The sequence below is a fragment of the Pseudomonas sp. N040 genome (assembly GCF_015637705.1).
Lineage (GTDB): Bacteria > Pseudomonadota > Gammaproteobacteria > Pseudomonadales > Pseudomonadaceae > Aquipseudomonas.
Window position 1 is genome coordinate 344,411 of the sequence record NZ_JADOBE010000002.1, and the last position, 112,876, is coordinate 457,286.

The 112,876-nt window shown below is 62.9% G+C and carries 107 protein-coding genes, 2 tRNA genes and 1 pseudogene (2 of these 110 cut by a window edge); 49 read left to right on the forward strand and 61 right to left on the reverse strand.

Annotated elements, in window-relative coordinates:
- The 6 genes from ISX93_RS04460 to ISX93_RS04485 form a co-directional block, all read left to right on the forward strand.
- On the forward strand, positions 1-1,154 hold the 3' portion of the coding sequence (locus tag ISX93_RS04460; RefSeq protein ID WP_195777502.1) for a high-affinity branched-chain amino acid ABC transporter permease LivM. 106 nt of this gene lie to the left of the window's left edge; the window shows 1,154 of its 1,260 coding nt (coding positions 107-1,260); its start codon lies off the left edge, out of view; the stop codon is at positions 1,152-1,154.
- Positions 1,151-1,918, forward strand: coding sequence for a high-affinity branched-chain amino acid ABC transporter ATP-binding protein LivG (livG, locus tag ISX93_RS04465; protein ID WP_195777503.1), 768 nt, complete (start codon positions 1,151-1,153; stop codon positions 1,916-1,918). Before ISX93_RS04460 ends, livG begins: the two co-directional genes overlap by 4 nt.
- Positions 1,918-2,619 (forward strand): ABC transporter ATP-binding protein, encoded by a 702-nt coding sequence (locus ISX93_RS04470; protein ID WP_195777504.1) that lies wholly within the window; start codon positions 1,918-1,920, stop codon positions 2,617-2,619. The genes livG and ISX93_RS04470 overlap by 1 nt, the downstream gene beginning before the upstream one ends.
- 143 nt (positions 2,620-2,762) lie before the next feature.
- Positions 2,763-4,511 (forward strand): glycosyltransferase family 4 protein, encoded by a 1,749-nt coding sequence (locus tag ISX93_RS04475; protein WP_229732061.1) that lies wholly within the window; start codon positions 2,763-2,765, stop codon positions 4,509-4,511.
- Positions 4,512-4,643: 132 nt separating this feature from the next.
- A complete protein-coding gene (locus tag ISX93_RS04480) occupies positions 4,644-5,438 on the forward strand; it encodes an ABC transporter permease (protein ID WP_195777506.1) in 795 nt (264 codons plus the stop codon).
- A gap of 3 nt (positions 5,439-5,441) precedes the next feature.
- Positions 5,442-6,200 (forward strand): ABC transporter ATP-binding protein, encoded by a 759-nt coding sequence (locus ISX93_RS04485; RefSeq protein ID WP_195777507.1) that lies wholly within the window; start codon positions 5,442-5,444, stop codon positions 6,198-6,200.
- 19 nt (positions 6,201-6,219) lie between these two features.
- On the opposite strand, the gene ISX93_RS04490 is transcribed toward ISX93_RS04485, so the two are convergent.
- On the reverse strand, positions 6,220-7,755 hold the full coding sequence (locus ISX93_RS04490) for a glycosyltransferase (RefSeq protein WP_195777508.1): 1,536 nt from the start codon (positions 7,753-7,755) through the stop codon (positions 6,220-6,222).
- Between the two features lie 92 nt (positions 7,756-7,847).
- Here ISX93_RS04490 and ISX93_RS04495 point away from each other — a divergent pair, with 92 nt between their 5' ends.
- The 6 genes from ISX93_RS04495 (at position 7,848) to ISX93_RS04520 (ending at position 13,208) form a co-directional block, all read left to right on the forward strand.
- Positions 7,848-8,486 (forward strand): acetyltransferase, encoded by a 639-nt coding sequence (locus tag ISX93_RS04495; RefSeq protein ID WP_195777509.1) that lies wholly within the window; start codon positions 7,848-7,850, stop codon positions 8,484-8,486.
- Positions 8,476-9,591, forward strand: coding sequence for a DegT/DnrJ/EryC1/StrS family aminotransferase (locus ISX93_RS04500; protein ID WP_219840987.1), 1,116 nt, complete (start codon positions 8,476-8,478; stop codon positions 9,589-9,591). The genes ISX93_RS04495 and ISX93_RS04500 overlap by 11 nt, the downstream gene beginning before the upstream one ends.
- Before the next feature lie 193 nt (positions 9,592-9,784).
- Entirely contained in the window at positions 9,785-10,051 is a 267-nt protein-coding gene (locus tag ISX93_RS04505) for a 2-oxoglutarate and iron-dependent oxygenase domain-containing protein (RefSeq protein WP_195777510.1), read from the forward strand.
- Positions 10,052-10,355: 304 nt separating this feature from the next.
- Entirely contained in the window at positions 10,356-10,766 is a 411-nt protein-coding gene (locus ISX93_RS04510; RefSeq protein ID WP_195777511.1) for a PA2779 family protein, read from the forward strand.
- Positions 10,751-11,755 (forward strand): PA2778 family cysteine peptidase, encoded by a 1,005-nt coding sequence (locus ISX93_RS04515; protein WP_195777512.1) that lies wholly within the window; start codon positions 10,751-10,753, stop codon positions 11,753-11,755. Before ISX93_RS04510 ends, ISX93_RS04515 begins: the two co-directional genes overlap by 16 nt.
- A 241-nt stretch (positions 11,756-11,996) precedes the next feature.
- Positions 11,997-13,208 carry a class I SAM-dependent methyltransferase gene (locus tag ISX93_RS04520; RefSeq protein WP_195777513.1) on the forward strand — a complete coding sequence of 404 codons (1,212 nt, stop codon included), beginning with the start codon at positions 11,997-11,999 and terminating at the stop codon, positions 13,206-13,208.
- Positions 13,209-13,307: 99 nt separating this feature from the next.
- Here the strand turns inward: ISX93_RS04520 and ISX93_RS04525 are convergent, their stop codons facing one another.
- Positions 13,308-14,735: an SRPBCC family protein gene (locus ISX93_RS04525; RefSeq protein WP_195777514.1), complete on the reverse strand. Its 1,428-nt coding sequence runs from the start codon at positions 14,733-14,735 to the stop codon at positions 13,308-13,310.
- A gap of 142 nt (positions 14,736-14,877) precedes the next feature.
- On the opposite strand from ISX93_RS04525, the gene ISX93_RS04530 reads away from it, so the two are divergent.
- Together ISX93_RS04530 and ald are read left to right on the forward strand one after the other, a co-directional pair.
- Entirely contained in the window at positions 14,878-16,518 is a 1,641-nt protein-coding gene (locus tag ISX93_RS04530; protein WP_195777515.1) for a GMC family oxidoreductase, read from the forward strand.
- Positions 16,519-16,661: 143 nt separating this feature from the next.
- On the forward strand, positions 16,662-17,783 hold the full coding sequence (ald, locus tag ISX93_RS04535; protein WP_195777516.1) for an alanine dehydrogenase: 1,122 nt from the start codon (positions 16,662-16,664) through the stop codon (positions 17,781-17,783).
- Between the two features lie 139 nt (positions 17,784-17,922).
- On the opposite strand, the gene ISX93_RS04540 is transcribed toward ald, so the two are convergent.
- The 3 genes from ISX93_RS04540 to ISX93_RS04550 all read right to left on the reverse strand — a co-directional run bounded on the left by ISX93_RS04540 (position 17,923) and on the right by ISX93_RS04550 (position 21,790).
- A complete protein-coding gene (locus tag ISX93_RS04540) occupies positions 17,923-20,142 on the reverse strand; it encodes a PQQ-dependent dehydrogenase, methanol/ethanol family (protein ID WP_229732034.1) in 2,220 nt (739 codons plus the stop codon).
- 124 nt (positions 20,143-20,266) lie between these two features.
- Positions 20,267-21,469 carry a cation:proton antiporter gene (locus ISX93_RS04545; RefSeq protein ID WP_195777517.1) on the reverse strand — a complete coding sequence of 401 codons (1,203 nt, stop codon included), beginning with the start codon at positions 21,467-21,469 and terminating at the stop codon, positions 20,267-20,269.
- A gap of 36 nt (positions 21,470-21,505) precedes the next feature.
- Positions 21,506-21,790 (reverse strand): hypothetical protein, encoded by a 285-nt coding sequence (locus ISX93_RS04550; protein WP_195777518.1) that lies wholly within the window; start codon positions 21,788-21,790, stop codon positions 21,506-21,508.
- Between the two features lie 143 nt (positions 21,791-21,933).
- Between ISX93_RS04550 and ISX93_RS04555 the strand changes: the two genes are divergently transcribed.
- Positions 21,934-22,599 carry a COG3650 family protein gene (locus ISX93_RS04555; RefSeq protein WP_195777519.1) on the forward strand — a complete coding sequence of 222 codons (666 nt, stop codon included), beginning with the start codon at positions 21,934-21,936 and terminating at the stop codon, positions 22,597-22,599.
- A gap of 58 nt (positions 22,600-22,657) precedes the next feature.
- Here ISX93_RS04555 and ISX93_RS04560 read toward each other — a convergent pair whose 3' ends face one another.
- The 5 genes from ISX93_RS04560 to dapA form a co-directional block, all read right to left on the reverse strand.
- Complete coding sequence (locus ISX93_RS04560) at positions 22,658-23,470, reverse strand: mechanosensitive ion channel family protein (protein ID WP_374987651.1); 813 nt, start codon at positions 23,468-23,470, stop codon at positions 22,658-22,660.
- Between the two features lie 225 nt (positions 23,471-23,695).
- Positions 23,696-23,785: transfer RNA gene (locus tag ISX93_RS04565), tRNA-Ser, on the reverse strand.
- Positions 23,786-23,903: 118 nt separating this feature from the next.
- Complete coding sequence (locus ISX93_RS04570) at positions 23,904-24,773, reverse strand: phosphoribosylaminoimidazolesuccinocarboxamide synthase (protein ID WP_195777521.1); 870 nt, start codon at positions 24,771-24,773, stop codon at positions 23,904-23,906.
- Positions 24,774-24,855: 82 nt separating this feature from the next.
- Complete coding sequence (gene bamC, locus ISX93_RS04575) at positions 24,856-26,004, reverse strand: outer membrane protein assembly factor BamC (RefSeq protein ID WP_195777522.1); 1,149 nt, start codon at positions 26,002-26,004, stop codon at positions 24,856-24,858.
- 18 nt (positions 26,005-26,022) lie between these two features.
- Complete coding sequence (gene dapA / locus ISX93_RS04580; RefSeq protein WP_195777523.1) at positions 26,023-26,901, reverse strand: 4-hydroxy-tetrahydrodipicolinate synthase; 879 nt, start codon at positions 26,899-26,901, stop codon at positions 26,023-26,025.
- A 165-nt stretch (positions 26,902-27,066) separates the two neighbouring features.
- Between dapA and ISX93_RS04585 the strand changes: the two genes are divergently transcribed.
- On the forward strand, positions 27,067-27,624 hold the full coding sequence (locus ISX93_RS04585) for a glycine cleavage system protein R (protein ID WP_195777524.1): 558 nt from the start codon (positions 27,067-27,069) through the stop codon (positions 27,622-27,624).
- A gap of 10 nt (positions 27,625-27,634) precedes the next feature.
- Positions 27,635-28,108 carry a peroxiredoxin gene (locus tag ISX93_RS04590; RefSeq protein ID WP_195777525.1) on the forward strand — a complete coding sequence of 158 codons (474 nt, stop codon included), beginning with the start codon at positions 27,635-27,637 and terminating at the stop codon, positions 28,106-28,108.
- Here ISX93_RS04590 and ISX93_RS04595 read toward each other — a convergent pair.
- Positions 28,087-28,338, reverse strand: coding sequence for a sulfurtransferase TusA family protein (locus tag ISX93_RS04595; protein WP_195777526.1), 252 nt, complete (start codon positions 28,336-28,338; stop codon positions 28,087-28,089). The genes ISX93_RS04590 and ISX93_RS04595 overlap by 22 nt on opposite strands.
- A 104-nt stretch (positions 28,339-28,442) precedes the next feature.
- On the opposite strand from ISX93_RS04595, the gene ISX93_RS04600 reads away from it, so the two are divergent.
- Positions 28,443-29,876 (forward strand): M48 family metalloprotease, encoded by a 1,434-nt coding sequence (locus ISX93_RS04600; RefSeq protein WP_195777527.1) that lies wholly within the window; start codon positions 28,443-28,445, stop codon positions 29,874-29,876.
- Positions 29,877-29,883: 7 nt separating this feature from the next.
- On the opposite strand, the gene nadA is transcribed toward ISX93_RS04600, so the two are convergent.
- The 17 genes from nadA to ISX93_RS04685 all read right to left on the reverse strand — a co-directional run bounded on the left by nadA (position 29,884) and on the right by ISX93_RS04685 (position 43,213).
- The gene (gene nadA / locus ISX93_RS04605; protein ID WP_195777528.1) at positions 29,884-30,942 is read right to left on the reverse strand and encodes a quinolinate synthase NadA; all 1,059 of its coding nucleotides are present in this window, start codon (positions 30,940-30,942) and stop codon (positions 29,884-29,886) included.
- 114 nt (positions 30,943-31,056) lie between these two features.
- Positions 31,057-31,132: transfer RNA gene (locus ISX93_RS04610), tRNA-Lys, on the reverse strand.
- Positions 31,133-31,183: 51 nt separating this feature from the next.
- A complete protein-coding gene (gene queC / locus ISX93_RS04615; protein WP_195777529.1) occupies positions 31,184-31,858 on the reverse strand; it encodes a 7-cyano-7-deazaguanine synthase QueC in 675 nt (224 codons plus the stop codon).
- A 1-nt stretch (position 31,859) separates the two neighbouring features.
- Positions 31,860-32,507, reverse strand: a complete 648-nt coding sequence (gene queE / locus ISX93_RS04620; protein WP_195777530.1) for a 7-carboxy-7-deazaguanine synthase QueE — start codon at positions 32,505-32,507, stop codon at positions 31,860-31,862.
- Between the two features lie 131 nt (positions 32,508-32,638).
- Positions 32,639-33,457 (reverse strand): tol-pal system protein YbgF, encoded by an 819-nt coding sequence (ybgF, locus tag ISX93_RS04625; RefSeq protein WP_195777531.1) that lies wholly within the window; start codon positions 33,455-33,457, stop codon positions 32,639-32,641.
- Positions 33,458-33,463: 6 nt separating this feature from the next.
- A complete protein-coding gene (pal, locus tag ISX93_RS04630) occupies positions 33,464-33,967 on the reverse strand; it encodes a peptidoglycan-associated lipoprotein Pal (RefSeq protein ID WP_195777532.1) in 504 nt (167 codons plus the stop codon).
- Between the two features lie 52 nt (positions 33,968-34,019).
- Entirely contained in the window at positions 34,020-35,318 is a 1,299-nt protein-coding gene (tolB, locus tag ISX93_RS04635; protein ID WP_195777533.1) for a Tol-Pal system beta propeller repeat protein TolB, read from the reverse strand.
- On the reverse strand, positions 35,315-36,226 hold the full coding sequence (gene tolA / locus ISX93_RS04640; protein ID WP_195777534.1) for a cell envelope integrity protein TolA: 912 nt from the start codon (positions 36,224-36,226) through the stop codon (positions 35,315-35,317). The genes tolB and tolA overlap by 4 nt, the downstream gene beginning before the upstream one ends.
- Positions 36,226-36,684, reverse strand: a complete 459-nt coding sequence (tolR, locus tag ISX93_RS04645) for a protein TolR (RefSeq protein WP_195777535.1) — start codon at positions 36,682-36,684, stop codon at positions 36,226-36,228. The genes tolA and tolR overlap by 1 nt, the downstream gene beginning before the upstream one ends.
- An 11-nt stretch (positions 36,685-36,695) precedes the next feature.
- A complete protein-coding gene (tolQ, locus tag ISX93_RS04650) occupies positions 36,696-37,391 on the reverse strand; it encodes a protein TolQ (RefSeq protein WP_195777536.1) in 696 nt (231 codons plus the stop codon).
- A gap of 24 nt (positions 37,392-37,415) precedes the next feature.
- A complete protein-coding gene (gene ybgC, locus ISX93_RS04655) occupies positions 37,416-37,853 on the reverse strand; it encodes a tol-pal system-associated acyl-CoA thioesterase (RefSeq protein WP_195777537.1) in 438 nt (145 codons plus the stop codon).
- 52 nt (positions 37,854-37,905) lie between these two features.
- On the reverse strand, positions 37,906-38,958 hold the full coding sequence (ruvB, locus tag ISX93_RS04660; RefSeq protein ID WP_195777538.1) for a Holliday junction branch migration DNA helicase RuvB: 1,053 nt from the start codon (positions 38,956-38,958) through the stop codon (positions 37,906-37,908).
- A gap of 6 nt (positions 38,959-38,964) precedes the next feature.
- Positions 38,965-39,570, reverse strand: a complete 606-nt coding sequence (gene ruvA / locus ISX93_RS04665; protein WP_195777539.1) for a Holliday junction branch migration protein RuvA — start codon at positions 39,568-39,570, stop codon at positions 38,965-38,967.
- A 31-nt stretch (positions 39,571-39,601) separates the two neighbouring features.
- Entirely contained in the window at positions 39,602-40,126 is a 525-nt protein-coding gene (gene ruvC, locus ISX93_RS04670) for a crossover junction endodeoxyribonuclease RuvC (protein WP_195777540.1), read from the reverse strand.
- A 135-nt stretch (positions 40,127-40,261) separates the two neighbouring features.
- On the reverse strand, positions 40,262-41,008 hold the full coding sequence (locus tag ISX93_RS04675; protein WP_195777541.1) for a YebC/PmpR family DNA-binding transcriptional regulator: 747 nt from the start codon (positions 41,006-41,008) through the stop codon (positions 40,262-40,264).
- 115 nt (positions 41,009-41,123) lie between these two features.
- Positions 41,124-42,899, reverse strand: coding sequence for an aspartate--tRNA ligase (gene aspS, locus ISX93_RS04680; RefSeq protein ID WP_195777542.1), 1,776 nt, complete (start codon positions 42,897-42,899; stop codon positions 41,124-41,126).
- Between the two features lie 44 nt (positions 42,900-42,943).
- Entirely contained in the window at positions 42,944-43,213 is a 270-nt protein-coding gene (locus tag ISX93_RS04685) for an FmdB family zinc ribbon protein (protein WP_195777543.1), read from the reverse strand.
- A gap of 308 nt (positions 43,214-43,521) precedes the next feature.
- On the opposite strand from ISX93_RS04685, the pseudogene ISX93_RS17295 reads away from it, so the two are divergent.
- Both ISX93_RS17295 and ISX93_RS17100 read left to right on the forward strand, forming a co-directional pair.
- A pseudogene (locus ISX93_RS17295) lies at positions 43,522-43,830 on the forward strand (cold shock domain-containing protein membrane protein); the annotation flags it as partial.
- A gap of 90 nt (positions 43,831-43,920) precedes the next feature.
- Entirely contained in the window at positions 43,921-44,121 is a 201-nt protein-coding gene (locus tag ISX93_RS17100; RefSeq protein WP_308705301.1) for a cold-shock protein, read from the forward strand.
- Between the two features lie 36 nt (positions 44,122-44,157).
- On the opposite strand, the gene ISX93_RS04695 is transcribed toward ISX93_RS17100, so the two are convergent.
- Positions 44,158-44,394 carry a glutaredoxin family protein gene (locus ISX93_RS04695; RefSeq protein ID WP_195777545.1) on the reverse strand — a complete coding sequence of 79 codons (237 nt, stop codon included), beginning with the start codon at positions 44,392-44,394 and terminating at the stop codon, positions 44,158-44,160.
- Positions 44,395-44,651: 257 nt separating this feature from the next.
- Between ISX93_RS04695 and ISX93_RS04700 the strand changes: the two genes are divergently transcribed.
- From ISX93_RS04700 to ISX93_RS04715, 4 genes are all read left to right on the forward strand, one after another.
- Positions 44,652-45,947: an OprD family porin gene (locus ISX93_RS04700; RefSeq protein WP_195777546.1), complete on the forward strand. Its 1,296-nt coding sequence runs from the start codon at positions 44,652-44,654 to the stop codon at positions 45,945-45,947.
- Positions 45,948-46,135: 188 nt separating this feature from the next.
- A complete protein-coding gene (gene kefC / locus ISX93_RS04705; protein WP_195777547.1) occupies positions 46,136-47,947 on the forward strand; it encodes a glutathione-regulated potassium-efflux system protein KefC in 1,812 nt (603 codons plus the stop codon).
- Positions 47,948-48,150: 203 nt separating this feature from the next.
- Positions 48,151-50,283 carry an acylase gene (locus ISX93_RS04710; RefSeq protein WP_219840988.1) on the forward strand — a complete coding sequence of 711 codons (2,133 nt, stop codon included), beginning with the start codon at positions 48,151-48,153 and terminating at the stop codon, positions 50,281-50,283.
- An 89-nt stretch (positions 50,284-50,372) separates the two neighbouring features.
- Complete coding sequence (locus ISX93_RS04715) at positions 50,373-51,158, forward strand: outer membrane protein (RefSeq protein ID WP_195777548.1); 786 nt, start codon at positions 50,373-50,375, stop codon at positions 51,156-51,158.
- A gap of 284 nt (positions 51,159-51,442) precedes the next feature.
- Here the strand turns inward: ISX93_RS04715 and ISX93_RS04720 are convergent, their stop codons facing one another.
- The 10 genes from ISX93_RS04720 to ISX93_RS04765 all read right to left on the reverse strand — a co-directional run bounded on the left by ISX93_RS04720 (position 51,443) and on the right by ISX93_RS04765 (position 59,563).
- Entirely contained in the window at positions 51,443-51,649 is a 207-nt protein-coding gene (locus ISX93_RS04720) for a SlyX family protein (protein ID WP_195777549.1), read from the reverse strand.
- Positions 51,646-52,077 carry an HIT domain-containing protein gene (locus ISX93_RS04725; RefSeq protein WP_195777550.1) on the reverse strand — a complete coding sequence of 144 codons (432 nt, stop codon included), beginning with the start codon at positions 52,075-52,077 and terminating at the stop codon, positions 51,646-51,648. The genes ISX93_RS04720 and ISX93_RS04725 overlap by 4 nt, the downstream gene beginning before the upstream one ends.
- A 69-nt stretch (positions 52,078-52,146) precedes the next feature.
- The gene (locus ISX93_RS04730; protein WP_195777551.1) at positions 52,147-53,004 is read right to left on the reverse strand and encodes an amino acid ABC transporter substrate-binding protein; all 858 of its coding nucleotides are present in this window, start codon (positions 53,002-53,004) and stop codon (positions 52,147-52,149) included.
- 164 nt (positions 53,005-53,168) lie between these two features.
- Positions 53,169-54,617 (reverse strand): ATP-binding protein, encoded by a 1,449-nt coding sequence (locus tag ISX93_RS04735; protein WP_195777552.1) that lies wholly within the window; start codon positions 54,615-54,617, stop codon positions 53,169-53,171.
- Positions 54,617-55,282, reverse strand: coding sequence for a response regulator (locus tag ISX93_RS04740; RefSeq protein ID WP_195777553.1), 666 nt, complete (start codon positions 55,280-55,282; stop codon positions 54,617-54,619). The genes ISX93_RS04735 and ISX93_RS04740 overlap by 1 nt, the downstream gene beginning before the upstream one ends.
- A 13-nt stretch (positions 55,283-55,295) precedes the next feature.
- Entirely contained in the window at positions 55,296-55,934 is a 639-nt protein-coding gene (locus ISX93_RS04745; protein ID WP_195777703.1) for a tetratricopeptide repeat protein, read from the reverse strand.
- 15 nt (positions 55,935-55,949) lie between these two features.
- On the reverse strand, positions 55,950-56,741 hold the full coding sequence (locus ISX93_RS04750) for an SDR family oxidoreductase (protein ID WP_195777554.1): 792 nt from the start codon (positions 56,739-56,741) through the stop codon (positions 55,950-55,952).
- Between the two features lie 21 nt (positions 56,742-56,762).
- A complete protein-coding gene (locus tag ISX93_RS04755) occupies positions 56,763-57,416 on the reverse strand; it encodes a TenA family transcriptional regulator (protein WP_195777555.1) in 654 nt (217 codons plus the stop codon).
- Positions 57,417-57,426: 10 nt separating this feature from the next.
- Entirely contained in the window at positions 57,427-58,887 is a 1,461-nt protein-coding gene (locus tag ISX93_RS04760) for an AMP-binding protein (RefSeq protein ID WP_195777556.1), read from the reverse strand.
- Positions 58,871-59,563 carry a thermostable hemolysin gene (locus ISX93_RS04765; protein WP_195777704.1) on the reverse strand — a complete coding sequence of 231 codons (693 nt, stop codon included), beginning with the start codon at positions 59,561-59,563 and terminating at the stop codon, positions 58,871-58,873. Before ISX93_RS04765 ends, ISX93_RS04760 begins: the two co-directional genes overlap by 17 nt.
- Before the next feature lie 281 nt (positions 59,564-59,844).
- Between ISX93_RS04765 and ISX93_RS04770 the strand changes: the two genes are divergently transcribed.
- The 3 genes from ISX93_RS04770 to ISX93_RS04780 all read left to right on the forward strand — a co-directional run bounded on the left by ISX93_RS04770 (position 59,845) and on the right by ISX93_RS04780 (position 64,107).
- Complete coding sequence (locus ISX93_RS04770; RefSeq protein ID WP_195777557.1) at positions 59,845-61,233, forward strand: OprD family porin; 1,389 nt, start codon at positions 59,845-59,847, stop codon at positions 61,231-61,233.
- Between the two features lie 193 nt (positions 61,234-61,426).
- Entirely contained in the window at positions 61,427-63,142 is a 1,716-nt protein-coding gene (locus ISX93_RS04775; RefSeq protein ID WP_195777558.1) for a proline--tRNA ligase, read from the forward strand.
- Between the two features lie 8 nt (positions 63,143-63,150).
- Entirely contained in the window at positions 63,151-64,107 is a 957-nt protein-coding gene (locus ISX93_RS04780; RefSeq protein ID WP_195777559.1) for a hypothetical protein, read from the forward strand.
- A gap of 4 nt (positions 64,108-64,111) precedes the next feature.
- Here the strand turns inward: ISX93_RS04780 and ISX93_RS04785 are convergent, their stop codons facing one another.
- Together ISX93_RS04785 and ISX93_RS04790 are read right to left on the reverse strand one after the other, a co-directional pair.
- Positions 64,112-64,585, reverse strand: coding sequence for a TlpA disulfide reductase family protein (locus ISX93_RS04785; RefSeq protein WP_195777560.1), 474 nt, complete (start codon positions 64,583-64,585; stop codon positions 64,112-64,114).
- An 81-nt stretch (positions 64,586-64,666) separates the two neighbouring features.
- Positions 64,667-65,908 (reverse strand): YihY family inner membrane protein, encoded by a 1,242-nt coding sequence (locus ISX93_RS04790; RefSeq protein WP_195777561.1) that lies wholly within the window; start codon positions 65,906-65,908, stop codon positions 64,667-64,669.
- A 122-nt stretch (positions 65,909-66,030) separates the two neighbouring features.
- Between ISX93_RS04790 and arsC the strand changes: the two genes are divergently transcribed.
- From arsC to ISX93_RS04805, 3 genes are read left to right on the forward strand one after another with little or no spacing between them, the layout of a single operon-like run.
- Entirely contained in the window at positions 66,031-66,384 is a 354-nt protein-coding gene (gene arsC / locus ISX93_RS04795) for an arsenate reductase (glutaredoxin) (protein ID WP_195777562.1), read from the forward strand.
- Positions 66,381-66,986: an NAD(P)H:quinone oxidoreductase gene (wrbA, locus tag ISX93_RS04800; protein ID WP_195777563.1), complete on the forward strand. Its 606-nt coding sequence runs from the start codon at positions 66,381-66,383 to the stop codon at positions 66,984-66,986. Before arsC ends, wrbA begins: the two co-directional genes overlap by 4 nt.
- A complete protein-coding gene (locus ISX93_RS04805; protein ID WP_195777564.1) occupies positions 66,979-67,386 on the forward strand; it encodes a DUF2069 domain-containing protein in 408 nt (135 codons plus the stop codon). Before wrbA ends, ISX93_RS04805 begins: the two co-directional genes overlap by 8 nt.
- Positions 67,387-67,398: 12 nt before the next feature.
- Here the strand turns inward: ISX93_RS04805 and hda are convergent, their stop codons facing one another.
- The 4 genes from hda to ISX93_RS04825 are packed head-to-tail and all read right to left on the reverse strand — an operon-like array spanning position 67,399 to position 70,835.
- Positions 67,399-68,103: a DnaA regulatory inactivator Hda gene (gene hda, locus ISX93_RS04810; protein WP_195777565.1), complete on the reverse strand. Its 705-nt coding sequence runs from the start codon at positions 68,101-68,103 to the stop codon at positions 67,399-67,401.
- A complete protein-coding gene (locus ISX93_RS04815) occupies positions 68,100-69,194 on the reverse strand; it encodes an AI-2E family transporter (protein WP_195777566.1) in 1,095 nt (364 codons plus the stop codon). The genes hda and ISX93_RS04815 overlap by 4 nt, the downstream gene beginning before the upstream one ends.
- Positions 69,191-69,754 (reverse strand): CDP-alcohol phosphatidyltransferase family protein, encoded by a 564-nt coding sequence (locus ISX93_RS04820; RefSeq protein ID WP_195777567.1) that lies wholly within the window; start codon positions 69,752-69,754, stop codon positions 69,191-69,193. Before ISX93_RS04820 ends, ISX93_RS04815 begins: the two co-directional genes overlap by 4 nt.
- 22 nt (positions 69,755-69,776) lie before the next feature.
- Complete coding sequence (locus ISX93_RS04825) at positions 69,777-70,835, reverse strand: DUF2066 domain-containing protein (RefSeq protein WP_195777568.1); 1,059 nt, start codon at positions 70,833-70,835, stop codon at positions 69,777-69,779.
- Positions 70,836-71,095: 260 nt separating this feature from the next.
- Between ISX93_RS04825 and purM the strand changes: the two genes are divergently transcribed.
- The 3 genes from purM to ISX93_RS04840 are packed head-to-tail and all read left to right on the forward strand — an operon-like array spanning position 71,096 to position 73,527.
- Positions 71,096-72,154 carry a phosphoribosylformylglycinamidine cyclo-ligase gene (gene purM / locus ISX93_RS04830; RefSeq protein WP_195777569.1) on the forward strand — a complete coding sequence of 353 codons (1,059 nt, stop codon included), beginning with the start codon at positions 71,096-71,098 and terminating at the stop codon, positions 72,152-72,154.
- Positions 72,154-72,801 carry a phosphoribosylglycinamide formyltransferase gene (gene purN / locus ISX93_RS04835; RefSeq protein WP_195777570.1) on the forward strand — a complete coding sequence of 216 codons (648 nt, stop codon included), beginning with the start codon at positions 72,154-72,156 and terminating at the stop codon, positions 72,799-72,801. Before purM ends, purN begins: the two co-directional genes overlap by 1 nt.
- Positions 72,802-72,810: 9 nt before the next feature.
- Positions 72,811-73,527 (forward strand): DUF3108 domain-containing protein, encoded by a 717-nt coding sequence (locus tag ISX93_RS04840; RefSeq protein WP_195777571.1) that lies wholly within the window; start codon positions 72,811-72,813, stop codon positions 73,525-73,527.
- A 307-nt stretch (positions 73,528-73,834) separates the two neighbouring features.
- Here the strand turns inward: ISX93_RS04840 and ISX93_RS04845 are convergent, their stop codons facing one another.
- The 4 genes from ISX93_RS04845 to ISX93_RS04860 all read right to left on the reverse strand — a co-directional run bounded on the left by ISX93_RS04845 (position 73,835) and on the right by ISX93_RS04860 (position 78,295).
- Positions 73,835-74,608, reverse strand: a complete 774-nt coding sequence (locus ISX93_RS04845) for a hypothetical protein (RefSeq protein WP_195777572.1) — start codon at positions 74,606-74,608, stop codon at positions 73,835-73,837.
- Positions 74,609-74,854: 246 nt separating this feature from the next.
- Positions 74,855-75,664: an SDR family NAD(P)-dependent oxidoreductase gene (locus tag ISX93_RS04850; protein ID WP_195777573.1), complete on the reverse strand. Its 810-nt coding sequence runs from the start codon at positions 75,662-75,664 to the stop codon at positions 74,855-74,857.
- Positions 75,661-76,683: an enoyl-CoA hydratase/isomerase family protein gene (locus ISX93_RS04855; protein ID WP_195777574.1), complete on the reverse strand. Its 1,023-nt coding sequence runs from the start codon at positions 76,681-76,683 to the stop codon at positions 75,661-75,663. The genes ISX93_RS04850 and ISX93_RS04855 overlap by 4 nt, the downstream gene beginning before the upstream one ends.
- 16 nt (positions 76,684-76,699) lie before the next feature.
- On the reverse strand, positions 76,700-78,295 hold the full coding sequence (locus ISX93_RS04860; protein ID WP_195777575.1) for a GMC family oxidoreductase: 1,596 nt from the start codon (positions 78,293-78,295) through the stop codon (positions 76,700-76,702).
- Positions 78,296-78,530: 235 nt separating this feature from the next.
- On the opposite strand from ISX93_RS04860, the gene ISX93_RS04865 reads away from it, so the two are divergent.
- Positions 78,531-79,358, forward strand: a complete 828-nt coding sequence (locus ISX93_RS04865) for an SDR family NAD(P)-dependent oxidoreductase (protein WP_195777576.1) — start codon at positions 78,531-78,533, stop codon at positions 79,356-79,358.
- 44 nt (positions 79,359-79,402) lie between these two features.
- Here ISX93_RS04865 and gloA read toward each other — a convergent pair whose 3' ends face one another.
- The gene (gloA, locus tag ISX93_RS04870) at positions 79,403-79,795 is read right to left on the reverse strand and encodes a lactoylglutathione lyase (RefSeq protein WP_195777577.1); all 393 of its coding nucleotides are present in this window, start codon (positions 79,793-79,795) and stop codon (positions 79,403-79,405) included.
- A 252-nt stretch (positions 79,796-80,047) separates the two neighbouring features.
- Here gloA and nifJ point away from each other — a divergent pair, with 252 nt between their 5' ends.
- From nifJ to ISX93_RS04885, 3 genes are all read left to right on the forward strand, one after another.
- Positions 80,048-83,674, forward strand: a complete 3,627-nt coding sequence (gene nifJ, locus ISX93_RS04875; RefSeq protein WP_195777578.1) for a pyruvate:ferredoxin (flavodoxin) oxidoreductase — start codon at positions 80,048-80,050, stop codon at positions 83,672-83,674.
- Positions 83,667-84,677, forward strand: coding sequence for a dihydroorotate dehydrogenase-like protein (locus ISX93_RS04880; protein ID WP_195777579.1), 1,011 nt, complete (start codon positions 83,667-83,669; stop codon positions 84,675-84,677). Before nifJ ends, ISX93_RS04880 begins: the two co-directional genes overlap by 8 nt.
- A gap of 471 nt (positions 84,678-85,148) precedes the next feature.
- Positions 85,149-87,179, forward strand: a complete 2,031-nt coding sequence (locus ISX93_RS04885; protein WP_195777580.1) for an AarF/UbiB family protein — start codon at positions 85,149-85,151, stop codon at positions 87,177-87,179.
- 8 nt (positions 87,180-87,187) lie between these two features.
- Here ISX93_RS04885 and ISX93_RS04890 read toward each other — a convergent pair whose 3' ends face one another.
- A complete protein-coding gene (locus ISX93_RS04890) occupies positions 87,188-88,735 on the reverse strand; it encodes a flavin-containing monooxygenase (protein WP_229732035.1) in 1,548 nt (515 codons plus the stop codon).
- A 138-nt stretch (positions 88,736-88,873) separates the two neighbouring features.
- Here ISX93_RS04890 and ISX93_RS04895 point away from each other — a divergent pair, with 138 nt between their 5' ends.
- Positions 88,874-89,896 (forward strand): AraC family transcriptional regulator, encoded by a 1,023-nt coding sequence (locus tag ISX93_RS04895; protein WP_195777581.1) that lies wholly within the window; start codon positions 88,874-88,876, stop codon positions 89,894-89,896.
- 53 nt (positions 89,897-89,949) lie between these two features.
- Here ISX93_RS04895 and ISX93_RS04900 read toward each other — a convergent pair whose 3' ends face one another.
- Complete coding sequence (locus tag ISX93_RS04900) at positions 89,950-91,167, reverse strand: argininosuccinate synthase (protein WP_195777582.1); 1,218 nt, start codon at positions 91,165-91,167, stop codon at positions 89,950-89,952.
- Between the two features lie 234 nt (positions 91,168-91,401).
- Between ISX93_RS04900 and pyrC the strand changes: the two genes are divergently transcribed.
- Both pyrC and rnt read left to right on the forward strand, forming a co-directional pair.
- A complete protein-coding gene (gene pyrC / locus ISX93_RS04905) occupies positions 91,402-92,448 on the forward strand; it encodes a dihydroorotase (RefSeq protein ID WP_195777583.1) in 1,047 nt (348 codons plus the stop codon).
- A complete protein-coding gene (gene rnt, locus ISX93_RS04910; RefSeq protein ID WP_195777584.1) occupies positions 92,445-93,119 on the forward strand; it encodes a ribonuclease T in 675 nt (224 codons plus the stop codon). Before pyrC ends, rnt begins: the two co-directional genes overlap by 4 nt.
- 164 nt (positions 93,120-93,283) lie before the next feature.
- Here rnt and ISX93_RS04915 read toward each other — a convergent pair whose 3' ends face one another.
- Positions 93,284-93,886 (reverse strand): peroxiredoxin, encoded by a 603-nt coding sequence (locus ISX93_RS04915; RefSeq protein WP_195777585.1) that lies wholly within the window; start codon positions 93,884-93,886, stop codon positions 93,284-93,286.
- Positions 93,887-94,099: 213 nt separating this feature from the next.
- Between ISX93_RS04915 and ISX93_RS04920 the strand changes: the two genes are divergently transcribed.
- Positions 94,100-94,309, forward strand: a complete 210-nt coding sequence (locus tag ISX93_RS04920; protein ID WP_195777586.1) for a bacterioferritin-associated ferredoxin — start codon at positions 94,100-94,102, stop codon at positions 94,307-94,309.
- 87 nt (positions 94,310-94,396) lie between these two features.
- Positions 94,397-94,867 carry a bacterioferritin gene (bfr, locus tag ISX93_RS04925; protein WP_195777587.1) on the forward strand — a complete coding sequence of 157 codons (471 nt, stop codon included), beginning with the start codon at positions 94,397-94,399 and terminating at the stop codon, positions 94,865-94,867.
- Positions 94,868-94,925: 58 nt separating this feature from the next.
- Here the strand turns inward: bfr and grxD are convergent, their stop codons facing one another.
- On the reverse strand, positions 94,926-95,252 hold the full coding sequence (gene grxD, locus ISX93_RS04930) for a Grx4 family monothiol glutaredoxin (protein WP_195777588.1): 327 nt from the start codon (positions 95,250-95,252) through the stop codon (positions 94,926-94,928).
- Between the two features lie 808 nt (positions 95,253-96,060).
- Positions 96,061-98,169: a molybdopterin oxidoreductase family protein gene (locus ISX93_RS04935; protein WP_195777589.1), complete on the reverse strand. Its 2,109-nt coding sequence runs from the start codon at positions 98,167-98,169 to the stop codon at positions 96,061-96,063.
- 318 nt (positions 98,170-98,487) lie between these two features.
- Here ISX93_RS04935 and argF point away from each other — a divergent pair, with 318 nt between their 5' ends.
- The gene (gene argF / locus ISX93_RS04940; RefSeq protein ID WP_195777590.1) at positions 98,488-99,405 is read left to right on the forward strand and encodes an ornithine carbamoyltransferase; all 918 of its coding nucleotides are present in this window, start codon (positions 98,488-98,490) and stop codon (positions 99,403-99,405) included.
- Complete coding sequence (locus ISX93_RS04945; protein ID WP_195777591.1) at positions 99,402-100,505, forward strand: ABC transporter ATP-binding protein; 1,104 nt, start codon at positions 99,402-99,404, stop codon at positions 100,503-100,505. Before argF ends, ISX93_RS04945 begins: the two co-directional genes overlap by 4 nt.
- Here the strand turns inward: ISX93_RS04945 and ISX93_RS04950 are convergent.
- Positions 100,491-101,273, reverse strand: a complete 783-nt coding sequence (locus tag ISX93_RS04950) for a PhzF family phenazine biosynthesis protein (RefSeq protein ID WP_195777706.1) — start codon at positions 101,271-101,273, stop codon at positions 100,491-100,493. The two genes, ISX93_RS04945 and ISX93_RS04950, sit on opposite strands and share 15 nt — an antisense overlap.
- A gap of 304 nt (positions 101,274-101,577) precedes the next feature.
- Here ISX93_RS04950 and ISX93_RS04955 point away from each other — a divergent pair, with 304 nt between their 5' ends.
- Positions 101,578-102,849, forward strand: a complete 1,272-nt coding sequence (locus tag ISX93_RS04955) for an alginate export family protein (RefSeq protein WP_195777592.1) — start codon at positions 101,578-101,580, stop codon at positions 102,847-102,849.
- A gap of 260 nt (positions 102,850-103,109) precedes the next feature.
- On the opposite strand, the gene glpK is transcribed toward ISX93_RS04955, so the two are convergent.
- The 4 genes from glpK to ybaK all read right to left on the reverse strand — a co-directional run bounded on the left by glpK (position 103,110) and on the right by ybaK (position 107,263).
- Complete coding sequence (gene glpK, locus ISX93_RS04960; RefSeq protein WP_195777593.1) at positions 103,110-104,597, reverse strand: glycerol kinase GlpK; 1,488 nt, start codon at positions 104,595-104,597, stop codon at positions 103,110-103,112.
- Between the two features lie 68 nt (positions 104,598-104,665).
- Positions 104,666-106,141: a DUF1254 domain-containing protein gene (locus tag ISX93_RS04965; RefSeq protein WP_195777594.1), complete on the reverse strand. Its 1,476-nt coding sequence runs from the start codon at positions 106,139-106,141 to the stop codon at positions 104,666-104,668.
- A gap of 110 nt (positions 106,142-106,251) precedes the next feature.
- A complete protein-coding gene (locus tag ISX93_RS04970; protein ID WP_195777595.1) occupies positions 106,252-106,677 on the reverse strand; it encodes a hypothetical protein in 426 nt (141 codons plus the stop codon).
- Between the two features lie 115 nt (positions 106,678-106,792).
- Positions 106,793-107,263 (reverse strand): Cys-tRNA(Pro) deacylase, encoded by a 471-nt coding sequence (gene ybaK, locus ISX93_RS04975; RefSeq protein WP_195777596.1) that lies wholly within the window; start codon positions 107,261-107,263, stop codon positions 106,793-106,795.
- A 104-nt stretch (positions 107,264-107,367) separates the two neighbouring features.
- On the opposite strand from ybaK, the gene ISX93_RS04980 reads away from it, so the two are divergent.
- The 4 genes from ISX93_RS04980 to metR all read left to right on the forward strand — a co-directional run bounded on the left by ISX93_RS04980 (position 107,368) and on the right by metR (position 112,229).
- Complete coding sequence (locus tag ISX93_RS04980) at positions 107,368-108,126, forward strand: DeoR/GlpR family DNA-binding transcription regulator (protein WP_195777597.1); 759 nt, start codon at positions 107,368-107,370, stop codon at positions 108,124-108,126.
- 122 nt (positions 108,127-108,248) lie between these two features.
- Positions 108,249-109,790 carry a glycerol-3-phosphate dehydrogenase gene (glpD, locus tag ISX93_RS04985; protein ID WP_195777598.1) on the forward strand — a complete coding sequence of 514 codons (1,542 nt, stop codon included), beginning with the start codon at positions 108,249-108,251 and terminating at the stop codon, positions 109,788-109,790.
- A gap of 122 nt (positions 109,791-109,912) precedes the next feature.
- Complete coding sequence (locus ISX93_RS04990; RefSeq protein WP_195777599.1) at positions 109,913-111,115, forward strand: iron-containing alcohol dehydrogenase; 1,203 nt, start codon at positions 109,913-109,915, stop codon at positions 111,113-111,115.
- A 193-nt stretch (positions 111,116-111,308) separates the two neighbouring features.
- Positions 111,309-112,229, forward strand: a complete 921-nt coding sequence (metR, locus tag ISX93_RS04995; RefSeq protein WP_195777600.1) for a transcriptional regulator MetR — start codon at positions 111,309-111,311, stop codon at positions 112,227-112,229.
- Between the two features lie 94 nt (positions 112,230-112,323).
- On the opposite strand, the gene ISX93_RS05000 is transcribed toward metR, so the two are convergent.
- Positions 112,324-112,876 carry the end of an ammonium transporter gene (locus ISX93_RS05000; RefSeq protein ID WP_219840989.1) on the reverse strand. It continues 656 nt past the right edge of the window, so only the last 553 of its 1,209 coding nucleotides appear in the window; its start codon lies off the right edge, out of view — the gene reads right to left on this strand; its stop codon occupies positions 112,324-112,326.

The following is a 112,876-nucleotide window of genomic DNA, read 5'->3' on the forward strand; positions in this document are numbered from 1 at the left end:
AAGTCCACGGCGCCAGCCCGGCCATGCTCTGGAGCATTGCCGGCGCGGCCGTGCTGATGTTCGTCTGGCAACTGCTGCGCAGCCGGCTGGACAGCCTCTGGGGCAAACTGCCGGAGCTGCCGAAAGTACCCGGCGCTGCCAGCAACTTCCTCACCCTGCCGTCAACCCAGCGCTGGATCATTCTCGGCCTGGTCATGCTCGGCCTGGTCTGGCCGTTCTTTGCCAGCCGCGGCTCGGTGGACATCGCCACGCTGATCCTGATCTACGTGATGCTCGGCCTCGGCCTGAACATCGTGGTCGGCCTGGCCGGCCTGCTCGACCTCGGCTATGTCGGCTTCTACGCGGTCGGGGCCTACACCTACGCCCTGCTCTCGCACTACTACGGCCTGGGTTTCTGGACCTGCCTGCCGATCGCCGGGCTGATGGCGGCGTTCTTCGGGTTCATCCTCGGCTTCCCGGTACTGCGCCTGCGCGGTGACTACCTGGCCATCGTTACCCTCGGCTTCGGCGAGATCATCCGCATCCTCCTGCGCAACATGACCTGGCTGACCGGCGGCCCCAACGGCATCAGCAACATCGACAAGCCAACGCTGTTCGGCCTGAGTTTCGAGCGCACCGCCGCCGAAGGCATGCAGACCTTCCACGAATACTTCGGCATTGCCTACAACGGCATCAACAAGGTGATCTTCCTCTACCTGGTTGCCCTGCTGCTGGCGCTGCTGGCGCTGTTCGTGATCAACCGCCTGCTGCGCATGCCGATCGGCCGCGCCTGGGAAGCCCTGCGCGAAGACGAGATCGCCTGCCGTGCGCTGGGCATGAACCCGACCGTGATCAAGCTCTCGGCCTTTACCCTGGGCGCCACCTTCGCCGGTTTCGCCGGCAGCTTCTTTGCCGCCCGCCAGGGCCTGGTCACCCCCGAGTCGTTCACCTTCATCGAGTCGGCGATCATCCTCGCCATCGTCGTGCTCGGCGGCATGGGCTCGCAACTGGGCATCATCCTCGCGGCGGTAGTGATGATCCTGTTGCCCGAACTGATGCGCGACTTCAGCGAGTACCGCATGCTGATGTTCGGCGCGCTGATGGTGCTGATGATGATCTGGCGTCCGCAGGGCCTGTTGCCCATGCAGCGTCCCCATCTGGAGTTGCAGCCATGAGCCGCCCGATTCTCGAAGTCAGCGGCCTGAGCATGCGCTTTGGCGGCCTGCTGGCGGTCAACGGTGTCGCCCTGAAGGTGCAGCCAAAGCAGGTGGTATCGATGATCGGCCCCAACGGTGCCGGCAAGACCACTGTGTTCAACTGCCTGACCGGCTTCTACGAGCCCACCGATGGCGTGATCCTGCTCAATGACGAGCCGATCCAGAACCTGCCGGGGCACAGGATTGCCCGCAAGGGCGTGGTCCGCACCTTCCAGAACGTCCGCCTGTTCAAGGAAATGACTGCGGTGGAGAACCTGCTGGTGGCCCAGCATCGCCACCTCAATACCAACTTCCTCGCCGGCCTGTTCAAGACCCCGGGGTTCCGCCGCAGCGAGCGCACGGCCATGGAGTTTGCCGCGCACTGGCTGGAGCAGGTCAACCTCACCGAGTTCGCCAACCGGCCGGCCGGCACCCTCGCCTACGGCCAGCAGCGCCGCCTGGAAATCGCCCGCTGCATGATGACCCGCCCGCGCCTGCTGATGCTCGACGAACCGGCCGCCGGACTGAACCCGCGCGAAACCGAAGACCTCAAGGCGCTGATCGGCATGCTGCGCGACAAGCACGACGTTACCGTGCTGCTGATCGAACACGACATGAAGCTGGTGATGAGCATTTCCGACTACATCTACGTGATCAACCAGGGCACGCCCCTGGCTGACGGCACGCCCGAGCAGATCCGCAGCAACCCGGATGTGATCAAAGCCTATCTGGGAGAAGCCTGATGCTGCGTTTCGACAATGTCTCCACCTTCTACGGCAAGATCCAGGCCCTGCACCACGTCAGTATCGAGGTGCAACAGGGTGAGATCGTGACCCTCATCGGCGCCAACGGCGCCGGCAAGTCAACCCTGTTGATGACCCTCTGCGGCTCGCCCCGCGCCAGCAGCGGCAGCATCCGCTACATGGGCGAGGAACTGGTCGGCCTCGACACCCCGGAGATCATGCGCAAGAGCATCGCGGTGGTCCCCGAAGGCCGCCGGGTGTTCGCCCGCCTGACCGTGGAGGAGAACCTCGCCATGGGCGGCTTCTTCACCGGGAAGGGCGATTACCAGGAACAGATGGACAAGGTCCTGCACCTGTTCCCGCGCCTCAGGGAGCGCTTCGCCCAGCGCGCCGGCACCATGTCCGGCGGCGAGCAGCAGATGCTCGCGATCGGCCGCGCGCTGATGAGCAAGCCGCGCCTGCTGCTGCTCGACGAGCCCTCGCTGGGCCTGGCGCCGATCATCATCCAGCAGATCTTCGACATCATCGAACAGCTGCGCCGCGACGGCGTGACCGTGTTCCTCGTCGAGCAGAACGCCAACCAGGCCCTGCGCCTGGCCGACCGTGCCTATGTACTGGAGAACGGCCACATCGTCATGCAGGGCAGTGGCGCCGAACTGCTGGTCGACCCGAAAGTGCGCGACGCCTACCTGGGTGGCTGAACCGGGCCTTCCGCTAATCCGTGTAGGTATCTACACCCCATGGGCATGAGCATTCTGGAAGGATGAGCGCGTTGAACACACCTGGCCACAGGCGCCCCCGGGTCTGCCATATAGTCCCGGCAGCCGCCGGAGCTCGCTGGATGATGGAGCAACTTCGCGGCCTGCGGGACCAGCATGGCTGGGATGTGACTGCAGTCGTCAGCGCTGGGCAGGGCAGCTTGATCGACATGCTGCGCAAGGAAGGCATTGCCTACCATGTCGAACCAGGTTTTGTCCTCGATGGCGTCGCCTCGACGCTGCGCATGTTTGGCGTGGTCCTGCGCCTGATGCGCTTTTTCCGCAAGCACAGATTCGATGTGGTGCAATCCCATTTGCTGTTCGCCACGCTTCCCGCCCGCTTTGCGGCCTGGCTGGCAGTTACTCCCGTGCGTTTGACGATGTATCCCTCGCCCTACCACCTGGATGCCCCGATAACGCAGTGGATGGATCGCTTCAACTGGTGGATGGACAGCGGGCTGATTGCCTCCTGCCAGTACACCCGCACGCGCTTGCAGGAACTGGGCGTCAGCCCGGGGCGCATCGCGCTGATCTACTATGGAGCCGACGAAAGCAAGTATGCTCCCGATCAGGTTATCCCCATTGATGTCACGGCCGAGTTCGGCTGGCCGGCTTCCACCCCGGTGATCGTCAAAGTTGCCTACTTCTACCCCAGGCAGCCGACTGGCGCCTGGACACCGGCTGCGGTGCATGACAAGAACCTCAAGGCTTTCGAGGATCTGATCGGGGCCATGCCGCTCATACACAAGACCTGTCCCGACGCCCGGCTGTTGCTGGTTGGTTCCGCCTGGGGGGCCGCCGGACAAGCCTACCTGGAAGAACTGCAGGCGCAGGTCCGCCTACTGCAACTCGAGCAGCACGTGGTCTTCACCGGTTTCAGGCACGATGTCAATTCGATCCTCAAACGTGCAAATGTTGCCGTCCAGGCTTCCATTTACGAGAACTCCGGCGGCGTGATCGAGTCGCTGATCATGGCCCGCCCGACCGTGGCCACAGCCGTGGGCGGCATGATCGACTGCGTGCTGGATGGCAAGACCGGGGTACTGGTGCGGCCGTCGGATCCGGCAGACATGGCCCGCGGCATCAGCAGCTTGCTTGCCGATCCGGCTTGGGCGGCAAAACTCGGCGAAAACGGGCGACAGTGGATGCTGGAGAATTTCTGCCTGGGCAAGTGCTGCGCCGATCTCGACCAGCTGTATCGCCGCTTGCTGGTGCAGAGTCAGCGTGGCGCCTACAACCCGCTGGTGTCCGCGCTGCGCTGCCTGATAGGCCTGCCCTTGCTGTGCAGCTTGATTTTCCAGATTGCCTTCCGGGATTTCTATCTCCCGGCGCACTGGCCAACGCAGCGGCTGAAAATAAAGAACCTGCTGGTGCTGCCTCTGGTGGCCGACCTCTATTTCCGACGCCGGTTTTGGCCCTCCTCGCTACATTACCCATCGGCAGATCAGGTGGCGACAATCCCGCCGAGCATCCTCTGGGCCAATCGCAAGATTACTGCCCAGTACAGGCTCCAGCAGTGGATGGCGGCGTACCGTCCAGAGCCACAAGCAAATACTGGCGACCAGGCTTGCCGAACTGAATTGCGAAAAATAGCGCCCGCTGATGTCCGCAACCCGGCAACCTGCATGCCGAACCTTCCAGCCAGTGATCTGCCGCCACCCGGGTATTCTCCCCAGCACAGCATCCGGCGGGCCAGCCACCGGGTAACGGCACGCCTGCAACTGCATGCGCGGATCTACCAGAACCAGTTCTCCTGTTTTTTGACGCGGTGCATCATACGAGTCCGCCTGCTCCCGCCCATTCAACACATTCGCCGCAAACTGCGGGATAAATAAGCGGGCAGCAGGCGTTGCTGTCGCACAACTCCCGGCCAACTGCGGTTATTTCCGCCGCCGGAATCGTCTTCTGAAACCTGAACCAGAGCTCCCATGCCAACCGACATAACCCATTCACGCCGGATAAAGCCGATGAACGCCAGCCAGGCAGCACTTGCCTGGCGCGACCTGGTAGAAAGCCTGAATATGTACTGGTTCTGGATGATGCTGGGCTGGCACGACATCAAGGAGCATTACCGCGGCTCGATTCTGGGCCCACTCTGGCTCACCGTCACGACAGTCATCTTCGTGGGAGGACTGGGTCCGCTGTATGCCAAGCTGTTCTCGCTCAGCCTTGCCGAATACCTGCCCGGCATGGCGATCGGCCTGACCATCTGGCTATTCATCAACAGCACCGTCAACGAGTGCTGCAGTGCATTCATTGCATCGGCCCAGACGATCAAGCAAATCAGGCTGCCGCGGCTGGCACTGCTGCTTCGGGTGATCTGGAAGAATCTGTTAACCCAGGCGCATGTGATGCCCGTGTATATCGGCGTCCTGTTGTTCTATCGGGTTCCCAGCGCAGCCGAAGCCGCCATCGCAGCCCTGGGATTCATCATCGTCTGCCTCAACCTGATCTGGATAGGTTTGCTGGTCGCCATTCTCTGCGCCCGCTACAGGGACATCGCGCCACTGGTGAGCTCAATCATGCAAATCAGTTTCTTTGTTACGCCAATCATCTGGAGCGACAACCTGCAAGCCATGAACAGCATGATCATCAATCTGAATCCCTTTGCGGCGTTCATCGAGATCGTTCGCGCACCGTTGCTTGGTGAGCAGATACCCGTGCCGTTGCTGGCGTTGGCGTTGAGCTGTCTCTGTGGCGGTTATGCCCTGGCGGCGGCGCTGTTCATTCGCTGCCGCAAGCAAATTGTTTACTGGGTCTAAGTCATGGCCAGAATCGTTCTCGACCAGGTTTCGCTGTTGTTTCCCATCCTTCACCTGGACCACTGGTCATTCAAGAAATCGCTCCTCTCGACCGCAACGGGAGGCACGATCATGCGCACCAGCCACAAGATACCAACGGTTGTGGCTCTGGATAAGATTTCCGGACACTTTACGGCAGGAGACCGCGTCGGTCTTATCGGTGCCAATGGTGCGGGCAAATCCACCTTGCTGCGAATCATCGCCGGAATCTACGAACCATCGGAGGGCAGCGTCGAGGTATCCGGGACTATCCTGCCGATTCTCGACATTGGCGTCGGTTTCAATCCGAACATGACGGGGCGCGAAAATATCCGTATGCAAGGCATGTACCTCGGCTACCGGCCGGCAGCGATGGAGCGCGTTGCTGGTGAAATTGAGGAATTCACCGAACTTGGCAACTATCTTGACCTACCTGTCCGCACCTATTCAGCCGGCATGCAGATGCGCCTTTCCCTGGGTGTCGCAACAGCCATGCGCCCCGATATCCTGCTCATGGACGAATGGCTGCTGGCCGGAGATGCTGCCTTCCTGTCGAAGGCCCGCGAGCGCCTGGAAAAGTTCGTGGCGAATGCCTCGATACTGTTTATTGCCTCGCACTCCGAGTCGATCATTCGGCAATGGTGCAACAAGGCCATTTATCTCAAAGGCGGGAAAATTGCATGTTGCGGTACTGTCGACGAGGCAATGGATGCCTACCAGCATGACGTACTGCATCAGGTCTGACTCAGATCGGCGACGCTGGCTATGCGCGGCCAAGCCACTTGCGCAGACGGCGGCGGATTCCAAAATTCGTCGGGTGCCTGCCGATAAAGGCATATACCCGGTAAAGCAGTGTTCGCAGGGGCTGAATCCAGGCTTTCAGCTGCCAGGGCCGCAACCCCAGATCCCACTTGCGCAACAGATACGCGTCAAACAGGCAGTAGCGCAGGACGATTATCAGGCACAAGGCGCCACCCAGCATCAGTCGGTAGACTGTGACCAGCGGACGATAACCTGCCGGCGCCTGAGCAATCTTGCTTGCGTACAACTCGGCTAGGCGCTCCACCGTGTGCCGCAGAGTAAAACCCGCCAGCATTCTTTGCCGTCCGGCAATGCCGATCGCGCGGGCGGCCTCGGGGTCCTGCAACAGCCGCATGACGCCCTCTGCAAGCGACCTGGGGTTTGCAGGCTCTACCAGGACACCGGTTTGCCCATCCACTACGCTGTCCACCATGCCGCCCACCCGGGTCGCAACAGTGGGGCACGCCATCAGCAGGGACTCGATGGTCCCGCCCAGATTTTCGCTAAGGGAACACTGGACCGCCACATCCAGACCGCGCAGCACGGCCGAGATATCGGTACGAAACCCGGCGAACACCACGCTCTGGTCAAGGCCAAGCTTCAGGACAAGGGCTTGCATCTTTTCCAGATACTCGCGGCCACCCTGCTCCCAGCCAGAGCCGACAAACAGCACCTTGGCCTGCGGATATCTTTCCAGGATCAGCGGCAAGGCCCGCACAAGGTCTTCCTGACTTTTTACCGAACGGCCCTGAACCTGCCGCGGGATCCAGCGATTAACCGGAAGCTCCGGGTAAAAGTACGCAATCATGCCGATCAGGCGGGTTTCCGCGCCCCAACCATATTCGGCACGCAGATCCGCCGGGGACACGGCATCGGGATTGAACCTGGTCTCATCCGGACCGTAGTAGATCACGCTCAAGCGCTCCGGCGGCACGCCCATCTGCTGATAAAGTGAGCGCGTGAACTCACAGGAAGCAATGATTGTAGTGTCCAGCCACTGCGTATATCGGTCGATCCAGCGGGGCGTATCGGCTTCCAGGTGAAATGGACCGGCAATCATCGACAACCGAACCGGAACGTCCGAGAACCAGGCCGCGATACGGCCAATCACCATCGAGTGAAACAGGTGCGTCTGGACCACATCAAAGCGTTCGCGCTTGAGCAAGCGCACCAACTGCACGACCTTGCGGGGTAGCGATAGCAGGTCTGCATTCGAAGTGAAGTCGAAGTTCGAGGCAAAAACCGTGATACCGGCTGCCCGGAAGCGATCGACAAGCTCCCCCTCTAGACCATTCAGGATGACCGCCACTTCATAGCCATGCCGATCGCGCAGATCGCGCAACTGCTCGAATACCCACTTGGCGCCCTCTGTCGTGGCGGCGATGTGGCATACCTTGGGGGCGGTGGCCTGAACTGGTTTTCTCATCTTGGCTATTGGATGCGCTAAGAGGGCTGTTGTGCAAGCAACCGGAGCAGCAGCGGCTGTCTGCAACTGCATGAGCCTATGCAGCTCCCGGCTCCTCGTATAGAGTCGAATCGATAAAAACCGGCTCACACTATAACGTTAGGCTATACGGACGATTGCTGGCCATGAAAGTTGCAATTCTGGGCGCCGGCGGACACGCAAAAGTGATTTGCGACGCCATCGATGCAATCGGGGAACATACAATCATTGGCCTGTTCGATGACAACCCCGAGCTATGGGGCAGCACGCTATTGGGCTGTCATCCTGTTCTCGGCGTCATTGACGCCTGGCCACAGCATGCTCCCGAAGCAGTGGTTATCGGCGTGGGAGACAATACGCTGCGTAAAATGCTTTTCGAGCGACTGAAGGCCGCCAATGCGAAAATCCTCTCGGTCGTCCATCCGAAAGCAACGCTCGGACAGGATGTAAGTCTTGGCGAAGGTACCGTCATTTTTGCCCATGCGGTCGTCAACTGCGGCAGTGTGGTTGGCGCCAATGTCATCCTGAACACGTCCAGCACTGTGGATCATGATTGCCGCATAGGTGCGCATGCACACCTTGCCGGCGGTGTCACCGTGGCCGGTGGCGTCCGCATCGGTGAAGGGGTTTTCCTTGGAACAGCCGCCACGGTCATTCCAAATCTGACGATAGGCGACTGGGCGATCGTCGGTGCCGGCTCCGTTGTTGTTGGCGACATCAGAGAACAAGCAACCGTGGTCGGTGTACCCGCGAGACCCATCCGAGGAAAGACGATTGATAGCTAAGATTCCGATGTCCGCCCCAGATATAAACGATCAGGATATTGCACTGGTCGTTCAGGCCCTGAAAAGCGGGCAATTGAGCATGGGCCCCTTCGTCGAACAGTTCGAGCAGAAGTTTTCCGCCTACATCGGCGCCCGGCATGCCATTGCAGTGTCCAGCGGTACCGCCGGACTGCACCTGTGCATGCACGCCGCCAATCTCCGCCCCGGAGATGAAGTCATCACTTCGCCATTCAGTTTTGTTGCCTCGGCAAACTGCATCCTTTACGAGGGGGCAAAACCGGTCTTCGTGGACATAGATGAGGCCACCTTCGGCGTAGACCCGTCACTGGTGGCCAATGCCATCAACCAGAATACCCGCGCGATTCTGCCTATTCATGTTTTTGGCCAGCCCTGCGCCATGGATGAACTGCTGACGCTGGCGAGCAAGCATGAACTGCTGGTTTTCGAAGATGCCTGCGAGGCGGTCGGTGCGGAATACCGCGGCCGCAAAGTAGGCAGTTTTGGCAAGGCCAATGTATTCGCGTTCTATCCCAACAAGCAGATGACCACTGGAGAAGGCGGCATCATCCTCACCGATGATGATGAATGGGCAGAAAAATTCCGCAGCCTGAGGAACCAGGGGCGCAGCAAGATGGGCGCATGGCTCCATCATGAAGTGCTTGGATTCAACTACCGCATGAGCGAATTGAGTGCGGCTTTGGGCTGCTCACAAATTTCGCGCATCGATGAATTGCTGGACAAGCGGCAAAATGCCGCCAACCACTACCAACAGCGGCTCGCGGGCATTCCTGGGGTTCGGTTGTTACAACCTACTCCCGCTACAACCCGCATGAGCTGGTTTGTCATGCTTATAAGATTGGATCCGGACATTTGCCGCGACAGCGTGATGCAGCACATGCAAGCGGCGGGTATTCCTACACGGACCTACTTCTCGCCTATCCACCTGCAACCCTTCTTCCGCGAAAAATTCGGTTATCAGGAGGGCGACTTTCCTGTTACCGAATCCGTCGCCAAAGGCACCCTTGCCCTGCCGTTTTTCTCCAGTATGGCTGTTGGCGATATCGACTATGTAGCGGATTGCCTCAAGGTCGCGATAGCGCGCTGAGCCTGCTGGAAACCATTTTAGCGCGTCGGCCCGACAGTCTCCGGACTCCTGATTGTCCGACGACCAGTAAGGTTTGATTAGGCTCTGTACCCGTTACGTGTTGGGTGCAAAACCTAAGGTGCCACCCTGCACAACAGGGCCTACGACAGGTAACTGGAACATAGCCTTTGATTACCCAACCAGATGGTTGCTGATGAAGTCAGAGCTCGATCATTCACCAGCGCACTCAGCGTTCAAACCCTTGCCACCGGTGAATATTTCCAGCCTCGACAGCACAGTTCAATGTGCCCGCAAGACTGCAGCCCAGGCATTGGGCGCGGAGGCAGCCGATGCTGGATTCCTGTTTGTCGTGGGGCACGGGACTGCCCCCGAACTGATCGACACGCTCAAGGCGGCGACCCGCGCATATTTTTTCCGGAGCCCCGAGCAGAAAATGCGCGACGCCTACCTCGGTGGTTGAGCCAGACGGCCCGGCCATTGGGCGAAGCTCGACCCGCCCCGGTTACTCGACGCTGAACTATGCAGCAGTCTCCGTCTGCAGTCCTGATTGACCCCAGGGCTGCCAGCAACACAGGACCGGCTGGCAACGCAGGCGCAGGCGCCAGCAGCTATGCTTTTGGAAGATGGAATACGGTTGTTGGCCTGCCCCCACCTGCCAAAAGGCCACTTGTGCGAGCCAACCCGTAACGCGTACTGAGCCTGTTGAGTCCAGCCGCCTTTATCGGCTGAAACACAGCCAATTGGTCAACCCGGGAGGCACCATCATGCGCAAGCACTCATTGAACAGGATGCTGGCCGCTGCCCTGACGGTACTGCATCTGCTGTTTGTCCTGACGGTTCCGGCCGCCAATGCCAGCCTGCTGGGGACTGCCGAAATCCTTGCCGAGCAACAGCAACAGCAACAAAAGCCGCTCGACCGGCAACAGTTGCAGGCGATGCTCGATCACCAGGGTGTGCAGAAAAAGCTGACGGAGCTCGGCGTCGATCGCGCGCAGGTAGCCCAGCGGATCAACAGCCTGACCCCGGCGGAACTGGCGCAGTTCAACCAGCAACTGGATGAGGCGCCAGCCGGGGGCATCATCGGCATCATCGTGCTGTTTCTGGTGGTCTTCATCATCACCGACATGCTCTGCGCCACCGATATTTTCAGCTTCGTCAAATGCATCAACCGCTGAGACACCGGCGGCTTTTGCCCCTCGCGTGGCTACTGTTGCTGGCTGCCTGCGCGCGCGCTCCGCTGTTACCCCCGCAGAGCGCGTTGCTGCCGGCCACGGTGGAGCTGACGGAAGTGCCGTTTTTCGCCCAGAGTGAATACCAGTGCGGGCCGGCGGCGTTGGCGAGCATGCTCACGCAGCGCGGTGTCGAGACCTCGCCAACCTTGATCAAGGAGCAGGTTTACCTTCCCGGGCGCGAAGGCAGCCTGCAGGTCGAACTGGTTGCCGCCGCCCGCGCCCATGAGCTGCTGGTCTACCCCGTGTCGCCGCGCCTGGAGGCGGTGCTGCAGCAGGTGGCTGCGGGCAATCCGGTGCTGGTGCTGCAGAATCTGGCGTTCGCCTGGTATCCACGCTGGCACTTTGCCGTGGTGGTCGGCTATGACCGCCGTCAGGGCAGCCTGGTGCTGCGCTCGGGCACCAGCAAGCGCTGGCTGACCGACTTCGCCAGCTTCGACGCCACCTGGGCCCGCAGTGGGCGCTGGGCCGTTGTAACACTGCCGGCCGATCGATTGCCGGCCGCTGCACAGTTCCTGCCCTGGCTGAAGGCGGCCAGCGACCTGGAGGAAACTGGCCATCTGCTGGCGGCCCGGCAGGCTTACCTGACCGCCACCCGGCGCTGGCCGGAGCAAGCCATGGGCTGGTTTGCCCTGGCCAACAATCGCTATGCCAGCGGGGATCGCCCAGGTGCCGAGCAGGCGCTGCGCGTCAGCCTGGAGCACGCCCCCGGCTTTGCCGCAGGCTGGTTCAACCTGTCGCAAGTACTGGCCGAGCAGGGCTGCGCGACGACCGCCAGAAGCGCCGGAATCTGCGCCCAGCGGCTGGCGCCGAGCGACAAGCGTTTTACCCCGGCACCGCGCCAACTGCACCCCCAGCCTCAGCCGGTTGCCAGCGAGTGCTTGCCGCTGCCGCCCTGCCCGCCGGCGGACAGCCACGCTGCCGCGACGCCTTGACTGGACCGGCCCAGCGGCAGCGTTTCCACTGCGCGGCCGGCAACCAGTGCCGTTGGGCGCACCGTTCCCGCGGGAGATCGTTCGAGCCCATGCTGTGCAGCACCAGCTGCCAGCGCTGCTCGCATGCCCCCCGCCTCACCTGGCGCCAGCGAATTAACGCGCACCAGCAGGCACAGAACACTCTAAAATAGCCGCCTCTCCTCTTCCCGCTGCCTTGTCAGCCACTGCACGAGGCCATTGCATGTCTTTCAATTCCCCGTCTGCCAGCCGCGTGAACGATGCGCGCCAACAGTTTCTGGCGCAGCTGGAAACCTGCATTGCGCAGAACACCCTGGTCAAGCTGGTGCTGTCCAAATACCGCGGTGCGGAAGTCGACCTGCAGCGCGTGGTGGCACGCCTGGTCACGGTGAAGGGCAAGCCCTGCGTGTCGTTCGTCCACCGCTACAAGACCCGCGACATCACCAGCAACCTGCCGCCCGCTGAGGCGCTCAGCAGCATTGCCGGCTGGCTGCCAGGCACCTTCAAGAGCGCCCACCTGCTGTCGCTCACCGACGAATTGCAACTGACCTTCAGCAAGAAGGACAAGCCGCAGCTGTTTGCCGGCAACGCGTTGCCGCGCGAGGCCCCCGCAGCCGGGCATGACCGCGAGAAGAAGCGCTTTCTCGAGCTGACCCGGCCGTTTCTCACCGACCTCGGCGTGACCAACAGCCAGCACCAGCTGATTCCGGCCATGGCGCGCAAGTGGAAGCAGATCAACAAGTTCATCGAGGTGTTTTCCCACGCCCTGCAGGAGTCGCCACTGGACCTCGGCCAGCCGTTGCATGCGGCCGATTTCGGCTCCGGCAAGGGCTACCTGACCTTCGCCATGCACGACTACCTGCGCAACAGCCTGGGCCTGGAAGCCTGGGTCACCGGCGTGGAACTGCGCCAGGAAATGGTCGACCTGTGCAACGCCGCCGCGGCGAAGCTGCCGCAGCCGGGCCTGCTGTTTCGCCATGGCGATGTACGCAGCTACAGCCCCGGGCAGATCGACATCATGATTGCCCTGCATGCCTGTGACGTAGCGACCGACTACGCCATTCACCTGGGGATCCGCAGCAAGGCGGCGATCATCATGTGCTCGCCCTGCTGCCACAAGCAGATTCGCCCGCAGATGCACACGCCACAGATGCTCAGGCCGATGCTGCAGTACGGCGTGCACCTGGGCCAGGAAGCCGAGATGGTCACCGACAGCCTGCGCGCGCTGTTGCTGGAAGCCTGCGGCTACAGTACCAAGGTGTTCGAGTTCGTCTCGCTGGAGCACACCAACAAGAACAAGATGATCCTGGCGGTGAGGCGCGCGGAAGCCGTTGATCCAGCCGAACTGCTGGCCAAGATCGAGGCTATCAAGGCGTTCTACGGGATCCGCGAACAGTGCCTGGAAACGCTGCTCAAGGCTGACGGGCGGATCTGAGCGCCAGCCTGCCCTTGCCTGATGCAGGCATGTCGCCCGGCGAGTGCCACGTCCGCTGGCTAACCCGGTGCGGTTACCCAGCGAATGCTCGCCTCCTGCTCAGCGCTTTTCCAGGCGCTGCTTGAGAAGTTGCAGGGTCTTGTCGAACTTGCCCTCGACCACCCGGCTCAGCACACCACCCATGCCCGGGATGCGCGAGCGGAAGCGGACGGTCCAGTCCACCCGGGTCTGCTTGCCTTCGGGGGTGAGCTGGATGTGTCCCCAGTAGCCGACAAAGGGCGAGCCTTCGAGGATGCGGTAGCGGTAGCCCTGGCCCGGGGTCCATTCGGTGATCTGCTCGCGAATGCTGCCGACCGGCGAGTTGACGATGCGCTCGGCAAAACGACCGTTGCGCTCGCCCTGCCCCGGTTTGTCCAGCTTGATCTGGCCAAGTCCGGCCCAGCTTGACAGCCCCTCGTGATCACCGAGCTCGGCAAACAGCTGCTCCGGGCTGGCGGCGATCTTGATCGAGCAGTCGACCCGCTGGTTATCCAGCTCCGGACGCTCGGCCATGGTGGTTGGCACAAAACCGAAGGCGCGATGCGCCCAGCCCGGCTTGGCCCACATGAACTCGTAGGAGAAGCCCAGCGGGTCATCCACGTACACGCAACCGACCAGGTTCAGGTCGAGCACCTTGCGGGTGGTGGCGACTGCGCCCTGCGCCTGCGCCTGTTCGAGCATGGCGTAAACGCCCTTGCCGCTCTGCGGATCACCGAAGCAGATGTTGAGGATGCCCTGGTCGCACAGGCGGTAATCCGCCGGCAGCGGTTTGCCCAACGGTTTCAGGTACTGCACGATCTCCAGCAGGATCGTTTCGTTGTCGCTGCCGCCGACAAATACCCGGCGCTCGCAACTGGCACCGGCCAGCCCCCACAGCGCTTCATGCTCGTCGCCATGCAAGGCAATCGGCAGCTCGCGCATGCCCAGGCCGCGGGTCACGAACTCTACCGAGCGGGCCATGTCCGGGGTGGACAAGGTCGCGGTACGGATGGCGACCGGGCAGTCCTGGCGGCCAGCGCCAGTTTCCTCGGGCAGCGGGTCGTCTTCCATCAGCTCGACAAACACCCCGTCGGGGTTGCGCACGCAGGCGCGGCGCTGGCCCGGCGGGCCAATCGGCGGTGTCAGCGGCTGGGTGCCGATCAGCTCCAGTTGCGCGAGCGCCGCATCAAAGTCCTCGACCCAGATGCCGCAACGGCTGTAACCGATATTGTTGGGCAGGTAGTCATCCGCCATCAGCCTGGAGTTGGGCTTTTCATACTGGAACATTTCCAGCTGGGCCCAGTCGCTGCGGCCGACCATGCACCAGCAGGTCATCGCCGCACCCGGCAGCTTTTGCACCAGGCCATCCGACAGCGGCGGCCGAAACAGCAGACGGTTGCCGCCGGCCGGCAGAAAGCCCAGGCCTTCGCGCCACCAGGCTTCGGTGCGGCGCAGGTCGATAACGGCAAAGGCTATCTGGTTCAGCGGCAGGGCAACGGTGGTCGGCATGCTGGCAGTCACTCGCAGGGTGATTTGATAAATTTGAAGGCATTACACATTATCAGCTGAAGCACCGACTGACTACCGACTTCTCCGCGCGCCGAAGCACGTTAGACTGCAGGCATTTCGCCGGCACCCAGCAGGACAGCGCATGAGCAATGCATACGACTACATCATCATAGGCGCGGGCACGGCAGGCTGCCTGCTGGCCAACCGCTTGAGCGCTGATCCGAGCAAACGCGTGCTGCTGCTCGAGGCGGGCGGCCGCGACAACTACCACTGGATCCACATCCCGGTCGGCTACCTGCACTGCATCGGCAACCCGCGCACCGACTGGCTGTACCAGACCGAGCCGGACAACGGGCTGAACGGGCGCACACTGCGCTACCCGCGCGGCAAGACGCTGGGCGGTTGCAGCAGCATCAACGGCATGATCTACATGCGCGGCCAGGCTCGTGACTACGACCAGTGGGCGCAGCTGGTCGGCGACAGCAGCTGGGGCTGGACGCAATCGCTGCCGTTTTTCCTGCAGCATGAAGACCACTACAAGGGCGCCAGCCCGCTGCATGGTGCCGGTGGCGAGTGGCGCATCGAACAGCAGCGCCTGCACTGGGAGGTGCTGGACGCCTTCGCCCTGGCCGCGGTGCAAGCCGGCATCCCGGCCACCGATGATTTCAACCGCGGCAACAACGAAGGCGTCGGCTACTTCGAGGTCAACCAGAAAGCCGGCTGGCGCTGGAATACCGCCAAGGCCTTCCTCCGTCCGACCTGCATGCAGCGGCCGAACTTCGAGCTGCGCACCCACGCGCAGGTGGCCAAGCTGCTGTTCGCGGCGCCGGCCGCAGGGGCCGCGCCGCGCTGCACCGGCGTGCAGTTCTGGGACGGCACGCAGCTGCACGAAGTGCAGGCACGCCAGGAAGTCATCCTCAGTGCCGGTGCGATCGGCTCGCCGCAGATCCTGCAGCTCTCGGGCATCGGTCCGGCAGCCCGTTTGCAGGCCCTCGGCATCCCGATGGTGAACGACCTGCCCGGTGTCGGCGAAAACCTGCAGGATCACCTGCAGATCCGTGCCGTGTTCCGGGTAAACAACACCCGCACCCTGAACACCCTGGCCAGCTCGCTGTGGGGCAAGGCGCGGATCGGCCTGGAATATGCTCTCCGCCGCAGCGGCCCGATGAGCATGGCCCCCAGCCAGCTGGGCGCCTTCACCCGCAGCGACCCGGCGCAGCCCTGGCCCAACCTGGAATACCACGTGCAGCCACTCAGCCTGGACGCCTTCGGCCAGCCGCTGCACGACTTCGATGCGATCACCGCCAGCGTGTGCAACCTCAACCCGACCAGCCGCGGCAGCGTGCACCTGAAAAGTGCCGACTTCCGCGTGGCCCCGGCGATTGCGCCGAACTACCTGAGCACCGCCAGCGACCGCCAGATCGCCGCCGACTCCCTGCGCGTGACCCGGCGCATCATGGCGCAGCCGGCCTTGCAGGCATTCCAGCCGGAGGAATACCGGCCCGGCGTGCAATTCCAGAGCGATGCGGAACTGGCGCAACTGGCCGGCGACATTGCCACGACCATCTTCCACCCGGTCGGCACCACCCGGATGGGCCGTACGGACGACCCCATGGCCGTGGTCGATGCCCGGCTGCGGGTGCTCGGCGTGGAGGGTTTGCGGGTCGTGGATGCGGGTGTGATGCCGCTGATCACCAGCGGCAACACCAACTCGCCGACGCTAATGATTGCCGAGCGGGCGGCACACTGGATCATCGAGGCAGCGAAGGGAAAAGCCAGCTGAGGCCTGCCACCGTTCCGGCGAACAACTCGACTATGCTTCAGCAAGTCAGCCGGCACAGGCTGCCACTGGATGCTCATCCGGGCCCGAGCACGTCCCGCCAGCCCGACTGAAGGCTCCAGCCTTCCAGCACAGGACAGATCGGCATGCTTATCGGCGTCCCCAAAGAAATCAAGGTGCATGAATACCGTGTCGGCCTGACCCCGCATTCGGTCGCCGAGCTGACCGCGCTTGGCCACCGGGTCTGGGTCGAAACCCAGGCGGGCGACGGTATCGGCTTCAGCGATGCGGACTATCAGGCCGCTGGCGCACAGATCGCCGCCAGTGCCGCCGAGGTCTTCGCCAACGCCCGGCTGCTGGTCAAGGTCAAGGAACCGCAGCGCAGCGAGCGCGCCCTGCTGGGGCCGCAGCACTGCCTGTTCACCTACCTGCACCTGGCGCCCGACCGCGCGCAGACCGAGGAATTGCTCGCCAGTGGGGCCACCTGCATCGCCTACGAGACCGTCACCGATCGCCATGGCGGTCTGCCGCTGCTGGCGCCGATGTCCGAGGTGGCCGGACGCATGGCGATCCAGGCCGGCGCCAGCTGTCTGGAAAAGGCGCATGGCGGGCGTGGCGTGCTGCTCGGCGGAGTGCCCGGGGTGCCTGCCGGCAAGGTGGTGATCCTCGGTGCTGGCGTGGTGGGCAGTCAGGCTCTGGCGATGGCCGTGGGTCTGGGCGCGCAGGTCAGCGTGCTGGACTGCAATCTGGACACCCTGCGCCGCCTGGATGCGCGCTACGGCAATCGCATCACGACCCTCTACTCGACGGGCAGCAGCGTACGTGAACAGGTGCTCGGCGCCGATCTGGTGATCGGCAGCGTGCTGATTCCCGGGGCGGCCGCGCCCAAGCTGATCAGCGTCGAAATGGTGCGGCAGATGCTTCCCGGCGCAGTGCTGGTGGACGTGGCGATTGACCAGGGCGGCTGTGCGGAAACTTCCCGTCCCACCACCCACGCCGAACCGACCTATGTGGTCGACGAGGTGGTGCACTACTGCGTGGCCAACATGCCCGGCGCGGTGGCACGTACCTCGACCCTGGCGCTGAACAACGCCACCCTGCCCTTCGTAATCGCCCTGGCCGGCAAGGGGTCACGCCGCGCATTGGAAGAAGACCCGCACCTACTGGATGGCCTGAATGTGGCCAGGGGCGTACTCACCTGCAGCCATGTCGCCGCATCCCACAACTTGCCCTACCAGCCGGCGCGCGAGGTGCTGCAGCAACTCTGAACATGTCCGGCGTACTTTCAGGCGCTGCCCGCGTTAGTGGTTGAACATGCGTTTGCAGGGTGGGTCAGCCGCGCAGCGGCGCAACCCACCATCGACGCCAAAGACATCACTGTGGCCGGCCTTGCGACCGGTCGGTGGCTTATGGCTGCTTGGCAGCCGATGTCAGGTCGTTCTGCAGGTCATGGGCGCGCTTGATCAGATACGCGCGGATCTTTTCGAACTCCTCCGGCTTCAAGCGCCCGCCAAAGGGTGGCATGCCCAGATGGGCACGGGCACCGTGCACGATGTTCTGGAACTGCTCATGCTTTTCCGCGGTCAGGTAGCGCAGGTCGGGGATGGCATTGGCGCTGTAGGCACTCAAACCGTGGCAGACCGAACAGTTCTCGCCATACAGCTTGCGCCCTGCCTGCACATCCTCGGCACTGGCCGTTTGTGGTGGCGGATTGGGCGGGGTCATGATGCGCCTGCGCACTTCCGGCATGGGTTCCTTGCCACCCAGCTTGAACACGAACAGGCGTGAATCCGGCACCACCGGCGAGTTTTCTGCCACCAGGCCGAAGGCAATCGGGAAAGCGCCGCCCAGACCGACGTTGAAGGCCACGTACTGCTCGCCATTGATTTCATAGGTGATCGGCCCGGCAATCACCGCACTCGACACCTGCTGCTGCCACAGGCGCTTGCCGGTATCCGCCGCGTAGGCAAACAACTCGCCAAAGGCAGTGCCCTGGAACACCAGATTGCCGGCGGTGGTCAGGGTGCCACCGTTGTTCATCATCGGGTACGGCACCGACCAGATTTCCTTCTGCTGCACCGGATCCCAGGCCTGCAGCTTGCCGGTGAACAACTTGACCAGCTTGTCACGGCCAGCCTTGTCCTCGGGTAGCGCCGGGATGTCCACGCCCAGGCTGTACTTGCCCTTCACCGGCTTGCCCGCTGTCTTCAGTGGGCTGAACTCTTCGGCGGTGGTGTGCTGGGGAATGTAGACCAGCCCGGTTTGCGGATTGAAGCTCATCGGCTGCCAGTTGTGTGCCCCCTGCGAGCCGGGGAACACCGTCTTGGTCTCGCCCTTGCTCCAGTAATCGGCCGCTTCGTAGTCGAAGATCGGCCGTCCGGTTTTCTGGTCGATACCCTTGGCCCAGGTGACGATTGAACCGAACTGGCCTGCCGAAATGAATTGCCCGGTAGCGGCATCGATGACGTAGAAGAAGCCGTTCTTCGGTGCCTGCATCACCACCTTGCGCGGCTTGCCGGCGATCGGCAGGGTTGCCACGATGATGTCCTGGGTGGCGGTGTAGTCCCATGAGTCGCCCGGGGTGGTCTGGTAATGCCAGACGTACTCGCCGGTGTCCGGCTTGACCGCGACGATCGACGAGAGGAACAGGTTGTCGCCCTTGCCCTCGCTGCGCAGGCCGTAGTTCCAGTAGGAGCCGTTGCCCACACCGATGTACAGCAGGTCGAGCTCGGGGTCATAGGCCATGCCGTTCCAGACGGTGCCGCCACCGCCCTGGACCCAGTACTGGTCGCCGAACCAGGTCTTGCGGATCATGCTGATGGTGTCCGACTCGTCCCCCTTGGCCGGATCACCGGGCACGGTGAAGAAACGCCATTGCTGCTTGCCGGTTTCCGCATCGTAGGCGGTGATATAACCGCGCACGCCCAGCTCGGCGCCGCCGTTGCCGATGATGACCTTGTCCTTGACGATGCGCGGCACGCCGGTGATGGTGTAGTTGCGCTCGTGATCGATGACCGTATCGACCGACCAGAGCTTCTTGCCGGTCCTGGCATCCAGCGCTTCCAGGCGCCCGTCGTAGACACCGACATAGACCTTGCCCTTCCACAGTGCCACGCCACGGTTGGCCGCATCGCAGCAACCCTGGTTCTGCATGCCGCGAAACACCTGGGGGTCGTACTTCCACAACAGCTTGCCGGTCACCGCATCAAGGGCGTAGACCATGCTGTAGGCGCCGGTGGTGTAGAGCACGCCATCGACGACCACCGGAGTCGCTTCAACCACGCGGTCGAGGTCGTATTTGAACTGCCAGGCCAGACCGAGCTGATCGACGTTCTTGTCGCTGATCTGTGTCAGCGGCGAAAAGCGCTGCTCGCCATAGGTGCGGCCGCTGGTCATCCAGCTGCCGGGTTCCTGATCGGCGTTCAGCAGGCGCTGGGTATCCACCGGCAGCGCCGCCGCACTGGCCAGCGCGGCAGCTCCGAGCAGCGCGCCAAGGGTCAGGACTTTGGCCAGCAACGCAGAGACTGACTGCCCGCACACGCCGCACTGTTTGACTGCCGCCCGACTCGCCGGCGGCGACGAGTGAAGGTCATGGACCAGTGTCTTCATAGCCGATAGTAAATGCATGTTCCTGGGTTCCCTGCTGACTGTCCGGTGATTGTTCGTCGAGCGCCGCGCCACGCTTAAACCGCTGCCGGCGCAGCGCGCAGAAGCTGCTAACAAAACAGTAGCAGAGCGCTACGGGCTGATGTCACTGGTCGCTGCCCGGCTTGCGCCGAGCAAACCGTGCCGCCCAGGGATTGGCACTTATGCCATGCAGCAGCACGCTCAGCAGCACCGTGCAGATGGCCGTGGCCAGCAGGGTGTTGATGGCCTGCAGGTTGCTGTCCATGATCATCACCGCAAACACGATGGTGGCCAGCCCGCGGGGACCGAACCAGCCGATAAACAGGCGGGTCTCGAAGTCGAGGCGGGTTCCCAGCAAGCTGATATAGACCGGCAGCATGCGGATCAGGGTCAGGCTGAGTACGGCGTACAGCCAGATCTCGACAGTGAAGCTGCTCCAGGCCCGGGGAATGACCATCGCGCCGAAGGCCAGCCAGGTGATGATGGAAAGCAGGCTGCCGAACTCCTCGCTGGCCTGCAGCAGTTTGTGCTTCTGCTGGTCGAGCAGAAACCCCGATAGCAAGCCGCCGACGAAGGCCGCAATGAAACCGCTGCCGCCAAGCGTTTGCGCGAGGGCAAACGACAGCAGTGCCAGCCCCGGCAGGGTAAGCTGCGACCACATGGGCAGCTGCCAGTGGTGCTTCTGCGAGACCCCCAGCAACTGCCAGGCCAGCAAGGCAAGTCCGGCACCTACCAGCGCACCGATTCCCAACTCCTCAAGGATCAGCTCAACCGCCAGGGCCAGCGGCTCGTGAGTCTGGACTTCCAGCATCAGCGCCAGAAGCAGCAGCAAGAGCGGCACACAGATGCCGTCATTCAAACCGCTTTCCACGTTGAGGCCTTCGCGAACCGGCGCGGGCACCACCGGATTGCTCACTACAGCCTTGCCCAGTGCCGCATCGGTGGGTGCCAGAATCGTCGCCAGAATCGCCAGTTCGAGGAGCGGGATGTGCGGAAACAGCCAGTAACCGGCCAGGCCTCCGGCGAGCAGGGTCAACGGCAAGCCGATGAGGAGCAGGCGCAGCGGCAGGCCCTCATTGGCATGCAGGACCTTCAGGTTGGCCTGGGCTGCATCACTGAACAGGACGATGGCCAGGGTCAGCTCGGCAAGCGCCTTGATCCCCTCCCGGGTCAGCTGCGGTTGCAGCACGCCGAGGACGGCCGGACCAAGCAGCAGCCCGGCAAGCATGAACATGAGCGGGCCATTGAACAGGCGCGACTCGAAGCGTCCGGCAAAAATGCTGTAGACCAGCAGGAAGGCAGCAATCACCGCCAGATTCTGATACATGGGGATCCGCTCCGGCAGCCAAGGAAAGGGAACAGCTTAATTGCACACCTGGATCGCGCGGACCTTTATGGACGACACGCTGGGATGCGACAGCTTGAATACGGCTTCGGCTGGCAAGTCCGCCAGCGCAGCTGGAGACAGTGCGGATTTCAGGCTCAGCCGCAGCTGCAGGCAGGGTTCGCCGTGCCAATTGGCCACCACCGGCTCATCCACATCGAGGACCTCGGGATGGGTGAAGTCGTAGCCGCACTGGCTGGCGACCTCCGCCAGTTCGATGTCGTCATCCGTTACCTCCACGGCAATAAAAACTGCGGCATACATCGACATTTCCTCCAGACAAGTGCGCAGCCTGAAGCGGCCACGCGGGGTTGTGTCCAGTGTAAGAGCAATTGCCCCGATGATTGCAGGCTTGTAGCAACGAAGATGACTGGGTAACGTGCCGGCTTCATTCGCGGAGTCCTGTCATGTTCACCTTTCGCCCTCTCGTATTCGCCCTGCTGCCGCTGTTCGCCGGCTGCCAGATGCTGGGCAACCTATTCACCGAAGAGCCTGCCGTCAGCCAGCCGCGCATCCAGGGGGAACTGACGCAGCGCGGCGAACAGTTGCTGTTCAAGCCATGCAAGGACAGCACCCGGTACATCCTGGTTGGCGAGCAAAGCGCGGCACTGGCCGGGCAGGCCCACAGCTTGCTGGCTGACAGCGGCAAACCCCTGTTTGCCGATCTGCGCGGCAGCCTGGAACCCGGCGCGCCGGAAGGCCAACTGAACGTGACTCGCCTGTACAAGCTGCAAAGCGAGGGGCGCGGCTGCAGCGATCCCAACTTCAAGCAACTGCTGATGCGCGCCAGCGGCAACGAGCCCGCCTGGAACATCAACATGAACCGCAAGGGCCTGGTACTCGAGCAGGCGGGCAAAGCCCCGCTGGCCCTGCCCTACGTCGAAGAGCAGCTACCGGATGGCCGTTTCAACATCAGCACCGAATCGGACGGCCTGCAGCTGGATCTCTGGCTGACGCCAAAAACCTGCACCGACAGCATGACCGGCAGCATCCTGCACCTGACGGCAGAGCTGAACCTGAACGGTAAGGTATTGCGCGGCTGCGGCGCCTATGGCGCCATGCGCAACGACTGAAGGCTGCAGTCTGCAGTCTGCAGTCTGCAGGCCGCGCAAGCACGGCCCGCAGGCAGACTCAGCCCTTCTGCTGTTCGACGATAAGCTTCTGCGCCGGCATTGGCGCAGGGAATGCCGCAGCGCCCAGTTCATCCTTGAGCAGGCGGTTGGTGTCGAAATACACCTGCCAGTAGTGATCGGTGTGGCAGAACGGCCGCACCGCCAGCACCGGCCCGACCAGATTGAACTCCAGGATCTCGACCACCACGGCCGGGTCAGCCAGCACGTTGGGAACGGCTGCGATCTTTTCCTTCAGCAAGGCGATGGCCGCCTTGTAATCCGCCGCACCGGACAGCTGGGCGGTCAGGTCCACCCGGCGGAAACTGTTGTGGCTGAAGTTCTGGATATTGTCGGAAAACAGCTTGTTGTTGCCCACCAGGGTCAGCACGTTGTCCGGAGTATTGATCGCCGTGGCGAACAGGCCGATCTCCATCACGGTACCGGTCACACCACCGGCGCTGATGAAGTCGCCGACCTTGAACGGCCGCAGCACGATGATGAAGCCGCCGGCCGCCAGGTTCGCCAGCAGCCCCGACCAGGCCATGCCGATGGCCAGGCCAACTGCGGCCAGCAACGCAGCGAAGGTCGTGGTCTGCACACCGAGGTAACCGAGGATGCCGATCACCAGCAGAATGTTCAGGGTGACGGTAATCACCGAGCCGACGTAACGCAAAACCGTGGGATCGACACTCTGCTTGCCCAAGGCACGCTGCACCATGCCCACCGCCGCACCAATCAGCCAGCGACCGACTACCCAGAAAGCAATCGCGGCGAGAATTTTCACGCCAAAGGTGGTTCCGTACTCGGTGACCTTATTCATCAGGATAGTCATATTGTCGACCGAGACCGCCTTGAGGGTAGCTTCATCCATAGTGCAGCTCCTGCGAGATGATTTTCAGATTGTGCGCACGGCTTGGAACTGCCGCAAAGCAGCCGTCAGAGCATGGCTGGCGAACGGGCAATGCGCAATCAGCAAGGCTTGCAACTGCCCCAGGAGGAGTTCCGGGCAGGAACGAAAAAGCCCCGTAATTCATTGAATTACGGGGCTTTTAAATAATGGCGGGAAGATAGGGATTTGAACCCTAGGTGCTATTGCTAACACAACGGATTTCGAATCCGTCCCGTTCGGCCACTCCGGCATCTTCCCAGCGGCGCGCATCATACCAGCCGGATTTGCTTTGGCGAAGCCCGGCGCGGATTATTTTTCAAGTCGGTTCAGGTGCTTGCGTCGAGCCCCGCTCGACTCGGCACCGCTCACCGATGAATCAGGCGGTCAGCCGCGTCAGGGCCTCACGGTACTTGTCAGCGGTTTTCTGCGCCACTTCCAGCGGGATCGCCGGGGCTGGCGGCTGCTTGTTCCAGCCGGAGGCCTCCAGCCAGTCGCGCACATACTGCTTGTCGAAGCTTGGCGGGTTGCTGCCTTCGGCATAGCTGTCGGCTGGCCAGAAGCGGCTGGAGTCGGGCGTCAGCACCTCGTCCATCAGGGTCAGGGTGCCATCCTCGTCCAGGCCGAACTCGAACTTGGTGTCGGCGATGATGATCCCGCGGGTGGCCGCGTACTCGACCGCCGCACTGTAGAGGGCGATGGCGGTGTCGCGCACCTTGGCCGCCAGCTCTGCGCCGATGATGGCTTCGCACTGCTCGAACGAGATGTTCTCGTCATGGTCGCCAACCGCGGCCTTGGTCGAGGGGGTGAAGATCGGTTGTGGCAGCTTGGCCGCTTCCTGCAGCCCGGCCGGCAGCCGGATACCGCACACGGTGCCGCTCTTCTGGTACTCCTTCCAGCCAGAACCGACGATGTAGCCGCGCACAATCGCCTCTACCGCCACCGGCTTGAGGCGCTTGGCCACCACGGCCCGGCCTTCCACCAGCGGCAATTCAGCCGCTGCGACCACGTCCTCGACGCGATCACCGGTGAAATGATTGGGCACCAGGTCCTTGAGCTTGTCGAACCAGAAATTGGAGATTGCGGTGAGGATCTTGCCCTTGTCTGGAATCGGCTCATTGAGGATCACATCGAAGGCCGAGAGCCGGTCGGTCGCCACCATCAACATGCGCTTGGCGTCGATCTCGTAAAGGTCGCGCACTTTGCCCGAGTAGATTTTCTTCAGACCAAGGGAGGAAGGAGTGCTCATGGATTGTGTCCGTCTGGAAAAAAACGGGCGAAAACCGTCAGGTTTTCGCCCATCAGATGTTTGACTGCCCGGCCTTGATGCCTCAAGGCTGAACAGGGACTGGCGTCAGAATACTGGTCTGGATCTGCCCCAGTACGCGAGTGGCCAGATCGTACGGCGCCATGCCGCCTTCAGGGGTCAGGAGTGCCACCTGGGTGCTGTTGCCTATGCCGACCAGGCGCACCAGGTAACGCTCGGCGCCGGCACCAGCATCTTCCTGTTCAGCCTCGTCAGCCGGACCACCGGTGATCCAGTCAAAGAAACCGGGCTCTTCCCTCGACTGATCCTGCGCACCGCGGGCCAGATCGACGTAATAGATGCCGGTAGTACGGTCAAGGTCGTCCACCCTGATGTCGGCAACGGCAATCGCGCGGCCGACGCTGGACCAGGCACGGTCATAGTCAGTGCCGAGGGTCAGCACGGGATTGCCACTGGCGTCATCCGCCACTCTGGCCAGCGACGGCGCATCGAAATCCCGCTCGGCGAGCAGGGAAACCTGCGGGCTTTCCTCATCGCTGGCGGCCATGCTGGTCATCAGGCCGTCCAGCAGGCTGGTCTCCACGCCGGTATCGGTCAGCCATTCGAGGTCTTCGTCACCGCTGTCGGTATCACGCAGGGCCGTGGCCACAAAAACTTCCGTGGTGCCCTTCTGCACGCCTGGTTCGACCCGAACGCGGATGCGGATGTCGCTGTCGCTGTTGCCGTCCTCGAGGTCCTCGGAACCCGGCCCCAAAGCGGCAGAGAGATCCTTGCGCGGCTGCCAGGCAGTGAGGAACTCACCGGTCTGCTGGCTTTGCTGGGCAATCTGGAACCCGCTGTTTTCAAAGAATTGCAGCGCCATCGGCCAGACGTCGGCGGTGCTGCGCTTGGCTACCAGCCAGCGCACATCGTCGTTCTTCTGCAAGGTGAAATCACTGTAAATGCCGCTGGTGGGCAGCAGCAGCGGCGGGCGCGGCACCTTGTACTCGGCGACATTGGAGTTGGCGACGTTGCCCGGAATCGGCAACAGGGCATCCAGGGGCTTGCTCTGAACGCCCTCCGGCAGCTGCATTGGAGCAGTCTGGCGGGATTCCAGGTAATCGTCGCTGCGATCACGGAAATAGCCATCCTTGCCAGTGAGACCCAACCAGCTGCAGGCGCTGGTACTGGAGATGATCAGGGCGAGCGCGGAGAGTCCGGCAATTCGCTTCATGCGCAGAAATACCTCGGATTAAGCCAATATGCCGGACTGGCGCATGGCCTGCCGAAGGGGTTCGTGACAACTCTGACTCAGCCAGGTCAACGGCAAGCGGATGCCGTCAGGGATCAAGCCCATCTCGTGCAGCGCCCATTTGACCGGAATCGGATTGGATTCGATGAACAGCGCCTTGTGCAGCGGCATCAGGCGATCATTGATTCCGCGGGCTACCGCGGCGTCACCGCGCATGGCCGCGGCGCACAGCTCGCTGACAGCGCGTGGCGCCACATTGGCGGTAACCGAAATATTGCCCTTGCCACCCATCAGGATCAGCTCGACGGCGGTTGCATCGTCGCCCGAGTAAACCAGAAAGTCCTTGCTGACCCGATCCAGCACTTCCTTGCCGCGCTGCAGGTCGCCGGTGGCTTCCTTGATGCCGATGATATTGGCCACTTTCGACAGGCGCTCAACCGTTTCCGGGAGCATGTCACAGGCGGTACGGCCAGGTACGTTGTAGAGAATCTGCGGAATGGCGACCGCTTCGGCAATCTGCCGGAAGTGCAGGTAGAGCCCTTCCTGGGTCGGCTTGTTGTAGTACGGGGTCACCAGCAGGCAGGCGTCAGCACCGGCCAGCCTGGCGGCCTCGGTCAGCTCGACGGATTCCCGGGTCGAATTGCCGCCGGTTCCGGCAATCACTGGAATACGGCCATTGACCTGCGCGACCACGCGACGAATCACTTCAACGTGTTCGACGACATCCAGAGTCGCCGACTCACCCGTGGTGCCGACTGCGACTATAGCGTTGGTGCCCTCTTGCAGGTGGAAATCCACCAGCTTCGCCAGGCTGTCCCAATCCAGACCACCCTGTGCATCCATGGGCGTGACCAGTGCCACCATACTGCCCGCAATCATGCAACCGCTCCTGCCATAAAATAAGAGCGTTATGGTACTGGCGCCACCTGCCTTGCACAAGCAATGGACAAGAGCGGCATTCCCCTGAGCCCGACTTTTCGCTAACCTGCCGGCCTGAGTTAGCGCCTTCACGCTTCGCCCACTTCCCTGCCTTAGGAATGCTGCATGTCCACCCCCCCAGTCCGCGAACAATTCCTAGTCATCAGCGCTCTTGGCGCCAACTCCATGGAGCTGACCAATGTGCTCTGCCGGGCTAGCCAGGAAAACCGCTGCGCGGTTGTCAGCACGCGCCTGAGCCGACATGGCGAGTTCAGCGCCCTGGTCCTGCAGATTGCCGGCAGCTGGGACGCCCTGGCGCGCCTGGAAACCAGCATGCCCGGGCTGGCGAAGAAGCATCACTTCACCATCAGCGTCACCCGCAGCGCTGCCCAGGAGCCGCGCCCCCAGGCGTTGCCCTATGTCGCCTACGTCAGTTCGGTCTATCGCCCGGACATCCTCAATGAACTGTGCCAGTTCTTCAGCGACCACAAGGTCGAACTGGAGAACCTGACCTGCGATACCTACCTCGCCCCGCAGACCGGCGGCACCATGCTCAACGCCACCCTGACCGTCACCCTGCCGGCCGGCACGCAGATCAGCTGGCTGCGCGACCAGTTCCTGGACTTCGCCGACGCCCTGAACCTGGATGCCCTGATCGAACCCTGGCGCCCCCAGCATCCTTGAGGATTGCACAATGACTATCGAAGTAGGCCAATCCGTAGCGGACTTCACCGTTCAGGCAACCAGTGGGCAGCAAGTGCAACTGTCTGCACTCAGGGGCCGCCAGCTGGTGATCTATTTCTACCCCAAGGACAGCACACCCGGCTGCACCACCGAAGGCCAGGATTTCCGCGACCTGTATGCGGCCTTCATCGCCGCCAACACGCTGATTTTTGGCGTATCGCGGGACAGCCTCAAATCCCACGAGAACTTTCGCTGCAAGCAGGCCTTTCCGTTTGAGCTGATCAGCGACACGGATGAAGCGCTGTGCCAGCAATTTGCCGTGATCAAGCTGAAGAAGCTGTATGGCAAGGAATATCTCGGCATTGATCGCAGCACCTTCCTGATCGACAGCAACGGTGTCCTGCGCCAGGAATGGCGCGGCGTCAAGGTGCCCGGGCACGCCGCGGCAGTACTACAGGCCGCTCAGGCCTTGCACAGCCAGTAGCCATAGACGCCAGCCGCCACCTCTTCGCGCAGCAAAGTGTGCCCGGCCAGACGGGCGAAAGCCCGAAAGTCGCGTTGTGAGCCCGCATCGGTAGCCAGCACCTTCAGCGTTGCTCCCGATGGCAGCCGATTGAGCTCCAGCTTGGCCTTGAGCAACGGCATCGGACAGCTCAGCCCACGCGCATCGACCTCGGCATCGCAAGGGTACTCAGGCCAGGCAGGATCAGTCATTTGAACTCCTCACAAAGAAGCAAGTCTACCCAACGCCAGTCTGTGCTGGCCAGCAAGCACCCAGCACAGATAAAGTAGCCACGACCTGATCAAGAGTCTTTTGCATGCACCGTCTGCGCCCTGCCCTGCTTTGCGTCGCCTGCCTGATTGCCGCCCCCGCCATCGGTGATGACCTGCCCTCGTTCGGCGACTCCAGTTCCGGCATTGTCTCGCAACAGGAGGAGCGCGAACTCGGGCATGCCTACCTGAGCATCATTCGCGGGCAGACGGCACAGATTCCCGACCCGTTGCTCAAGGATTACCTGGAAAACAACGTTTATCGGCTCGCCGAGTCAAGCCAGGTGCAGGATCGCCGCTTCAATTTCATCTTGCTGAAGAGTCGTCAACTGAATGCCTTTGCGGCGCCCGGCGGCATCATCGGCGTCAATGGCGGCCTGTTCCTCTACGCCCAGACCGAGGGCGAATTCTCCTCGGTTCTCGCCCACGAACTAGCACACCTGTCGCAACGCCACTTCGCCCGCGGCGTCGAGGCCCAGCAGCAGATGCAGATACCGGTGATGGCCGCCATGCTCGGTGGCATCATCGCCATGGCCGCAGGTGCCGGGGATGCCGGCATAGCCGCGATCGCCTCGACCCAGGCCGCCGCCATGCAGGCGCAGCAACGTTTCTCCCGACAGAACGAGCAGGAAGCCGACCGTATCGGGATGCAGACCCTGGAAAATGCCGGTTACGATCCGCGCAGCATGCCCGACATGTTCGGTCGTCTGATGAGCCAGTACCGCTATGACAGCCGGCCCCCCGAATTTCTCATGAGCCACCCGGTTACCGAATCGCGCATAGCCGACACCCGCAACCGCGCCGAGCAGTTTCCGGATGGCGGAGTAAAGGACACCACCCGCTACCAGCTGATGCGCACCCGCATCCAGCTGGTCTTTGAGGAAACCCCCGGGCTGGCAGCCAAACGCTTTCAGGCCATGCTGGCAGACGAGCCTGGCGCAGATCCGGCGCGGTATGGCCTGGCCATCGCGCAGATCCAGGGCGGCCAGCTCAAGCTGGCCGGTGAAAACCTCAAGCCGCTGCTGGACAAGGCGCCCAACGAAATCGTCTACAACCTGGCCCAGGTCGAACTGGACCTGACCGCCAAGCGGCTCGGCGAGGCTCGCGCCCGGATCGAGAAACTGCTCAAGTCATTCCCCAACAACTATCCGGTACTGCAAGCGCTGACTGACTTGCAGGTCAAGGAAGGCAAGTCGGCACAGGCGGAAAAAACCCTCGACCAACTGGTCAGCCTGCGACCATACGATCCGGACATCTGGTATCAGGTTGCCGAGGTGCGCGGCCAGACTGGAAACATCATCGGCCTGCATCAGGCGCGGGCGGAGTTCTTCGCGCTGGTTGGCGACTACCCGCAAGCGATCGAGCAGTTGAACTTTGCCAAGCGCCGTGCCGCAGCCAACTTCCCGCTGGCATCACGCATCGATACCCGGCAACAGCAGTTGATGGCCGAGCAGGCCATCATTCAGCAGATGATGCGCTGACAGCGCCTCAGGCGTTGCCCGTCACGCGCAGGCGGGCAGCCTGATTGAAGTCCAGCATGCGCTTGAGCGGCTGCACTGCCCGCGGAATCAGCGCTGGATCCACCAGCACCTCGCCACTGCCCGTGCGCAGGCAATCCAGCGTGCGCTGCAGGGTATTCATGGCCATCCAGGGGCAATGCGCACAACTGCGGCAGGTCGCGCCGTAACCTGCCGTAGGCGCCTCGACGAACGTCTTGTCAGGGCACAACTGCTTCATCTTGTAGAAAATGCCGCGGTCGGTAGCGACGATGAACATCTGGTTCGGCAGCTCCTGAGCCGCCTTGATCAGCTGGCTGGTCGAACCCACCGCATCCGCCAGCTCAATCACCGCTTCCGGCGATTCGGGGTGCACCAGCACGGCGGCATCCGGGTACAGCGCCTTCAGGTCATGCAACTGGCGGGCCTTGAACTCTTCGTGAACAATGCACGCGCCATCCCAGAGCAGCATGTCGGCGCCCGTTTCACGCTGGATATAGCGGCCGAGGTGCTGGTCCGGTGCCCAGAGAATCTTCTCGCCGTTATCCATCAGGCTTTCGACGATTTCCAGCGCACAACTGGAAGTCACCACCCAGTCGGCCCGCGCTTTGACGGCCGCCGAGGTATTGGCATAGACCACCACCGTACGTTCCGGGTGCTGGTCACAGAAGGCCGCGAACTCCTCAGCCGGGCAGCCCAGGTCCAGCGAGCAGGTCGCCTCCAGGGTCGGCATCAGCACGCGCTTTTCCGGGTTGAGGATCTTCGCCGTTTCACCCATGAACCTGACACCCGCCACCACCACCGTCTGCGCCGGATGCTGGTTGCCAAAGCGGGCCATTTCCAGCGAGTCGGAAACACAGCCACCGGTTTCTTCCGCCAGCGCCTGAATCACCGGATCACAGTAATAATGCGCGACCAGAACGGCATTCTGGCGCTTCAGCTCTGCGGCAATCTCAACGCGGCAAGCCGCCTGTTGTTCCGCCGTCAGCTGTAGTGGCTGCTTGGCATCCAGATGGGCCTGAACCAGCAGGCGTTCGGAAATATGCGTCATAGTTGCTGACCTTGAGGACAACCGTGTGGCTGTACAAACGAAATATACCACCCAGGACTGGAAATCCGGAGCAGGTAAATAGTTGAGCAAGGAAAGGATGCTGCAGGGAAGGGGTGGTGGGTCGTGCAGGATTCGAACCTGCGACCAATTGGTTAAAAGCCAACTGCTCTACCAACTGAGCTAACGACCCAACGCAAGCGCATGATACTGATTCCATTCAGAAAATCAACTTTTCAAACACTCACTGGTAACGAGTGGGATCGGCCAGACCCGCGCCGGCGAAGCCGGCGGCTCGCAGCCGGCAACTGTCGCAGCGACCACAGGCGCGCCCCTGCTCGTCCGCCTGGTAACAGGAAACCGTCAGCCCGTAATCGACCCCAAGCCGGGTGCCGGCCTGAATGATCTGGGCCTTGCTCAGATACTGCAGGGGCGCCTGAATCCGGAAGCCCGGCCCTTCCACGCCGGCCTTGGTGGCCAGATTGGCCAGCTGCTCGAAGGCCCGGATGAACTCCGGCCGGCAATCCGGGTAGCCGGAATAATCCACTGCATTCACGCCGATGAAGATGTCGCCCGCCTCCAGCACCTCGGCCCAGCCGAGCGCCAGCGCCAGAAAGACCGTGTTGCGCGCCGGCACATAGGTCAGCGGAATGCCTTCGGCAGGGGTTTCCGGTACGGCGATGCTGCTGTCGGTCAGTGCCGAACCACCGATGCCATTGAGGTTCAGGCCGACCACCTTGTGCTCGACCACGCCCAGCTGCCGGGCAATCTGCTCCGCCGCATGCAGTTCCGCACGATGGCGCTGCCCATAGTCGAAGCTCATGCTGTAACAGGCAAAGCCGTCGGCCTTGGCCATGGCTACCACGGTGGCCGAATCAAGCCCGCCGGACAGCAGGATTACCGCTCTTTTTTCGTTCATCTCAATGTCCCGGCTCGTCGTTCCAGAGAATCTTGTGCAACTGCAATTGCAGACGCACCGGCAGGTTGTCGGCAATGATCCACTCAGCCAGATCGCGGGCTTTAAGCTCATGCTGGCTAGGCGAGAACAGCACTTCGCCGGCGCGTTGATCCAGCCGGTACTCGATCAGCTTGGAAACCGCCCAGTCATAGTCCGCCCGTGAACAGATAACGAATTTCACCTGATCATTACTGGTCAGCAGGCCAATATTCTCATAGCGATTGCGCGCCACTTCGTGTGAACCCGGGGTTTTCAGGTCTACCACCCGACTCACGCGCGGATCCACCGCGGCAATATCCAGCGCGCCGCTGGTTTCCAGTGACACCGCATAACCGGCATCGCACAGGCGCTGCAGCAAGGGAATGCAATTGGGCTGCGCCAACGGCTCACCACCAGTCACACAGACATGGCGCGGCTTGTATGCGGCCACTTTGGCCAGGATCTCGTCCAGGCTCTGGATCTCGCCGCCACTGAAGGCATAGGCCGTGTCGCAGTACTGGCAACGTAAAGGACAGCCGGTCAGGCGGACAAACACGGTAGGCAAGCCTGCTGTGCGTGTCTCGCCCTGCAGCGAGTAGAAAATCTCGGTAATGCGCAGGGTTTCTAGCATGGTGACCACGGGCGTGATAGCGAAACAGGCCATCCGCCTCCGTTGCGTCTTGGTGACGAAAAATAGGGGATGGCGATTCTAACGAAAAAACCCGCGACTGGCGCGGGTTTAGTCCATCAAACAAACGTGTATCAGAGGCCCTGGAGGTCCCGCTGGGCCAACTGGGCCGCCGAACTGCCCGGGAACTGGGTAATCACCCGCTGCAGGATGGTCTTGGCCTGGGCGGTATTGCCCTGGCGCAATTCGACATCTGCCAGCTTGTACAAGGAGTCCGGCACCTTCGGATGGCTTGGATAGACCTTGCTGACCTGAGCGAAGGCCTGCGCTGCCGCCGGCAAGTCACCCTGCGCCAGATTCACCTCGCCCAGCCAGTACTGCGCATTACCGGCGTACTGACTGTTGGGGTATTTGCGCAGGAAACCGCTGAACGCCTGGCTGGCCTTGGCAAAATCACGCGTCTTGATCAGGTCGAACGCCGCGTCGTAGTACAGCTTTTCTTTTGCCGGATCCGTCGGTTCGGCGCTAACCGCAGCCTGGTTCTGTACCGGCTGCGCGGGCATCACTGGCGCTGCGCTGGCATTGATTGCACCACCGGCAGCAGGACCTTGACTTGCCGGGGCACCCGCAGTGCCACCAGCCAAGCGCCGATCCAGATCCTGATAGCGCTCAAGCCCTTCCTGCCTGAGGCGCTGAATTTCGTTCTGCTGTTCTTCAAGCAGACCACGCAACTGCGCCACTTCCTGCTGGAGTTGCTGCAACTGCATGAAAACCTGGCCTTGCGCCGAAACCGGGGCTGCTGCCCCGGCTCCTGCATAGGCACCCGCATTCTGGTAACCAGCCGGCGGATAACCGCTGGCAGTCCCATCAACTTCAACTACCGGAACCTCGGCCAGCGCCCCAAGGGGCAGGCTGAGGGCCAACAGAGTCAGAATGCGGTTGTACTTTGACATGACTGATTACTTGGTCATTTCAACGCGACGGTTCTGGGCCCAGGCTTGCTCGTCGTTACCCATGGCAACCGGACGCTCTTCACCGTAGGAAACCACTTCCAGCTGAGCCGGGGAGACACCCTGCAGAACCAGGTAGCGCTGCACAGCCTGGGCACGACGCTCGCCCAGAGCCATGTTGTATTCACGGGTGCCGCGCTCGTCGGTGTTGCCAGACAGTACTACGCGCTGACCATTGCCTTTCAGGTCCTTGGCATGTACGTCGAGGGCGCGCATGGCTTCCGGCTGCAGATCCGAGCTGTCATAGGCGAAGTAGAACACGGTGATGGCACGCAGGGCGGCTTCATCGCTCATGCTGCTGTCCAGGCCGCTGCCATTGGCACCAGCGTTGTACCCGGCATTAGGATCGACAGCACCTTCACCGGCAGCATCACCGCTCTTCGAGGAACAGCCGACAACAACGGCCAGAGCCAGTGCAACAGCGGCAAGTTTGCCGAATTTCAACATTTCCATCATGTAACTCCTGGTAGGTTTGAGTTTTTAATTCAGTGGGGCAATAACCGCTCTAATTCAGATAAGGCGACCAGGAAGGCTCCTGGACTTGGCCTTGGGCAGTGGGCAGTGGTGTCCGCACTCGACCATTGGTCGAAGCAAGCATCAGCACACCTCGGCCCTGCTGGCGGGTGGCGTAGATTACCATGGTCCCGTTGGGGGCAACAGTAGGCGACTCGTCCAGACTGGTTTCCGAGATGATGCGCAAACTGCCGCGCTGCAAGTCCTGGGCGGCCACACGGAACACCGCATAGCCATCCTGGCGATGCACCATCACCAGGGTCTTTTCATCTGCCGAGAGCTTGGGGTTGGCGTTGTAGTTACCGACAAAGGTCACCCTTTCGGTTGCACCACTATTGATATTTACCTTGTAAATCTGCGGTTTTCCGGCCCGATCGGAGGTGAAATAGATGGTCTGGCCGTCCTTGCCCCAGAATGGTTCGGTATCGATACCGCTCTGGTTGGTCACCCGCTTGAGCTGACGGCTGGCCACATCCATCACATAAATTTCCGGATTGCCGTCCTTGGAGAGCACCAGAGCCAGGCGGTTGCCGTCTGGCGACCAGGCTGGCGCGCCATTCAGGCCGGGAAAATTGGTCATCTGCTCGCGCCGGCCGGTATCCACGTACTGGATAAAGATGCGCGGCTTCTTCTGCTCGAAGGACACATAGGCGATACGCTTGCCGTCCGGCGCATAGCTCGGCGAGAGAATCGGTTCGCGCGACTGCAGCAGGGTGACCGCACGGGCACCGTCATAGTCCGATCGCTGCAGGGTGTAACGCGCATTGTTCGGCGCAAAGCGCTCGACGGTGACATAGAGCAGGCGGGTCGAAAAGGCACCACGGATGCCCGTGAGCTTTTCGAACGACTGATCGGCAATGTGGTGAGCCATGTCCCGCAACTGCTCAACGCCACCGCTGACGGTGCCGGCCATTACCTGCTGCTCGGTGGTCACATTGAACACGGCAAAACTGACCTGCAGGCGCCCCCCCGCCGGGGTGATATTGCCGATCAGCAGGTATTGCGCGCCTACCGCCTTCCAGTCGCGATAAATGATTTCCGCAGGCTGGCTGGGCTGGCTGATCATGTTCTGCCGGGCAATCGGCTCGAAAAAGCCGGAGTTGCGCATATCGCTGCCGATGATGCTGGACAGGTCTTCCGGCAACACCGAGCCAGCCTGCCAGCCGAACGGCACTACGGCAATCGGGATTGCCCGATCCGTGCCACGCGAGATCAGCAGCGGATCCGCTGCCTGAACGCTGCCAACCAGCAGCGTCAGGCCGAGTAGCAGGATATGGATGAGTTTATTCACAGAGACAAGTCCTCCGGTTTGAAAATGACGCGCCTTTTACGATACATGGCATCGAAAGTCGCACGGTCGAGCTGTTGCATTTCCTGAATCCGGCCGACGTTGCGCACCGCAGCAACGGCCGAGTTGTCGAAGGGCAGGTCACCACTGGAGCGGGTCACGCTGGCGTTGCTGATGGTGCCATCGGGCAGCATCTCGATCAGCACCTCGACACTCATGCCGTTACGCGCAGACGGCGGGCGCTGCCATTGCTCACTGACCAGTTTGATCAGCAGATCATCCAGATTACCCGCCACCTGGTCGCCGACGGTATCGGCCAGCGCCTGCTGGTACTCGGTGTTTTCGGCAAGCAGCTCAGCCAGCGCCTGCGCCTTCTTGTCCTCCGCAGCCTTGCGCGAGGCTTCCTGCGCAGCCTTCTTCTTGGCGGCTTCTGCGGCAGCTTTCTTCTTCGCCTCTTCCGCAGCGGCCTTCTTCTTGGCTTCCTCGGCGGCCTTTTTCTTCTCTTGTTCGGACTTCTTCTTGGCAATTTCAGCCTGTTTCTTCTGCTCGGCCGCCTTCTTGGTCGCTTCTGCCTTTTTCTGTTCGGCCACTTTCTTCTGCTCGGCCGCCTTGGCAGCGGCAGCTTGCTTTTGCTGTTCGACCTTCTTGGTTTCCAGCTGCTCGACCTGATTGCTCGGCGCAGCGGTCTTCTTCGCCTCGCCAGCGATTTTCTGCGGCGTCTGGGTAGTTGCCCGGCTCTGCGACTTGAGCTGGTACAGGGTGGTCTGGATGATCGGGCGCGCGGGTGGCAGCTCCGGGGTGAACTGGAAGCTGACAAACAACAGGACAAACATCAGCAGGTGCAGCGAAAGCGCCCATACCACTGGCCAGAAATAACTTTCCGAGGGAGACCGCTCGCTCAGATGTCGCATCAGGGAGCCTCGGTAATCAGCCCGACATTGCTGACGCCAGCCTGCTGCAGACCGCCCATGACTTTCATCACCGCCTCGTAGGGCACGCGCTTGTCACCGCGCACGAAGACCTGCACCGCCTTGCCCTGGCCGCTGTTGGCACCGAGGATGCTGCTCACGGCACTGATCAGTTGCGGCAGCTCCGTAGAGACCTCGCTGCCCTTGCCCTGGTCGGGATCGACTTCCTCGCCCATGTTCCAGTAGTAGGTCTGGTCAGCCTTGATCGAGATGGTCAGTACCCGCGAGTCATTGTCCTGCGGCAAGGCCTGGCTCGAGACCTTGGGCAGGTCGACCTTGACGCCCTGGTTGAGCATCGGGGCGGTCACCATGAAGATGACCAGCAGCACCAGCATCACGTCGATGTAGGGCACCACGTTCATTTCGGCAACCGGTTTGCGTCTTTTGCGAATTCTGGCCATGGCGTCAGCCCTCAGTCATCGGAGCTGTGGACTTTGCGGTGCAGGATTGCCTGGAACTCGTCGGCGAAGGTGTAATAACGGCCAATCAGCATCTCGCCACGCGCGGCGAAGCGGTTATAGGCAATCACTGCCGGAATCGCCGCAAACAGGCCGATAGCCGTGGCAATCAGCGCCTCGGCGATCCCTGGCGCCACCGTGGCCAGCGTCGCCTGCTGTACCTGGGCCAGGCCGCGGAACGAGTTCATGATCCCCCACACCGTGCCAAACAGACCGACATACGGACTGGTGGAGCCGACGGTTGCCAGAAACGGCAGGCTCTGCTCGAGCTTCTCTTCTTCGCGGGAAATCGCCACACGCATCGCCCGATTCACCCCGTCCATCACCGCATCCGGATCAAAACCCGATTGCTGGCGCAGACGCGAGAACTCCTTGAAGCCGGCACGGAAGATCTGCTCCAGCCCGGAATCCGGATCAGGCGTAGTGCCCACCTGGCGATACAGCTTGGACAGGTCGATCCCCGACCAGAAGCGCTCCTCGAAGCTGTCGAGACCACGCTTGGCGTGACGCAACATGGCGCTGCGCTGGAAAATCATCATCCATGAGGTGACCGAGGCAGCCAGCAATGCGAGCATTACCAACTGCACCACAAAACTGGCATTGCTGATCAGACTCCACATGGACATATGGTCGACGGCGTTAGCTTCCACGCTGCATCTCCTGTTTGGAAAGACTCACTGGGAAAGCCCCGGATCACTGGCAAAGGCTGCATGCAGCGCTTCGGGTATGGCCCGTGGCTTCAAATTGTCGGCGCGCACACAGGCCACCAGGAACTGCCCCTCACAGAGCAGCAGATCATCTGCAACACGCCGCACCTGCTGGCGAAAGCGCAGACTGGCACGGTTCAGCTCGATGACCTCGGCAGTCACCTGCAACACATCATCCAGCCTTGCCGGCGAGCGGTAGCGCGCCTCGACCGAATGCACCACGAACAGCAAGCCTTCCTCTGCCAGCTGCGACTGGGCATAGCCCAGGCTGCGCAGACGCTCGGTACGGGCGCGCTCCATGAACTTGAGGTAATTGACGTAGTAAACAATCCCGCCGGCGTCGGTGTCTTCAAAATACACCCGGCAGTCATGGGTAAATGGCTGGGCCTTATTTTGCGCGCGCATACTTTAGTGCTTACTCCTGCCCTTGCCAATCAGCCAAGTGCTTGTTTTCAAACTAATCATCGCTCACATCGAACAAATCAGCCGCCTGCAGGCCGGCGAGCCGTCCCGGCAGGTTCAAACCGAAATGCAGGTAGGCATGCCGGGTCACCACCCGCCCGCGCGGAGTGCGCATGATATACCCTTGCTGGATCAGATAGGGCTCCAGCACGTCCTCAATGGTGTGCCGTTCTTCACTGATGGCGGCCGCCAGGCTGTCGATCCCGACCGGTCCGCCATCGAATTTCTCGATCATTGCCAGCAGCAGCCGGCGATCCTGATGGTCGAAGCCCTGTTCGTCGACATCCAGCAGGTTCAGCGCCAGATCGGCGATTGGCCGGGTGATCTGTCCCTTGCCCCGCACCTCGGCAAAATCACGCACGCGGCGCAGCAGGCGATTGGCGATCCGCGGGGTACCACGGGCCCGGCGGGCAATCTCGAAGGCGCCGTCAGGCTCGACATGCAGGCCGAGAATACCGCCCGAACGACTGACGATGGTCGACAAATCCGCGGCACTGTAGAACTCCAGCCGCTGCACGATGCCGAAGCGGTCACGCAGCGGATTGGTCAGCATGCCGGCACGGGTGGTGGCACCCACCAGGGTAAACGGCGGCAGGTCCAGCTTGATCGAACGCGCGCCGGGGCCCTCGCCAATCATGATGTCGAGCTGGAAATCCTCCATCGCCGGGTACAGCACTTCCTCGACGATCGGCGGTAACCGATGGATTTCGTCGATGAACAGTACATCGCCCGGCTCAAGGTTGGTCAGCAGTGCCGCCAGGTCTCCGGGCCGTTCCAGCACCGGCCCGGACGTGCTCTTGAGCGAGACGCCCATTTCCTGGGCGATGATATGCGCCAGAGTGGTCTTGCCCAGCCCCGGCGGGCCGAAAATCAGGGTGTGATCGAGCGGCTCGTTACGCCCGCGGGCAGCCTGGATGAACAGTTCCATCTGATCGCGTACGACCGGCTGGCCAATGTAATCGGCCAGGCTGAGCGGACGAATCGCCCGGTCCAGTTGCTCATCGCGGTCACGCCCGCCGGTTGTTACCAGTCGATCGGCTTCAATCATTGCGGCTTACACCATTCCTTTAAGGGCACGACGAATCAGATTCTCACTGGAAAGACCCTCCTCCAGCACGGCTGACACCGCCCGGCTGGCCTCCTGCGGCTTGTAACCAAGTGAAATCAGGGCGCTCAACGCATCGCTCTCCGCGCTTGAGACCGCCACGCCCGGGCGGGGTTCAATCACCAGTGTCGACATCCCGGGCAACGTCTCCCAGGTCTTGAAGCGATCCTTGAGCTCGACCAGCAGGCGTTCCGCGGTTTTCTTGCCGACACCCGGCACCTTGACCAGCGCGGAGGTATCCTGGGCCTGCACGCAGCGTACCAGTTCATCGACTTCCAGCCCCGACATCAGCGCCAGCGCCAGTTTCGGCCCTACCCCATTGAGCCGGATCAGCTCGCGGAACAGTTCGCGCTCGCGCTTCTCGAAGAAGCCGTAGAGCAACTGGGCATCTTCGCGCACCACCAGGTGCGTGTGCAGGGTCAGCGGCTCGCCAACGGCGGGCAGGCGATACAGGGTCGACATCGGCACTTCCAGCTCATAGCCGATCCCGCCGACATCGAGAATCAGGTGCGGCGGATGTTTTTCCACCAGCGTGCCGCGCAGGCGTCCAATCACGGGTTGGTCTCCTTGTTCATAGGCGCAGACCTCAAAGGCGCAGCCGGCCGGCGCGCTGCTTGGCGCCGGCCAGGCCATGGGGAATCAGGCTTTGCCGGTGATGGGCATGACAGATGGCAATTGCCAGTGCATCCGAGGCATCGATCTGCGGCTTTTGCACCAGCTTGAGCATGTGCATGACCATCAACTGCACCTGCTGCTTGTCCGCCGCACCAGAGCCGACCAGCGCCTGCTTGACCTGGGTCGCGGTGTATTCGGCCACCTCCAGTCCCTGCTCGACCCCGGCCACGATGGCGGCGCCACGCGCCTGCCCCAGCTTGAGCGCGGAGTCGGCATTGCGTGCCATGAACACCTGCTCAATGCCCATGGTCACCGGCTCGTAGCTGCGAATCACCTCACAGACCCCTCGATAGACCTTCTGCAGGCGCTCGGGCAAGGCGCCGTCGCCGGTGCGGATACAGCCCGAAGCGATGTATTCGCAACCGCGCCCGGTATCCCGCACCACACCGTAGCCGGTGATGCGCGAGCCCGGATCGATCCCCAAAATCAGCGTCATACCCTGCCGCCCGAATACTGTCTATTTATCCAGCTTCCGAGTATAGGGAGTCTGCCCGGCGGCGTCACCCACCGCCGGGCACAAAAAACCGGAAGGCCTTTGCGCAACTTCCGGCTGGCTGTATTTGCTCTGCAGCTAATCCAGCTGCTCCATGATCTCGTCGGGAATTTCGGCGTTGTGGTAGACGTCCTGCACGTCATCCAGGTCTTCGAGCATGTCGATCAGCTTCATGACCTTCCTGGCGGTTTCCAGGTCGCTAATCGGTGCACTGATCGACGGGATCATGGCGATCTCCGCCTCCTCGCCCTTGAACCCGGCGGCAGTCAAGGCCTCGTTGACCGCGAGGAAATCGGCAAAGCCGGTCGATACCAGCGCCGAACCATCCTCGCCCATCTCCACGTCGTCGGCACCGGCTTCCAGCGCCGCCTCCATCAGGGCGTCTTCGTCGACCCCGGGGGCGAAGCTGATCTGCCCCTTGCGCTCGAACATGTAGGCCACCGAACCGTCGGTGCCCAGGTTGCCGCCACACTTGCTGAAGGCATGCCGCACGGCCGCCGCGGTACGGTTGCGGTTGTCGGTCATGGCTTCGACGAACACCGCCACGCCATTGGGCGCATAGCCCTCATAACTGAGCTCGACCATATTGTCGGCTTCGTCCGCTCCGGCGCCGCGGGCGATGGCACGGTCGATGGTGTCGCGGGTCATGTTGGCGGTCAGCGCCTTGTCTACTGCCAGGCGCAGGCGCGGATTATCCGCGGGCAAGGCACCGCCCTTGGCGGCCACGGTCAGCTCGCGAATCAGCTTGGTGAAGATCTTGCCGCGCTTGGCGTCTTGACGCCCCTTGCGGTGCTTGATGTTGGCCCATTTGGAATGACCAGCCATAACTCACTCCGGTTGTTGCACATACGCACGTAGGATGGGTTAGCCGCGAGGCGTAACCCATCATTGAGGGGGATGGGTATCGCCATGCTCAACCCATCCTACGCCCCAAACCGCCTTACTCGGCTTTGGGCTGCTCGCGCAGACGAATATGCAGCTCGCGCAGTGCCTTGTTGTCGACGATACCCGGCGCCTGGGTCATGACGCAGGCCGCGCTCTGGGTTTTCGGGAAGGCAATCACTTCGCGGATCGACTGTGCGCCGGTCATCAGCATCACCAGGCGATCCAGGCCGAAGGCCAGGCCGCCATGGGGCGGCGCACCGAACTTCAGGGCGTCGAGGAGGAAACCGAACTTCTCCTGCTGCTCGTCTTCGCTGATGCCGAGCACGCGGAACACCGTCTGCTGCATGGCACGGTCATGAATACGGATCGAGCCGCCACCCAGTTCGGTGCCGTTCAACACCATGTCGTAGGCGCGCGACAGCGCGGCTGCCGGATTGGCTTCCAGTTCGGCCGGACTGCAGCTGGGCGCGGTGAACGGGTGGTGCATGGCGGTCAGGCTGCCATCGTCGTTCTCCTCGAACATGGGGAAGTCGACCACCCACAGCGGCGCCCATTCGCAGGTCAGCAGATTGAGGTCGTGGCCGAGCTTGATGCGCAGCGCGCCCAGGGCTTCGCTGACGACCTTGGCCTTGTCGGCGCCGAAGAACACGATGTCGCCATCGACCGCACCGACGCGATCAAGGATCACATTGAGGTTGTCCAGCGGGATGTTCTTGACGATCGGCGACTGCAGGCCTTCCACGCCATTGGCGCGTTCGTTGACCTTGATGTAAGCCAGGCCGCGGGCACCGTAGATGCCGACGAACTTGGTGTAATCATCGATCTGCTTGCGTGGCATGCTCGCCCCGCCCGGTACCCGCAAGGCGGTGACGCGGCATTTGGGGTCGTTGGCCGGGCCGGCGAAGACTTTGAAGTCGACGTCCTTGAGCTGATCCTCGACATCCACCAGCTCCAGCGGAATCCGCAGGTCCGGCTTGTCCGAGCCGAAACGGCGCATGGCTTCGGCCAGGGTCATGTGTGGCAACTCGCCGAACTCGACGTTCAGCACGTCCTTGAACAGCTGGCGAATCATCTTCTCGGTGATGGCCATGATGTCAGCCTCGTCGAGGAAGCTGGTTTCGATGTCGATCTGGGTAAATTCCGGCTGGCGGTCGGCACGCAGGTCTTCGTCGCGGAAGCACTTGGCGATCTGGTAGTAGCGATCGAAGCCGGCCACCATCAGCAGTTGCTTGAACAGCTGCGGCGACTGCGGCAGCGCAAAGAAGCTGCCGGCATGGGTACGGCTCGGCACCAGATAGTCACGCGCACCTTCCGGCGTGGCGCGGGTGAGGATCGGCGTTTCCACATCGAGGAAGCCGTGCTCGTCCAGGTAGCGGCGAATGCTCGAGGTAATCCGCGAGCGCAGCTTGAGCTTGTCGGCCATTTCCGGGCGGCGCAGGTCGATGAAGCGATAGCGCAGGCGGGTTTCCTCCCCCACGTCGGTGTATTCGTTCAGCGGGAACGGCGGGGTTTCCGCTTCGTTCAGCACTTCCAGCTCGTAGCCGAGGATTTCAATGCCGCCGGACAGCATGTTGGGATTGACCGCACCGGCCGGACGCAGGCGCACCTTGCCGGTGATTTTCACCACGTATTCGCTGCGCACCCGGTCAGCCTTGGCAAAGGTTTCGGCGCGATCCGGGTCGAAAACCACCTGGGCCAGCCCTTCGCGGTCGCGAATGTCGAGAAAGATCACCCCACCATGGTCGCGGCGACGATGCACCCAGCCGCAAAGAGTGATTTCCTGACCGTCCAGGCTTTCGTTCAACTGGCCGCAATAGTGGGTGCGCATCATGATCTTCGTTCGCTTCTGTTAAGTGCTTGAATTGGTTATGCCGATTATTCGCCGGCAGTGCATCCGCCGCCGGCACAACCGGTGGCCGGACAGGCTGCAGGGGCTTCCGCGCCTGCCAGGTTCTTCTTCGCTCCGGTCTTGAAGTCCGTCTCGTACCAGCCGCCGCCTTTCAGGCGGAAGCCCGGCACCGATAGCATTTTCTTCAGCCCGGCAGCCTTGCAGGCCGGACAATCGACCAAAGGCGCATCGCTGAACTTCTGAATGGCCTCCAGCTGATGGCCGCAACTACTGCACTGGTATTCATAGATCGGCATAAAACACCCTGAACCGGCACCACGAGCCGAGAGCCTGCGGCAAAGGGCGCGATTATATACAGTTAATCGGCAAGACACAGCCGCCAGGCCGATCGCCATCCCTGCCGGCCACGGCAATCAACCCGGCGCAGCAGCCTGCAGCTGATTTGAGTAGCCCTGCGCTTTGCGGTTAAATACGCCGCTGCAGGTCCGGGTCCGCCCCGGCACTGCAGCCGCTGAAGGTATCCCGCACGGATTTTTCCACCGCTGACGCTACCCATCAGCTGTTCAAGCAGTAATCCTCTTCGTCAAAGTGAGTTAATTCCATCATGGTCAAAATCGTCCATCTACTGGCGGGCGTTGCCGCCCTGCTGTTGTCATTTATCCCCGCTCTGGGCACCGATGCGCCTGCCTTTTTGCAACAACCCGATGCGCTGTACCTGGCATTTTGCGGCCTGATCAACCTGCTGCTGGCGGGCTATGTCCAGAGTCGGCACAGCCCCCGGCATACCGCCGTTTCCGTACTGGTGGTTCTGGCTGCCGCGCTGCAGGCACTTGTACTGCTGGCCCCCATGCCGCTGATAGGCAATCAACCGGCCGTCGTGCTGGCGCTGATCGCGCTCCTCGGCGCGGTGCTCCTGCAGCTGGCTGACAACCTGCCCAAGCGCAGCCAGGCCGCCCGGCCCGCCAATACCAGCGGCGACCAGGGCAAGCGTGAAACCGGCACCGTGAAGTGGTTCAACACCTCCAAGGGCTTCGGCTTCATCTCCCGGGATTCCGGTGACGATATTTTCGTGCACTTCCGCGCCATCCGCGGCGAAGGCCACCGTGTTCTGGTTGAAGGCCAGCGCGTCGAGTTCGTCGTGATGATGCGCGACAAGGGCCTGCAGGCCGAAGATGTGATCGCCGCACCGTCCTCCCGGCGCTAGTCCGCGGGCACATAAACGGTTCAATGGGCGCGCGGGCTAGCGCAGGAAACTGGCAACCTGCGCCGCCTCGAACGGCCAGTCGAGTTCCGCACCGGTATCGACCCGGCGCAGCACCGGAATGCGCAGGCCGTAGCTCTCCACCAGCGCCGCGCCCTCGGCAATATCGATCAGTTCGACCAGCAGGCCGCGTTCGACAAACGGCAACAGCAGCGCTTCGGCCACCTCGCACAGGTGGCAGCCGAGGGTTCCGAGGAGCTGGCATTCTGGAGGCATGGAGGCGAACCTGGACGCAAGATGGTCAACATTTGCACAGCTGAAGTCTAACAGCCTGCTGCGCCATTTTCCGTCTGCCGCACGTCGCTCCGCCAGATTCACCGGCACCGGTGCGACCGGAAGATCAAAGCTGGGCGCCTGCGACTAAAGTCGCAACGACCAAGGTCTAAGGGCCAAACGGCTGCTGAAATGTTTTAGTCACCTCGCTGTAACAGTCCGCACACCGGCCTGGCAATCCACCCCGAGGAGACAACAACATGCGCAATACACCCCTCGCCCGCGCAGTGGCCCTGGCCACCCTGGGCGCCGGCCTCAGCCTGCCGCAATTCGCCCTGGCCGATTTCATCACGGACAGCAAGGCGACACTCGAACTCCGCAATTTCTACATGAACCGCGACTATCGCCAGGACAGCCCGCTGCCGACCGTCACCGGCAAGACCCCGAGCGAAACCAAGGCCTATTCCGAGGAATGGGCGCAGGGCTTCCTGCTGCGCATGGAGTCCGGCTTTACCGAAGGCCCGGTCGGCTTTGGCGTCGACGGCCTCGGCCTGGTCGGCATCCGCCTTGACTCCGGGCGCGGCCGCAGCGGCACCGGCTTGTTGCAACTGGACAATGAAACCGGCAGGGCTCAGGACGAATACGCCTCGGCTGGCGCCAACGCGAAAATCCGCATTTCCAAGAGTGTGCTCAAAGCCGGTAACGGCTTGCAGCCGAAACTGCCAGTGGTGCAGGCCAGTGATATCCGCCTGCTGCCACAGACCTTCGAGGGCGGCTCACTCAACGTCCTCGAAATCGACGGCCTGAACCTGAATGGTGGCATGTACAGCCAGGTCAAGCAGCGTGCTTCCAGCGACTATCAGGACCTGATGCTCAACGGCAATACCGTCGCCACCAGTGACCAGTTCAGCTTCGCCGGTGGCGACTACGCCCTGACCAAGGAACTGAGCCTGAGCTATTACTACGGCGAACTGGAAAACATCTACGACCAGAATTTTGCCGGGCTGGTCTACCTGCTGCCGCTGGCCGAAGGTCAGTTCGTCAAGGCTGACCTGCGCTATGCCGACAGCAACGACAACGGCAGTGCCGATGCCGGCACGCTGGACAACAAGTCCGCCAACGGCATGCTCACCTATGGCATCGGCGCCCACGCCTTCGGCCTCGGCTACCAGCAGATGAACGGCGACAACCCCTTCCCCTACATCGCCGAAACCGACCCCTACCTGGTCAACTATGTACAGATCGGCAACTTCGCCAGCACCGAGGAGAAATCCTGGCAGGCGCGCTACGACCTGAACTTCGCCAGCTTCGGCGTTCCCGGCCTGACCCTGATGACCCGCTATGTGAGCGGTGACAACATCGACCGTGGCGCCGGCGTCAGCGAGGGCGAGGAATGGGAACGCGACACCGACATCGCCTACCTGTTCCAGAGCGCCGCGCTCAAGGGCCTGGGGGTGAAATGGCGCAACGCCACCTACCGCTCCAACGTGGCCAAGACCACCAAGGACCTAGACGAGAACCGCCTGATCGTCAGCTACACCCTGCCGATCTGGTAACAGCACAAAGCTGTGCCGCAACCCACCGAATGGCCTGCCTGCGCGCAGGCCTTTCTTTATCTAGGGCGGGTGCAACCCGCGCAACCACTACCGACTGCCGCCCGAATCAACGCCCTGAAGATCAGCCGGCCTGCGGCGCCATGCATTTGTTTGCCGCAGCTGCGCAAGCCTTTGCTAAGGTGACAGGCATGGAACATGCACCTACCTGGCTGGTTAACAGCTTCATCTACCTGAGCGCCGCGGTGATCGCGGTGCCCCTGAGTCAGGCCCTCGGCCTGGGCTCGATCATCGGCTACCTGGTCGCCGGGATCGCCATCGGCCCGTGGGGGCTGGGACTGGTCACCAACGTCACCGACATCCTGCACTTCGCCGAGTTCGGCGTGGTGCTGATGCTGTTCCTGGTCGGCCTCGAACTGGAACCCAAGCGCCTGTGGAGCCTGCGCCGGCCGATCTTCGGCTGGGGCTCGGCACAGGTCATCGCCTGTGCCGCGGCGCTGGCCGGGCTGGGCCTGGCCTTCGGCTACGACTGGCGCATCGCCCTGATCGGCGGTCTCGGCCTGGCCCTGTCGAGCACCGCGATCGCCCTGCAGGTGCTCGGCGAGCGCAACCTGCTGCGTACCAGCGGCGGCCAGGCCGGTTTCTCCATCCTGCTGTTCCAGGACGTGGCGGCCATCCCGATCCTCGCCCTGCTGCCACTGCTGGCGGCCAGCGCCACGGTCGACGGCGGCGAGAGCGCCAACCGCTGGCTGGAGACCCTGCGGATCATGGCCGTGATCGCCGCCATCGTGGTCGGCGGACGCTTCGCCATCCGCCCGCTGTTCCGCTGGATCGCGCGCAGCAAGACGCCGGAAATCTTCACCGCCACTTCCCTGCTGCTGGTGGTCGGCATCGCCAGCCTGATGCAGCTGATCGGCCTGTCGATGGCGCTGGGAGCTTTTCTCGCCGGCGTGCTGCTGGCCGAAAGCGAGTACCGCCGCGAGCTGGAAACCAACATCGAGCCGTTCAAGGGCCTGCTGCTCGGATTGTTCTTCATCGCCGTGGGCATGAGCATCGACTTTGGCGTGCTGGCGCGCTTTCCGCTGCAGATGGCCGCCATCGTGCTGGCCCTGCTGCTGCTCAAGGGGCTGGTGATCTACCTGCTGGCCCGGCTGATGCAGGTGCCGTTCCAGGAGCGGCCGCTGCTCACCCTGCTGCTGGCCCAGGGCGGCGAGTTCGCCTTCGTGGTATTCCAGGCGGCCGCCAACGAAGGGGCACTGAACAGCCAGACCACGTCGCTGCTGATCGGCGCCGTGGCCCTGTCGATGCTGGTCAGCCCGTTGCTGCTGGTGGCCATCGACCGCTGGCTGCTGCCGCGCTACGCAAAATGCAGCGCACCGGCCATGGCGGAAATCTCCGAGCCACAGGATGCCGAGGTACTGATCGCCGGCTTCGGCCGCTTCGGCCAGATCATCGCGCGCATCCTCGAAGCCACCGGCCAGCACTGTACGGTGCTCGATCACAACGCCGAGATGATCGAGGCCGCGCGGCGTTTCGGCTATCAGGTGTTCTACGGCGATGCCACCCGCCTCGACCTGCTGCGCACCGCCGGCGCCGGCCAGGCCCGCGTGCTGGTGGTGGCCGTGGACAAGCCGGCGCAGTCACTGGAGATCGTCGAGCTGGCACGCGAGCACTTCCCGCAGGCGACCATTGTCGCGCGCGCCTTCGATGCGCCGCACTGGCACAAGCTGCGTGACCGCGGCGTACAGCTGCTGCAGCGTGAGCTCTACGAGTCCAGCCTGCTCAGCGCGCACAGCGTGCTCGAACTGCTCGGCCATTCGAAGGCTGCAGCCGAGCAGACTATCCGCCAGTTCCGCGAACACAACCTGCAGATGCTGGAAAGCATGCGCCCCTTCCATGAGGACCAAGCCAAGCTGATCTCCGCCGCCCGCGAATCGCGCCGCCAGCTGGAAGAACAACTGGCCGAGCAGCGCCGGCAGACGCGGCAGGACCAGCCCGACTGAGCGGCCGGCCTCCCGCTAACGCTTTGGATTATCGTTTGACATCGGGTTCAACATACAAGCGTGGGCGTAGGGTGGGCTTCAGCCCACCGACATCGGCCCGCGCTTTGTGGTGGGCTAAAGCCCACCCTACGCCCACCCTACGTTTTGCACGCAACAGGTAACTGCTACAGAACCCTGACTTCCAGCCACCCCACGGAGCCTCCATGACCCGCTCGTCCCTCCCCATGCGCCTGCTGCGCGCCGTGCTGGTCCTGCTCCTGCTTGGCGCCGTGGCGCTGCTGGCCGCCAGCCTCTGGCAACAGCGTGAACGCGTCAGCACGGATGAACTGCTGCAGCGCGCCAAAGCGCATGACGCGCGCATCGTCCGCGACACCTGGGGCGTGCCGCATATCTTCGGCAGCAAGGACAGCGACGTGGCCTTCGGCCTCGGCTATGCCCATGCCGAGGACGACTACGCGACCATTCAGGACGTCACGCTGGCCATCCGCGGCCAGCTGGCGATGAGCAAGGGCGCTGATGCAGCACCGGGGGATTACGTGGTCAGCCTGCTGAACATCTGGCCGACCGTCGAGCAGCGCTACGAGCGTGACCTGCCCGCCGATGTGCGCGCCGTAATGCAGGCCTACGCCGACGGCGTCAACCTGTTTGCCGCGCAGCATCCGCAGCAAGTCGCCGCGTCCGCCCTGCCGATGACCGGCCAGGACGTCGCCGCCGGCTTCCTGTTCAAGATGCCGCTGTTCTATGGCCTCGACAAAACCCTCAAGCAGGTGTTCGAGGGCCAGGTGCAACTGGTCAAGACCCCGACCGGCTCGAATGGCGTGGCCGTGGCACCGGGCCGTTCCAGCGATGGCGTGACCCGCCTGCTGGTCAACTCGCACCAGCCCTACACCGGCCCGGTGGCCTGGTACGAAGCAGTGCTGGAAAGTGGCGAAGGCTGGCATGTGGCCGGCGGCTTCTTTCCCGGCTCGCCGTTCCTCCTGCACGGCCACAATGAACACCTGGGCTGGGCCAACACGGTCAACGCGCCGGACCTGGTCGATGTCTACCAACTGACCAGCAACCCCGACAACCACGACCAGTACCGCCTCGACGGCCAGTGGCGCGACCTGCAGCAGTCCACCGCCTGGCTGTGGGTGAAACTCTGGGGGCCACTGTTAGTACCGGTGCCGAAAACCGTCTGGCGCTCCGAGCATGGCCCGGTACTGCGCACCGAACAGGGCGACTTCGCCCTGCGCTATGCCGGCATGGATGAAATCCGCGGCGGCCTGCAGGTCTACCGGCTGAACAAGGCGCGCAACCTGGCTGAATGGCAGGCCGCCATGGCCCTGCAGGCCATACCGGCGCTCAACTACATCTACGCCGATGACAGCGGCAATGTCGGTTATGTCTACAACGGCCTGTTCCCCGACCGCACAGCCGGCCCCGACTGGAACGGCGTGCTGCCGGGTGACCGCAGCGACCTGATCTGGCAAGGCTACCTGCCACCCGAGCGCGCCCCGCAACTGTGGAACCCTGCCTCCGGCTTTGTCTTCAACTCCAACGCCACGCCCTTCCATGCCAGCGAAACGGCTGACGACCTGCAGCCCGCCGACTTCGCAACCAGCATGGGCATCCAGACCAACATGACCAACCGCGCCCTGCGCATGCAGGAAACCTACGGCGCCGACCGTTCGATCAGCCGCGAGGAATTCCGCCAGTACAAGTACGACCTGACCTACAGCCAGCGTTCACTGACCAGCACAACCGTGCAGCAGATGCTCGCCCTAGAGGCCGGTGATGATGCCGAACTGCAGGCGGCGCAGGCGCAACTCAAACAGTGGAATCACCGCAGCGACCAGCCCAACCGCAGCACCGCGCTGGCGATGCTGGCCAGCACGCCGGTGGTACGCGCACAGGACGCCAGCCTGCCCGTGCCGGACCTGCGCGAGTCCCTGCTCGGCGCCGCCCGCACACTCCAGCAACACTTCGGCCGCCTCGACCCGCAGTGGGCCGAAGTCAACCGCATCCTGCGTGGCAAAACCGATCTGCCCATCGACGGCTCCTGGGACACCCTGCGCTCGGTCTGGGGCGAAGCCCAGCCCGACGGCACACTCAAGGCTGTGGCCGGCGACACCTACATCCTGTTCGTTGAATGGGACAAGCACGGCAAACTCACCAGCGACAGCATCCACCAGTTCGGCAGCGCCACCCTTGACGAGGAGTCACCGCACTACGCCGACCAGCTGCCACTGTTTGTCGAGATGAAGACCAAGCCGGTGTGGTTTACCCAAGAGCAGTTGGCCGGGCATATCGAGCGCGAATACCAGCCGGGGAAACCAATGATCGGTACGCGTTAATGCGCCACGCCGCGATTCACTTTCCCGCAAGAGTTCTGCTAGTGTCCTCCCTGCAGTAGCCAACACACCAATAAGAACAGGTACCTCACATGACTTACACGAAGAAGAGCAGTGCTAGCCCATCCGTCCTGAAGCTTGTCGCAGGCGCCATGCTGCTGACTGGCATCCAGCTGGCTCATGCAGAAACCAACGACTGGGAAGGCCCGTATGCCGGGATCGGCATGGGCGCCCGCTACACCGAGTACGACTGGAAAACCACCGACTACCAGACTCCGGACGGTGATCCGCTGGCGCTGAACGGCAGCACGCATGAAACACTCGATGACAGCGCCTTTCTCACCGACCTGTTTGTCGGCTACAACTGGAGCGTTTCCCCTGAAGTGATTCTGGGCCTTGAAGCGCATGCCAGCTATGCCCATAGCAGTGACACTCAGGATGTTCCTGGCGTTGACCTGGGCGGGCCGCCAGTCGATGGCTACACCAACGTCGAGGCCAAAACCAACTGGAGCGGCGACCTGCGCGGCCGCGCCGGCTATCTGGTGCAACCCGACATGCTGCTGTATGCCGCTGCCGGGGTAGCCTTCACCCAGCTGGACACCACTGTCACTTGCCCGGCCGACACCAACGTGTGCAACCCGGCCTTTGGCGAGATCAGCTACTCCGACTCGCAGAACGCCACCGGCTGGCTGGCTGGCGTCGGTTTCGAGGCCACTGTCAGCGACAACCTCACCGCGCGGATCGAATACCTCTACAGCGACTATGGCACCGTGGACATGGATGGCATCCCGGCCGTGGATAACCGCTCTTTTGGCTTCAATGGCGATGTGGACCTGACCAGTCAGTCCCTGACTGCGGGGCTCGCCTACCAGTTCTGAGCTGACTAAGCGAAGCAGCAAGGCCGGGCTCGCAAGACCCCGGCCTTTTTCATGGCGCTTCGCATTGTCTCGGGGAAGAATTGACGGCCAGAGACACAGGTAAATGGGCATTTGCCAAACACGCCTGAGCCCCGCTTTCATCGCGCACCCTGCTTTCTGTCCAAGCTAGGCTGTGGGCGCTGTCCAGAGCCTAGCCCCTTGATCCGTGCTCGGCGCATCCACCATACGCCCGCTCTTCCCGATGAACCTAAGAAAACCACCTTCACGCTGGTTTTCTTAGGCCTTCAATAATGCGGTGGCGGCGGCTCATCCTCGGCGATACCGAACTGGCCAAGCAGCTCTTCCTGCCGCCGGATCAGTGCGGTCATCTGCTGCTGGAGCAAATCGATGCTGCGTTGCTGGGCCACCACAACGTCATTCAGCGCCAGCAGGTTGTCATCCTGGAACGCCAGCCGGCTCTCCAGTTCGGTAATGCGCAGTTCAAGACTCATTGTTCAGCCTCCAGAAACTGGAAATTCCCGGTCAGTACCAGGCGCAGCTTTCGGCGGATCGCAGCGACCTCGTCTGCACTGTAGGGTACCGCCGGATGGCGCCCCCAGACCGCCGCCGGCCAGGCGGGATCGCTCTTGCGCCGCACAATCACATGCATGTGCAACTGGCTGACCATATTGCCCAGCGTGGCCACATTCATCTTGTCGGCGCTGAAGGTATCCTTGAGCACCTCGGCCAGCGCCGTGGTTTCCTGCCAGAGCAACTGCTGGTCGCCCGCATCCAGCTGAAACAGCTCGCAGACCTCCTCGCGCCGCGGTACCAGAATGAACCAGGGGTACTGGCGATCATTCATCAGCAACAGGCGGCACAGGGCAAAATCGCCCATCGGCAGGGTGTCCTGGGCAAGACGGGAATCCAGTACGAACATGGCGGGCTCCTGTGTCTGGGTCACTGCATCAAGCGCCAGCCAATCAGGATTGGCTGGCCGTTAGCGGCATTATTCCGGCAGCGCGTTCAGCTCGTACATCACCATCAGCGGCAGTGGCGGCTTGCCGAACTTGCCGAACCAGGCGTTGTAAATCTTCAGCACCTCGCCAGTACGGTACAGCTGGGCCAGCACCCGGTTTACCGCCTGCTTGAAGTCTGCGTCATTGCGCGGAACCACCAGCGCATAGGGCTCATAGGAGAAAGTCACCGGAGAGATGCTGACGCGCATGTCCTTGGACACGGAGGCCGCCAGACCGATGAGTACCGTCTGGTCCGCCGCGTAGGCGTCGATCAGGCCCTCGTTGAGCTGGCGCATGCCGTCCAGATGGGATTTGACCGGCACCATCTCGAAGGTGACCATGTTTTTCTGCATCCATGCCTGCAAGGCCTTTTCCGTGGTATTGCCGGCTACCACACCGATCTTTTTCCCGGACATGTCGGCCAGACTGCTGACCGCCTTCTCGCCCTTGACCAGGAAATTGGCGCCATCGACCCAGGTCATCAGGCTGAAATCGACCATTTTCTGCCGGGAAATCGTGTCGCTGCTGTTGCCGCACTCGATATCCACCTGCCCGCTGGCGACCATCTCGAAACGGTTTTCCGGGGTCAGCGGTACGTACTTCACCTCCAGTTTGGGCAGGTTCAGCTGCTGCTGGATACCCGCAGCGACGCGCTTGCACAGATCGATCGAGTAACCCATGACCTGGCCATTGGTATCGACAAAGGAAAACGGAATCGACTGGGTCTGGTGACCGATCAGGAGGGTTTTGGTGGCAGCAATCGATTTCAGCTTGCCGGTGAGTTCTTCAGCCAGTGCCGGGTTGGCCAGCAAACCGGCGAGCAGAGCTGCGGTGACGAGTCGTTTCATGTGCAGGCATTCCTTTTGATTATTGTGAGCCTCGGCTGCCGCCGGGAGGCGTGGCGAAGCATAGCCGGGGTCGCGACCCGCTTGCCATAGCGGATGCTGAAATCGCTACCGCGCATGACCCGGCACGCCGCCAAGCCCGCCCAAGACAGCCGTGGCCGGGCAGCTCAGCGCGGCAATCTGACCCTGACCAGCAGCCCGCCTGTCGGGGCATCGGCCAGCAGGATTTCGCCGGCATGCAGCTCGACGATGCGCTGCACGATCGACAGCCCCAGTCCTGCGCCCTGTCCGCTGCCCTGCCGGTAGAAGCGCTCGAAGAGTTTCTCGCGCTGGGCCTCGGGGACCCCCCCACCACTGTCCTCGACCAGCAACCAGATATTCTCCGTTTCAGCCCACAGGCTTACCTGGATCTGCCCGCCGGCCGGGGTGTGCTGTACGGCATTGCTGACCAGGTTCTGCAAGAGGATACCCAAGCTCGGCGCATCGGCACGCACGTGGTAGTTTGCCGACTCATCCAGCTCCAGCATCAATTCCTGCTGGCGATCCAGCGCCAGCGGGGTCAACTCGGCCAGCTCGCTGCGCAGGAACACCGCCAGATCGACATCCGCCATGGCCATCTGCACTGCCTTGGGTTCCAGGCGCGCCATGGTCAGCAGCTGCGCCACCACCCGCGTGGCCCGCTCAACGCCAAGTTCCAGCTGCTGCAATGCCGCCGCGCGATCATCCGCATCCGGCGCCTGCAGCGCGTTCTGCGCATGAATACGCAAGACCGCCAGCGGCGTACGCAGTTCGTGGGCGGCATCGGCGATAAAGCGCTTTTCCCGCCCCAGCAGATGATTGACCTGCAGCAGCAGCCGATTGAGCGCCGCATTCATCGGCTCCAGTTCGCGCGGCAGGGGCGCCAGCGTGAGGGGCTCCAGACTGTCCGGATCCCGGTGCCGGATCAGCTCGGCCATCTGCCGCAGCGGCCTGAGCCCTACACCGACCGCCATCCATACCAGAAAGGCGATCAGTGGCAGTCCAAAGATCTCGGTCATCAGGCTGCGCAGGACGATCTTCGCCACCAGCTCGCCGCGCACATCATCGCGCTCACCAACCAGGATCCAGAGATTCTTGCTCGATTCGTGCAGCATGAAGACACGCCAGCGGTACTCGCCCAAGGCGACATCATGGAAACCGGGCAGGTGCTCTGCCAGCGCCAATAGCGGCTGCTCAGGGCGGCGTGCAGTTTCCCGCGGCCCGGCACGCCCTACCTGGGACAGCAGCTTGTCCAGAAGCTGCTGCGGTGCCTGGGCGGATTCGAGCTGCACCGCACCCGCCTGGTCCAGCACCTGGAACGACAGTTTGCTCTCATAGGGATGACCGGCACCCTGTGCTTCCAACGCCGCGCCGTCTGCAGCCTGGTCAAGCGCCTGCTGCATCATCTGGCGAGTAGCTTCGGGCACGCCTCCCAGCAACATGCCTTCGAGCAGACGCGCCGACTGGGCCAGCCGGGCATCGAACAGTTCTTCGATTTCATGCTGCGCATCAAGGTAGCTCTTGTAGGTCAGCAGGCTGGTCGTCACCGTCAACAGCAACAGCACCAGCAGCAAGGTTCGGCCGCGGATCGAATCCATCAGAGCGCCTGCCTGTCGACCAGATAGCCGACACCGCGCACGGTGCGGATCAGCTCGGGAAAGAATTTCTTGCGCAAATGATGGATATGCACCTCCAGCGCATTGCTTTCGATTTCCTCGTCCCAGCCGTACAGCACCTGTTGCAGCTTGTCACGGGTGAGCACCCGGCCGGGTTGCGCCAGCAGTTCATGCAGCAAGAGGAACTCCTTGCGCGGCAGCGCCACCGGCTTGCCGCTGAAGGTGACCTCCATGCTGGTCGGGTCGAGGCTGATGCCGCGGTATTCCAGTAACGGCTGGGAACGGCCCAGGCTGCGCCGCAACAGGGCACGCAGACGGGCCTTCAGCTCGGCCAGATCAAACGGCTTGACCAGATAGTCATCAGCCCCGGCATCCAGCCCGGCAATCCGGTCTGCCGTGGCATCACGCGCCGTGAGTACCAGCACCGGCACCGGATTGGCTGCCGCACGCAAATGCTTGAGCACCTGCAAACCATCCATGCGCGGCAGGCCCAGATCGAGAACGACCAGGTCGAAGCTCTCGTTGCTCAGGGCATGCAGCGCACCGACGCCATCCTGCAGCCAGTCCACGGTATAGCCTTCGGGCTTCAAGGCCATGCGAATGCCTTCAGCCAGCGCCACATCATCTTCGACCAGCAGGATGCGCATGCCCTTCTCCCCGTCAGTCGAGTTCGGCCTGAACCTTGGCCAGCAACGCTTTCACTTCCGCCCGACGCCCTTCATCGGCGACTTCACGGCCAGGACGATCCGGCGCCGCCAGCGCCCTTTCCAGCACAACCCGGGCTTCCGAATAACGTTTTTCCTGGAACAGATAGTCGCCATAAAAATAGTTCGGATCTATGCCCTGCGGATTCATCGCCAGCGCTTTCTTCAGCAGCACCTCGGCCTGCTCATCGTCACCAAAGCCAACCGGCCAGCCGGGCACCTGATAATAAAGTGCGCCAAGACTGGTGTAGGCGGAACCATCCAGCGCCTGCGGATCCAGTTTGATGGCCTCCTCCAGACTGGCCTTGGCCTGCTTGACCAGATCCAGCGCCCCGAGCCCGCCCTTGGCGCCGGCATAGGTACTGAGGATGATGCCGCGCCAGATCATCAGTTCGGCAGCCGGATCATTGCGCACCATGCTGTCCGCTTGCGCAGCCAGCTTGGCGAAATCCTTTTCACGCTCGGCTTCAGGCACCTGGTAGTTGATTTCGGCCCAGCGGGTCTGCAACAACTTGAGGTTCTGCTGGCCACTTTCGCTCAGGGCCAGGGCGGGCAGACTCAACAGGCAGGCGCAAAGGATTAACAGGGAACGCAGCATGGACGAACTCCTTCAGTTTTTTGATTTGGCAAAGCGCTGGATAACCGGCAATTGTTTGCGCAGAGACTGGTCAACCAGTCCGGGCAAAAGACTGTTCAGCTTCACAAAGAGCTTCTCCGGCCAGCCCAGGTAGAGCTCCTCCCGCTCGCTCCGAATGGCCTGCATGACCTGTGCAGCGACGGCCAGTGGCTCATCCATGGTGACTTTCAGCTCATCATTCATGGCCACCACATTTTCTGCATTCATGCTGGTACGGGTGGCCCGCGGTGCAATGTACAGCACCTTGACCTGGGTATCGGCCAGTTCCCGGCGCAAGGCTTCGGAAAAACCACGCAGGGCAAACTTGCTCGCACAGTACGCGGCAAAGCCGGGATAACCGATCGAGCCGAAAATCGAGCCAATGTTCACCACCAGCCCGCGACTCTGCTGCCTCAGCAATGGCAGCAGGCGATGGGTCAGCTGCAGGGTAGCGGTGACATTCAGGTTGATCAGCGCGGCAATCGCCTCTTCATCGTGTTGCTCAAGCATGCTGAAGCTGTTCAGGCCCGCTGCGTTGATCAGGGTATTCACCCCACCAAAGCTGCGTGCGGCAGCCAGCACTGCTTCCCGCCCCTGGCGCTCGGCGATGTCCGCCACCACCACGTTGGCCTTGCCCGGGTAGCGGCTGGCGATTTTCTCCAGCCCTTCGGCGTTGCGCCCCACCAGTAGCAGATGGGCGCCGCTGGCGCAAAGGGTTTGCACCAGGGCCTGGCCTATTCCACCACTGGCACCGGTAACCACTACCCGGCAGTCTGAAAGTTGCATGTTGCTCTCCTTGAACGTGCCTCAGGCTGACAATGGCAGGCTGCGGAACATATCGCCGTACAGGCGGTAAACGACTTTGGCGGTATGCACCACCGCCGCCTTGTCTACCTCGTTATCCAGCTGATTCATCAGTTTCTTGAAAAACTCGACATGCCCGATATCCAGGCTGCCATGGGATGTCAGGTAACTGAACGCCTGGGCCGGCAAGCCCAGCTGACCCTTGATCAGCCCTGCCATCTGGGTTGCCAGCGCAATACTGGTGCCTTCCAGGACATGCACCATGCCAAAGAAACTCACCGGATTGTGGCGCTGGATACGGTCGTAGACGTAGCTGACCATCAGCTCCGTAGGCAGGTTCGGCGTAGCCGCCCGCACGGCATCGGCATCCGCCCCGCAGGCGCGGATATCATTGAGCACCCACTCCTGATGACCGAGCTCTTCCTCTATGTACTCGGCAACCGCCTCGCGCAGCCATTCCAGGCGCTCGGGCAGCCGCGAACCGCAGGCCATCAGCAACGGCGTGGTGTGCTTGACGTGGTGATAGGCCTGACTGAGAAAGGCTACATAACTGGGCAGGCTGACCGTACCGGTTATCGCCTGCTGGATGATCGGCGCACCCAGCAGATAGTCCCGCTCGGTGCTGGTCACTTGATTCAGTTCGTCAAAAAAATCCATTGATAACTCCTTAGACAACTTCGGCCGCCAGGCACTGTTCTATGGCGGATTGGTAATGTTCGGCCAGGGCCGCACGGCGCAGACGGCCATTGGCCGTGGCCAGGCCATTGGCGGCAGAAAAGGGTTCGGCCGCGCGCAGCCAGTGATGCACCCGGGCGTAATCCGGCAGGCGCTGGTTGACCTCGACAATCGCGCCGGCAATTTCGGCATCGGTGGTTGCGGCAAACCGCGCGACCACCACGGCGACGTTGGCCGGCAAGGCTTCACCGTGCAACCAGGTCTGGGCGATCGGCAATTGCTGCACCAGTTCGGACTCCACCCACTCGGGATTGACGTTGCGTCCGAATGCCGTGATGAACTGGTGCTTCTTGCGCCCGTGCAGCACCAGAAAATCACCCTCGAAGTGTCCCAGATCGCCGGTCGCCAGCCATTCGCCAGTCAGTGCCGGCTCACCGACATAACCGAGCATCCGTGCGCCTTTGACCAGCACCTCGCCATCTGCTGCCAGTTGTACGGCTACATGTTGCAGCGGCTGACCGACGCTGCCGGGCTGACGCTTTCCCGGAGCGTTAAGGCAAACCACCGACGCGCACTCGGACAGGCCATACCCTTCATACACCGGCAGCCCCAGCGCTTCGGCACGCGCCAGTAGCTGCGGCGCGACCCGCCCGCCACCTACGGCAATGAAACGCAGCGACTGCGGCAGTGGCAGACCGCGCTCCGCCGCCGTAACCAGCGCCAGCAGTAGCTGCGGCAGCAGGATCAGGCTGTTTGGCTGCACCCGGTTGAGACTGCCGAGAAAACTCGGCAGATCAAACTGGCTGGCGCCGCGCAGGCCAATCTGTGCCATCGGTGCCAGCTCGATGCAGGCACCGGCCATAAGCGGCGCATACACGCCGGCGATGTTCTCCAGCAGGGTTGCCAGCGGCAGCACGCATAAATGCTTTTCCACCCGGCACGGCAGGCTGGCCTGCCAGAGACTGCGCGCCACGCGCAACTGGATATCGGCATCCAGGCAAACCCCTTTGGGCTGCCCGGTGGTTCCCGAGGTGTAGGTAATCTTTAGCGTGCCTTCCGGAAGGTCGGGCACCCGAGCAGGTAGCCGCTGAAAAATTCCCGGCAGCGACTCGTTGAAGCCCCACTGTTTATACAAGGCAGGCTCCGTCGCAATCAGACTGTCGACGCCCGCGCTATCCAGCACATGCTGCTGCTGATCCGGGGAAAAGAAACCGGGCAGCGGGACACAGACAACCCCCGCACGCAGTGCCGCCAGATCCCAGAGCACCCAGTCGATCCCATTGTCCAGAGCCAGCCCCAGGCGCCGCGCCCCAGCCTGATGCAGCCTCTGCACACGCGCACCGATTTGGGCCAGCAAACCAGCGTAATCAAGACTGGTATTCGCCTCGACCAGCGCCGGACGACCACTGTATTGCTGCAATGCGTCGAAAAACTGCTCAAGCACAGGCGACATGGTGCATTCCATCCGCCGTGTACAGGGCTTCAAGCCCCAGACGCTGGTACAGCCCGCTATTCAGCAGGCGCTGATGCCCACCCATGATGTCGCCAGCCATGACCTGCGGCTTGGTAGCGTAATAGCTGCCCCAGTCAGCCTGCTCTTCACCCAGGCACTGCGGACTGGCCTCGCCCAGCGACAACGGACTCAATCCGAGTCGCTGAAAACTGTTGATCAGCATTGGCGTGCCGGTGAAGCTGATCCAGCGAAATCCTTGAGCCACCAGCAATTCGGTCAGTGCCACGATCAGCAGGCGTGCACTGCCCGGCGCCAGCGTCCCCAGATTGCCTACTTCGACAATTTCGTTACGATTCAGCACACGACCGTTACGCAACGCTATTTCCTGCTCAATCGGCCGCTCAAGGTAACGTTCCAGAAACAGTGGCCCGGAGGCCGCACTGCGCAAACCGACCGCGCCACGCAAGGTGCCGGCGCTATCGACAAGTGCCAGCAGGCAAGGCATGAAGTGTTGGATATGCGCGCCATAGTGTTCAAAAAAACGTTCACGGATAAAATCTTCTACCGCGATTCGGGATTTATGGCCCGAATTCTGCTTAACCAGATGCAACGTAAGCGCGGGATCACGCCCGATACGGACCAGCGCTTCGGTTTGTTGCTTCCACAACTGTTCCATGGGGACGACACCTTGTTGAGTCAACATGGTTGTCAATATGGGCAGCCAACCTTAAAGCCTGCTTAAGATTGGCGGGCTGATTGCAGAAAGTCTGTAAAAAAAGACAAAATGCTCAGCGATTCACGACACGCCCTGTGAAAAATTTGTAAGATTCGACCGGTAATTCTCGCGTTAAAGAACATCCTGCTATAAAGTTTGACCGACATAATTAGTAATAGTGCTGACCACTCAACAAGATAAGTTGATGCAGCGATCCATTCAAAACCAAAGGAGCAATCCCAATGCAAGTGATGAAGTGGAGCGTAATGGCTCTGGCAATTGCCGCAGCAACCTCGCAAATGGCCTATGCCGATGAACAAGACGACGCAACGCCTGCCGAAGAGAACATCTCCAGCCAGGCTGCATCCAATGGCTTCATTGAAGACGCCGACCTCACCCTGCTGAACCGCAACTTTGCGTTCTACCGCAACTTCAACCATGGCGCCGACGATCAGAACTATCGCAATGAGTGGGCCCATGGCTTCATGACCACCTTCACCTCCGGCTTCACCCAGGGCGTGATCGGTTTTGGCGCTGACGCTTTCGGTCAGGTTGGCCTGAAACTGAACAGCGGCGAAGGCACCGGCGGCACCGGCCTGCTCCCGGTTGATGGCAGCAATCCGGAGAAGGGTCAGGACGAATACGGCCTGGCTGGCGGCGCCGTGAAAGCCCGCGTTTCCGAAACCGTACTGGCCTTCGGCCAGCAGCGTCCGGAAAGTCCGGTTTTCGCTACCGGTGACAGCCGCCTGCTGCCTTCATGGGCAACCGGCACCACACTGGCCAGTGATGAAATCACCGACCTGCATATCCAGGGCGGTCACTTCTACTCCGGCAGCGGTTCGGCCAGCACCAACCAGGATGGTGAGCTGAGCACCGTTTACGGCGGCACTGACTTCAATACTGCTGACTACATCGGCGGCGACTACACCTTCAACGACAACCTGAGCATGGGTCTGCACGCGTCCAAGTACGAAGACCTGTGGAATCAGTACTACGCTGACCTGTACCACACCTTCAGCTTCAGCGACGACGTATCGCTGTCGACCAGCCTGAACTACTACAACACTCAGGACACTGGCGACGCCAACGGGGGCGAGATCAGCAACAACACCTACAGCGCGGCCTTTGCCCTGGCTGTTGGCGCGCAGACCTTCACTCTGGCTCACCAGCGCGTGAATGGCGATACGCCGTTTGACTACCTGAACGCAGGCGGCTCCGACGGCAACTCGATCTGGCTGGCCAACTCGGTTCAGTACTCCGACTTCAATGCTCCGGGCGAGAAGTCCTACCAGGCTCGCTATGACCTGGACATGACCACCCTGGGCGTCCCAGGCCTGAGCTTCATGGCTCGCTACATCACCGGTAGCGGCGGCAATGGCACCGACGCTGATGTCAATGGCGCTTACAACAGCGTTGTTGATGGCCCGCTGTATGGCCACGGTGGTGACGAGTGGGAACGCGACCTGGAAGTCAAGTATGTGGTGCAGGAAGGCGCGGCCAAGGATCTGTCCTTCCGTGTCCGTCAGGCCACCTGGCGTTCGAACAACTCGTACTTCTCTGGCGGCGAAGACTTCTCCACCGGTCTTGACGAAGTTCGTATCATCACCGAGTACCCGCTGGACATCCTGTAAGTCCTGTTTAAGTACTTGGCTCCATGAAAAAACCCGGCATCCGCCGGGTTTTTTCATTTCCGAGCGGGATCAAACCGGCGAAACGTTAGTCCCGGCCACCGGCACCAGCGCCATCTGCCGCCTGTACGCGCCGTAACCGGCACCGTACAATGCCCAGCCTATCCCAGCCTTCGCCAACGACAAGCGGCCCACCATGCGTACCAGTCAGTATCTGCTGTCCACCCTCAAGGAAACCCCCTCCGATGCCGTAGTGATCAGCCATCAGTTGATGCTGCGCGCCGGCCTGATCCGCAAGCTGGCCTCCGGCCTTTACACCTGGCTGCCGATGGGACTGCGCGTGCTGCGCAAGGTCGAAGCTATCGTGCGGGAAGAAATGAATGCCGCCGGTGCGCTGGAAATCCTCATGCCGGGCATCCAGCCGGCCGAGCTCTGGCAGGAGTCCGGCCGCTGGGAACAGTACGGCCCGGAACTGTTGCGCATGAAGGACCGGCACCAGCGCGACTTCTGCGCCGGCCCGACCCACGAGGAAGTGGTCACCGACCTGGCGCGCAACGAACTGAACAGCTACAAGCAGCTGCCGCTCAATCTGTTCCAGATCCAGACCAAGTTCCGCGACGAGATCCGCCCACGCTTCGGCGTCATGCGCGGCCGCGAGTTCATCATGAAGGATGCCTATTCCTTCCATGCCGACCAGGCTTCCCTGCAGGAAACCTACGAGCGCATGCACCAGGCCTACTGCAACATCTTTACCCGCCTGGGCCTGAACTTCCGCCCGGTGCAGGCCGACACCGGCTCGATCGGCGGCACCGGTTCCCATGAGTTCCATGTACTGGCCGAGTCCGGTGAAGACGACATCGCCTTCAGCGACAGCTCCGATTACGCTGCCAACATCGAGAAGGCCGAAGCCATTCCGCGCGAAAGCCAGCGCGCGGCAGCCACCGAAGAACTGCGTCTGGTCGATACCCCGGATGCCAGGACCATCGACGAACTGGTCAGCCAGTTCGGCCTGGCCATCGAAAAGACCATCAAGACCCTGGTGGTGAGAGGCGCGAAGGAAGGCAGCCTGGTTGCCCTGATCGTGCGCGGCGACCATGAACTCAACGAGATCAAGGCCGCCAACCATGAACTGGTCGCCAGCCCGCTGGCATTTGCCAGCGAGACGGAAATCCGTGACACCATCGGCGCCGGACCAGGCTCACTGGGCCCGCTGAACCTGCCGATTGACTGCGTGATCGATCGCTCGGTCGCACTGCTCAGTGACTTCGCTGCCGGCGCCAACCTCGACGGCAAGCATTACTTCGGCCTGAACTGGGAGCGTGACCTGCCGCTGCCGGCGATTGCCGACCTGCGCAACGTGGTGGCCGGTGATCCGAGTCCGGATGGCCAGGGCAGCCTGGTGATCAAGCGCGGCATCGAAGTCGGGCACATCTTCCAGCTCGGCACCAAGTACAGCCAGGCCCTCAACTGCCAGGTGCTGGGCGAGAATGGCAAGCCGATCATCCTGACCATGGGCTGCTACGGCATCGGTGTATCCCGCGTGGTCGCCGCCGCCATCGAGCAGAACAACGACGAACGCGGCATTCGCTGGCCAGCCGCGCTGGCGCCCTACCAGATCGCTCTGGTGCCCCTGAAGTACGAAACCGAGGCCGTCCGCGAAGCTACGGACAAGCTGTATGCGCAGCTGACGGCTGCCGGCTACGAAGTGCTGCTGGATGACCGCGACAAGAAGACCAGCCCCGGCGTTAAATTCGCCGACATGGAGCTGGTCGGCATTCCGCACCGCATCGTGGTCAGCGACCGCGGCCTCAACGACGGCAAGCTGGAGTACAAGGGCCGCGACCAGGCCGAAGCGCAGGTTCTGCCAGTGGCGGATATCCTCGCGTTCATTGCGCAACGCATTCAGGGCTGAGTCACGCCATGCATCTGCCTCCTGTATTCCTGCGCCTTGCTCCAGCCCTTTGCGCCGCCCTGCTGCTGAGTGCCTGCGCCAATCACTTGCCGCAGCGCAGCGAGCATGAAGCCCGCGCCGAGCGCAAATTGCTCGACCACAGCCTGCAGATCGATGCCGCAGCAGACAAGCCGCTGGAATTGCCGCAGCGGCGGATCAGCATCTACGAACAGCAGACCTTCGAAGTAACCGACTTTGAAGTCACCCGCATTTACGATCGCTATACGCCTTATCAGGCCTGGCGCGAGGTGTATGAAATTCCTGCCGGCGCGGTTGCCGTGGTCGCTGGCGTCGGGGCTAACGTGGTCAACGTGGTGGCACTGGGCAATGTTCCGCAAGCCGCAACGCGCGGCTGGATCGAGTACGGCATGGCCGGCCTCAACCCGATCATGAATGTGCAATCCAATGGCCGTGCCGAACAGAATCTGGCTTCCCTGAAGGAAGAGCAGACTGGCCAGCACAAGGAGCAGATCAGCCTGCCCTGGAAGGAGAAGCAGGTACTGGTCAATGCGGGCACGCGCAGCCACGAACTGACCACGGATCGCAAAGGCTACCTCTACCTGAACCTGCTCGATGGCACGCTGGCCGAACAGGACCTGAGCCGTGTCGACCAGCTGGTCGTGATAGCCGAAGACCCGCTCGACGGCACCCGCCAGGAAGTCACCCTGACCATCAGCAAGGCGCTGCGCGGCAAACTGAAAGAAGCCCATGCGCTGATCTTCAGCAACCTTGAAAATGATGACGTTTCGCAATGGGTCTACCGGGTCAATCGTCTCTCCCAACTGGGCTTCGAGGACGAGGCCAGTGAACTGGAGCAAAGCCTGATCGAACTGACGCGCAATGACCCGGAACTGCAGGACGAGTTCCTGCAGGCATTGAAGAAGGATGCCGGCCGACTGGCCGCAGACCCCGGCGCCCAGCCCTGAGCGGCTAAGGCTGCTGTTCGCGCAACTCAGCCAGCTGGGCCGCCAGCCCTGCGGCGGTCTGTTCGCCCAGTAGCTGCTTCTGCAGCCGGCCGTGCGGATCAACGATAAAGGTAACCGGCAGCCCCCCGCTGCGCGGCAACTGCAGGCGGGCCGCCGGATCCTCTGCCAGCACGGTGAAGCCGATGGCGAACGCCTGGATCGCCGCCTGCAGCGCGTCACCCTGCAAGCCGTCGTAATTGACCCCGAGCACACGCACATTCTGCCCCTTGAGCTGCTCGGCAAGCAGATTCAGTTCGGGAATCTCCTTGCGACAGGGCGGACACCAGTCAGCCCAGTAATTGATCACCAGCCACTGGCCTTCGATACTCGCAGCCGGAACCTTCTGCCCATGCTGATCCGGACCAAAATCCTCGGCACAGCCGCTCAGCAAGAACAGCAACAGGCAAGCCCGCAAGAGCACCAGGAGTTGCACGCGCATGTCTTTGCTCCCTAAGCGTCCGCAGCTGCTGTGAATCATGAGGTTACCCAACTCACCGGATAAAACACCAGCCGCTGCCAGTCAGTTTCCAGCCTGAACCGGTGGCTCCTGCTTGTGTTCAAGCCATTGCGCGAGGCTGCCGGCAAACAGGGCCTGCTGATCCTCATGCAGCACCGCCAGTGCCGACCGCACTGCCGGATACCAGGGCTCATCGAGCTGCTCCGGCAAGCTTTCCGGTGCGGGTAACGGCCATGGGCAACGCTGCAGCAGCCGGGACAGGCTGTAATTGTTCAGATCACGGCTGAGCAGCCACTGCTCTGCCCCGTAGCGGCAGACCAGCTTTTCGCGCTCGAGAAAGTCCAGCATATCCCGCCACTCATCATCGGCCAGTGCCCAGCCGGCCTTGTCCAGCCGGGCAAGAGTGACGCCCAGCCCGGCCTGCTGCCGCTCATGCATGACGCGCAGTATCCCCAGCAGGGTCAACAGCCTGGGTAGCCGGCGCTGGCGGGACGGCCTGGAGTAGGACAGGCTGCAGACCAGCTCCGCCCCGAACAGAATGATCAGCCAGCACAGGTAGATCCACAGCAGGAACAAAGGCACCGCAGCAAAGGCGCCATAGATCAGCTCATAGTTGGGAAACAGGCCGACATAGGTACCGAACAACTGCTTGGCGGCCTCGAACAGAACAGCCGCAAACAGCCCTCCGGTCAGCGCGTGGCGCAAGGGAACCCGGGTATTGGGTACCGTGGCGTAGATCAGGGTGAATGCAGCAAGGCTGCACAGCAGCGGCAGCATACCCAGCATGGCTGCTGCACCAGGCAACGGATGCGGCCCGGAAAGCAGGGAGAAGGAAGCAATGTAGGTGCTCACGGCAAAGCCGGCGCCCAGCAGCAAGGGGCCGAGACTCAGAATCGCCCAGTACAGCAGGAAACTCGGCACCCCACGCCGGGGCCGGCGAATGTGCCAGATCACATTGAAGGCATGTTCGATATTGAGCAGCATCAGAAATGCCGTGATCGCCAGCGCCAGAATGCCTGCCCAGGTCAGGTGACGCGCCTGCAGGCTGAAGCCTTGCAGGTACTCCTGCACCGCGGCACCGGTAGAAGGCACGAAATTGCTGAAGATGAAGCTCTGAATCTGCCCACCCATGCCATGGAAGAACGGAATCGCCGATAGCACGGAAAAGGTCACCGTCATCAGCGGAACCACGGCAAACAGGGTGGTATAGGTAAGCGCTGCCGCACTGCTGACGCCGCGATGGGCCACGAAGCGCTCGCAAAGCCCGGCCCAGAAATGCAGGTACTGTTTAACGGTGTGCAGCATCAAAACTCCCTGTCCAACCGACTGGCTGTTGGCGAAAAAACGACAAATTGTACGCGTCATTCCGGTCAGAGCGAGCGGCTGAGGTTAGAATAGCCGCCTTACTGAACCACCTGCGACCGACCATGACCGAGCTGACCTTCTATCACAACCCGCGCTGCTCGAAATCCCGCAGCGCGCTCGAACTCATCGAATCCCGCGGCCTGCAACCGCGGATCGTGCGCTACCTGGAAACACCGCCGAGCGCCGCGGAACTGCGCGAACTGTTGCACAAGCTGGGGATCAGCGCCCGGCAGCTGCTGCGCAGCGGCGAGGACGAGTACAAGGCCCTCAACCTGGCAGACAGCACGCTCAGCGAGGCCGCCCTGCTCGATGCCATGCTCAGCCATCCCAAGCTGATGGAACGGCCGATCCTGGTAGCCGGCGACCGTGCGGTGATCGGTCGCCCGCCGGAAAAAGTCCTGGAGCTCCTGCCGTGAGCCTGCCTTACATTCTGGTGCTGTATTACAGCCGGCATGGCGCTACGGCCGAGATGGCCCGGCAGATTGCCCGGGGTGTCGAACTCGGCGGCGTGGAAGCGCGGCTGCGGACAGTACCCGCCGTGTCCAGCGAGTGCGCGCAGGTCGCAGCGGAAATTCCAGCCGAAGGGGCGCTGTACGCCAGCCTCGATGACCTCAAGCACTGTGCCGGCCTGGCGCTGGGCAGCCCGACACGCTTTGGCAACATGGCCGCACCGCTGAAGTTCTTTCTCGACGGCACCAGCAGCCTGTGGCTCAGCGGCGCGCTGGTCGGCAAGCCCGCCGGCGTGTTCACCTCGACGGCCAGCCTGCATGGCGGCCAGGAAAGCACCCTGCTGTCGATGCTGCTGCCGTTGCTGCACCACGGCATGCTCGTCAGCGGCCTGCCCTACAGCGAATCCGCCCTGCTCGAAACCCGTGGTGGCGGAACGCCCTACGGCCCCAGCCACCATGCCGGGGCCGACGGCAAGCGTGCGCTGGACAGCCACGAAGCACACCTCTGCCGCGCGCTGGGCCAGCGCCTGGCCAGCCTTGCCCTAGCACTGGAGAAAAGCCGTGGCTAAGCCCGCCAAACCCTTGCCAGCCATCGCCTGGCTGGAACCCCGCGTGCAGCTGACCCGGGCCGTCAGCCTGGCCTGCTTTGCCGCCCTGGCGGCGCTGCTGCTGATCTGGAACCTGATCTTCGCCGACCTGCATGGGGCACGCACCTGGGTAGTGCTGGCCATCGAACTGGTGCCGCTCGCCCTGCTCGCGCCGGGGATGCTCGCGGGCAATCCGCGCACCCATGCCTGGTGCTGCTTCGTGGTCAACCTGTACTTCATCCAGGGCGTGCTGGGTGCCTTCGACCCCAACCGCATGCTCTACGGCTGGCTGCAGTCGATCCTCAGCGTCACGCTGTTCTGCGTGGCGCTAATGTACACGCGCTACCGCTTCCAGTACGACCGCAAGCTGGGCGGCGAGTAAACAGCAGGCCGCTTACCAGCCCAGGGTTTCCTTGAGAAACGGGATGGTCAGCTTGCGCTGCGCCTGCAACGAGGCCTGATCCAGCTGCTCGAGCAGCTCGAACAACGCACTCATGCTGCGCGTGCCACGATTGAGGATGAACGCGGCGACCTCGTCGGAGAGTTGCAGGCCCCGCCGCGAGGCGCGCAACTGCAAGGCATGCAGCTTGTCCGCCTCGGCCAGTTCGCGCATCTGGAAGACCAGTGCCTGACTCAGGCGTGACTGCAGGTCCGCCAGCTTCAGCGGCAATTCCCGCGGCGCCGCACTGGCGCTGAGCAACAGGCGCTGGCCACTGTCGCGCAGGCGATTGAACAGGTGGAACAGCCCCTCCTCCCAATCCTCGCGCCCGGCCACGGCATCCAGATCGTCGAGGCAGACCAGTTCGCAGTACTCCAGGCCATCCAGCAATTGCGGGCCATGCTCGACCAGTTCGGCCAGCGGCAGGTAAACCGCCGGCTGGTCGAACTGCTCGAGCTGCAGGCAGGCCGCCTGCAACAGGTGGCTACGCCCCACCCCGGCGTTGCCCCACAGGTAGATCAGGCTTTCGGTCCAGCCAGCGTCGGCCTGGCAGAGCCGCTCGACATACCCCAGCGCCACGGCATTGCTGCCGGGATAATAGTTTTTGAAGGTGGCGTCATCACGCAGACGCACCCCCAGGGGCAACTGGATCGGTTTCATTCGGGCTCGCGTGGAGGTTCAGGGGCCGTTGCCGGCTCCCGATACAGGTCGGAAAGCTTATACAAGTCGTTGGCATGGCGCAGCAGGACCATGATCACGGCAGCCGCCGGCAGCGCCAGCAGGATGCCGACAAAGCCAAACAGCTGGCCACCGGCCAGAATCGCAAAGATCACCGCCACCGGATGCAGGCCGATACGGTCACCGACCAGCATCGGTGTCAGCAGCATGCCTTCCAGCAACTGTCCCAGGCCAAACACCAGCGCCACCCCCAGCAGGGGATAAAGCTCCATGCCGCCATGCTGGAAAATCGCAGCGATGACCGCCGCGCTGCTGCCGATGATGAAGCCCATGTACGGCACGATACTGGCGAGACCGGCGAGCAGGCCGACCAGCAAACCCAGGTCCAGACCGACAATCGACAACCCGCTGGCGTAGATCAGTCCAAGCGCCAGCATTACCAGCAACTGGCCGCGAATGAACGCCCCGAGCACGGCATGGCATTCGCCAGCCAGGCGAACCAGCAGCGGCTCCAGGCGCCGCGGCAACAGTGCACGCACCTTCACTACCAGGCGATCCCAGTCGCGCAGCAGATAGAAGCCGACCACCGGCACCAGCAGCACATCGGTCAGCCAGCCCAGCAAGGCGCGCCCGGAAGCGGATGCCTGGCCCAGCAGCAGCCCGAGAATGTCGCCAGTCTGTCCGACATGCCCGGACAGCGCCTTCTTCACCTGATCCAGGCGCCAGAAGCCTTCCGGCAGCCCAAGCTGCACCTGCACCCAGGGCAAGGCGCGCTGCTGCAGCCAGTCGAGCACCTGCGGGGTCACCTCGTACAGGCGCACCAGCTGGCGGCCCAGCAGCGGCACCAGCACCAGCAGCAGGAGCAGCAGAAGCAGGCTGAAGGCAGCAAATACCAGGATCACCGCGGTGCTACGCGAAAGCTTCAGGCGCTGCAGCCGGTCGACCAGCGGGTCCCCGAGGTAGGCCAGCAGCATGGCCAGCAGGAACGGCGACAGAATCGGCGTCAGCAGGTACAGCAGCCAGCCGCCCAGCAGCACGGCAAGTATCCAGGGCCAGCGGAGGTTCTGCGTCATTGGCTGAATTTCCTCCCCTCGCTAATGAATTTCGCCATCCAGACCCGCGTGTAATCAGCACCACTGGCCAGGGTAACCAGCAATACCAGCCACTGCAGCATCGACTGAACCTCGCCGAATGCCGGATAAATGCTCAGCGCCAGCAACAGCGTCAGCACCAGGACTATCTGCAACAGGGTGGACAGCTTGCCGAGCAGGCTGGGGCGCACCTGGAAAGGCCCGCGCAGGTAACGGTAAACAGCCGCACCGCCGACCAGCAGCAGATCGCGGCCGAGCACCATCAGGGTCAGCCAGAGGGGCAGCTGGCCGACGATGGTCAGGCAGACATAACTGCTCACCAGCAGCAGCTTGTCCGCCAGCGGATCCACTATCGAGCCAAAGCGGCTGACCCAGCCATAGCGGCGGGCCAGAAAGCCGTCGAGGGCATCCGAAGCCGCGGCCAGGGCGAAGCAGACAAGCGCCAGTGCATACTGGGCATCCAGCAGAAACCGGGCAATCGGCACGGTCATCAGCAACCGCAGCACCGTCAGCAGATTGGGTAATTGACGCAGGATCGGCATAGTCGGCCTCAGGGCCCGTCGGTTACCAACTGAACGTCAGCACGTCCGGCCTCGGCACAACCGGCACAAGCGGCGCACCGGGCACCTGCTGCGGATCGGTCGACAATGGGCTGAGGGGAGCAACGGGCTGAGCCGGAATGGCGCTGACCTCGCGCAACTGACCCAGCGCCAATTGCGCGCGCAGCTGTTCGGGACTGGCATTCAGCTGATAGGTCAGGTTGGCGCCCTGCGCCTGAAGCAGGCGCGCGGCGAAAGGCTTGAGCAGGCGCTCCAGCTCGGCGTAGCGCGCCAGATCAGTCCCCTGCACCACCAGCGTCAGGGGTTGCGCCGCGCCCGGGGCAATGATGAAACGCGGCGCCAGACGCAGACTGACGGCCAGCATCACTTCATCGGCCAGCGCTGCCGGGTCGACTGCCTCGGCCGCACCCTGTTCGCTGCCGTCCTCCAGCCACAGGCGCCATTGCGCCTGCCACTTGCCCTCGACAGCACTGGTTGTCACGCCCAGCAGGGCATCCGCGGCGTAGCGCTGGGAAACCGGCAACAGCGCATCGGCGCGAGCAGCCGCCAGATTTTCCGGGGTGGCTGCCAGCTGCTCCTGCAGGTCAGCCAGCGGCAGGCTCACCGGCAGGCCCCGATTTTGCGCCGCCGCCTGTACCGGCAGGGCCTGCTCAGAACCGTCACCCACCAGGCTGGAGCTCCCGTCGACCTCGTTCAGCCACCAGACCAGCAGCAACGGCCGATTGGCGCCCCACAGCGGCAGGCCGGCCTGGCGCAGGCGACTTTCGGTGGTCAGGGGGTCGAAATCCACCACCAGCACGCTGCCTTCGACACCAAACTGGCTGATCAGTTGCTGGGGATCCTTGTGCAATTCGGCAACCGCCGCCGATTGCAGGATCGCCGGATCGCCGGTCAGGCGGACAATCAGGGTGTCCAGCGCACGATTCAGCGCCGCCGTGCGCTCTTCCGGCTGCTGGCCGGGAACGGCCGTGCGCACCTGATAGAGCCCGCTGGTCTGGGCCGCAAGGGCCGGCAGGCTGAGGGCAGAAAGGGCACAAACAAGCAGGCAGGTGATCAGGCGCATCAGATTCTCTGGGGAGGTAGGGCTGAAGAAAGGCCTATACCTTAAACAGCCGCCCCGCCCCCGGCAACCTTTGCCGCAGCGAGGCCGGCTGCAATCCCCCATAAATCGCAGATTGGCAGGCAAAAGCGCCCCTGGTGCAAGGGCCGTCGACATGCACCGATGGCCGCCCAGCCCCAAGCCTGATAAAATCGCGCCCCTTCACAGACAGCCACAATGACCCGGCTGCCTTCCCGAATTCCTTCCCTACAAGGCCTTGGCGCATGAGCAAGCAACCCTCCATCAGCTACAAAGACGCCGGTGTGGACATCGACGCCGGTGAAGCCCTGGTCGAACGCATCAAGGGCGTGGCCAAGCGCACTGCCCGTCCGGAAGTCATGGGCGGCCTAGGCGGCTTCGGCGCCCTCTGCGAAATCCCCGCCGGCTACAAGCAGCCGGTGCTGGTGTCCGGCACCGACGGCGTCGGCACCAAGCTGCGCCTGGCGCTGAACCTGAACAAGCACGACAGCATCGGCCAGGACCTGGTGGCCATGTGCGTGAATGACCTGGTGGTCTGTGGTGCCGAGCCGCTGTTCTTCCTCGACTACTACGCCACCGGCAAGCTCAATGTCGACGTTGCCGCCACTGTGGTCACCGGCATCGGTGCCGGTTGCGAGCTGGCCGGCTGCTCCCTGGTCGGTGGCGAAACCGCCGAGATGCCGGGCATGTACGAAGGTGAAGACTACGACCTGGCCGGCTTCTGCGTCGGCGTGGTGGAAAAGGCCGAGATCATCGACGGTTCGAAGGTCGCCACTGGCGACGCGCTGATCGCCCTGCCCTCCTCCGGCCCGCACTCCAACGGCTATTCACTGATCCGCAAGATCATCGAAGTCGCTGGCGCCGATATCGCCAGCGAACAGCTGGATGGCAAGCCACTGGCCGAACTGCTGATGGCGCCCACGCGCATCTACGTCAAGCCGCTGCTCAAGCTGATCAAGGACACCGGCGCGGTCAAGGCTATGGCCCACATCACCGGCGGCGGCCTGCTCGACAACATTCCGCGCGTGCTGCCGGAAGGCGCCCAGGCCATCGTTGACGTCGCCAGCTGGCAGCGCCCGGCGGTATTCGACTGGCTGCAGGCCAAAGGCAACGTCGACGAGCACGAGATGCATCGGGTGCTCAACTGCGGTGTCGGCATGGTCATCTGTGTTGCCCAGGATCAGGTGGCTGCCACCCTTGCCAGCCTGCGCGACAGCGGCGAGCAGCCCTGGGTGATCGGCCAGATCGGCATGGCTGCTGCCGGCGCCGCCCAGGTCCAGCTGAACAACCTGAAAGCCCACTGATGACGGCAAGCTGCAATGTGGTGGTGCTGATCTCCGGTTCCGGCAGCAACCTGCAGGCGTTGATCGACAGTTGCGGGCCTGACAATCCGCTACGGATCAGCGCGGTCATCTCCAACCGCGCCGATGCCTACGGGCTCAAGCGCGCCGCTGCTGCCGGGATTCCGACGCAAACCCTGGATCACAAGCTGTTTGCCGACCGGGAAAGCTTCGACCGCGCGCTGATTGAAAGCATCGACGGCTTCGGGGCCGAACTGGTGGTACTCGCCGGCTTCATGCGCATCCTCAGTAGCGGCTTTGTCCGCCACTATGCCGGTCGCCTGCTGAATATCCATCCGTCGCTGCTACCCAAGTTCAAGGGTCTGCATACCCACCAGCGCGCCCTTGACGCCGGCGAAAGCGAACATGGCTGCAGCGTGCACTTCGTCACCGAGGAACTTGATGGCGGGCCGGTGGTCGTACAGGCTGTATTGCCCATAACCAGCAGCGATAGCGCAGAAAACCTGGCGCAGCGCGTCCATACTCTGGAACACCGGATCTACCCACTGGCGGTGCGCTGGTTTGCCGAAGGGCGCTTGCGCCTCGGCCGCTCCGCTGTCGAACTCGATGGCCAGCCACTACCCGCCTGCGGCCAGCAAATACGCAACTAGGAGAGACCCATGCGTCGCGCTCTATTGTTCTGCCTTGCCCTGCTCAGCCTGTCGGCCCAGGCGTTCGAACTGCAGCCCTTCACCGCCAGCTATACCGCCGACTGGAAGCAGTTGCCGATCAGCGGCAGCGCCGAACGCAACCTCAAGGCACTGGGCAATGGCCGCTGGGAGCTCGACTTCGAAGCCTCGATGCTGGTCGCCAGCCTCAGCGAAGTCAGTGTCCTGACCCTGGAAAACGATACCTTCCTGCCAGTCTCCTACCGCTTCAAGCGTGGCGGCATGGGCAAGAGCAAGGAAATCGAACTGGACTTCGACTGGCAACAGAAACAGGTGATGGGCACTGATCGCGACCAGTCCATTCACCTGCCGCTGAATCGCGGCCTGCTCGACAAGTCCACCTATCAACTGGCCTTGCAGCATGATGTGGCTGACGGCAAGACCAGCATGAGCTATCAGGTGGTCGACGGTGACGAGATCGACACCTACGACTTCCGCGTGCTGGGCGAGGAGCGCGTGCGCACCAAGGCCGGCCTGATCGACGCGATCAAGGTCGAGCGCGTGCGTGACCCGACCAAGAGCAACCGCAAGACGGTGCTGTGGTTCGCCAAGGACTGGGACTTCCTGCTGGTGCGCCTGCATCAGGTAGAGAAGGACGGCAAGGAATACCAGATCATGCTCAAGCAGGGCGAAGTCGCCGGCCGCCAGGTTCAGGGCAAGGCCGAGTAATTCCCGCGCGCTAGCCGTGGCCATTGCGGCGACCCGTCTGCCGGACCACCGACAATACCCGGCCAGCCACCCAGGCGGTGCCGGCGTGCGTCACCAGCACGACTGCAGCCGCGGGCCCAGATGCCAATGACGCCGCCTGCAGCGCGCAAAAGCCCGCACGCAGACGACAATGGCGCGGCAGCCACGCGCTGGCACCATGCCTCGCACAGACAAAAAAAGATCCCGCACGCCATGCGTGCGGGACCTTGTTTGATCAGCTACTCGACCGGCTGTCGGCAGACCCGATAACCGCGCAAAACGCCGGGTTTCAGCGATCCTGTGGATTGTCGGCGTCCAGCCCTTCGCTCTCGAGGGACACGCTTACCGCCACTTCATTCAGGTCAAGCACCGTGCGGCTTATGTAGAACTCGGCGCCGCCGTTGGGGCGACCCTTGGCCTGCAGCAGTTGCTTGCGGACAAAGCGGTAGTTCTTGGAGGCCGGCGCAAGATAGTCGGCATGGGACGGATACTTCTTCAGCAGGACATCGAAGTTCTTTTCGATCTGCTGGTCAATGGCAGGCAGCTGCGCAGGATCAATGCTGAAGGCTGACTTGTCTTCCAGCGGATAGCGGCGCAATTGGTAGTCCATCAGCAGGTGGGCAATTTGCAGGCTCTGGCTGTTCAGCAGGGCCACCGGCGAAGGCGTGCTTGCCATTTCAGCCTGGTACTGGGTAGAGATGATTTCCTGCAACTCCTTGTTCAACTGCAGGACGCGCTGGACATTTTCCGGAAAAATGGCCGCTTCCGAGCGCTTGGTCCGCTCCAGGGTCAGGAAAATCTTGTTCATCTCATTGAACCGCGTGCGCATCTCCGGCTGATCACCCAGCTGGGTGATCTTGGTATCCATCACGGTCGCTGCGCCAAATGCCCCAGCCAGACTGCGGTCATCGGGGGTGCGATCCTTGGGGTTGAAATAGACCATCATGCTGGCAGTGAACAGATAACCGTTGCTACTGACCTCATGCAGGAACTGGATGGACTGGCTGTCTGCGCGAGCAAAGGAACAGCAGAAGGTGAGAATAATCAGTAGTGCTGACCGCATTACGCATAGCTCCCAATTTTGTTCTAGTTATGTTGGCTGCGCCAAACACCCCAATGGGTATTGTCACCCAATCATTTTGTGACGCCGGTCGTAGAATAAAGCGCCCCAAGAGGAATCGCCACCCCTCTGATCAATTGACGCCAAACAAGTGACAGAATGCAGATCAGCCAGGTTCCGCAAGCGCTGATCGAGCTGTGGCGAGGACAGCAACCACGGCTCAACCGCGCATCCACAATCAGTAACCCCTCACCTGGCCAGCAGACGCAGCAATAGCGGATAGGTATTGGGAAACAGCCGGGCCAGCCAGAACAGCGTGCTCGACTTGTTGCCGGTGAGAATCCGCCGCTGGCCGCGCCGCAAGCCGGCAAGAATATCGGCCGCACAGGCTTCCGGCGGCGTGGTCAGCATCTTGCTGCCCTGGCTGGCAAAAATTTCTTCCTCGCGGCCAGCCGCCTTGACCCGCCTGCCGGCCTTTTCGATGTTGGTCTTGATCCCGCCCGGGTGTACGCAAACGGCGCGCACCCCGGTGCCCTCCAGCTCGCTCCACAGGCATTCGGTGAAACCACGCACACCAAACTTGGAGATATTGTAGGCGCCCTGCAAGGGGAAGCCGATCAGGCCGAACACGCTGGAGATATTGACGATGCAACCCTCGCGTTGCTCCAGCATCAGCGGCAGGAACGCCTTGGTGCCGTAGATCACGCCCCACAGGTTGATCCCCAGCTGCCACTCGAACTCCTCGATGCTAGTGTGGGCGATGGTGCCGACGATGGTCGCACCGGCATTGTTAATCAGTACATGGGCGGCACCGAAGTCGCGCTGGACCTCAGCGGCGTGCGCGAACACTGCCTCGCGCGCTGACACATCCAGGCTGTAGCCGCGTGCCTCGCACCCGGCCGGCAACAGCTGCAGCGTCTCCGCCAGCCCTGCCTGGTTGACATCCGACAGCGCCAGGCGGGCACCGGCAGCGGCAAATTGTTGCGCCAGGGCGCGACCGATTCCTGAACCGGCACCGGTGATGACCACCACCTTGCCCTGATAATCATGCTGACTCATTGCGGGTTCTCCTGCTGGGAAAAATGCCGGGTAATGCTCGTGGCCTGAACCGCTTGCATCAGCGCGGGAATGCTGGCGGGAGTTTCCGCCTGAATGACTTGTTGCTGCAGTATTTCGGCGTACTCCGCCAGTACCTGCTGGGTAGACGGGTCACTGCAGCAGCGCAAGCTCGAAACCATCTCGATCGCCAGCGCCTGGTTCAGGCCGCACTCCAGGCCACGCCGGACCGCCTGCTTGTTTTCCGCCACGGCCACCGCACTGCGCTGGCCGAAGCGCTCGGCAAAGGCCTGCACGCGGGAGTGGAACTCGGCCTTGCCGAAGTGATCGGTGATCACCCCGGCCTGCTTCGCCTGCTGCGGTGTCCATTGCTCGCAGAGCAGCATGAACTCCAGCGCCCTGGCCTTGCCAAGCAGCCGCGGCCAGCGCTGACTGCCGCCGCCCCCGGCGATGATGCCGATCAGCACCTCGGGCTGACCAATGGTGAAACCGCCGTCCTCGACCATGAAGCGGAAGTCGAAACAGGCCGCCATCTCGGTACCACCGCCATTGCAGGTGCCATTGATCGCCGCGATGGTGACCTTCGAGGACTGCTCGATGGCCTTGTAGGCGGCCATCATCTGCAGCCACATATAGAGCGTCGAGCTGCGCGAGCGCAAGCGCCGGGCCAGCCCGAGCAGGCGCGCCGCAAACCAGCTGGAGCGCTCCATCAGCCACAGGCTGAGTGCCGCCGATGACTTGAGCAGACGGGCGCCGAGCGCCGATTGCACCAGACGATCCAGGCCCAGCCGGCGGTTGTCCACACCAATGCACTGCAACTCGGGAATCGAGAAGTGAAAGATGTAGCAATCCGTGAGGCCGCCGCCAAGCACGATGCTGCGAATCCCGGCGTCCTGCTCGGCACTGCGAAAGCACTGGTAGAGCTCGGCACAGATATCCACGGTGAGAAAGTTCACCGGCGGATGTTCCAGCTCGAGCCACAGCACCGAACCTTCGCGACGTTGCCTTATCCAGGTATGCATGTTGCCGGCCCTCCTCTCAGGCAATCCGCCGGGCGCGGATCAGATCGACTGCCTTCTCGGCAAGCATGATAGTCGGTGCATTGGTATTGCCGCCGATCAGGCTCGGCATGATCGACGCATCCACCACCCGCAGGCCCTGCAGGCCATGCACGCGCAGCTCCGCATCGACCACCGCCAGCGGGTCACTGCCCATCTTGCAGGTCCCGATCGGGTGATAGACCGAATCGCTGCGCTCGCGCAGTACCTGGCGAATCTGCTCGTCGCTGTGCACCTGCGCGGTGAACAGCTCGGTATGCCGGCGCGAGGCCAGGGCCGGAGCGTCCATGATCTGCCGGGTCAGCTTGAAGCCCTTGACCAACACCTCCAAGTCCTCAGGCTCGCCGAAGAAGTTCGGATCGATCAGCGGCGCATCCTCCGGATCGGCGCTGCGCAGCTTCACGCTGCCGCGGCTTTTCGGCCGCAGCAGGCAAACATGGCAGGAATAGCCATGCCCGGGGATCAGGGTGCGCGCGTGGTTGACCACCAAGGCGGTGGCGAAATGCAGCTGCACGTCCGGCGCCGGCAGGCTCGGGTCGGTCTTGAGGAAAGCCCCGCCTTCGGCCACGTTGCTGGTCAGCATGCCGCGCCGGCCAGTGATGTAGCGCCAGAATTCCTTGAGCATGCGCAGGCTGCCGCCCAGTGACAGGCCGAACAGGCCGTAGTCGCGGGCCTTGTAGACAAACACGAAGTCCGGATGGTCCTGCAGGTTCTGGCCGACGCCCGGCAGATGATGCAGCGGCTCGATGCCGACCTCGCGCAGCTGCTCGCTGTCACCGACCCCGGAGAGCATCAGCAGTTGCGGCGACTGGAAGGCACCGGCGCAGAGCAGCACTTCGCGGCGCGCCGCCACCTGCTCGACACGTCCGCCACAGGAATATTCCACAGCAGTAGCACGTGTCCCCTCGAACAGCACCCGGCGGCCACGCGCGCCGGTGATCACCGTCAGGTTCGGCCGTTGCATATGCGGATGCAGGTAGGCCCGCGCCGAGCTCCAGCGTTCTCCGCCTTTCTGGGTGACCTGGTAGATGCCCACGCCTTCCTGCTCGGCACCATTGAAATCGCGAATCAACGGAAAACCAGCCTGCCTGGCCGCGTCCAGGTAATAGCCCTGGAAGGGATTGTCGCTGCGCAGCTCGGCCACATTCAGCGGGCCGCCCTGGCCATGCCATTCGTCGTGCAGGGTTTCGTTGTGCTCCGAGCGCTTGAAGTACGGCAGCAGGTCCGCGTAGGACCAGCCCGGATTGCCCTGCGCGGCCCAGTGGTCGTAGTCCCAGCGATGGCCGCGGATATACACCATGGCATTGCTGCCGCTGGAACCACCGAGCATCCTGCCGCGCGGCTGGTAGCCGATGCGGCCGTTCAGCCCGGGCTGCGGCAGCGTGTCGAAGGCCCAGTTGTTCAGCGTGGTCGGCATCATCGCGACCATGCCCATGGGCACCTTGACCACCTGGCTGTCGCCACGGCCGCCGGCTTCCAGCAGACAGACGCGAATCGCCGAGTCTTCGCTCAAGCGCCCGGCCAGGACAGAACCGGCGGAACCGCCCCCGACAATCACATAATCAAATTCTTGCATGCACAGCCTTCCTCAGCAGCGGTCTCGAAAAATGCGTGCCCGAGTCTGGGGATTGTCCTGGCCGCTGAACAGTTGAATACCGGCGGAAAATTGATAATTACGGCAAGTCAGGACCATCACTCGCCACGCCCACGGCGCTGTCGGGAGCACCCCAAAAAATGCCGTGAATATTCCGCTCGAACTCGGTATGGTCACTAAAGTGTAACCACTTAAAATTTTATTCAGGAGCAGCGCCATGGCGATTCCCCAACTGAAAGACAAACAGGTACTGATCACCGGCGCTGCTTCCGGAATCGGCCGGGCGGCGGCACTGGCCTTCGCCCGCCAGGGCGCGCACATCATCGCCAGCGATTTGCGCCTGGAGCCGCTACAGAGCCTGCAGCAGGAAGTGCAGGCGCTGGGCGTCAACTGCCTGCTGCAGGCCGTGGATGTCAGCGATGAAGCCGCCATGGCGGCCTTTGCCGCGTGGGTGCACGAACAGGTCGGCGCCCCCGACGTACTGTTCAACAATGCCGGCATCGCCTATCTGGGCAAGTTCCTCGACAGCGGTCTGGAGCAGTGGCAGCGCGTGCTGAACGTCAACCTGATGGGGGTGGTGCATGGCTGCTACCACTTCATTCCGCTGATGCTCGCCGCCGGCGGGCCACGCCAGGTAGTCAACGTGTCATCGACCGCAAGCTATGCGCCGTCGCCCTCGATGGCCTCCTACGCGGCCTCGAAGTTTGCTGTAGCAGGTTTCTGCGATGTGTTGCGCATGGAACTGGCGGGGACCCGGATCGGCGTGACCGACGTCTGCCCGGGCGTGATCAACACCGCGATCACCGCCAGCGGCGCCGCGCCGTCCATGCAGGGCGAGCAGCTGCAGCGCCTGCAGGCCTACTACCGCAAGGAAGGCTGCTTGCCGGAAGTCGTGGCCAATGACGTGGTGCAGGCGGTCATCACGGGAAAGACGCTGGTGCTGACCGGCCCCTATTCGCGCCTGCTCTATCACCTCAAGCGCCTCTCGCGCCGCCTGCTGTTCAAGATCACCCTCGGCACCGCGGCCAAGGTCGGCTACCTCTGAAACCGCCCCCCCTGCCCGGCCAACGGCAGGGACAGGGGCAGCACTCAGTCGCCGCGGTGCGCCGAGAGCAGCTCGATCTTGTAGCCGTCCGGATCCTCGACGAACGCCAGGATCGTGCTGCCGTGCTTCATCGGCCCGGGCTCGCGGGTGATCTTGCCACCAAGGGCGCGGATATCCTCGCAGGCCTTGTAGACATCCTCCACTTCCAGGGCGATGTGGCCGTAGCCGCTGCCCAGCTCGTAGTGGTCGACGCCCCAGTTGTAGGTCAGCTCGAGCACGCTGTTGTGCGCCTCGTCGCCATAACCGACAAAGGCCAGGGTGAACTCGCCGTCCGGGTAGTCATTGCGGCGCAGCAGGGTCATGCCCAGCACTTCGGTATAAAAGGCGATGGAACGGTCCATATCGCCAACGCGCAGCATGGTGTGCAGGATTCGCATAGAGCACCTCGGAAGATTCACGGTCAGTTGCGCCATTGTGCCGCCAGCGGCGCGGATTAGCCATTTGCCGAAAGCAGCCGAAAGCAGCCGAAAGCAGCCCCGACCAGCGTGCGGCGACGACGTTGACCCAGGTCAGGCTTTGTCCAGAAATCCGCACGGCGCCGGCTGCCAGGCACAAATAGCCCTAGAATCGGTGCATCAGCCCAGGCCAGGCCGAACCGCGGCACTGGCGCCTATTGCGCAGGAATCAGCATGCCCAGAATGCTCACCATCGACGGCAACGAAGCCGTCGCCAATGTGGCGTTTCGCATTTCCGAAGTGATCGCCATCTACCCGATCACGCCCTCCTCCGGAATGGGCGAGCTGTCCGATGAATGGGCCGCCCAGGGGCGGAGCAATATCTGGGGCAGCGTGCCGCGGGTGGTCGAGCTGCAATCCGAGGGCGGCGCCGCCGGCACCGTGCATGGCGCGCTGCAGGCCGGTGCGCTGGCGACCACCTTTACCGCCTCGCAAGGCCTGCTGCTGATGATCCCGAACATGTACAAGATCGCCGGTGAGCTGACGCCGACCGTCTTTCATGTTGCCGCCCGCGCCATCGCCACCCATGCGCTGTCGATCTTTGGCGACCACTCCGATGTGATGGCCACCCGCGCCACCGGCTTTGCCCTGCTCGCCTCCAACTCGGTGCAGGAAGCCCAGGACCTGGCCGCCATCGGCACCGCCGCCTCGCTGGCCGGGCGCCTGCCGCTGCTGCACTTCTTCGACGGCTTCCGCACCTCCCACGAAGTGGCCAAGATCCACCCGCTGGACGACGACGTGCTGCAACAATTGTTACCGCCAGAGCTGATCGCCGCCCATCGCCAGCGCGCCCTGTCGCCCGAACATCCTGTGCTGCGCGGCACCTCGCAGAACCCCGATGTATTCTTCCAGGCCCGCGAGGCGCAGAACCCCTGGTTCGACGCCTTCCCCGCGATCGTCGAGCAGACCATGCAGCAGTTCGGCGCGCTGACCGGACGGCACTACCGGCTGTTCGACTATGTTGGTGCCACCGATGCCGAGCGGGTCATCGTGCTGATGGGCTCGGGCGCGGAAACCGTGCAGGAAACCATCGAGCACCTGAACCAGCAGGGTGAGAAAGTCGGCGTACTCAAGGTGCGCCTGTTCCGTCCATGGGCGCCAGACGCCTTGCTCGCGGCCCTGCCCGCGACAACCCGGCAGATCGCCGTGCTCGATCGCTGCAAGGAACCGGGCGCGTCCGGCGAACCGCTGTACAAGGATGTGCTGACCGCACTGGCGGAAGATCAGGGCAACCCGCAACCACGCTTTGCGCGGATGCCGCGGGTGCTCGGCGGGCGCTACGGGTTGGGCTCCAAGGAATTCAACCCGGGCATGGTGGTGGCGACCTTTGCCACCCTCGCCGACCCGGCCAGCCGGCGCCAGTTCACCCTCGGCATCCACGACGACCTCGGCGGCCTGTCGCTGCCGTGGGACGCCGCCTTTCGTACCGATGCGGCGCGCGAAGCCTACTGCGCGGTGTTCTACGGCCTCGGCTCGGATGGCACGGTGTCGGCCAACAAGAACAGCATCAAGATCATCGGCGATGAAACCGAACTGCAGGCCCAGGGCTACTTCGTCTACGACTCGAAGAAGGCCGGGGCGATGACCGTCTCGCACCTGCGCTTCGGCCCGCAAGCGATCCGCTCGGCCTACCTGACCGGCGACGGCGATGCACGCTTCGTCGCCTGCCACCAGCCGAATTTCCTCGAAACCCACGACCTGCTGACTCACGCCGCGCCGGGCGCGGTGTTCCTGCTCAACAGCAGCCTGCCGAGCGGCGAGGTCTGGGCCAGCCTGCCGCCGGCCATGCAGCAGCAGATGCTCGACAAGCAGATCCGCTTCTTCGTGATTGACGCCTACCGGGTGGCCGCAAACGCCGGCATGGGCCGGCGCATCAACACCGTGATGCAGACCTGCTTCTTCGCCATCTCCGGCATCCTGCCGCAGGACAAAGCGATCACCGCGATCAAGCACGCGGTGGAGAAAACCTACGGACGCAAGGGCCGGCGCATCGCCGAACTGAACTACCGCGCCATCGACCAGAGCCTCGCCAGCCTGCAGCAGCTCGAACTGCCGTCAGCGGTCACGCTGCCGCCAGCCGTTGCCGCGCGGATTCCCGTGCTGGAGGTCAGCGACTTCGTCCGCGAGCTCACCCTGCCGCTGATCGCCGGCCATGGCGACAGCCTGCCGGTGTCACTGTTTCCCGCCGACGGCAGCTGGCCGACCGGCACCGCCAGGTATGAAAAGCGCAACCTGGCGCTGCAGATTCCGGTGCTGGAAACCGACCTGTGCACCCAGTGCGGCAAGTGCGTGTTCGTCTGCCCGCACTCGGCGATCCGCGCCAAGCTGTTCCCCGCCGAACTGGCCGCGCAGGCCCCGGCCAGCTTCAAGTCAATGACACCGCGCAGCAAGGACTACCCGGACGGCCTGCTGATGAGCTACCAGGTGGCGCCGGAGGACTGCACCGGCTGCACCCTGTGCGTGGATGTGTGTCCGATCCGCGACAAGTCGAACGTCTCGCGCAAGGCGCTGAACATGGCCGACCAGCCGCCGCTGCGCGCCGAGGAAGCCGCCAACTGGGCGTTCTTCCTCGACCTGCCGGACTACGACCGGCGCCTGCTGAAGGCCAGCACGATCCCGGGCTCGATGCTGCTGGAGCCGCTGTTCGAGTTCTCCGGGGCCTGCGTCGGTTGCGGCGAAACCCCCTACATCCGTCTGGCCACCCAGCTGTTCGGCGAGCGCATGCTGGTCGCCAACGCCACCGGCTGCTCGTCGATCTACGGCGGCAACCTGCCGACCACCCCCTACAGCACCAATGCCCAGGGCCGCGGTCCGGCGTGGAACAACTCGCTGTTCGAGGACAACGCCGAATTCGGCCTGGGCATGCGCCTGGCGAGCAACCAGCTGAGCGCCGCCGCCGCGACCCAGTTGCGCGCCCTGGCCGGCGAAGTGGGGGCGGCACGGGTCGAGGCCCTGCTGAACGCCAGGCAGGACTCCGAAGCCGGCATCCACGAACAGCGCGAACGGGTTGCCGAGCTGCGCAAAACCCTCGCCGTGTTGGCAACGCCGGCAGCCAGTGCGCTGGACAGCATCGCCGACAGCCTGATCCGCCGCAGCGTCTGGATCATCGGCGGCGACGGCTGGGCCTATGACATCGGCTTTGGCGGCCTCGACCATGTGCTGTCTTCCGGCGAGGACGTGAACATCCTGGTGCTGGATACCGAGGTCTACTCGAATACCGGCGGGCAGAACTCCAAGTCCACGCCACTCGGCGCGGTGGCCAAGTTTGCCGCCGGCGGCAAGCCCAACCGCAAGAAGGACCTGGCGCGCATCGCCATGGACTACGAGAACGTGTATGTCGCCAAGGTCGCCTATGGTGCCAAGGACACCCACACGCTGAAGGCCTTCCTGGATGCCGAAAGCTACCCCGGCGTCTCCCTCATCATCGCCTACAGCCCGTGCATCGCCCACGGCATCGACCTGGCGCACAACCTGACCCAGCAGGACTTGGCGGTAAAGACCGGGCACTGGTCGCTGCTACGCTATGACCCGCGCAGGCGTGCGCGCGGGCTCAATCCACTGACCGTCGACAGCGCCGCGCCGAGCCTGCCGTTCCGCGACTTCGCCGGCAACGAGGCGCGCTTCAGCGTGCTTGAACGCCAGCAACCGGAGGCCTCGGCGCAATTCATGCGGCAGTCCGGGCGCGATGCGCGCCTGCGCCACCAGGAATACGTCGAACTGGCCGGCCTGGCCCTGCCGGAAACCACCCTCGACGCGCAGGCCGAACCCAGCGGCGCGCAAACAGGAGAACCGCATGCCTGATCTATCCACCACCTATCTCGGCCTGCCGCTGAAGAACCCGCTGGTGCCTTCCTCCAGCCCGCTCAGTCACCACCTCGACCCGCTGCTGCACCTGGAAGATGCCGGCGCCGCGGCGATTGTCCTGCACTCGCTGTTCGAGGAGGAGGTGCGCCAGGAGGAGCAGATGCTCGAACGCTTCCTGCTCAACCCGGACACCCTGGGCGAGTCCGCCGGCCACCTGCCCTTGCGCGACAGTTACCAGAGCAAGCTCGACCGCTACCTGGAGCAGATCAGCCGGTACAAGCAGCGCCTGTCGATCCCGCTGGTGGCCAGCCTGAACGGCACCACCCCCGGCGGCTGGCTGGAGCTGGGCCGGGAAATCCAGGCGGCCGGCGCCGACGCGCTGGAGCTGAACAGCTGGTTCATGCCCGGCGACCCGCGGATAGCCGCCGCCGAACAGGAGGCGCACTACCTGGCCCTGCTGCGCGAACTGAAGGCCATGGTGAGCATTCCGGTGTGCCTGAAGCTGACGCCGTTCTTCTCCAGCCTGCCGAACTTCGTCAGCCAGGCCGAAGCGGCCGGCGCGGCCGGGGTGTCGCTGTTCAACCGCTTCTTCCAGCCGGACATCGACCTGGACAGCCTGCGCGTGGTCGACCGCGTGCAGCTGTCGTCCTCCAGCGATGCCCTGCTGACGATGCGCTGGATCGCCGTGCTGCGTGGGCGCAGCGGCCTGAGCCTGGCGGCCAGCGGCGGGATCCATCAGCCCGCAGATGCACTGAAGATGCTGCTGGCCGGTGCCGACGCGGTGCACATGGCCAGCGCCCTGCTGCAGCGCGGCCCGCAAGCCCTGGCCGAGGTCCTGCAGGGTATCCAGGCGTGGATGGAAGCGCATGAGTACGCCTCGGTGGCGCAGCTCAAGGGCGCCATGAGCCAGCAGAACCTGCCCGACCCCAGCCGCTTTGCGCGGGCGGCCTACCTGAATGCGCTGGATTCCTTCAGCCCGCCGGCGGGGGTGCGCTATTAGCCGGGATGGCTGACTGGCAAAGGCTCCGTACTCGCTATAGGTTGAATTCTCGCTTGTCGTCGGGTGGGCGTAGGGTGGGCTTCAGCCCACCAAAAACACGAAACGGCAGGTCGGCCCAGCGGTTGGCAACGGCGGGCCAAGGCCCACCCCATGCTTGCTGGTTGACGCGTGCGCCGCAGGGGCGCGATCAATTGGATTCGCAGGGCGGGAGCAATAGGATGCGTTACGCCAAGCCCCGGACCCAGGCCCCATGTGCCGCAAGCCGCGGCAAACGGACAGTTGCGGATCCGGCCGCGCGCCTCGACCAGCCGCTGACCGGCCGCTCGCCACACCGGAGCGCATGCCGGCCGCCCGGCCGGATAAGTGGCGCTTACTTTTATCCCGCGCATGGGCCAAAATGCGCGCCCACCTGATCATGTTTGCTGCCGGTTGCTCTGCCTGGCGCTGTCTGACATTCCCCCGGAAACCCTGATGCCACGCGCCCCCAAGCCGATCCCTGCTGATTTGTCGTTGAGCTTTGGCGAGTTCCTGCCGGTACTCAAGGATCGCGCCCAATGGGCGTTGCGCTCGACCGGCGAAATGACCGTCGGCCTGGCCCGCATCCTCAAGACCCTGGGGCCGCTGATCGACCTGCTGAATGCCGAAGAGGAAGTCACCGAGCCGCAGCTGCACCAGGCGCTGGACGGCCTGTTCGAGGCGATCGCCCAGCATCCGCTGGTCGGCCAATTGCGCATCCTCACCGAGCGCATGCGCGAGCGGCGCCTGCTGCCCAACGAAAGCAGCACTGAGGACCTGATCCGCTTCCTGGTCGACCAGGTGCACAAACGCAGCCTGATCAACATCCCCAAGGAAGTCTCCGACGAATTCTGGCGCTTCTTCGACGAGCTGATGAGCGAGCCCGAGCTGCGCGGCCTCGGCGAGGTCAGCCTGGACGTCGCGCGCATCCTGATCAGCGCCTATGAGCCATTGCTGGTCGAGCTGATCAACCAGCTCAAGGGCCTGCGCCGGATCAATGACCGCAAGCTGCGCGAAATAGCCCTCAGCGCCCGCGTGGTGCGCGAGGACCTGGCGATCTTCCAGCGGCAGATCCGCGCCCTGCGTTTCGTCCGGCAGTTCTTCGAAGTCGATCCGCAAGATCTCAAAGGCCAGGCCGACGTTGTCGCGCAGATGGTCCGCGAGTTCGGCCCGCTGTTCATCAAGATGGCCCAGGTAGCCGCCTCCAACTCCGACTTCCTGCCGCAGGAAATGGCCGAGTCACTGGCAGTGTTCCGCGAGGATGTCGACCCCATGACCGCGGACGAGGTGGAGCAGGCGTTTCTCGAAAGCTTCGGCGAGCTGCCGGGCGATCGCTACTTCGGCTTCGACGCCAGCAAGCCGCTGAAATCAGGCTCGATCGCTTCGGTCTACCTGGCGCAGAAGCCGATGAAGCCGACGCGCAAGGGCCAGCGCCACCTGGTACCGGTAGTGGTCAAGGTCGGCCGGCACAACCTGGCGCGCGAGTTCCTTATCGGCAAGACGGTGATCAAGCTGGCCATCGTCAGCAGCCACTACTGGGCCCCGCATTCCAAGCTGGCACCCTTCTTCAATTCCTGGCTGGACCAGATCGACGTGTTTGTCGAGGGCTTCAACTGCGAACTGGATTTCGAAGCCGAAGCGCAGAACCAGACCCGTTTTGCCCAGCGCACCCGAGCCACCGACGGCTGGCATGTGCCCGAAGTGTTCATCAGCTCCAGGCGCGTCATCGAAATGGAGCTGGTGGATGGTGCACAGGGGCTGTCCAGCGCATTCCAGATCGGTTCGCCATTGCGCAAGAAGTCAATCCGCCGCCAGATCGGCCGTACCTTCCTGCAGGCCATGCTGACGCAGATGCTGGTGTACCGTGAATTTCACGGCGATCTGCATTCGGGCAACGTGCTGGTGGACCCCAGTGGCAAGCTGTTCTTCATCGACTGGGGCAATACCGTTTCACTGGAAGGCATCTGGCGTCCGGCGCTGAACTACCTGCAGGGTGTGCTGTCCGGCGATAGCGATGCGGTGGTCAGCGCGGTCATCGAGATGAGCGTTGCCGGCAAGGTGAGCGCAAAAGAGCGCAAGGAAATCGAAGCGCTGGTGATCAAGGCCTTCGCCGCCTCGGATGTCACGCCGCTGAGCTACGATTTCGCCCGCACACTGTACGAGGAAGGCAGTGAAGGCCTGATCGAGCGCGTCGACCTGGCCATGCGCCTGGCCAGTGGCTTTACCCGTCAGGGCCTGGTGATCAAGGGCGAATACATGCACCTGTCGCGCTCGGTGACCGCCATGATCGGCTCCTATATGGCGATCTACAGTGGCCTGCCGCGCAGCGCGATGGTGCTGGATGCACTGGAGGTGAGCTGGAGCTTTCCGGTCTCGGTTGGCCGGTTAGCCCTGGAGGCGACACGCAAGCGCTTGCTGCAATACATGCTGGGCATCACGCCAATCAAGCAGCGGGTGCTTGCGCTGTTGCCGCAATCCGGGCAATGAGCCGCGCCTCAGGCGGCTGAAGGCTCCGTGCCAAAGGCCGGCTGCCGCTCAACCTGCGCGGTATTGATGCGGGTAAAGCTGTAGTCCGCCTCATTCACGCGCCGGGTCTGCTGCCAGAAGCGCCAGGTCGAGCCGGGCCAGAGCGCCACGTTGCGCCCGTCAGCCTGCTGGTACCAGCTGGAACAGCCGGACTGCCAAACCGTGCCCTTGAATTTTGCCTGCAGTTTCTCGTTGAAGCTGCGTTGCGCCTCGGGTTTTACGTCCAGATAGGCCGCACCCTTCTGCTTGAGCAGCTTCAGGCACTGCATGACGTAATGCACCTGGGCTTCGATCATGAACACGATCGAATTGTGCCCCAGGCCGGTGTTCGGGCCGACCAGTTGGAACAGGTTTGGATAACCGCTCACGGTGGTGCCGTAATAGGCCTCGGCACCCTCCTTCCAGTCCTGCATCAGGTCGTGTCCCGGCAGGCCCTTGCACGGGAAGCTCTTCATGTAGATGCGCGGGTCGGTGACAAAGCCGGTGCCGAGGATGATGCAGTCCGCCGGCAGTTCGCGGCCGTCCTTGAGCAGCACCGAGTGCTCGCGCAGCTCCTGGATACCGCTGGTGACCAGCTCGACATTGTCGCGATTGAACATCGGCAGCCACTTGTTGGAAATCAGGATGCGCTTGCAGCCGATGGTGTAATCGGGGGTCAGCGCCTTGACCAGTTGCGGATCCTTGACCTGGGCCTTGATGAACAACTGGGCGAGCTTCTGCAGACCCTGGGCGATCCGCGGCGCGAACAGCGGCCAGACGCGCGACTCGTTGCTCCAGTAAAGGCGAGCGCGGTGCAGCTTGCGCAGCAAGGGCACGCGGGCAAACAGCTGCTTCTCCCACTCGGCGTACCGGCGGGTATCCCGCGGAATCACCCAGGCCGAGCTGCGCTGCAGGATGCTCAGCCGCTTCACCAGCGGGGCAATTTCCGGCGCGTACTGGATGGCGCTGCCGCCGGTACCGATGGACACCACGTTCTTGCCGGTCAGGTCGTAGGCATGGTCCCACTGCGCGGAGTGGAAGATCTTGCCCTGGAAGCGCTCCTGCCCGGGCAGGGTCGGAATCGACGGCACGTGCAGCGGCCCGGAAGCCAGCACAACATGCCGCGCCAGATACTGTTCGCCGGTAGCGGTGTCCACCCGCCACTGAGCGCTGGCCTGGTCGAACTGCAGGCCGCTGACTTCACAATTGAAACGAATGAATGGGCGGATGGCATACTTCTCGGTGGTATCCAGGATGTACTGCTGGATCTCCTGGAAGCCGGCATAGCGCTGGGTCCAGTCGTTCTTCGGGGCGAAGGAAAACGAATACATGTGCGATTGCACATCGCAGGCCGCGCCGGGGTAGCTGTTCTCGCGCCAGGTGCCGCCGACATCGGCAGCCTTCTCCAGCACCACGAAGTTGTCGTTACCGGCTTCGCGCAGCTTGATGGCCATGCACAGGCCGCCAAAACCGGAACCGATGATTACCGTATCGACATGCTTGCGCATGGTAAATGCTGCTGCAGCTGCTGAATTCATCTGGGCTCTCCGTCAAATTCGGGCTGGTTGGACGATGGAGCCAGTCTAGGTCTGGCCAGGATGGCCGAATATGCTAATGTTCGCGCAATAATTGATATTTTCGGCAACCTTGCCGCCGCCCTTCCGAGTCTCGCATCCATGGCCAGTCACTCCATCCTGTCCTTGCGTCACATCGCCAATCGGCTGAAGGAGCTGGGCAGCGATCCGGCTCCGGTACTGGCCAGGCACGGCCTGGACCTGGACCGGATTGCCCTGGACAGCCGCATCGACTATGCGCTGGAGCTGCGGATTTTCTGCAGCCTGTGTGAACTTGTCAGCGAACCGCTGGCCGGCCTCAAGGTCGGCAGCAAGATCGGCTTCACCGGCTATGGCCCCCTCAGCCTGCTCCTGCTGACCTGCGCCACACCCTGGGAAGCCATGCAGGCCAGCCTGCGCTATCAGCCACTGACTTACCTGTTCAGCCAGCCCGGATTCGTCCCCGGCCCGCGCAGCAGTGAACTGACCTTCAAGCCACTGGAACTGCCTGACTGGCCGTTCCGCTTGCGCATCGACATGGAACTGGCCGGGGCCTTCAAGTTGCTGCAGGACCTGCAGCAGACGGCAAGCATCGATCTGGCGCTCGAACTGGTCAGCCTGCCCTACCCGCGCCCCGCCGAAAGCCGGGCCTATGAAGAGTTCTTTGGCTGCCCGGTGATGTTCGGCGACAGCCACGCCCGCCTGCGCATCCTCAACAGCAAGCTGCAACAACCCATGGCCAATGCCGACAGCATGGTCAACGCCATGTACCGCCAGGAATGTGAAAAGCTGCGCGAAATAGCCCTGCGCGACACCGCCGACAACATCGCCGGGGAGGTCCGCCAGCACCTGCTGCTGTTTGATCATGCCTACCCCGATGCACCCGCCGTTGCCGCCGTGTTCGGCATGTCCGAGCGCAGCCTCCGCAGCCGTCTGCGTGCCGAGGGACTGTCCTTCCGCCGCCTGCTCGATCAGGTGCGCTACGAGCGCGCCCGGCAGCGCCTGCGCGACACGCGGGACTCGATCGAGCTGATCGCCCTGCAGCTGGGCTATGCCGAAACCGCCTCGTTCATCCACGCCTTCCAGCGCTGGTCCGGCACCACCCCGTCGGCCTACCGGCGCAGCAGCCAGAACCCCGGCAGCTGAAACGCAAAAGCCCCGAACCAGTCGGGGCTTTTGCGGTCACACGGCGATCTCGATCAGAACAGCTTGCGGCCCTTGATCGCGGCAATCCGCATGCGCAACGCGTTGAGCTTGATGAAGCCGCCGGCATCGGCCTGGTTGTAGGCGCCGCCGTCTTCCTCGAAGGTCGCGATGTTCGAGTCGAACAGCGAGTCGTCGGACTTGCGCCCGGTGACGATCACGTTGCCCTTGTACAGCTTCAAACGCACCACGCCGTTCACGTTGACCTGCGAGGCGTCGATCATCTGCTGCAGCATCAGGCGCTCCGGGCTCCACCAGTAACCGGTGTAGATCAGGCTGGCGTACTTGGGCATCAGCTCGTCTTTCAGGTGCGCCACTTCGCGGTCGAGGGTGATCGACTCGATGGCGCGGTGGGCCTTGAGCATGATGGTGCCGCCGGGAGTCTCGTAGCAGCCGCGCGACTTCATGCCGACATAGCGGTTCTCGACGATGTCCAGCCGGCCGATGCCGTTGGCGCCACCGATGCGGTTCAGCTCGGTCAGCACGCTGGCCGGGCTCATCTCGACGCCGTCGATGGCGACGATATCGCCCTTGCGGTAGGTCAGCTCGATGTAGGTCGGAGCGTCCGGGGCCTTCTGCGGGCAGACCGTCCACTTCCACATGTCTTCTTCGTGCTCGGTCCAGGTGTCTTCCAGCACGCCGCCTTCATAGGAGATGTGCAGCAGGTTGGCATCCATGGAATACGGCGACTTCTTCTTGCCATGGCGCTCGATCGGAATGCCGTGCTTCTCGGCATAGTCCATCAGCTTCTCGCGCGACAGCAGGTCCCATTCGCGCCACGGGGCGATGACCTTGACACCCGGCTTGAGTGCATAGGCACCCAGCTCGAAACGCACCTGGTCGTTGCCCTTGCCGGTGGCGCCGTGGGAGATGGCGTCGGCGCCGGTCTCGTTGGCGATCTCGATCAGGCGCTTGGCGATCAGCGGACGGGCGATGGAGGTGCCCAGCAGGTACTCGCCTTCGTAGACGGTGTTGGCGCGGAACATCGGGAACACGAAGTCGCGCACGAACTCTTCGCGCAGGTCGTCGATGTAGATTTCCTTGACGCCCATGGCCTTGGCCTTGGCGCGTGCCGGCTCGACTTCTTCACCCTGACCAAGGTCAGCGGTGAAGGTCACCACTTCGCAGTGATATTCGTCTTGCAACCACTTGAGAATTACCGAGGTATCCAGACCACCGGAATACGCCAGGACAACCTTCTTTACGTCCGTCATTCCATCACTCCACGGGCTTGTACGGAAAAGCCCGCGATTCTACCGGCGCTGCCCGCCGATTTACAGGGGCACGGCAGTTGCAGGCGACCAAGCGCCCGAATCAGACCGGGCCCGGACGGCAAAACTCAGCGCAGACCCAAGCGCACGGCCACAGCGGGATGCCGCTGGCCAGCTTTTCCGGTAGCATGCACGGCGAGAATTTTCTGCTAGAACAGCCGCCTGGAAACACCCCCCATGTCCGACCGTATCACCCTGCTGCGCCCCGATGACTGGCATATCCACCTGCGCGACGGTGCCGTGCTGCGCGATACGGTTGCGGATGTGGCCCGCAGCTTTGCCCGCGCCATCGTCATGCCCAACCTGGTGCCGCCGGTCCGCACCGCCGAGCAGGCCGACGCCTACCGCCAGCGCATCCTCGCCGCGCGCCCGGCGGGCAGCCGCTTCGAGCCGCTGATGGTGCTCTACCTTACAGACAACACCTCTGCCGACGACATTCGCCAGGCCAAGGCCAGCGGTTTCGTGCATGCGGCCAAGCTGTATCCGGCCGGCGCCACCACCAACTCGGATTCCGGGGTCACCCGCATCGACGCGCTGTTCCCGGTCCTCGAAGCCATGGCCGAGGTCGGCCTGCCGCTGCTGGTGCACGGGGAAGTCACGCGCACCGAGATCGACGTGTTCGATCGCGAAAAAGCCTTCATCGACGAGCATCTGGTGCGGCTGGTCGAGCGCTTCCCGAGCCTCAAGGTGGTCTTCGAGCACATCACCACCGCCGATGCCGCCGCCTTCGTCCGCGCCGCACCGGCCAACGTCGCCGCCACCATCACCGCCCACCACCTGCTGTACAACCGCAACCACATGCTGGTCGGCGGCATTCGCCCGCACTTCTATTGCCTGCCGATCCTCAAGCGCAACACCCACCAGGAAGCCCTGCTGGATGCGGCCACCAGCGGCGATCCGAAGTTCTTCCTCGGCACCGACTCGGCGCCGCATGCACGGCATGCCAAGGAAGCGGCCTGCGGCTGCGCCGGCTGCTACAGCGCGCACGCGGCCATCGAGCTGTATGCCGAAGCCTTCGACCAGCGCCAGGCGCTCGACCGCCTGGAAGGCTTTGCCAGCCACTTCGGCGCGGACTTCTACGGCTTGCCGCGCAACCATGAACACATCACCCTGGTCCGTGAAGACTGGGTTGGCCCCACCGAGCTGCCACTTGGCGAGCAAACGGTCATCCCGCTGCGCGCCGGTGAAAAACTGCGCTGGCGGATCGTGGAGACGCAAGCGTGAGTGAAGAGCACTTCGACGACGAATTTGACGGCAGCCTGCCCAGCGGCCCGCGCCACCCGATGGCGGCGCGCTTTCGCGGCTACCTGCCGGTAGTCGTGGACGTCGAAACCGGCGGTTTCAACTGTGCCACCGACGCCCTGCTGGAAATCGCCGCGACCACCATCGGCATTGACGAGAGCGGCCTGCTGTATCCGCAGCACACCCAGTTCTTCCGGGTGGAGCCCTTCGTCGGCGCCAACATCGAACAGGCGGCGCTGGAGTTCACCGGGATCAAGCTGGATCACCCGCTGCGCATGGCGGTCAGCGAAGAACATGCGCTCACGGAGATTTTCCGCAGCCTGCGCAAGTCGCTGAAGGCCAATGGCTGCAAGCGCGCGATCCTGGTCGGGCACAACAGCAGTTTCGACCTCGGTTTCCTGAATGCCGCAGTCAACCGCACCGGCATCAAGCGCAATCCCTTCCACCCGTTTTCCAGCTTCGACACCGCAACCCTGGCCGGCCTCGCCTATGGCCAGACCGTGCTGGCCCGCGCCTGCCAGGTGGCCGGGATTGCCTTCGACGGCAAGGAAGCGCATTCCGCCCGCTACGACACCGAGAAGACTGCCGAACTGTTCTGCGGCATCGTCAACCGCTGGAAGGAAATGGGCGGCTGGGACGAGTTCGACAACTGAGTTATCGGTTGCAGGCCCTTGTCTTGGTGGGTTTAGCCCACCAATAGCGGTTCGCGCTTTAAGGTGGGTTGAAGCCCACCCTACGTTTTGCACCCAATACATAACTGGGCGCCACTAAAAAGCCCGGCATTTGCCGGGCTTTTTAGTGGCCGAGGCCGCGCGCCTTACAGCTTGCTGGCGTTCTCGCTGAGGTAGGCCGCCACGCCATCCGGCGTCGCGGTCATGCCCTTGTCACCCTTCTTCCAGTTGGCCGGGCAGACTTCGCCGTGCTCTTCGGTGAACTGCAGGGCATCGACCAGACGCAACAGTTCGTCCATGTTGCGGCCCAGCGGCAGGTCGTTGACGATCTGCGAACGCACGACGCCGTTCAGGTCGATCAGGAAGGCACCGCGGAAGGCCACGCCGCCTTCGGACTCAACGTCATAGGCCTTGCAGATTTCGTGGCTGATGTCGGCCGCCAGGGTGTACTTGACCGGGCCGATGCCGCCGGCGTTGACCGGGGTGTTGCGCCAGGCGTTGTGGGTGAAGTGCGAGTCGATGGAAACCCCGATCACTTCGACGTTGCGTGCCTGAAACTCCGGAATGCGGTGGTCCAGGGCGATCAGCTCGGACGGGCAGACAAAGGTGAAGTCCAGCGGGTAGAAGAACACCAAGCCGTATTTGCCCTTGATGGCTGAGGACAGGCTGAAGCTGTCGACGATTTCGCCATTGCCCAATACCGCGGCAACGGTGAAATCCGGGGCTTTCTTACCTACGAGTACGCTCATTGCTTTTCTCCTTGAACATTGAGGGGTGCGCCGGCCGGGGCGGAAGTTACCGATCAGGCCATCGGCAGCGCAGTGCCCGGCCATCATACACCGGCACTTTCACCGTCCACCAACGGCTTTGCCAGCGCTACTTGTTTCGAGCACATGATTGACAATCATTCTCGTTACTATTAAGATCCGATCCACGATTCAAACCAGCACGAGCTCGCTTCCATGTATGTTTGTCTGTGTCAGGGTGTTACCGATGGCCAGATTCGCGATGCCATCTACGAAGGTTGCTGCAGCTACCGCGAGGTCCGCGAAACCCTCGGCGTAGCAAGCCAGTGCGGCAAATGCGCCTGCCTGGCCAAGCAGGTTGTGCGGGAAACCCTCGGCGACCTGCACAGCAGCCAGGCCGTCCTGGCCTACCCCGCTGCCATCTAGCACCCGCCCAACCGACCAAGTGCTTTGACGCCTGTGTCATGGCGAACCAGACTGATCACTCCCCCTCCAATCACGGCGGAATCGGGCATGAAAGGCGACAAGACGGTCATCCAGCACCTGAACAAGATCCTCGGCAACGAGCTGGTCGCGATCAACCAGTACTTCCTGCACGCGCGCATGTACGACGACTGGGGCCTGAAGAAGCTCGGCGAGCACGAGTACCACGAGTCGATCGACGAGATGAAGCACGCCGACAGGCTGATCAAGCGCATCCTGTTCCTCGAGGGGCTGCCCAACGTGCAGGATCTGGGCAAGCTGCACATCGGCGAAAACACCGCGGAAATGCTCGCCTGCGACCTGAAGATAGAGCGCAAGGCACATATCGACCTGAAGGAAGCGATCGCCTACTGCGAGAGCATCGCCGACTACGCCTCGCGCGACCTGTTGCGCGAGATTCTCTGCTCGGAAGAAGATCACATCGACTGGCTGGAAACCCAGCTGGGGCTGATCGAGAAGGTCGGCCTGCCGAACTACCTGCAATCGCAGATCGACGACTGATCCGACCCTGAAAACAAAGACCCCGCACCAGGCGGGGTCTGCTCAAGCGGGCCAGCCCTCAGGCGTTGGCCTTGCTGGCGGCTTCCTTGATCAGGGCCTGCAACTCGCCCTTCTCGAACATCTCCACCATGATGTCGCTGCCGCCGACCAGTTCGCCGGCCACCCACAGTTGCGGGAAAGTTGGCCAGTTGGCGTACTTGGGCAGATTGGCGCGGATTTCCGGATTCTGCAGGATGTCGACAAAGGCGAACTTCTCGCCACAGCCCATCACCACCTGCGCAGCCTTGGCCGAGAAGCCGCACTGCGGCGCGTTCGGCGAGCCCTTCATGTAAAGCAGGATGGTGTTCTTGCTGATCTGATCTTTGATGGTTTCGATGATATCCATGGGGCACCTCGGCTTAATTGCACCGACTCCAGGTCGGCTGGATGGCGCCATTGTAACGGAAGGCTGAGCGTGATGCTCGGTCTTTGCGGGATTGGCAGACGGACGAGGTGTTTCGTCGAGTATCGAGGGGGATGGATTGGCAATCCGCTGCTGTTTTTTTGCTGCGCCGGGCTGATTATTGCAATTGACTGGCAGTTCTGGTTTCGCCCCTCCGGGCGACCTACTTTCTTTGCTTGTGCAAAGAAAGCTAGGCAAAGAAACACCCCCCGGCATACGGGTCTCGCTGTGCGAGACTCCCCTCGCTCCGGTGCTGTTCCGAGGGTCGTCTCGAAGGGCCATCCATGGCCCATCGTTCCTCATTTGGCATCCATGCCAAATGCCCCTCTGCACAGCACCTGCGCTCGGCCTCCTGACGGGGACGGTCCGACTACCGAAGCCATGCTGTTCGACTTAAGGCCGAAAAAGCTGTTGGTGTGCACGGACTGGAAGTCCCGTCAGGAGGGTGAGCGGAATCGGTGTGGAAGGGGTTGAGTCGCATGGATGCGACGAAAGCTGCGCTGGGCCATGGACGGCCCATCGCAGCGGACCCCTGGAGCGCCGATGGAGCGAACGCACCCGGTTCGCAGCGCAGCGAAGAAACGGGCCGGATGCCGGGGGCGCTTTCTCTTTGCTTACTTTCTCTTTGCGCAAACAAAGAGAAAGTGAGGCGTCGTGCAGGACGCAACCTGTAGTCCAGTGCCGCGGAAAGCGTGGAGGTCTGGCACTGAGCCGATGCCAGCCATTAAATCCCAACAAACTATCTATCCACCTATGCCGCCGCCACCCGCACAACAACACCATTCAGTGCCGCATTGCCGGACAGTGCGTCGAGAAAGCGCTCGTCGGTCAGGTCATTGGCGCTGACGCCCGGCTGCCGGCTGGCAATCGCCATCTGCACGCCCTGGCGGCCATGGCCCCAGCCATGCGGCAAACTGACTACACCGGGCATCATCTCGTCGCTGGTCGCCACTTCTACCTCGACCACGCCGACCCGCGACTGCACGCGCACCCGTTGGCCATCGGCAAGCCCGCGGCTGGCCAAGTCCTGCGGGTGCATCAGCAACTGATGGCGCGGCTTGCCTTTGACCAGACGATGAAAGTTGTGCATCCAGGAATTGTTGCTGCGCACATGCCGACGGCCGATCAGCAGTAACTCGCCCACAGCCGGCAGAGCCTGCTCGGCAAAGCGGGCCAGATCACCGAGCAGCAAGGGCGGTGCCGCCTGCACTTGCTTGTCTGTGGTTTTCAGGCGCTGCGCGAGGTTTGGTTGCAGTGCACCCAGATCGATGCCGTGAGGATGTTCGCGCAGCTTCGCCAGTGACAGCTTCGACTCGGAGCGATCCCCGTACGGGCCAAAGCGCAGCCCCATATCGATCATCTGCTCGGGCGCCATGGTCGGCTTCAGCTCGACACCGGTCAGCCCGGAATAGGCCTTGGCCAGCCCGACAAAAATTTCCCAATCGTGCAGCGCCGTGGCCGGCTTAGGCAGAATCGCCTCGTTGAAGCGGGTCACATTACGCACCGCCAGCAGGTTGAAGCTGGTGTCGTAATGATCATGCTCCAGCGGCGCCGTAGGCGGCAGAATCAGATCAGCGTGGCGGGTGGTTTCGTTGATGTAGAAGTCCAGGCTGAGCATGAACTCCAGGCCTTCCAGCGCAGTGTCCAGCTGCCGGCCATTGGGCGTAGACAGCACCGGGTTACCGGCCACGGTAATCAGCGCCCGGATCTGCCCTTCACCCGGCGTAAGCATCTCTTCCGCCAGCGCTGCGGCCGGCAGCTCACCGCCGTACTCGGGCAAGCCGGAAACGCGGCTCTGCCAGCGGTTGAAATGGGCACCACTGGTGGAATTGACCACATCCACCGCCGCCACCGTGCACAGTGCACCACCCACCTGATCGAGGTTACCAGTGACCAGATTGATCAGCTGGATCAGCCACTGACAAAGCGTGCCAAACACCTGAGTGGAAACACCCATGCGGCCATAGCAGACCGCCTTGTCCGCTGCCGCAAAATCGCGCGCCAGTTGGCGAATCAGCGGCTCGGCAATACCGCAACGCTCGCTCATGGCGGCAACGCTGAAACCACTTAATGCGCTGCGCACTTCATCCATGCCGGTGACCGGCAGGTGGCTGGCACGCCCAAGATTTTCCTCGAACAGGGTGTTCAGGATGCCGATCAGCAAAGCTGCATCTTGCCCCGGACGGATGAACAGGTGTTGGTCAGCGATAGCGGCCGTCTCGCTGCGCCGCGGATCAACCACCACCAGTTTGCCGCCGCGCGCCTGGATCGCCTTGAGGCGCTTCTCCACATCCGGCACGGTCATCAGGCTGCCATTGGAGGCCAGCGGATTGCCACCGAGCACCAGCATGAAGTCAGTGGCATCAATATCCGGAATTGGCAGCAACATGCCATGGCCGTACATCTGCATGCTCACCAGATGATGAGGCAGCTGGTCGACCGAGGTGGCGGAAAAGCGGTTGCGGGTTTTCAGCAGGCCGAGGAAGTAGTTGCTGTGGGTCATCAACCCGTAGTTGTGCACGCTCGGGTTGCCCTGATAAATCCCCACGGCGTTATTGCCATGCTGCGTCTGGATGGCCGACAGGCGCTCGGCAGCCAGGGCAAAGGCCGCGTCCCAGCTGATGGGTTGCCAGTCATTGCCAATCCGGCGCATCGGTTGGCGCAGGCGATCCGGGTCATGCTGGATGTCCTGCAGGGCCACGGCCTTGGGACAGATATGCCCGCGACTGAAACTGTCCTGCGGGTCGCCCTTGATCGAGAGGATTTCCATCGCCCCATCCGCCGCCCTCGAAGTTTCGATAGTCAGCCCGCAAATGGCTTCACACAGATGACAGGCGCGGTGATGCAGTTGCTTGTTCATGGGTAACCTCTGGTTCTGCTGGACAACGCCCCCTGGGGAGCATTGCCACGGATGAAGGATGCCGCCAGCCGTGGAGCCAGGCGTGTACTGCTCGCGACTATGTCGGGCGGCCCCGGCAAACGCCAGTTTAGCCGCCCTGCTGAATTGACCGGCATCAAGCGGATGGATGGGAAGTCCGCTGGCAATTTGCGCCAGCGCGACCTTTGCTTATAAGATTCGCCCCCTTCCCTTTTTGTCGCTGCACGCGGCTTTTGCCGTGAGCTCAGGCGTTTTCAGCGAAAACCCGAGTCCGGCCCGATGGATATTTAAGGTATCAGCATGAACGCAAGGCACTTTCTTTCCCTGATGGACTGCACGCCCGCCGAGCTGGCCCAGCTGATCGCGCGCGCCATCGAACTGAAAGCCATGCGCCGCCAGGGCATTCTTCACGAGCCGCTGCGCAACCGCGTGCTCGGCATGCTGTTCGAGAAAGCCTCGACCCGCACCCGCCTGTCCTTTGAAGCCGGGATGATCCAGCTCGGCGGTCAGGCCATCTTCCTCTCACCACGCGACACCCAGCTGGGCCGTGGCGAGCCGATCGGCGACACCGCCATCGTCATGTCGCGCATGCTCGATGCGGTGATGATCCGCACCTTCGCCCACAGCATGATCGAAGAGTTTGCCGCCCATTCGCAGGTCCCGGTGATCAACGGCTTGTCCGATGACCTGCACCCCTGCCAGTTGCTGGCCGACATGCAGACCTTTATCGAGCAGCGCGGCTCGATAAAGGGCAAGACCGTGGCCTGGATCGGTGACGGCAACAACATGTGCAACACCTACCTGGAAGCCGCCGTGCAGTTCGACTTTCAGCTGCACATCGCCTGCCCTGAAGGCTACGAACCCGACCCGGCGTTCCTCGCGCTGGCTGGCGAGCGTGCAACCCTGTTCCGTGACCCGCGCGAAGCCGTGCGTGGCGCCCATCTGGTGAGCACCGACGTGTGGACCTCGATGGGCCAGGAAGAGGAAACCGCCAAGCGCCTGGTGCTGTTCCAGCCGTATCAGGTCAGCCGTGAGCTGCTCGACCTGGCCGCCGCCGACGTGCTGTTCCTGCACTGCCTGCCGGCCCATCGCGGCGAGGAAATCAGCCTGGACCTGCTCGAGGACCCGCGCTCGGTCGCCTGGGACCAGGCGGAAAACCGCCTGCACGCGCAGAAGGCCCTGCTCGAATTCCTCGTCCCGGCCGCCAGACTGTCATGATGACGCCCCTGCTGCTCAATCTGCACGGCGTCAGCTGTGGCTTTGGCGGGCAGCCGGTGGTACAGGATCTCAGCCTGCACCTGAACGTTGGCGACATCGCCTGCCTGCTCGGCCCCTCCGGCTGCGGCAAGACCACCTGCCTGCGCGCGATTGCCGGTTTCGAGCCAGTGCTCGGCGGGGAAATCCAGCTGGCCGGCGAGATCATTTCGCGGCCGGGTTTCACCCTGCCGCCGGAGAAACGCCGGATCGGCATGGTGTTCCAGGACTACGCACTGTTCCCGCACCTGAGCGTCGCGGAAAACGTCGCCTTCGGCATTCGCCAGCATCCCGAAAGCCGGCGCATCACCGCCGAACTGCTGGAACTGGTGACCCTCGACCGCCTGGGCAAGCGTTACCCGCACGAGCTCTCCGGTGGCCAGCAGCAGCGCGTGGCCCTGGCCCGCGCCCTGGCGCCGGAACCACGGATGCTGCTGCTGGATGAGCCCTTCTCCAACCTGGACGGCGAATTGCGCCGGCGCCTGAGCAAGGAAGTCCGCGACATCCTCAAGGCCCGCGGCACCAGCGCCATCCTGGTCACCCATGACCAGGAAGAAGCCTTCGCCGTCAGCGACCATGTCGGGGTGTTCCAGGATGGCCGCCTGCAACAGTGGGACACGCCCTACAACCTTTACCACGAACCGCTGACGCCATTTGTCGCCAGCTTCATCGGCCAGGGCTATTTCATCCGTGGCCAGTTGCTGACCCCGGATACCGTGCAGACCGAGCTGGGCATCATCAACGGCAACCGCGCCTACAACTGGCCGGTCGGCAGCCCGGTGGACGTGCTGCTGCGGCCGGACGACATCGTGCCCGATCCGGCCGGTCCGCTGCAGGCCAGGGTCAGCGGCAAGACCTTCCTCGGCGCAGCAACCCTGTATCGCCTGCAACTGCCCACCGGCAGCCAGCTGGAGGCAGTCTTCCCCAGCCATGCCGATCACCACAGCGGTGAACTGGTCGGCATCCGCATCGCCGCCGACCATCTGGTCCTGTTCCCGGCGCAAGGCAGCCAGGCCGTCAGCCAGGCGCTTGCGCCGCGTCAAGCCAGCTCAATCCAGCCATAAGCGGCCGCTGGCCACCAGCCGCGCCTGGCCGCCGATTTTCACCCGCGCGCCCTCCAGCCGGCAGTGCAGCTCGCCACCACGACGGGAGCACTGATAAGCCCTGAGCATGGTTTTCTTCAGGCGCTGCGACCAATAGGGAATCAGGCTGCAATGGGCCGAACCGGTGACCGGATCCTCATTGATACCAATCGCGGGGGCAAAGAAGCGCGACACGAAATCATGCGTGTCCCCTTGCGCAGTGATGATCACCCCCTGCCAGGGCAGACGCGCCAACAGGGCAAAATCCGGTTGGCAGGCGCGCACGCTCTGCTCGCTGTCCAGCACCGCCAGCAACTTGTCGGCGGCCAGCACCGAGACAACCGAAACGCCCAGTGCCTCTTCCAGTTCCAGGCTGACCGCCACCGGCTGCGGAATCAGTGCGGGAAAATCCAGTACCAACTGCTCGCCTTCGCGGGCAACGCCCAGCCGTCCCGACTTGCAGTGGAAATCGAGCTGGTCACCTGCCTCGTCATAGACCTCGAACAATACCTGCGCTGCAGCCAGGGTAGCGTGCCCGCAAAGCGGCACCTCGGCACCCGGGGTAAACCAGCGAATATGCCAATGGCGGTCCTCGCGCACCATGAAGGCGGTCTCGGCCAGATTGTGTTCGGCCGCTATCTGCTGCATCAACGCCGCGTCCAGCCAGGCGTCCAGGCGGTAAACCATCGCCGGATTACCGCTGAAAGGCCGACTGGAAAACGCATCGACCTGATGAAAATCGAGCTGCATGAAGAGTCTCCCCAATGATCCGTGCAAAGCGCTACCAGACAGCGTAGTCGCCGCTGCGAAAGTGGGCATGGCTGCACCCGGTCCTGCACCAGCGCAACGCAGCAGCAGCCCCTCAAGTGCGCCTTTAAAACAAGAAAACATATAAAAATCAATTAATTGATAAAACTGGCACAGTCTCTGCAAAAGCCACAGCGGACAGCACAACGGCGTGCCTGCCAACCCGACAACGACGTCACGAAGCCTCGCAATCCAGATTGCAGCGGCTCGTGGCGTTTTTTTTGCTTCTTGGCACAAGGATTTCGACATGCGTCTATCACCCGCTTCCCTGTTGTCCCTGGCGATCACCAGTCTGATCGCCGGATCCGCTCACGCCGCCGAGGATTTCGGCAACCTGGTTACCCAGGGCAAGGTCATTTTCGATGAGCGCTACCGCTACGAATATGTCGATCAGGACGCCGCGCCCGGCAAGCCGGCGCTCGACCATGCCAACGCGCAGACCCTGCGCAGCCGCCTCGGCGTGCAGAGCGGCCAGCTGTACGGCTTGTCTGCGCTGGTCGAGGCCGACAACGTCAGCCGCATCGGCGATGCCGGCTACAACAGCACGCGCAACGGCCAGACCCAGTATTCGGTGGTCGCCGACCCGGACGGCACGGAAATCAACCAGGCACTGCTGCGCTACGACAACCCGCTGGGTAATCTGGTCGCTGGCCGCCAGCGCATCAACCTGGACAACCAGCGCTTCATCGGCAGCGTCGCCTGGCGGCAGAACGAGCAGACCTTCGACGGCGGCCTCGGCCAGCTCAAGCCGGTCGACGGCCTGACCCTCACCGGGGCCTACCTCAGCAACGTCAACACGGTGTTCGGCCCGGACAACGGGCGCTATGACAACGCCGCCAACCCGGCCAATATCGAGGGTCACAGCCAGCTGTTCAACGCCCAGTACCAGTGGCGCCCCGAGCTGGTGATCACCGGCTACAGCTACCTGCTCGGGCTGGACAACCTGGCCCTCTCGGCCACCGGCCCCACTGCCACCCAGTCCAGCCAGACCAGCGGCCTGCGCCTGACCGGCGCGACCTCCGGCTTCAGCTACGCGCTGGAATACGCCAACCAGCAGGACTACGCCGACAACCCCTGGGCACTGGACAGCGACTACTACCTGGCCGAACTGGGCTACACGCTGCACGGCGTGGCGCTCAAGGGTGGCTATGAGGTGCTCGAAGGCGATGGCAGCAGCACCATTAACCAGGCATTCCAGACGCCACTGGCGACCAAGCACGCGTTCCAGGGCTGGGCCGACGTGTTCCTCACCACACCGGTCGGCGGGGTCGAAGATGCTTATCTGGGCGCCAGCATGCCGTTGCTCGGCGGCACCGCGCAGGCGGTCTGGCACGACTTCAGTTCCGAGCAGAGCCTCAGCACCGGCAATGACTACGGCAGCGAGATCGACCTGTCCTATGCCCACCCGGTTCCGGGGGTGAAAGGCTTGGTGGCGCTGGCTAAATATGCCGACTACAACGCCAACGACTTTAGCGTGGACACCAGGAAGTTCTGGTTGCAGCTGCAGTACAGCCTCTAAGTCGAGTACCACAGAGTCGCCCCGGGTTGTGCTGCACAGCCCGGGGAGCTGGATACGGCAAAACAGCAAACTTTCTGTAGGTTGGGTTGAGCGCAGCGAAGCCCAACGGTCCCGGCGCAAGAGCATCAGTTGGGCTTCGGCGCGATGCGCCTCAACCGCAACCTACAGGGGATTGTGCGGATCTCGCTCTCGCCGAGTAATCTGGTGGGCTTCGCTGCGCTCAACCCAACCTACGCGTCCGCAGGCCCATTGCACAGGACTCAGGCCTCGCTGCGCACCCTTTTCACCGCATTCAACCAGCCATGATAGAGCTGCTGGCGATGGGCTTCATCCATCCGCGGTTCGAAGCGCTGCTCGCGGTGCCAGTGGCTGGCGATTTCCTCCAGACTGGCGAACAGTCCCAGCTGCAGGCCGGCCAGATAGGCCACACCCAACGCTGTGGTTTCGGTCACTACCGGGCGTTCCACCGGCACGCCGAGGATGTCGGCGAGAAACTGCATGACCCAGTTATTCACCACCATGCCCCCGTCCACGCGCAACGCACTCGGCGCACTGGCGCCATCGCGGCGCATGGCTTCAAGCAGGTCGCGGGTCTGGTAACACACCGCCTGCAGGCCGGCAGTGACTATCTCCTTGATCCCGGTGTCGCGGGTCAGGCCGAAGATCGCGCCGCGCGCCTTCGGGTCCCAGTACGGCGCACCCAGACCGGTGAAGGCCGGCACCAGATAGACGCCGCAGGCATCGCCGGTCTGCTCGGCCATCGCCTCGCTGTCACTGGCGTGGCTGATCAGCTTGATGCCGTCGCGCAGCCACTGCACGGCCGCACCGGCGACAAAAATACTGCCCTCCACCGCATAGCTGACCTTGCCATTGAGGCGGTAACCAACGGTGGTGAGCAGGCGGTTCTGCGAGGTGACTGGCTGCTCGCCGGTGTTCTGGATCATGAAACAACCGGTGCCATAGGTGCTCTTGACCATGCCCCGGCTGAAGCAGGCCTGCCCAACCAGCGCCGCCTGCTGGTCGCCGGCCATGGCCAGCACCGGAATCGCCGCACCGAGCAACTGCGCATCGGTCACTCCAAAGTCGGCGGCACAGTCGAGCACCTCGGGCAACAAGCTGCGCGGGATATCGAACAACTTGAGCAGTGCGTCATCCCACTGCTGCGTATGAATATTGAACAGCAAGGTGCGCGAGGCATTGGTCGCATCGGTCTTGTGCGAACGCCCTCCGGTCAGGCGCCAGAGCAGGAAGCTGTCCACCGTACCGAAACGCAGTTCACCGCGCTCAGCACGCTCACGGGCGCCGGGCACCTGCTGCAGAATCCAGCGGATCTTGGTCGCGGAAAAATACGGATCAATCAGCAGCCCGGTGCGCGCGGCGACATCGGCTTCATGCCCGGCTGCTTTCAGTTCGGCGCAATAATCGGCGGTGCGGCGGTCCTGCCAGACAATGGCCGGATGAATGGTTGCACCGGTCACGGCATCCCAGATGAGCGTGGTTTCACGCTGATTGGTAATGCCGATGGCGCTTACTTCGCCGGCCGCAAGGCCTTTGTGACGCAACGCCTGCTGGCAGACCAGCAAGGTGCTTTGCCAGATTTCCTCGCCATCGTGCTCGACCCAGCCATCCTTGGGGAAATACTGTTTGAATTCTTGCTGGGCACTGGCCTGAGGCACCCCGTCCGCGTCGAACAGAATGGCGCGGCTGCTGGTGGTGCCCTGGTCGATGGCTAGAAGGTAGCGTGGCATGAACTGTCCCTGTGTGAATGGCAGGCCGCAACCCTAACCGGTTTTACCCGGCTTGGGCAGCCACTTGCTCAGTCAGCCACCTTGAGTGCCGGCGGTTGCCAGGAACCCGCGCCCGGCGGCAGGATCGACGGCGCAGTGGCCCGCGGCCAGTACAGGCGCATGACCAGGTAGATCGGACCGTCCGGTGCCGGCAGCCAGTTGGATTGCCTGGCCTTGCCCGGAGAGTCTTTCTGGATATAAAGCGTCAGTGACCCATCGGGATTTATCTGCATGCCGGGCAGCATGGGGGAATTGATCAGGTAGCGGTTGATCGGGTTCTTGATCAGGAACTGGGTCTTGCCGTCGTACATGGTCACCGACCAGAACGCGTTGACCGGCGGGAACTGGCCCTTGGCAAAGGTCAGTGTGTACTTGTGCTTGCTGCCGTCGAGCACATCGCCGTTGGCCAGCGTCTTGGTCAGCGGATACATCGCCTCAACTGCATCGTTGCCGTAGATGCCACCCTTGGCCGCTGCGGCACGCTTGATCCAGTCGCCGCTGTAGAACGCGCGGTCGCCGAACAGCGAGCCAACCGACCAGCCGTTGATGTTCTTCATCCCGGCGGCCAGGTACTTGTCGACCTTGCTGTCACCGTCCTTCATCGCCAGCACGATGGCCGCCTTGTGCTCAAGCGAGAGGTCCTTGAAGTTGAACTGCTTGTCCGGGCCGATGCCGATGCTCGCCAGTTTGGCGCGAATCGCCTTTTCCTCAGGGCCGGGCGGCGCGAACTGCAGGGCGAAGTCGAGGTACTCGAAGAAATTGGTCTTGACCAAGTCCTTGTCGATCTTCGGGAAATTGATCGCCGGCGCTGCCGCAGGGGCCGGCTGCTTCAGGTACGCCGATAGCGGCTGCACCTTGTAACCCGCCTGCACCTTCACCACGTTAGGCATGTCCTTGGCGTCGATCAGCTGGGTACGGTACGCGGCCAACGAGAAGTCGGTGGTCGAGTGGAAGACTTTCTTGATGCCAGCTGGTGTTTCGCCCTTCCAGTTGGGCCCGACCACCAGGTAGTCACCCGCTTCACTGCCGGTGGCGCGGCTGCCAATGTAGCCGTAGTTGAAGGTATTGCCGTCGTTGAGCATCACCGAGTAGTAGCGGTGCTTGTCCACCGCCGGCACCGACAGCACCAGCGGCTCGGCACGCAGATCCATCCACAGCAGCGAGTAAGGCGTGTCGCTGTTGGGCGTGATGATGGCCGTGTCCTTATAGGTAAAGACCCGCGCCTCGTTGAAAATCTGGTTGAACGGGGCCTTGTACTGGCCCGAGTTCCTGTCCACCGCATACTCGTACATGACGGCATAGTTCATCACGATCGGCAGACCGTAGATGAAGCCCTCCTCGGCGATGGCCTTGGTCTCCTCGATGCCGGGCACGGTCACCCCGGCCTGGCGATCGGTCTGTTCGGCCTGACTGATGGTGTCACCCGGATGAGTGCAAGCAGAGAGCAACAGCGTGCTGCCCGCCGCGGCCAGCACAAGCCCGGCAAGCCAAGCATTTTTATTCATGGCGCATACCTCGACAGTGGAACGACTGAAGCAATACCCCCGCTCAGGCAGGAGCAACAGGAAGAGCAGCACATCGTCGCCAGACTGATGCCGAGCGAGTCTGAAGGTGGTCAAGGCTGCATTGTAGTGACTGATTTCGCCCCTTCAAGAACCGGCCCAACGGCTTCGGCAGTAGCCCGGTAAACGTACACAAACAACAGGCTGTACAGTGCATCAGCCAGCACCAGCAGCGGCAGGAACCAGCCAAGCACGGCGCCAAACCAGGCGTACCAGACCAGCGCTACCACCGTCAGCTTGCCGGCGACACCCAGCAGGATCAGCGGGCGAAAGCGGCGGATATCCCAGGCGATCAGGGCGTAGAGCACGCCGAACAGCACAATGCTGCAACCCGTCAACTGCATGAACAGGCTGACCAGCGGACTGCCCGCCGCCCCCAGCAGCTCGGTCATGTGCTGCGGCAGCAGCAGGAACGGCACCCCGGCCAGCAGATTGAACAGCGCACCGCTGCCAAATACGCCCATCGACAATCGAGACATCTGCACTTCCTTTTCGGGAATTCCCGAACATTTATAGCCAACCGGCAAACCAACCGACTGTCACAGTTCAAATTAACCAGCTGGATGGCGCAGCGCGCTGAGTCCTTGAAGCCCCTCAACCGCGGCCGATTGGCGCAAAAACACCCCCGGTCAACTGCGCCAGCAGATCCGCTGCCAGTTCCACTTCCAGACCACGCCGCCCGGCACTGACGAACACTGTCGGCCAATCGCGTGCAGCCACATCGATAAAGGTACGCAAGCGCTTCTTCTGCCCCAGCGGGCTGATACCGCCCAACAGATAACCGGTAGAACGTTGCGCTGCCTGCGGATCGGCCATCTCGACCTTCTTCACCCCGGCCGCCTGGGCCAGCGCCTTGAGGTCGAGGCTGCCGGCCACCGGCACCACCGCCACCAGCAGCTCGCCTTTTTCACTGGCGGCCAGCAGCGTCTTGAATACCCGCGCCGGGTCGAGGCCGAGCTTTTCCGCCGCCTCCAGTCCGTAGGAAGCCGCCTTGGGGTCATGCGTGTAGCTGTGCACCTGGTGCGCGGCCTTGGCATTTTTCAGCAGATCAATGGCTGGGGTCATGTTCGAATGTGAAAAAAGGTTGACGTTTTGCGCGTACCATAGCCGAAAATTCGCCGCTCCGCAGCATCCCGTTATAATGCCGCGTCACCCAGAAAGGATCGCCCATGAGCCTCCCTCCCCGCCAGCAAAGCATTCTGGAACACGCCCGCGAACGCGGCTACGTGAGCATCGACGAGCTGACCCAGGCCTTCGCCGTGACCCCGCAAACCATCCGCCGCGACATCAACCAGCTGGCCGCACAGGGCCTGCTGCGGCGCACTCACGGCGGTGCGGCGAGCGCAGCCTCGAGCATCCAGAACACCGCCTACGCGATGCGCGCCGGGCAGATGCGCGAGGAGAAGCAGCGCATAGCCGAAGCCATCGCCGCGCAGATCCCCGACCACGCCTCGCTGTTCATCAACATCGGCACCACCACCGAAGCGATCGCCCGCGCCCTGCTCGGTCACCAGCACCTCAAGATCATCACCAACAACCTGCACGTCGCCGCCCAGCTCAGCGCCAAGGCCGATTTCGAGGTGCTGGTGGCCGGCGGCACGGTGCGCGCCGACGGCGGCGTGGTCGGCCAGAGTGCGGTGGACTTCATCCAGCAGTTTAAGGTTGACTTCGCGCTGGTCGGCATCAGCGGCATCGACGAGGATGGCAGCCTGCTCGACTTCGACTACCAGGAGGTACGGGTTTCCCAGGCGATCATCGACAACGCGCGCCAAGTGCTGCTGGCGGTTGACTCCAGCAAGTTCGGGCGCAATGCCGTGGTGCGCCTGGGTGCACTGGGCCTGGTCGATCAACTGTTTACCGACGCCCCGCCGCCAGCCGCCATCGGCCGCCTGCTCGGCGAGCAGAAGGTCCAGCTGCATATCGTCTGAGGCAGGCCCTGCCCATTTGGAGATTCAAGCCTGCCGGGCTGGCGCAGCGGAGTTTCTTCGAATAGCATATTTTCGGAAACGAACATACCATTGTTCAATATATGACTTCCGGGACTTGCGCCATGCCCAGCAACCAGCCCCATCCGCTCGCCAAAATCCATGACCTGGCCATCATCGGCGGCGGCATCAACGGCGCCGGTATCGCCGCCGATGCCGCCGGCCGCGGGCTGTCGGTATTCCTCTGCGAGATGGACGACCTGGCCAGTCACACCTCCTCGGCCAGCAGCAAGCTGGTGCATGGCGGCTTGCGCTACCTCGAACACTACGAGTTCCGCCTGGTGCGCGAGGCGCTGGCCGAGCGCGAAGTGCTGCTGGCCAAGGCGCCGCACATTGTCCGCCCGTTGCAGTTCATCCTGCCGCACCGCCCGCACCTGCGCCCGGCCTGGATGATTCGTGCCGGGCTGTTTCTCTACGACCATCTGGGCCGGCGCGAGCGCCTGCCGGCCTCGCGCGGCCTGCACTTTGGCCCCGAAAGCCCGCTCAAGCCGAGCATCACCCGCGGTTTCGCCTATGCCGACTGCTGGGTGGATGACGCCCGCCTGGTGCTGCTCAACGCCCTGGCCGCCCATGAAAGCGGCGCGCGCATCGCCACCCGCACGCGTTGCCTGAGTGCCACCCGCCACGCCGAACACTGGCACCTGCAACTGCAGCACGCCGACGGCCGCCGCGAGAACCTGCTGGCCCGGGCCCTGGTAAATGCCAGCGGCCCCTGGGTGGCCAGCTTCATCAAGGAAGGTCTCAGGCAGCATTCCCCCTACGGCATTCGCCTGATCCAGGGCAGCCACCTGATCGTGCCGCGCCTGTACGACGGCGAGCAGGCCTACATCCTGCAGAACGAGGACCGGCGCATCGTCTTCGTCATCCCCTACCTGGAGCGCTTCAGCGTGATCGGCACCACCGACCGCGAATACCACGGTGATCCGGCCCAGGTGAGCATCAGCGAAGAGGAGACCGATTACCTGCTGAACGTGGTCAACGCCCACTTCAAACAGCAAATAACGCGCGGTGACATCCTGCACACCTACTCCGGGGTGCGGCCGCTGTGCGATGACGAGTCCGATGACCCATCGGCAGTAACCCGCGACTACACCCTGTCGCTCTCCGGAAAATCCGGCGAAGCACCGCTGCTCTCGGTGTTCGGCGGCAAACTGACCACCTACCGCAAGCTGGCCGAAGCCGCGCTGGCGCAACTGGCGCCCTGGTTCCCCGGGATGGCCGCTGCCTGGACTGCCGGCGCGCCGCTGCCCGGCGGAGAAAACATGCAGAGTGCCGAACAACTGGCCCGCACCCTCTGCCAGCGCACGCCCTGGTTGCCGGCGACACTGGCCGAGCGCTGGGCGCGCACCTATGGCAGCCGCAGCTGGCAGATACTCGAGGGCCTGCACGGCCTCGACGAACTGGGTGAAGACTTCGGTGGCGGCCTGCACCAACGCGAGGTGGACTATCTATGCCGGGTCGAATGGGCTCTGAGCGCCGAGGACATTCTCTGGCGGCGCACCAAGCTGGGCCTGTTCCTCGATGCCGCGCAGCAGGCGCACCTGCAGGCCAGCCTGGAGAGCCGGGCAGCCGGGGAATGCGCGCATGCCGACGAAAATAGCCGCTGAAACGGCCAAACCATGGCCGATATGAATATCCGTCGTCATCCGGCCAAAACCCAAGGTATTCTTCGGCCCCAGCGTCCTGCCGAGTCAGGCCTACCCCAAACCATAACCATAGGCATCGCTTGATGAACCTGATTAGCACCCTCCGCACCCGCATCAATGGCCGGGTCCTGCCCATGCTGAACTTTCCCAAGCCGTTCTCCTTTGTCGGCGCCGGCTCGTCGCTCTCCCTGTGCCGTGAAATCGCCGGCACCGGGGTCAAGCGCCTGCTGCTGATCACCGACGGCCCGCTGTTCAAGATGGGCCTGGTCGATCCGATCATTGCCGCCCTCAAGGACAGCGGCCTGACCGTCGAGGTCTACAGCGACGTGGTGCCCGACCCGGGCTTCGAGATCGTCATGGCTGGCGTCGAGAAGCTCAAGGCATTCAAGGCCGACGCGGTACTGGCGGTCGGCGGCGGCTCGTCGATCGACTGCGCCAAGGCCATCCTGATGTGCCATGCCAACAACACCCACCCATCGAAACTCACCGGCATCTGGCTGTACGCCGCACCGCGCAAGCGCATCCTGCCGTTCTTTGCCGTACCCACCACGGCCGGCACCGGCTCGGAAGTGACCATTGCCGCGGTGGTTTCCGACAAGGCCGCACAGATCAAGTACGCCATGGTCGACCCGAAGATGGTGCCGTCGATGATCGCCCTCGACCCGAGCCTGATGACCGGCCTGCCGCCCTTCATCACCGCCCCCACCGGCATGGATGCGCTGACCCACGCGGTGGAAGCCTACATCTCCACCATGGCCACCGCGGAAACCGATGAACTGGCGCGCATGGCCACCGCCAGCATCGTGCGCAACCTGCCAACCGCCTACAGCAACGGCAGCGACGTGCAGGTCCGCGAAAGCATGGCGGTCGCCTCGAGCATGGCCGGCCTGGCCTTCACCCGCGCCGGAGTCGGCTATGTGCACGCCTTTGCCCACCAGATGGGCGGCCTGTACCACGTGCCCCACGGGCTGGCCAACGCCATCATCCTGCCGCTGGTGCTGGAGTTCTCCAAGGTCAAGTGCGCGTCCCGCCTGGCCGATCTGGCTCGTGTCAGCGGAATAGGCCAGGAGGGGGACAACGACACCCAACTGGCTGACGCCTTTATCGCGCACATCCGCCAGATGAACGCCGCGATGGACATTCCGCAGACCTTCAAGGACCTCAAGCGCGAGGACTTCGAGAAGATTATCGACCGTGCACTGAGCGAGGCCCACGGCACCTATGGCGTGCCGCGCTACATGAGCCGCGCCGACTCGGCGGAAATGCTCAACAAGCTGCTGGCCTGAGCCGCGGCGCCAGGCAAGCGCAGGGCGCGGGCAACTCGCCGGGGGCAGTGCGCGCTGCCCCTGCCCTGCGGCCTGGCGCCCGTCCATTCAGACTCGACAACCGCTTCTGAATGAGACAGTCTCACCCGGATATTGATCTTCGCGAACTCTATTCACGTTGATCCATTCCCCAGCCCCCGCCAGCGAGACCGTCATGCTCGAGATTCGCCACCTGAAAACCCTGCACGCCCTGCGCGAGTCGGACAGCCTGGTGGAGGCCGCGGAGCGCCTGCACCTGACCCAGTCGGCACTGTCACACCAGTTCAAGGAGCTGGAGAGCCAGCTCGGCCTGCCGCTGTTCGTGCGCAAGACCAAGCCGGTGCGTTTCACCAGCGCCGGCCTGCGCCTGCTGCAACTGGCCGACAGTCTGCTGCCGCAACTGCGCAGCGCCGAGCGCGACCTGGCCCGCCTGAGTGGTGGCACCGCCGGCAGGCTGCACATGGCCATCGAATGCCACAGCTGCTTCCAGTGGCTGATGCCGACCATCGACCAGTTCCGCGATGCCTGGCCGGAAGTCGAGCTGGACCTGGCCTCGGGCTTCTCCTTCGCCCCGCTGCCGGCGCTGGCGCGCGGCGACCTCGACCTGGTGGTGACCTCCGATCCGGTGGAACTGCCCGGCATCACCTATGTGCCGCTGTTCACCTACGAGGCGCTGCTCGCCGTGGCCAACCAGCACCCGCTGGCCGGCAAGGCTTACATCGTGGCTGAGGACCTGGCGCGGGAAACCCTGATCACCTACCCGGTCGAGCGCGACCGGCTGGATATCTTCACCCGTTTCCTTGAGCCGGCGGATGTCGAGCCGGCGCAGATACGCACCGCCGAAATGACCATGATGATGATGCAGCTGGTGGCCAGTGGCCGCGGCGTCTGCTGCCTGCCCAACTGGGCGCTGCACGAATACAGCTCGCGCGGCTACGTGACGGCCAAACGGCTCGGGGAAAAATCCCTGTATGCCACACTGTATGCCGGCATCCGCACCGACATGCTCGATGCGCCGTTCATGCGCGACTTCCTGCTCACCGCCAAGGACACCTCGTTCGCCACCCTCGAAGGCGTCAGCGCCGCACGCGGCTGAAGGAAGTCCCGGCGTTTTCCAGCGTCGGCACAGGCGGCCGGTGGCAGAAAAGCAAAAGCCCGCTGGCTGCGGGCTTTTGCTTTTCCGGGCAGGGTTACTCGCCGCTGTTTGCACCGATCTTGTGCACCGACAGGTCGGCACCGTAATACTCTTCCTCCTGGCTGAGACGGATGCCCACCGCCTTTTTCAGCAGTCCGTAGACCAGGAAACCACCCGCCAGCGCCACCGCGATGCCCAGCGCGGTACCGATCAGCTGGCTGGCCAGGCTGACGCCGCCCATGCCGCCAAGGGCCTGGCTGCCGAAAATCCCGCAGGCGATGCCGCCCCAGGCACCGCACAGGCCGTGCAGCGGCCACACCCCGAGTACGTCATCGACCTTCCACTTGACCTGGGTCGCGGTGAACGCCCAGACAAACAGGGCACCTGCGACGATGCCGGTGGCCAGCGCGCCCAGCGGGTGCATCACGTCGGAGCCGGCACACACCGCCACCAGCCCGGCCAGCGGGCCGTTGTGCAGGAAGCCCGGGTCGTTGCGCCCGATCAGCAGCGCGGTCACCGTGCCGCCGACCATGGCCATCAGCGAGTTGACCGCCACCAGGCCGCTGATGCTGCCCAGCGTCTGCGCACTCATCACGTTGAAGCCGAAC

Excerpts from the sequence above, each read along its gene's own strand:
- ISX93_RS04790 (WP_195777561.1), bottom strand. The coding sequence starts at position 65,908 with ATGCTGCACACCGTTAAACAGTACCTGCATTTCTGGGCCGGGCTTTGC.
- ruvC (WP_195777540.1), bottom strand. The coding sequence starts at position 40,126 with ATGACGCTGATTTTGGGGATCGATCCGGGCTCGCGCATCACCGGCTAC.
- ISX93_RS04840 (WP_195777571.1), top strand. The coding sequence starts at position 72,811 with ATGCGTCGCGCTCTATTGTTCTGCCTTGCCCTGCTCAGCCTGTCGGCC.
- ISX93_RS04920 (WP_195777586.1), top strand. The coding sequence starts at position 94,100 with ATGTATGTTTGTCTGTGTCAGGGTGTTACCGATGGCCAGATTCGCGAT.
- metR (WP_195777600.1), top strand. The coding sequence starts at position 111,309 with ATGCTCGAGATTCGCCACCTGAAAACCCTGCACGCCCTGCGCGAGTCG.
- ald (WP_195777516.1), top strand. The coding sequence starts at position 16,662 with ATGCTTATCGGCGTCCCCAAAGAAATCAAGGTGCATGAATACCGTGTC.
- livG (WP_195777503.1), top strand. The coding sequence starts at position 1,151 with ATGAGCCGCCCGATTCTCGAAGTCAGCGGCCTGAGCATGCGCTTTGGC.
- tolR (WP_195777535.1), bottom strand. The coding sequence starts at position 36,684 with ATGGCCAGAATTCGCAAAAGACGCAAACCGGTTGCCGAAATGAACGTG.
- ISX93_RS04490 (WP_195777508.1), bottom strand. The coding sequence starts at position 7,755 with ATGCAGTTGCAGACAGCCGCTGCTGCTCCGGTTGCTTGCACAACAGCC.
- ISX93_RS04860 (WP_195777575.1), bottom strand. The coding sequence starts at position 78,295 with ATGCAAGAATTTGATTATGTGATTGTCGGGGGCGGTTCCGCCGGTTCT.
- ISX93_RS04765 (WP_195777704.1), bottom strand. The coding sequence starts at position 59,563 with ATGGAACAGTTGTGGAAGCAACAAACCGAAGCGCTGGTCCGTATCGGG.
- ISX93_RS04815 (WP_195777566.1), bottom strand. The coding sequence starts at position 69,194 with ATGACGCAGAACCTCCGCTGGCCCTGGATACTTGCCGTGCTGCTGGGC.
- ISX93_RS04585 (WP_195777524.1), top strand. The coding sequence starts at position 27,067 with ATGTCCACCCCCCCAGTCCGCGAACAATTCCTAGTCATCAGCGCTCTT.
- ISX93_RS04965 (WP_195777594.1), bottom strand. The coding sequence starts at position 106,141 with ATGAATAAAAATGCTTGGCTTGCCGGGCTTGTGCTGGCCGCGGCGGGC.
- ISX93_RS04730 (WP_195777551.1), bottom strand. The coding sequence starts at position 53,004 with ATGAAACGACTCGTCACCGCAGCTCTGCTCGCCGGTTTGCTGGCCAAC.
- ISX93_RS04685 (WP_195777543.1), bottom strand. The coding sequence starts at position 43,213 with ATGCCGATCTATGAATACCAGTGCAGTAGTTGCGGCCATCAGCTGGAG.
- ISX93_RS04980 (WP_195777597.1), top strand. The coding sequence starts at position 107,368 with ATGAGCCTCCCTCCCCGCCAGCAAAGCATTCTGGAACACGCCCGCGAA.
- ISX93_RS04495 (WP_195777509.1), top strand. The coding sequence starts at position 7,848 with ATGAAAGTTGCAATTCTGGGCGCCGGCGGACACGCAAAAGTGATTTGC.
- purN (WP_195777570.1), top strand. The coding sequence starts at position 72,154 with ATGACGGCAAGCTGCAATGTGGTGGTGCTGATCTCCGGTTCCGGCAGC.
- ISX93_RS04485 (WP_195777507.1), top strand. The coding sequence starts at position 5,442 with ATGGCCAGAATCGTTCTCGACCAGGTTTCGCTGTTGTTTCCCATCCTT.
- ISX93_RS04935 (WP_195777589.1), bottom strand. The coding sequence starts at position 98,169 with ATGAACAAGCAACTGCATCACCGCGCCTGTCATCTGTGTGAAGCCATT.
- ybgF (WP_195777531.1), bottom strand. The coding sequence starts at position 33,457 with ATGTCAAAGTACAACCGCATTCTGACTCTGTTGGCCCTCAGCCTGCCC.
- ISX93_RS04895 (WP_195777581.1), top strand. The coding sequence starts at position 88,874 with ATGGCCAGTCACTCCATCCTGTCCTTGCGTCACATCGCCAATCGGCTG.
- tolA (WP_195777534.1), bottom strand. The coding sequence starts at position 36,226 with ATGCGACATCTGAGCGAGCGGTCTCCCTCGGAAAGTTATTTCTGGCCA.
- ISX93_RS04880 (WP_195777579.1), top strand. The coding sequence starts at position 83,667 with ATGCCTGATCTATCCACCACCTATCTCGGCCTGCCGCTGAAGAACCCG.
- ISX93_RS04720 (WP_195777549.1), bottom strand. The coding sequence starts at position 51,649 with ATGAGTCTTGAACTGCGCATTACCGAACTGGAGAGCCGGCTGGCGTTC.
- ISX93_RS04915 (WP_195777585.1), bottom strand. The coding sequence starts at position 93,886 with ATGAGCGTACTCGTAGGTAAGAAAGCCCCGGATTTCACCGTTGCCGCG.
- purM (WP_195777569.1), top strand. The coding sequence starts at position 71,096 with ATGAGCAAGCAACCCTCCATCAGCTACAAAGACGCCGGTGTGGACATC.
- nadA (WP_195777528.1), bottom strand. The coding sequence starts at position 30,942 with ATGACGCATATTTCCGAACGCCTGCTGGTTCAGGCCCATCTGGATGCC.
- dapA (WP_195777523.1), bottom strand. The coding sequence starts at position 26,901 with ATGATTGCGGGCAGTATGGTGGCACTGGTCACGCCCATGGATGCACAG.
- pyrC (WP_195777583.1), top strand. The coding sequence starts at position 91,402 with ATGTCCGACCGTATCACCCTGCTGCGCCCCGATGACTGGCATATCCAC.
- ISX93_RS04710 (WP_219840988.1), top strand. The coding sequence starts at position 48,151 with ATGACCCGCTCGTCCCTCCCCATGCGCCTGCTGCGCGCCGTGCTGGTC.
- ISX93_RS04735 (WP_195777552.1), bottom strand. The coding sequence starts at position 54,617 with ATGGATTCGATCCGCGGCCGAACCTTGCTGCTGGTGCTGTTGCTGTTG.
- arsC (WP_195777562.1), top strand. The coding sequence starts at position 66,031 with ATGACCGAGCTGACCTTCTATCACAACCCGCGCTGCTCGAAATCCCGC.
- ISX93_RS04770 (WP_195777557.1), top strand. The coding sequence starts at position 59,845 with ATGCAAGTGATGAAGTGGAGCGTAATGGCTCTGGCAATTGCCGCAGCA.
- ISX93_RS04750 (WP_195777554.1), bottom strand. The coding sequence starts at position 56,741 with ATGCAACTTTCAGACTGCCGGGTAGTGGTTACCGGTGCCAGTGGTGGA.
- ISX93_RS04850 (WP_195777573.1), bottom strand. The coding sequence starts at position 75,664 with ATGAGTCAGCATGATTATCAGGGCAAGGTGGTGGTCATCACCGGTGCC.
- ISX93_RS04695 (WP_195777545.1), bottom strand. The coding sequence starts at position 44,394 with ATGCCTCCAGAATGCCAGCTCCTCGGAACCCTCGGCTGCCACCTGTGC.
- ISX93_RS04545 (WP_195777517.1), bottom strand. The coding sequence starts at position 21,469 with ATGTATCAGAATCTGGCGGTGATTGCTGCCTTCCTGCTGGTCTACAGC.
- queC (WP_195777529.1), bottom strand. The coding sequence starts at position 31,858 with ATGAACGAAAAAAGAGCGGTAATCCTGCTGTCCGGCGGGCTTGATTCG.
- ISX93_RS04990 (WP_195777599.1), top strand. The coding sequence starts at position 109,913 with ATGAACCTGATTAGCACCCTCCGCACCCGCATCAATGGCCGGGTCCTG.
- ISX93_RS04845 (WP_195777572.1), bottom strand. The coding sequence starts at position 74,608 with ATGCGGTCAGCACTACTGATTATTCTCACCTTCTGCTGTTCCTTTGCT.
- aspS (WP_195777542.1), bottom strand. The coding sequence starts at position 42,899 with ATGATGCGCACCCACTATTGCGGCCAGTTGAACGAAAGCCTGGACGGT.
- argF (WP_195777590.1), top strand. The coding sequence starts at position 98,488 with ATGAACGCAAGGCACTTTCTTTCCCTGATGGACTGCACGCCCGCCGAG.
- ISX93_RS04510 (WP_195777511.1), top strand. The coding sequence starts at position 10,356 with ATGCGCAAGCACTCATTGAACAGGATGCTGGCCGCTGCCCTGACGGTA.
- ISX93_RS04570 (WP_195777521.1), bottom strand. The coding sequence starts at position 24,773 with ATGAGCACTCCTTCCTCCCTTGGTCTGAAGAAAATCTACTCGGGCAAA.
- ISX93_RS04505 (WP_195777510.1), top strand. The coding sequence starts at position 9,785 with ATGAAGTCAGAGCTCGATCATTCACCAGCGCACTCAGCGTTCAAACCC.
- ISX93_RS04945 (WP_195777591.1), top strand. The coding sequence starts at position 99,402 with ATGATGACGCCCCTGCTGCTCAATCTGCACGGCGTCAGCTGTGGCTTT.
- ruvB (WP_195777538.1), bottom strand. The coding sequence starts at position 38,958 with ATGATTGAAGCCGATCGACTGGTAACAACCGGCGGGCGTGACCGCGAT.
- ISX93_RS04590 (WP_195777525.1), top strand. The coding sequence starts at position 27,635 with ATGACTATCGAAGTAGGCCAATCCGTAGCGGACTTCACCGTTCAGGCA.
- ISX93_RS04900 (WP_195777582.1), bottom strand. The coding sequence starts at position 91,167 with ATGACGGACGTAAAGAAGGTTGTCCTGGCGTATTCCGGTGGTCTGGAT.
- ISX93_RS04890 (WP_229732035.1), bottom strand. The coding sequence starts at position 88,735 with ATGAATTCAGCAGCTGCAGCAGCATTTACCATGCGCAAGCATGTCGAT.
- ISX93_RS04520 (WP_195777513.1), top strand. The coding sequence starts at position 11,997 with ATGTCTTTCAATTCCCCGTCTGCCAGCCGCGTGAACGATGCGCGCCAA.
- ISX93_RS04515 (WP_195777512.1), top strand. The coding sequence starts at position 10,751 with ATGCATCAACCGCTGAGACACCGGCGGCTTTTGCCCCTCGCGTGGCTA.
- ISX93_RS04855 (WP_195777574.1), bottom strand. The coding sequence starts at position 76,683 with ATGCATACCTGGATAAGGCAACGTCGCGAAGGTTCGGTGCTGTGGCTC.
- ISX93_RS04560 (WP_374987651.1), bottom strand. The coding sequence starts at position 23,470 with ATGACTATCCTGATGAATAAGGTCACCGAGTACGGAACCACCTTTGGC.
- gloA (WP_195777577.1), bottom strand. The coding sequence starts at position 79,795 with ATGCGAATCCTGCACACCATGCTGCGCGTTGGCGATATGGACCGTTCC.
- ISX93_RS04725 (WP_195777550.1), bottom strand. The coding sequence starts at position 52,077 with ATGTTCGTACTGGATTCCCGTCTTGCCCAGGACACCCTGCCGATGGGC.
- nifJ (WP_195777578.1), top strand. The coding sequence starts at position 80,048 with ATGCCCAGAATGCTCACCATCGACGGCAACGAAGCCGTCGCCAATGTG.
- ISX93_RS04785 (WP_195777560.1), bottom strand. The coding sequence starts at position 64,585 with ATGCGCGTGCAACTCCTGGTGCTCTTGCGGGCTTGCCTGTTGCTGTTC.
- hda (WP_195777565.1), bottom strand. The coding sequence starts at position 68,103 with ATGAAACCGATCCAGTTGCCCCTGGGGGTGCGTCTGCGTGATGACGCC.
- ISX93_RS04595 (WP_195777526.1), bottom strand. The coding sequence starts at position 28,338 with ATGACTGATCCTGCCTGGCCTGAGTACCCTTGCGATGCCGAGGTCGAT.
- ISX93_RS04885 (WP_195777580.1), top strand. The coding sequence starts at position 85,149 with ATGCCACGCGCCCCCAAGCCGATCCCTGCTGATTTGTCGTTGAGCTTT.
- ISX93_RS04780 (WP_195777559.1), top strand. The coding sequence starts at position 63,151 with ATGCATCTGCCTCCTGTATTCCTGCGCCTTGCTCCAGCCCTTTGCGCC.
- ISX93_RS04525 (WP_195777514.1), bottom strand. The coding sequence starts at position 14,735 with ATGCCGACCACCGTTGCCCTGCCGCTGAACCAGATAGCCTTTGCCGTT.
- ISX93_RS04820 (WP_195777567.1), bottom strand. The coding sequence starts at position 69,754 with ATGCCGATCCTGCGTCAATTACCCAATCTGCTGACGGTGCTGCGGTTG.
- ISX93_RS04740 (WP_195777553.1), bottom strand. The coding sequence starts at position 55,282 with ATGCGCATCCTGCTGGTCGAAGATGATGTGGCGCTGGCTGAAGGCATT.
- ISX93_RS04550 (WP_195777518.1), bottom strand. The coding sequence starts at position 21,790 with ATGTATGCCGCAGTTTTTATTGCCGTGGAGGTAACGGATGACGACATC.
- ybgC (WP_195777537.1), bottom strand. The coding sequence starts at position 37,853 with ATGCGCGCGCAAAATAAGGCCCAGCCATTTACCCATGACTGCCGGGTG.
- ISX93_RS04755 (WP_195777555.1), bottom strand. The coding sequence starts at position 57,416 with ATGGATTTTTTTGACGAACTGAATCAAGTGACCAGCACCGAGCGGGAC.
- ISX93_RS04825 (WP_195777568.1), bottom strand. The coding sequence starts at position 70,835 with ATGCGCCTGATCACCTGCCTGCTTGTTTGTGCCCTTTCTGCCCTCAGC.
- ISX93_RS04475 (WP_229732061.1), top strand. The coding sequence starts at position 2,763 with ATGGAGCAACTTCGCGGCCTGCGGGACCAGCATGGCTGGGATGTGACT.
- grxD (WP_195777588.1), bottom strand. The coding sequence starts at position 95,252 with ATGGATATCATCGAAACCATCAAAGATCAGATCAGCAAGAACACCATC.
- queE (WP_195777530.1), bottom strand. The coding sequence starts at position 32,507 with ATGCTAGAAACCCTGCGCATTACCGAGATTTTCTACTCGCTGCAGGGC.
- ISX93_RS04675 (WP_195777541.1), bottom strand. The coding sequence starts at position 41,008 with ATGGCTGGTCATTCCAAATGGGCCAACATCAAGCACCGCAAGGGGCGT.
- pal (WP_195777532.1), bottom strand. The coding sequence starts at position 33,967 with ATGGAAATGTTGAAATTCGGCAAACTTGCCGCTGTTGCACTGGCTCTG.
- ISX93_RS04950 (WP_195777706.1), bottom strand. The coding sequence starts at position 101,273 with ATGCAGCTCGATTTTCATCAGGTCGATGCGTTTTCCAGTCGGCCTTTC.
- ISX93_RS04530 (WP_195777515.1), top strand. The coding sequence starts at position 14,878 with ATGAGCAATGCATACGACTACATCATCATAGGCGCGGGCACGGCAGGC.
- ISX93_RS04540 (WP_229732034.1), bottom strand. The coding sequence starts at position 20,142 with ATGCATTTACTATCGGCTATGAAGACACTGGTCCATGACCTTCACTCG.
- ISX93_RS04600 (WP_195777527.1), top strand. The coding sequence starts at position 28,443 with ATGCACCGTCTGCGCCCTGCCCTGCTTTGCGTCGCCTGCCTGATTGCC.
- bamC (WP_195777522.1), bottom strand. The coding sequence starts at position 26,004 with ATGAAGCGAATTGCCGGACTCTCCGCGCTCGCCCTGATCATCTCCAGT.
- ISX93_RS04865 (WP_195777576.1), top strand. The coding sequence starts at position 78,531 with ATGGCGATTCCCCAACTGAAAGACAAACAGGTACTGATCACCGGCGCT.
- kefC (WP_195777547.1), top strand. The coding sequence starts at position 46,136 with ATGGAACATGCACCTACCTGGCTGGTTAACAGCTTCATCTACCTGAGC.
- ybaK (WP_195777596.1), bottom strand. The coding sequence starts at position 107,263 with ATGACCCCAGCCATTGATCTGCTGAAAAATGCCAAGGCCGCGCACCAG.
- ISX93_RS04480 (WP_195777506.1), top strand. The coding sequence starts at position 4,644 with ATGAACGCCAGCCAGGCAGCACTTGCCTGGCGCGACCTGGTAGAAAGC.
- ISX93_RS04955 (WP_195777592.1), top strand. The coding sequence starts at position 101,578 with ATGCGTCTATCACCCGCTTCCCTGTTGTCCCTGGCGATCACCAGTCTG.
- ISX93_RS04470 (WP_195777504.1), top strand. The coding sequence starts at position 1,918 with ATGCTGCGTTTCGACAATGTCTCCACCTTCTACGGCAAGATCCAGGCC.
- ISX93_RS04700 (WP_195777546.1), top strand. The coding sequence starts at position 44,652 with ATGCGCAATACACCCCTCGCCCGCGCAGTGGCCCTGGCCACCCTGGGC.
- ISX93_RS04970 (WP_195777595.1), bottom strand. The coding sequence starts at position 106,677 with ATGTCTCGATTGTCGATGGGCGTATTTGGCAGCGGTGCGCTGTTCAAT.
- ISX93_RS04775 (WP_195777558.1), top strand. The coding sequence starts at position 61,427 with ATGCGTACCAGTCAGTATCTGCTGTCCACCCTCAAGGAAACCCCCTCC.
- ISX93_RS04715 (WP_195777548.1), top strand. The coding sequence starts at position 50,373 with ATGACTTACACGAAGAAGAGCAGTGCTAGCCCATCCGTCCTGAAGCTT.
- bfr (WP_195777587.1), top strand. The coding sequence starts at position 94,397 with ATGAAAGGCGACAAGACGGTCATCCAGCACCTGAACAAGATCCTCGGC.
- glpK (WP_195777593.1), bottom strand. The coding sequence starts at position 104,597 with ATGCCACGCTACCTTCTAGCCATCGACCAGGGCACCACCAGCAGCCGC.
- glpD (WP_195777598.1), top strand. The coding sequence starts at position 108,249 with ATGCCCAGCAACCAGCCCCATCCGCTCGCCAAAATCCATGACCTGGCC.
- ISX93_RS04555 (WP_195777519.1), top strand. The coding sequence starts at position 21,934 with ATGTTCACCTTTCGCCCTCTCGTATTCGCCCTGCTGCCGCTGTTCGCC.
- ISX93_RS04760 (WP_195777556.1), bottom strand. The coding sequence starts at position 58,887 with ATGTCGCCTGTGCTTGAGCAGTTTTTCGACGCATTGCAGCAATACAGT.